Origin of the sequence: Rudanella paleaurantiibacter (assembly GCF_009184635.1) — a bacterium.
Taxonomy (GTDB): domain Bacteria; phylum Bacteroidota; class Bacteroidia; order Cytophagales; family Spirosomataceae; genus Rudanella; species Rudanella paleaurantiibacter.
Genome location: NZ_WELI01000006.1, coordinates 115,344 through 230,686, shown reverse-complemented (window position 1 = coordinate 230,686; position 115,343 = coordinate 115,344). Strand labels below are relative to the sequence as shown.

82 protein-coding genes (2 of these 82 cut by a window edge) are annotated in these 115,343 nt (G+C 54.4%); 46 read left to right on the top strand and 36 right to left on the bottom strand.

From position 1 onward, the window contains the following. Positions 1-1,646, bottom strand: the 5' portion of a protein-coding gene (gene metG / locus F5984_RS16055) for a methionine--tRNA ligase (RefSeq protein WP_185155530.1). Its footprint begins 418 nt before the window's first position; the window shows 1,646 of its 2,064 coding nt (coding positions 1-1,646); it begins with the start codon at positions 1,644-1,646; the stop codon falls past the left edge of the window. Positions 1,647-1,889: 243 nt separating this feature from the next. On the opposite strand from metG, the gene F5984_RS16050 reads away from it, so the two are divergent. The 4 genes from F5984_RS16050 to F5984_RS16035 all read left to right on the top strand — a co-directional run bounded on the left by F5984_RS16050 (position 1,890) and on the right by F5984_RS16035 (position 8,452). Then, a complete protein-coding gene (locus F5984_RS16050; protein ID WP_152125262.1) occupies positions 1,890-2,921 on the top strand; it encodes an SDR family NAD(P)-dependent oxidoreductase in 1,032 nt (343 codons plus the stop codon). A gap of 118 nt (positions 2,922-3,039) precedes the next feature. Then, positions 3,040-4,443, top strand: a complete 1,404-nt coding sequence (locus tag F5984_RS16045) for a tetratricopeptide repeat protein (protein WP_019988582.1) — start codon at positions 3,040-3,042, stop codon at positions 4,441-4,443. A 182-nt stretch (positions 4,444-4,625) separates the two neighbouring features. Continuing rightward, a complete protein-coding gene (locus F5984_RS16040) occupies positions 4,626-7,400 on the top strand; it encodes a TonB-dependent receptor (RefSeq protein ID WP_152125261.1) in 2,775 nt (924 codons plus the stop codon). 89 nt (positions 7,401-7,489) lie between these two features. Next, positions 7,490-8,452: an ABC transporter substrate-binding protein gene (locus tag F5984_RS16035; RefSeq protein ID WP_152125260.1), complete on the top strand. Its 963-nt coding sequence runs from the start codon at positions 7,490-7,492 to the stop codon at positions 8,450-8,452. A gap of 195 nt (positions 8,453-8,647) precedes the next feature. Here the strand turns inward: F5984_RS16035 and F5984_RS16030 are convergent, their stop codons facing one another. Beyond that, a complete protein-coding gene (locus F5984_RS16030; RefSeq protein WP_152125259.1) occupies positions 8,648-9,091 on the bottom strand; it encodes a VOC family protein in 444 nt (147 codons plus the stop codon). A gap of 285 nt (positions 9,092-9,376) precedes the next feature. On the opposite strand from F5984_RS16030, the gene F5984_RS16025 reads away from it, so the two are divergent. The 10 genes from F5984_RS16025 (at position 9,377) to F5984_RS15980 (ending at position 22,407) form a co-directional block, all read left to right on the top strand. Next, a complete protein-coding gene (locus F5984_RS16025; protein ID WP_246169037.1) occupies positions 9,377-9,763 on the top strand; it encodes a hypothetical protein in 387 nt (128 codons plus the stop codon). Between the two features lie 187 nt (positions 9,764-9,950). Beyond that, positions 9,951-13,001 carry a protein translocase subunit SecDF gene (gene secDF, locus F5984_RS16020; protein WP_152125258.1) on the top strand — a complete coding sequence of 1,017 codons (3,051 nt, stop codon included), beginning with the start codon at positions 9,951-9,953 and terminating at the stop codon, positions 12,999-13,001. A gap of 142 nt (positions 13,002-13,143) precedes the next feature. After that, positions 13,144-14,646: an APC family permease gene (locus tag F5984_RS16015; protein ID WP_152125257.1), complete on the top strand. Its 1,503-nt coding sequence runs from the start codon at positions 13,144-13,146 to the stop codon at positions 14,644-14,646. Between the two features lie 344 nt (positions 14,647-14,990). Continuing rightward, complete coding sequence (locus F5984_RS16010) at positions 14,991-15,506, top strand: RNA polymerase sigma factor (protein ID WP_019988590.1); 516 nt, start codon at positions 14,991-14,993, stop codon at positions 15,504-15,506. 232 nt (positions 15,507-15,738) lie between these two features. Then, on the top strand, positions 15,739-17,217 hold the full coding sequence (locus F5984_RS16005) for a phytoene desaturase family protein (protein WP_152125256.1): 1,479 nt from the start codon (positions 15,739-15,741) through the stop codon (positions 17,215-17,217). Positions 17,218-17,255: 38 nt separating this feature from the next. Beyond that, positions 17,256-18,092, top strand: a complete 837-nt coding sequence (locus F5984_RS16000) for a phytoene/squalene synthase family protein (protein WP_152125255.1) — start codon at positions 17,256-17,258, stop codon at positions 18,090-18,092. Positions 18,093-18,146: 54 nt separating this feature from the next. Then, positions 18,147-19,631 (top strand): Asp-tRNA(Asn)/Glu-tRNA(Gln) amidotransferase subunit GatB, encoded by a 1,485-nt coding sequence (gatB, locus tag F5984_RS15995; protein WP_152125254.1) that lies wholly within the window; start codon positions 18,147-18,149, stop codon positions 19,629-19,631. A 2-nt stretch (positions 19,632-19,633) separates the two neighbouring features. After that, a complete protein-coding gene (locus F5984_RS15990; RefSeq protein WP_152125253.1) occupies positions 19,634-20,776 on the top strand; it encodes a TlpA disulfide reductase family protein in 1,143 nt (380 codons plus the stop codon). A 79-nt stretch (positions 20,777-20,855) separates the two neighbouring features. Beyond that, a complete protein-coding gene (gene proC / locus F5984_RS15985) occupies positions 20,856-21,659 on the top strand; it encodes a pyrroline-5-carboxylate reductase (RefSeq protein WP_152125252.1) in 804 nt (267 codons plus the stop codon). 67 nt (positions 21,660-21,726) lie between these two features. Then, the gene (locus F5984_RS15980; protein WP_152125251.1) at positions 21,727-22,407 is read left to right on the top strand and encodes a type 1 glutamine amidotransferase domain-containing protein; all 681 of its coding nucleotides are present in this window, start codon (positions 21,727-21,729) and stop codon (positions 22,405-22,407) included. Between the two features lie 46 nt (positions 22,408-22,453). On the opposite strand, the gene F5984_RS15975 is transcribed toward F5984_RS15980, so the two are convergent. Together F5984_RS15975 and rfbC are read right to left on the bottom strand one after the other, a co-directional pair. Further along, positions 22,454-23,194: a tyrosine-protein phosphatase gene (locus tag F5984_RS15975; protein WP_221412969.1), complete on the bottom strand. Its 741-nt coding sequence runs from the start codon at positions 23,192-23,194 to the stop codon at positions 22,454-22,456. A 154-nt stretch (positions 23,195-23,348) separates the two neighbouring features. Beyond that, a complete protein-coding gene (gene rfbC / locus F5984_RS15970) occupies positions 23,349-23,894 on the bottom strand; it encodes a dTDP-4-dehydrorhamnose 3,5-epimerase (RefSeq protein WP_019988598.1) in 546 nt (181 codons plus the stop codon). 103 nt (positions 23,895-23,997) lie between these two features. Here rfbC and pyrF point away from each other — a divergent pair, with 103 nt between their 5' ends. From pyrF to F5984_RS15930, 8 genes are all read left to right on the top strand, one after another. Next, the gene (gene pyrF / locus F5984_RS15965) at positions 23,998-24,810 is read left to right on the top strand and encodes an orotidine-5'-phosphate decarboxylase (protein WP_152125249.1); all 813 of its coding nucleotides are present in this window, start codon (positions 23,998-24,000) and stop codon (positions 24,808-24,810) included. Positions 24,811-24,901: 91 nt separating this feature from the next. Next, positions 24,902-27,769 (top strand): M16 family metallopeptidase, encoded by a 2,868-nt coding sequence (locus tag F5984_RS15960; RefSeq protein WP_152125248.1) that lies wholly within the window; start codon positions 24,902-24,904, stop codon positions 27,767-27,769. 176 nt (positions 27,770-27,945) lie between these two features. Beyond that, positions 27,946-28,752, top strand: coding sequence for a FecR family protein (locus F5984_RS15955; protein WP_152125247.1), 807 nt, complete (start codon positions 27,946-27,948; stop codon positions 28,750-28,752). A 144-nt stretch (positions 28,753-28,896) separates the two neighbouring features. Beyond that, positions 28,897-29,829: a sugar phosphate isomerase/epimerase family protein gene (locus F5984_RS15950; RefSeq protein WP_152125246.1), complete on the top strand. Its 933-nt coding sequence runs from the start codon at positions 28,897-28,899 to the stop codon at positions 29,827-29,829. Then, complete coding sequence (locus tag F5984_RS15945) at positions 29,826-30,578, top strand: 3-keto-disaccharide hydrolase (protein ID WP_152125245.1); 753 nt, start codon at positions 29,826-29,828, stop codon at positions 30,576-30,578. The genes F5984_RS15950 and F5984_RS15945 overlap by 4 nt, the downstream gene beginning before the upstream one ends. Before the next feature lie 271 nt (positions 30,579-30,849). Beyond that, positions 30,850-32,175 carry a Gfo/Idh/MocA family protein gene (locus F5984_RS15940; protein ID WP_152125244.1) on the top strand — a complete coding sequence of 442 codons (1,326 nt, stop codon included), beginning with the start codon at positions 30,850-30,852 and terminating at the stop codon, positions 32,173-32,175. Between the two features lie 127 nt (positions 32,176-32,302). Further along, positions 32,303-33,331, top strand: coding sequence for a DUF6807 domain-containing protein (locus F5984_RS15935; protein WP_152125243.1), 1,029 nt, complete (start codon positions 32,303-32,305; stop codon positions 33,329-33,331). Between the two features lie 154 nt (positions 33,332-33,485). Then, positions 33,486-35,831, top strand: a complete 2,346-nt coding sequence (locus F5984_RS15930) for a hypothetical protein (RefSeq protein ID WP_152125242.1) — start codon at positions 33,486-33,488, stop codon at positions 35,829-35,831. Positions 35,832-35,960: 129 nt separating this feature from the next. On the opposite strand, the gene F5984_RS15925 is transcribed toward F5984_RS15930, so the two are convergent. Beyond that, on the bottom strand, positions 35,961-36,356 hold the full coding sequence (locus F5984_RS15925; RefSeq protein WP_152125241.1) for a hypothetical protein: 396 nt from the start codon (positions 36,354-36,356) through the stop codon (positions 35,961-35,963). A 213-nt stretch (positions 36,357-36,569) separates the two neighbouring features. Here F5984_RS15925 and F5984_RS15920 point away from each other — a divergent pair, with 213 nt between their 5' ends. Further along, complete coding sequence (locus F5984_RS15920; RefSeq protein ID WP_152125240.1) at positions 36,570-38,093, top strand: 4Fe-4S binding protein; 1,524 nt, start codon at positions 36,570-36,572, stop codon at positions 38,091-38,093. A gap of 64 nt (positions 38,094-38,157) precedes the next feature. On the opposite strand, the gene purB is transcribed toward F5984_RS15920, so the two are convergent. From purB to F5984_RS15845, 15 genes are all read right to left on the bottom strand, one after another. Next, positions 38,158-39,498, bottom strand: coding sequence for an adenylosuccinate lyase (purB, locus tag F5984_RS15915; RefSeq protein ID WP_152125239.1), 1,341 nt, complete (start codon positions 39,496-39,498; stop codon positions 38,158-38,160). A gap of 111 nt (positions 39,499-39,609) precedes the next feature. Beyond that, positions 39,610-41,175 carry a DUF1207 domain-containing protein gene (locus F5984_RS15910; RefSeq protein ID WP_152125238.1) on the bottom strand — a complete coding sequence of 522 codons (1,566 nt, stop codon included), beginning with the start codon at positions 41,173-41,175 and terminating at the stop codon, positions 39,610-39,612. A gap of 168 nt (positions 41,176-41,343) precedes the next feature. Further along, the gene (locus F5984_RS15905) at positions 41,344-42,720 is read right to left on the bottom strand and encodes a dipeptidase (RefSeq protein WP_152125237.1); all 1,377 of its coding nucleotides are present in this window, start codon (positions 42,718-42,720) and stop codon (positions 41,344-41,346) included. A gap of 160 nt (positions 42,721-42,880) precedes the next feature. Then, complete coding sequence (gene plsY / locus F5984_RS15900) at positions 42,881-43,531, bottom strand: glycerol-3-phosphate 1-O-acyltransferase PlsY (RefSeq protein WP_152125236.1); 651 nt, start codon at positions 43,529-43,531, stop codon at positions 42,881-42,883. A gap of 152 nt (positions 43,532-43,683) precedes the next feature. After that, the gene (locus F5984_RS15895) at positions 43,684-44,967 is read right to left on the bottom strand and encodes a M16 family metallopeptidase (RefSeq protein ID WP_152125235.1); all 1,284 of its coding nucleotides are present in this window, start codon (positions 44,965-44,967) and stop codon (positions 43,684-43,686) included. Between the two features lie 238 nt (positions 44,968-45,205). Continuing rightward, a complete protein-coding gene (gene porV / locus F5984_RS15890; RefSeq protein WP_152125234.1) occupies positions 45,206-46,390 on the bottom strand; it encodes a type IX secretion system outer membrane channel protein PorV in 1,185 nt (394 codons plus the stop codon). Between the two features lie 124 nt (positions 46,391-46,514). Continuing rightward, positions 46,515-49,979, bottom strand: coding sequence for a type IX secretion system sortase PorU (porU, locus tag F5984_RS15885; RefSeq protein WP_246169036.1), 3,465 nt, complete (start codon positions 49,977-49,979; stop codon positions 46,515-46,517). Then, entirely contained in the window at positions 49,951-50,562 is a 612-nt protein-coding gene (locus tag F5984_RS15880) for a SprT family zinc-dependent metalloprotease (protein WP_152125233.1), read from the bottom strand. Before F5984_RS15880 ends, porU begins: the two co-directional genes overlap by 29 nt. Positions 50,563-50,622: 60 nt before the next feature. Continuing rightward, positions 50,623-50,826, bottom strand: coding sequence for a hypothetical protein (locus tag F5984_RS15875; RefSeq protein ID WP_152125232.1), 204 nt, complete (start codon positions 50,824-50,826; stop codon positions 50,623-50,625). A 148-nt stretch (positions 50,827-50,974) separates the two neighbouring features. Then, positions 50,975-51,463 (bottom strand): GtrA family protein, encoded by a 489-nt coding sequence (locus tag F5984_RS15870; RefSeq protein WP_152125231.1) that lies wholly within the window; start codon positions 51,461-51,463, stop codon positions 50,975-50,977. A gap of 194 nt (positions 51,464-51,657) precedes the next feature. Next, positions 51,658-53,055 (bottom strand): NADH-quinone oxidoreductase subunit N, encoded by a 1,398-nt coding sequence (locus F5984_RS15865; RefSeq protein WP_152125230.1) that lies wholly within the window; start codon positions 53,053-53,055, stop codon positions 51,658-51,660. A 5-nt stretch (positions 53,056-53,060) separates the two neighbouring features. Then, entirely contained in the window at positions 53,061-54,506 is a 1,446-nt protein-coding gene (locus F5984_RS15860; RefSeq protein ID WP_152125229.1) for a complex I subunit 4 family protein, read from the bottom strand. Between the two features lie 16 nt (positions 54,507-54,522). Next, complete coding sequence (gene nuoL / locus F5984_RS15855) at positions 54,523-56,475, bottom strand: NADH-quinone oxidoreductase subunit L (protein ID WP_019988621.1); 1,953 nt, start codon at positions 56,473-56,475, stop codon at positions 54,523-54,525. A 113-nt stretch (positions 56,476-56,588) separates the two neighbouring features. Then, a complete protein-coding gene (gene nuoK / locus F5984_RS15850) occupies positions 56,589-56,933 on the bottom strand; it encodes an NADH-quinone oxidoreductase subunit NuoK (protein ID WP_019988622.1) in 345 nt (114 codons plus the stop codon). Between the two features lie 127 nt (positions 56,934-57,060). Beyond that, complete coding sequence (locus F5984_RS15845) at positions 57,061-57,876, bottom strand: 3'-5' exonuclease (protein WP_152125228.1); 816 nt, start codon at positions 57,874-57,876, stop codon at positions 57,061-57,063. A gap of 332 nt (positions 57,877-58,208) precedes the next feature. On the opposite strand from F5984_RS15845, the gene F5984_RS15840 reads away from it, so the two are divergent. The 7 genes from F5984_RS15840 (at position 58,209) to F5984_RS15810 (ending at position 71,592) form a co-directional block, all read left to right on the top strand. After that, the gene (locus tag F5984_RS15840) at positions 58,209-59,288 is read left to right on the top strand and encodes a twin-arginine translocation signal domain-containing protein (RefSeq protein ID WP_152125227.1); all 1,080 of its coding nucleotides are present in this window, start codon (positions 58,209-58,211) and stop codon (positions 59,286-59,288) included. Between the two features lie 4 nt (positions 59,289-59,292). Beyond that, a complete protein-coding gene (locus F5984_RS15835; RefSeq protein ID WP_152125226.1) occupies positions 59,293-60,816 on the top strand; it encodes a c-type cytochrome domain-containing protein in 1,524 nt (507 codons plus the stop codon). A 176-nt stretch (positions 60,817-60,992) separates the two neighbouring features. Beyond that, positions 60,993-63,659, top strand: coding sequence for a sialate O-acetylesterase (locus F5984_RS15830; protein ID WP_185155529.1), 2,667 nt, complete (start codon positions 60,993-60,995; stop codon positions 63,657-63,659). A 151-nt stretch (positions 63,660-63,810) separates the two neighbouring features. Then, on the top strand, positions 63,811-67,338 hold the full coding sequence (locus F5984_RS15825; protein ID WP_152125479.1) for a DUF1553 domain-containing protein: 3,528 nt from the start codon (positions 63,811-63,813) through the stop codon (positions 67,336-67,338). A 39-nt stretch (positions 67,339-67,377) separates the two neighbouring features. Next, the gene (locus tag F5984_RS15820) at positions 67,378-68,817 is read left to right on the top strand and encodes a DUF1501 domain-containing protein (protein ID WP_152125224.1); all 1,440 of its coding nucleotides are present in this window, start codon (positions 67,378-67,380) and stop codon (positions 68,815-68,817) included. 123 nt (positions 68,818-68,940) lie between these two features. Then, positions 68,941-70,089 (top strand): mechanosensitive ion channel family protein, encoded by a 1,149-nt coding sequence (locus F5984_RS15815; RefSeq protein ID WP_152125223.1) that lies wholly within the window; start codon positions 68,941-68,943, stop codon positions 70,087-70,089. 87 nt (positions 70,090-70,176) lie between these two features. Next, a complete protein-coding gene (locus tag F5984_RS15810) occupies positions 70,177-71,592 on the top strand; it encodes an inorganic phosphate transporter (RefSeq protein WP_152125222.1) in 1,416 nt (471 codons plus the stop codon). 251 nt (positions 71,593-71,843) lie between these two features. Here the strand turns inward: F5984_RS15810 and F5984_RS15805 are convergent, their stop codons facing one another. From F5984_RS15805 to F5984_RS15795, 3 genes are all read right to left on the bottom strand, one after another. Then, the gene (locus tag F5984_RS15805; RefSeq protein WP_019988631.1) at positions 71,844-72,236 is read right to left on the bottom strand and encodes an ExbD/TolR family protein; all 393 of its coding nucleotides are present in this window, start codon (positions 72,234-72,236) and stop codon (positions 71,844-71,846) included. A gap of 94 nt (positions 72,237-72,330) precedes the next feature. Further along, the gene (locus F5984_RS15800) at positions 72,331-73,038 is read right to left on the bottom strand and encodes a MotA/TolQ/ExbB proton channel family protein (protein WP_152125221.1); all 708 of its coding nucleotides are present in this window, start codon (positions 73,036-73,038) and stop codon (positions 72,331-72,333) included. 201 nt (positions 73,039-73,239) lie between these two features. Beyond that, entirely contained in the window at positions 73,240-74,211 is a 972-nt protein-coding gene (locus F5984_RS15795) for a zinc-dependent alcohol dehydrogenase family protein (protein ID WP_152125220.1), read from the bottom strand. A gap of 127 nt (positions 74,212-74,338) precedes the next feature. Between F5984_RS15795 and F5984_RS15790 the strand changes: the two genes are divergently transcribed. Further along, positions 74,339-75,064 (top strand): MIP/aquaporin family protein, encoded by a 726-nt coding sequence (locus F5984_RS15790; RefSeq protein WP_152125219.1) that lies wholly within the window; start codon positions 74,339-74,341, stop codon positions 75,062-75,064. Here F5984_RS15790 and F5984_RS15785 read toward each other — a convergent pair. From F5984_RS15785 to F5984_RS15770, 4 genes are all read right to left on the bottom strand, one after another. Beyond that, positions 75,059-75,700, bottom strand: coding sequence for a DUF4276 family protein (locus F5984_RS15785; protein WP_152125218.1), 642 nt, complete (start codon positions 75,698-75,700; stop codon positions 75,059-75,061). The two genes, F5984_RS15790 and F5984_RS15785, sit on opposite strands and share 6 nt — an antisense overlap. A 4-nt stretch (positions 75,701-75,704) precedes the next feature. Continuing rightward, positions 75,705-77,219, bottom strand: coding sequence for an AAA family ATPase (locus F5984_RS15780; protein WP_152125217.1), 1,515 nt, complete (start codon positions 77,217-77,219; stop codon positions 75,705-75,707). Between the two features lie 27 nt (positions 77,220-77,246). Beyond that, entirely contained in the window at positions 77,247-78,311 is a 1,065-nt protein-coding gene (locus tag F5984_RS15775; protein WP_152125216.1) for a saccharopine dehydrogenase family protein, read from the bottom strand. Positions 78,312-78,863: 552 nt separating this feature from the next. Continuing rightward, a complete protein-coding gene (locus F5984_RS15770) occupies positions 78,864-79,328 on the bottom strand; it encodes a pPIWI_RE_Z domain-containing protein (protein WP_152125215.1) in 465 nt (154 codons plus the stop codon). 424 nt (positions 79,329-79,752) lie between these two features. On the opposite strand from F5984_RS15770, the gene F5984_RS15765 reads away from it, so the two are divergent. The 8 genes from F5984_RS15765 to F5984_RS15730 all read left to right on the top strand — a co-directional run bounded on the left by F5984_RS15765 (position 79,753) and on the right by F5984_RS15730 (position 90,761). Continuing rightward, positions 79,753-80,367 (top strand): DUF4159 domain-containing protein, encoded by a 615-nt coding sequence (locus F5984_RS15765; RefSeq protein WP_152125214.1) that lies wholly within the window; start codon positions 79,753-79,755, stop codon positions 80,365-80,367. Between the two features lie 108 nt (positions 80,368-80,475). Next, the gene (locus tag F5984_RS15760; RefSeq protein WP_152125213.1) at positions 80,476-81,468 is read left to right on the top strand and encodes an AAA family ATPase; all 993 of its coding nucleotides are present in this window, start codon (positions 80,476-80,478) and stop codon (positions 81,466-81,468) included. Between the two features lie 4 nt (positions 81,469-81,472). Then, positions 81,473-82,321: a DUF58 domain-containing protein gene (locus tag F5984_RS15755; RefSeq protein ID WP_152125212.1), complete on the top strand. Its 849-nt coding sequence runs from the start codon at positions 81,473-81,475 to the stop codon at positions 82,319-82,321. 225 nt (positions 82,322-82,546) lie between these two features. After that, positions 82,547-83,623 (top strand): BatA domain-containing protein, encoded by a 1,077-nt coding sequence (locus tag F5984_RS15750; protein WP_152125211.1) that lies wholly within the window; start codon positions 82,547-82,549, stop codon positions 83,621-83,623. Between the two features lie 52 nt (positions 83,624-83,675). Next, positions 83,676-85,967: a hypothetical protein gene (locus tag F5984_RS15745; protein ID WP_152125210.1), complete on the top strand. Its 2,292-nt coding sequence runs from the start codon at positions 83,676-83,678 to the stop codon at positions 85,965-85,967. A 33-nt stretch (positions 85,968-86,000) separates the two neighbouring features. Next, positions 86,001-87,614, top strand: a complete 1,614-nt coding sequence (locus F5984_RS15740) for a hypothetical protein (RefSeq protein ID WP_152125209.1) — start codon at positions 86,001-86,003, stop codon at positions 87,612-87,614. A gap of 68 nt (positions 87,615-87,682) precedes the next feature. Next, the gene (locus F5984_RS15735; RefSeq protein WP_152125208.1) at positions 87,683-89,650 is read left to right on the top strand and encodes a M1 family metallopeptidase; all 1,968 of its coding nucleotides are present in this window, start codon (positions 87,683-87,685) and stop codon (positions 89,648-89,650) included. 193 nt (positions 89,651-89,843) lie between these two features. Beyond that, a complete protein-coding gene (locus F5984_RS15730) occupies positions 89,844-90,761 on the top strand; it encodes a hypothetical protein (RefSeq protein ID WP_152125207.1) in 918 nt (305 codons plus the stop codon). A gap of 66 nt (positions 90,762-90,827) precedes the next feature. On the opposite strand, the gene F5984_RS15725 is transcribed toward F5984_RS15730, so the two are convergent. Continuing rightward, entirely contained in the window at positions 90,828-92,666 is a 1,839-nt protein-coding gene (locus tag F5984_RS15725; protein WP_152125206.1) for an ABC transporter ATP-binding protein, read from the bottom strand. Between the two features lie 202 nt (positions 92,667-92,868). Between F5984_RS15725 and F5984_RS15720 the strand changes: the two genes are divergently transcribed. The 3 genes from F5984_RS15720 to F5984_RS15710 are packed head-to-tail and all read left to right on the top strand — an operon-like array spanning position 92,869 to position 96,088. Next, entirely contained in the window at positions 92,869-94,143 is a 1,275-nt protein-coding gene (locus F5984_RS15720) for an Ig-like domain-containing protein (RefSeq protein WP_152125205.1), read from the top strand. 57 nt (positions 94,144-94,200) lie between these two features. After that, positions 94,201-94,752 carry an RNA polymerase sigma factor gene (locus F5984_RS15715; protein WP_152125204.1) on the top strand — a complete coding sequence of 184 codons (552 nt, stop codon included), beginning with the start codon at positions 94,201-94,203 and terminating at the stop codon, positions 94,750-94,752. Further along, positions 94,739-96,088 carry a hypothetical protein gene (locus F5984_RS15710; protein WP_152125203.1) on the top strand — a complete coding sequence of 450 codons (1,350 nt, stop codon included), beginning with the start codon at positions 94,739-94,741 and terminating at the stop codon, positions 96,086-96,088. Before F5984_RS15715 ends, F5984_RS15710 begins: the two co-directional genes overlap by 14 nt. Before the next feature lie 303 nt (positions 96,089-96,391). On the opposite strand, the gene hemE is transcribed toward F5984_RS15710, so the two are convergent. Both hemE and F5984_RS15700 read right to left on the bottom strand, forming a co-directional pair. Continuing rightward, positions 96,392-97,435, bottom strand: a complete 1,044-nt coding sequence (gene hemE / locus F5984_RS15705; RefSeq protein WP_152125202.1) for a uroporphyrinogen decarboxylase — start codon at positions 97,433-97,435, stop codon at positions 96,392-96,394. 134 nt (positions 97,436-97,569) lie between these two features. Continuing rightward, positions 97,570-97,983 (bottom strand): pPIWI_RE_Z domain-containing protein, encoded by a 414-nt coding sequence (locus F5984_RS15700; protein WP_152125201.1) that lies wholly within the window; start codon positions 97,981-97,983, stop codon positions 97,570-97,572. Between the two features lie 182 nt (positions 97,984-98,165). On the opposite strand from F5984_RS15700, the gene F5984_RS15695 reads away from it, so the two are divergent. Then, a complete protein-coding gene (locus F5984_RS15695; RefSeq protein ID WP_152125200.1) occupies positions 98,166-99,188 on the top strand; it encodes a helix-turn-helix transcriptional regulator in 1,023 nt (340 codons plus the stop codon). A 78-nt stretch (positions 99,189-99,266) separates the two neighbouring features. Here F5984_RS15695 and F5984_RS15690 read toward each other — a convergent pair whose 3' ends face one another. After that, the gene (locus F5984_RS15690; protein WP_152125199.1) at positions 99,267-100,622 is read right to left on the bottom strand and encodes a PQQ-dependent sugar dehydrogenase; all 1,356 of its coding nucleotides are present in this window, start codon (positions 100,620-100,622) and stop codon (positions 99,267-99,269) included. A 100-nt stretch (positions 100,623-100,722) separates the two neighbouring features. After that, positions 100,723-101,574: a formyltetrahydrofolate deformylase gene (gene purU, locus F5984_RS15685; protein WP_152125198.1), complete on the bottom strand. Its 852-nt coding sequence runs from the start codon at positions 101,572-101,574 to the stop codon at positions 100,723-100,725. Between the two features lie 141 nt (positions 101,575-101,715). On the opposite strand from purU, the gene F5984_RS15680 reads away from it, so the two are divergent. Both F5984_RS15680 and F5984_RS15675 read left to right on the top strand, forming a co-directional pair. Beyond that, the gene (locus tag F5984_RS15680; RefSeq protein ID WP_152125197.1) at positions 101,716-103,527 is read left to right on the top strand and encodes a glycosyltransferase; all 1,812 of its coding nucleotides are present in this window, start codon (positions 101,716-101,718) and stop codon (positions 103,525-103,527) included. A gap of 214 nt (positions 103,528-103,741) precedes the next feature. Further along, complete coding sequence (locus F5984_RS15675; RefSeq protein WP_152125196.1) at positions 103,742-105,385, top strand: NFACT RNA binding domain-containing protein; 1,644 nt, start codon at positions 103,742-103,744, stop codon at positions 105,383-105,385. 52 nt (positions 105,386-105,437) lie between these two features. Here F5984_RS15675 and F5984_RS15670 read toward each other — a convergent pair whose 3' ends face one another. Beyond that, complete coding sequence (locus tag F5984_RS15670) at positions 105,438-111,845, bottom strand: fibronectin type III domain-containing protein (protein WP_152125195.1); 6,408 nt, start codon at positions 111,843-111,845, stop codon at positions 105,438-105,440. Positions 111,846-112,053: 208 nt separating this feature from the next. Here F5984_RS15670 and F5984_RS15665 point away from each other — a divergent pair, with 208 nt between their 5' ends. Next, positions 112,054-112,899: a sugar phosphate isomerase/epimerase family protein gene (locus F5984_RS15665; RefSeq protein WP_152125194.1), complete on the top strand. Its 846-nt coding sequence runs from the start codon at positions 112,054-112,056 to the stop codon at positions 112,897-112,899. Positions 112,900-112,963: 64 nt separating this feature from the next. On the opposite strand, the gene F5984_RS15660 is transcribed toward F5984_RS15665, so the two are convergent. The 3 genes from F5984_RS15660 to F5984_RS15650 all read right to left on the bottom strand — a co-directional run. Continuing rightward, complete coding sequence (locus F5984_RS15660) at positions 112,964-113,212, bottom strand: hypothetical protein (RefSeq protein WP_019988658.1); 249 nt, start codon at positions 113,210-113,212, stop codon at positions 112,964-112,966. Positions 113,213-113,317: 105 nt separating this feature from the next. Continuing rightward, on the bottom strand, positions 113,318-114,811 hold the full coding sequence (locus tag F5984_RS15655; protein WP_152125193.1) for a glycoside hydrolase family 130 protein: 1,494 nt from the start codon (positions 114,809-114,811) through the stop codon (positions 113,318-113,320). Between the two features lie 85 nt (positions 114,812-114,896). Continuing rightward, on the bottom strand, positions 114,897-115,343 hold the 3' end of the coding sequence (locus F5984_RS15650; RefSeq protein WP_152125192.1) for a glycosyltransferase family 4 protein. It continues 1,893 nt past the right edge of the window; 447 of the gene's 2,340 nt are visible here — the last part of the coding sequence; its start codon lies off the right edge, out of view; the stop codon is at positions 114,897-114,899.

Genomic DNA, 115,343 nt, shown 5'->3' with positions numbered 1-115,343 from the left:
AGCTTCTCAAACAGAAGACTGCTTTGGCCCAGCGTGTGCCCTTCGGTGAGCAGGTCGGCTTTCCCGGCATTGAGCCAGGTCAGAATATCCTTGTCGAGGACCTCGGCATTCAGTTGCTGCCGGAGCTTACGGGCCGTAAACGGCAGGAAGGGCTCGCACAGAATACTCAGATTGGCCGTGATCTGCAACGCAATGTGCAGAATGGTCTGGGCGCGGTTCACATCAGTTTTGACGACCTTCCAGGGTTCGGTTTCGGCCAGGTACTTATTGCCCAGCCGCGCCAAATCCATCAGGTGCATGAGAGCCTCCCGGAAACGATACTGCCCAATGGCCTGCCCGATGCGGTCGGGGTACTGCGCCAGTTCGTTGAGCACCACGTGGTCGTACTCAGTCAGGTCGGCGAGGGTAGGCACCCGGTTGTCGCAGAATTTCTGGGTCAGTACGAAAGCCCGGTTCACAAAGTTTCCGAATATCCCCACCAGCTCGGCGTTGTTGCGGGTCTGGAAATCCTTCCACGTAAACTCAGAGTCTTTAGTTTCGGGGGCATTGGCCGCCAGCACATACCGGAGCACATCTTCTTTGTTGGGCATTTCGTCCAGATACTCGTGCAGCCAGACAGCCCAGTTGCGCGAGGTACTGATTTTGTCGCCCTCCAGATTCATAAACTCATTGGCGGGTACGTTGTCGGCCAGAATATAGCTGCCTTCGTGCATCAGCATCGCGGGGAAAATGATGCAGTGAAACACGATATTGTCTTTGCCGATAAAGTGTACCAGCTTGGTGTGCTCGTCGCGCCAGTACAGTTCCCAGTCGCGGCCCTGCTCGGCAGCCCACTCCTTGGTCATCGAAATATAGCCGATGGGCGCATCGAACCACACATACAACACCTTACCGTCAGTATCAGGCAAAGGCACGCTGATACCCCAGTCGAGGTCGCGGGTCATGGCGCGGGGACGCAGCCCTTCTTTGAGCCACGACTGACACTGCCCAAATACGTTGGTTTTCCACTCCGGGTGGCTGTTCACGTATTCTTCAATCCGGGGCTGCATCCGGTCGAGGGGCAAGTACCAGTTTTTGGTCGATTTCAGCACGGGTTTTGCTCCCGACAGCATCGACCGCAACGGTTCTTTCAACTCGGTGGGGCTGAGGGTTGAGCCGCACCGTTCGCACTGATCGCCGTACGCATTTTCGTTGCCGCATACCGGGCACACGCCCACAATGTAGCGGTCGGCCAGAAACTGCTTCGCGGTTTCGTCGTAATACTGTTCGGTTACCTCCTCCGTGAAATTACCGCCCTTGTACAGGTTCAGAAAGATTTCCTGCGAGGTTTCGTGGTGAATTTTGTTGGAAGTCCGGGAATAGATATCGAACGAGATCCCGAAATCTTCAAACGACTTTTTGATTTGGGTATAGTACTTATCCACCACCTGTTGCGGGGTGATACCCTCTTTCTGAGCCCGGATCGTGATCGGCACCCCATGTTCGTCGGTACCACTGATAAAGGCTACATCTTTACCCGTTGCCCGAAGGTAACGCACGTAGATGTCGGCCGGAAGGTAGCAACCAGCAAGGTGCCCGATATGGATAGGGCCGTTTGCATAGATAAGGGCTGCCGTTACGGTATATCGCTGCGGATTTTCTAACATGATAGGAGATTGCGCGCCGGTGCACCCGAACAAGCGGCCTCGTGGTGCCACCCATGCCGGCTACTGGCAACTAATTTCTGCAAAATTAGCAATTCGGCACCGAGGATTGTTAAGTTTACCAAAACAGGGTCGAATCGCTATGGAATATACCCACAGGGACCTTAATATGTTCCCGGTTGGTTATATAGTCACCGGACGGTGGCGTTTTGAGTCCCCCTTTCATAGCACCGACCGCTTTTTTGCATGGATTCATCGATACCCCCTAGAACCGTATTCATAACCGGTGCTACCGGCTTTATAGGGTCACATATAACCCGGCGCTACCTGGCAGCCGGGTACCGGGTCGAGGCTCTCACCCGCTCGGCAGGACACACGGGCTTACTCGCCGATGTAGCCGATCAGATTCACTGGCACGAAGGTGATATACTCGATATTCCCTCGCTCGAAGCCGCCCTGCACGCCAAACGCGACACCCCTACTCTCGACGTGATTCACGCGGCCGCTATTGTTTCGTTTGTGCCGAAGGATCAAACCCGCATGACCAAGGTCAATGTAGAGGGGACCGCCAATGTGGTTAATGTATGCCTGAAAGCGGCTGTTCGGAAGTTAGGCTACCTGAGTTCGGTAGCTGCGCTGGGCCGCCCGGCCAACAAGACCCGTACCACCGAGCCCATCCGGATTGATGAGAGCCAGAAATGGGAAGATTCACCCAATAACTCGGCCTATGCCAAGAGTAAGTACCGGGCGGAGCTGGAAGTTTGGCGGGGCGTAGCGGAGGGGCTCCCCACCGTGATGGTGAACCCGAGTATTGTGCTGGGTGAGGGCGACTGGAACCGGAGCAGTGTACAGCTTTTCAAATACGTGAACGACGAAAAACCATTTTATCCGGCCGGATTAGTCAACTACGTTGATGTACTCGATGTAGCCGAAGCCCTTTTCCAGCTTATGGAGGCCAATTCGCTCACCGAAGACCGGTTTATTCTGAACGCGGGCACGATTCCCTACCGCGAATTGTTAGAACAGATGGCGGCAGCCCTCAACAAACGGCCACCCCGAATCCGTATAGCTCCCGCACTGACGCAGTTGCTTTGGCCGCTGGAAAGTATCCGCGCCCGACTGACGGGCAAAGCCCCGCTCATCACCCGCGAAACAGCACGGTCGGCCAGTTCGTGGTACGCATTTGATGGACAGAAAATCAACCAGACAATTGATTTTCAATACCGCCCACTTTCAGAAACCCTGACACGCGCGGCCCGAGCTTTCACCGGGCTGTAATTTTTTAATTCCGGGCGTTGCAGATTCTGTTTTTGTACTTATATTTCTTACAGTTTGGGATAGTTCGCGCTTCTGGTGCGGCCCCTATCCCCCGAACATAACCCATTGAGGACTCAACATGGAGCAAGAGTTTGAAGAAAGAGAAGGTGATATAAATGATTCTCTCCGGCGGTTTGAGGCCATGCTGGTTAAGCAGGAGCGTCAGTTTTTTGACCTTGACGTCTATGAGCGATTCGTTGAGCACTACCTGGGTGAGGGCGACCTCGAAAAAGCCTTCCAGGCCGCTGAAGCCGGCCTCGAAAACTTCCCCTACGCCCTTGAGCTGATGCTCGATAAGGCGCAGATTCTGGCCAATTTCAGCCGATTTGATGAGTCGCTCGAACTGCTGGAGCGGGCGGGGCTGTTTAACCCCGGTGACCTCGACGTGCAGTACATGCAGGGCACGGTGCTGAACATGGCCGGGCGGTTTGAAGAGTCAGTGCAGGTCCTGGAAGACATGCTCGACAATACCGACGACAAAGACGATATCTATTTTCAGATCGGACAGAGCTACCAGAACTGGGGTAAGTACGACGAAGCCATCAACTGCTACAAGAAGGCCATTGACCTCAACATGGCCAACGAAAACGCGCTCTACGAACTGTCGTTTTGCTTTGACGTAACGGGCGAGCTCGAAGCCAGCCTGCCGTACTACAAAGGGCTGATTGACAAAGACCCGTATTCGTACCATGCATGGTATAATCTGGGGATTACGTACAGCAAGCTCACCCGGTTTGAAGAAGCCGCCGAAGCCTACGAGTACGCGACAATCATCAAAGACGATTTTGCCTCGGCCCACTTCAATCTGGGCAATACCTACATGAACCTGGGTCAGTTTGAAAAGGCCGAAGGTTGCTACCGGACTACCCTGCTGCACGAAGAGCCAACCGCTGATACCTACTGCCACCTCGGGGCCAGTCTGGAAAAGCAGGATCGCCTGCCCGAAGCTATTCGGGAGTACCGCGAGGCTGTTCGGCTCGATAACATGTGGGACGAAGCCTGGTACGGTATCGGGGTTTGTTTGAGCGAATCGGGCAAGTGGTACGAGGCTCTGCCCTTTCTGCAAAAAGCCATCAAGCTCAACGACAATAACGCGGAGTATTACCTCGCGCTGGCCGAAACCGAGTACAAAATCGGTAATGTGGTATCGAGTGTAGAAGCCTTCGAAAAGGCGGCCTCGGTCGACCCGTCGAATCCCGACGTGTATCTGGTCTGGTCGCTGGTGCCGTTTGATCAGGGCAACTTCGACAAAGCCAATGATATTATTCAACTGGGCCTGGAGGAGTTACCGAAAGAGGCTGACCTGTACTACCGCTCAGCAGTGTATCTAATTCACGCGGGCATGTACCGCGAGGCCCTGATACAGCTCGAAGCGGCCCTGACTCTGGATTATAACGGCCACCTGCAACTCTTTGAGTTTTTCCCGGAGCTGGAAAAGCAAAAAGCTCTGTACAAAATCATTCAGCAATATAAAGCTGAGTAACAGAGCGATACCGATACTCTACGCAAAGAGTAGGTAGTAAATAGTTTTTGAAAACATAACCCGATTCAAACCGTATGGGCTGAATCGGGTTATTTATTTTACGGCATATGCACTTATGTGCGTAGACATTTCGTCGTGATCAGTAAAGTTTTCCAAATTTAATTTCGTCAACCAACTAACCTATGCGCAAGTTCTATAACCTGAAGCGGCTAACCTTAACCGCTTCGCTACTGCTACTGTCAGTAGCTGCCACATTCGCCCAGCGAATTAGCGGGCGTGTCACCGATGCCCGCACTAAAGAGGCCCTGGCCGGTGTCACGGTCCTGGCTACCGGTACCACACAGGGTGCCACTACCGATGGTAGCGGCAATTACATTCTGCCGCTGAAAGCAGCCGGAACATATACCATTCGGTTTAGTGCGATCGGCTCCGAAACCCGTGAATCAAAAGTGCCGGTAGGCTCTGGTGAGTCGGTCGTGTTGAACGTCGAACTGACCGAGTCAAATGCAAGCCTCAGCGAAGTAGTAGTGGTAGGTTCGCGCTCAACGCAGGTACGCACGAGCGTCGAAACCGTTGCCCCGGTCGACGTAATCCAATCACGCGATTTGGCCGCCACCGGACAGGTTGAACCAACCCAGCAGCTGAACTTTGTGGCCCCTTCGTTCAATTCGTCGCGGCAGACCGTAGCCGACGGAACCGATCACATTGATCCGGCCACCATTCGCGGTCTCGGCCCCGATCAGGTGCTGGTTCTGCTCAATGGCAAGCGCCGACACAATCAGGCGCTGGTCAATGTCAATGGAACCATCGGGCGCGGCTCGGTGGGTACCGACCTGAATGCCTTGCCCGCCACCGCTCTGGAACGCGTTGAAGTACTGCGCGACGGAGCCGCATCGCAGTATGGTTCCGACGCCATCGCCGGGGTTATCAACCTTCGGCTAAAAGAAAAAATCGGCACCTCGGTCAATGCGCAATTTGGTCAGCAATATGCCGGCGACGGCCGGGTGTTGCTATTGGGCGTGAACCACGGTTTCCGGCTGGGGAAAGAAGGGGTGTTGAGTGTAACGGTTGAAGGTCGCAGCCGCGAAGCCACCAACCGCGCTGGTACCTACACCGGGCCGGTGTACTTCAACTGGGTCAACAACGGGGTTGTTAATCAGGCTTTGCGGGCACAAGACGAAGCCCGTATTGCACAACGGGGCTTCAGCCGGGAAAACAACATGCAGATTGGTAACTCGGCTGTCGACAACATTGCTACGTTTATCAATATGCGCCTACCGGTAAGTAAAACCGCCACTTTTTACGCCAACGGCGGCTACAACTACCGACGCGGTATTGCTGCGGGCTTCTACCGTTACCCATTCCAGAATACGCAGATCGACACAACGATATACCGGAATGGATATCTGCCGCAAATCCAATCGACTATTCAGGATTATTCGGGTACGGCCGGTTTGAGCGGCAAGAGCGAATCGGGCTGGAACTGGGACGTTAGTGCGGTGTATGGTGGTAACCAATTCCGGTTCGATGTAAAAAACTCCCTGAACGCTTCGCTGGCGCGGGCTACTACCCGCCCCGACCGGACGCAGTCGGAGTTTTACGCAGGTACACTCCGGTTTAATCAGCTTACGACCGATGCGGGGGTATCGCGTGATTTTGGCAGTCAGTTGGGGCTGAACTCGTTCAACGTAGCGGGGGGCCTTTCGTACCGGGTAGACAACTACCAGATTTCAGCTGGCGAAGAAACCTCGTGGCAGAGCTACAACCAGGCTCCACCGGCTACTCAGTTTGCGGCCGGGGCGCAGGTATTTCCGGGTTTCCGGCCCACCAATGCTGTTAATGCCACCCGGAATGTGTTTGCGGCCTATGTCGATGTTGAAAGCGACATTACCAGCCGGTTGTTGCTGAACGCGGCTACCCGGTTCGAAAATTACTCTGACTTTGGGGGCAACGTAGCCTGGAAGGTAGCCGGCCGCTACAAAATTGTGGACGAAATTCTGTCGATTCGGGGGAGTATCTCAACAGGTTTCCGGGCACCCTCTATGCATCAGCGGCTGTTCAGCGCGGTATCAACACAGTTTGTGAATGTGGGCGGTACGCTGACCCCCTTACAGGTAGGAACCTTCCGTAACGGCGAAGCGATTGCCAATGCCTTCGGGATTCCACAGCTGAAGGCCGAACGCTCGTTGAACTACGCCCTCGGGCTTACATCGCGGCCGGTCTCGAACCTGAGCATCACGGTGGATGCTTACCAAATTGATATTACCGACCGGATTGTGTTGACCGGACAGTTTCAGCGGGGCACAAGCACCTCTGGACAGGTCGTAACTGGTATTCTCGACGGAGCCGGGGCCCGCGATGTGAACGCAGCGGCTTTCTTCACCAATGCCATCAACACCCGCACCCGCGGTCTGGATGTAGTGGTCTCAACCAGCCCCAGAATCAACACGGGCAAGCTGGACCTGACGCTGGCGGCTAACTTCAACCGCACCGAGATCACTGAACTACGCGGCACAGAGCGTATTCCGAATGACAATACCTTCGGAAACGTACTGTTCAACCGGCAGCAGCGGGGTTTCATCGAATTAGCCAATCCGCGCAGCAAAATAACCCTTGGGGCCAACTACACGATCAATAAACTGCGCTTCAATGTCCGCGCTACGCGATTCGGAGAAGTGGCGGTTCGCGATCCGTCGAACGCGGCCCTCGATGAGACGTACAGCCCCAAAATTGTGACTGACATCAACATTGGCTACGCGCTGACCAAGGCTATCACCATTGCAGTTGGTGCCAACAATGCGTTGGATGTGTACCCCGACAAGATTAAAAACACGCAGGCATTTGTGTCTCCTCCACTCGACAATACGTCTTTTGGCCGGTTTGTGTACAGCCGTAATGCCACGCAATTTGGGTTCAACGGGGGCTATTACTTTGTAAACCTGACGGCTAACTTTTAAGGCACATTGTAATCCATGCGCCAACGGGCAACAGCTCATAACTAATGCCAACCTAAACGGGTTAACTCTTGTAGTTAGCCCGTTTTTTTATGGATTTGCTTCGCCTTGCCCTCGACTGGACACCCAATACTAATCATACTGGATTTTATGTGGCATCGGCACTCGGCTATTACCGGGATGCCAACCTCACGGTGGAAATCACCTCGCCCGATGTGGATAAGTACAAACAGACACCCGCCCGTCGGCTGGCGAAAGGGGAGGTTGATCTGGCTGTGGTGCCCTCGGAGAGTATCATAAGTTTCCACACCACTACCCCCAACGTGCCACTGGTAGCGGTGGCGGCTATGCTAGCCCGTGATGCCAGTGCGATTGTGACACTCCAGCAAAGCGGCCTCGAACGCCCTGCTCAACTCGATGGAAAAGTCTATGGCTCGTATGGGGCCCGGTTTGAGGACGATATTGTCCGGCAGATGATTCGCAACGATGGCGGCCGGGGCGTGATTGCCACCCACAAGCCAACCCGGCTCAATTTGTGGCAAGCCCTGCTCACCAACGAGATCGACGCTACCTGGATCTTTCTGCCCTGGGAAGGTGTAGAGGCCACGTTGCATGACGTGCAACTCAACCGGTTCCTGCTCGACGACTACGAAATTCCGTACGGGTATAGCCCCCTGCTGGCCACCCGGCAGGACCTGATCGACCAAAAAGCCGATGTGCTACAACGGTTTGTGGAAGCAACGGCGGCTGGCTTTCGGTTGGCCGTCGAAAAGCCCGACGAAGCCGCGCACCTGCTCTGCAAAACCAGTGGGCACCCCACCCTGGCCGACGAAGGGTTTGTGGAACTGAGCCAGCAGACAGCCTCAGGTTATTACCTCGACACGGCGGGGCAGTGGGGCGTTATGCGCCGGGAGGTTTGGGTTCAGTTTGTCAACTACCTCATCCGGCACCGCCTGATTGTGAACCGCGATGGGGAGATCGTGATGAGCCTCGACATCAACAAGCTTTTCACCAACCAGTTTGTCGAGTCGCTACCCGCCGTCCGAACAGTTTAGCGAACAAAGCCGGACTGCCGGTGTTTTTTCTCAACTAATAAAGCCAACAGATAGAAAATTACGCGGGCAGAATAGGTTGTATACCCACAAGGTGCAGAAAATAAGAAATGGTAGCCGAACGCCCCGCGAGTGGGAAGGTGGTGGGCCTAAGCCCTGGCCGACCCGATACGGCTACCATAACTACAGCTAATTTAGTTATTTTTTCAATTCATTCAGTTCGAACAAGTACCCATCGGGGTCAGGAAAATAGATCTGTACAACGCCATCAAACCGAACCTGTTTGTGGTAGGTGATGGCCCGCTGTTTCAGGAAAGCCTCTGACTGGGCAATGTCGGCCACGAATAAAGCAATATGGCTTCCGTTTTTGTCGTGCGTAAACTCGGTATTCCGCCCGGCCAGTAGATGAATCTGCTGCCCCTCACCCACATCGAACCACGAGCGAATGGCTTTCAGGTTGTCGGGGACCGGAATAGACTTGAGCCCGAGTACTTCTTTGTAAAATTGCGTACTGGCCTGTATATCTTTCACGTGCAGGGCCAGATGATTGTGCCGAACAACCCCCAGACTTTGCTGCCCCAATACGGCCTGCGCAAAAAACACCTGAGCACACAAAAAGAGACTACATATAATCGTTTTCATGACCACTGAATTGGCTTAATTTTCCTTTCAAGAAACAAATCCGGGGTTGGTTCTACTATCAGCGATTCAAATTTGGCCGAGCCGGGCCTACCTACCCTCCGCTATCTGACCTCACGCCATTCGTGCTCAATTGGCGTAATGAGGTTGTTGACCGGGCTTGTCCATATAGGGTAATTTGGTGGACCCCATCGTTTCGGGTAATCGGCGACAGGCGTGAATATCACCACCGGAAGGTTTGCAGATCTTACAGAATGGCACTAAATTTGTAATCTGCATTGTAAAACCGTGAAGCATCAGCGCATCATATTGGTCCGTTCGGTTAGCCTGCTACTGGTTAGCTTGCTGCTGTTCCTGGCTGGTTGGGGTCATTCCTCAACGGGTCATGAAATAGCCGGCAAAGCACCCGTACAGAAAACCGAAGCCGCTCAGAAAGCAGGCAAGACCAATGCGCCCGCCGAAACGCAGATTAGTGCGGCCGCGTTTGAAGCCGTTGTTACCCCAGCTACTTCCTTCGATTTTGAGCAGCCTTTCTGGTTGCTGCCTCCGCCAATCATGGCGGTTTTGCTGATGCTGGCAGCCGGTACAATTCGGTTGTTGCTCACCGAGCCTTACTTTTATTTCGCTTATTTCCGGCACGTATTCGGCCACTTTATTGCCCCCAACGCCCCGTAGTCGGGCCCATTCGTGACCCTGTCGGCACGTTTATTCTCCGTGTCGGGCTGTCACATTCCATTCTTCAGTAACAATCCATTTTTCCAATCGGAATCAGTACCCTTCGTTCCGCTTCGTGGCTACCTCCAGATGCGTACGTTGAGCGACTCGCTGCATTCCTCCAATTAGTGTCTTCTGTAGAAAGACCATGCAAAACAAAACCGGAATACTTATCCTGACGGGTGTCATTGCGCTGCTGAGCGTTTACTACCTGTCGTTTACGTTCGTCTCGCGCAGTATTAAAGAAGACGCGACGGCCTTCGCCACCACTAAGTCGGGCGATATTGACCTGAGAAAGAAACAGCGGTATCTTGACTCACTCTGGAAAGAGCCCGTTTATCTGGGCAACACGCTTCAGGAAGTGACCGAGCGCGAACTCGGCCTGGGTCTTGACCTCCAGGGGGGTATGCACGTAGTACTCGAAGTAACCCCCGCCGACATTTTGCGCGGTTTGGCCGGCAACACCCGCGACCCCAAGTTCAACGAGGCTATCAAGAAAGCACAGGAAGCGCAGAAATCGAGCCGCGCCAGCTTTGTTGATCTGTTCGTGGATGCCTACAAAGAGGTATCGCCGGGCAACAAACTGGCCAGCCTGTTTGCTACCAGTGCCAACCGGGGTAAACTGAGCTATCAGTCGACTGATACTGAGGTACGTCGGGTACTGAACGAGGAAGTTGAAGGCGCTATTGGCCGGGCTTTCCAGATTATTCAGGCTCGTGTCGACAAATTCGGGGTGTCGAACGCCAACGTTCAGCGCCTGCCGGGTACGGGTCGGGTACTTATCGAGCTGCCGGGTGCTGATAACCCTGAGCGTATTCGCCGACTGTTGACCGGTGCGGCCAAGCTTGAGTTCTGCGAGGTGTACCAACTGGGCGAAATCTCGGCCGGTATCGAAGGCTTAGGCGCTTACCTGCTTCGTGAAGAGGCCGCTCGCAAAGCTGCTCAGACGGCTGCTCCTGCATCGGGTACGGCCGCTAAAGGTGATTTGGCTTCTCAGCTGGCAAGCGGTGCTAAAGGCGACTCAACCAAAGCCGACTCAGCAGCCACAGGCTCAGCCCTGACCCAATTGTTTGTCCCTGTATCGCAGAACCAACTGGGTGTTTACCTGAAAGATACGGCTCGTGCCAACGCCGTTTTGAACAACCCCGAAGTGCGGGCTCTGTTCCCGGCCGACATGGTGTATTCATGGGATCGCAAAGGCTTTACCACCACCGACAACCGCGAGATTCTGCCGATCTACTTCCTGAAGAAACCCGGTGGTCAGGCTCCGCTCGAAGGCGATGTGATTACCGATGCAGCCAACGATTATGACGAAGCGGGTCGCCCTGAGGTGACCATGAACATGAACGCAACGGGTGCCCGTAAGTGGGCTGCTCTGACGGCAGCCAACGTAGGCCGGCCCGTAGCCATCCTCCTCGACAATCAGGTGTACACCGCCCCCAACGTTCAAAACGAAATTACGGGTGGTCGCTCAAGCATCACGGGTCAGTTTACGGTTGAAGAAACCAAAGACATGGCCAACGTACTGAAGGCCGGTAAACTGCCTGCTCCTACTACCATTGTGGAAGAGAGCATTGTAGGTTCTACGCTCGGCTCAGAGGCTATCAGCGCCGGTATTATTTCGTCGCTGGTGGGCTTGCTCATCGTACTGGCGTTCGTGGTCATCTACTACGGAAGCGCCGGTGTCATTGCCGACATTGCCCTGATCGTAAACATGTTCTTCCTGCTGGGCGTTATGGCGGCCGTACCAGGCACCGTACTGACTATGCCGGGTATTGCGGGTATCGTACTGACCATTGGTATGTCGGTTGATGCGAACGTACTGATTTTTGAGCGGATCAAAGAAGAACTGGCGCTGGGCAAGCCGTTTAAGCAAGCCATTGCCGACGGTTTCCGGAATGCATACTCGTCGATCTTCGATTCAAACATCACCACCCTACTCACTGGTTTTATCCTGCTGCTGTTTGGTACAGGTCTGATTCGTGGCTTCGCCGTAACGCTGGTGATTGGTATCTTCACGTCATTGTTTGCAGCTATCCTGATCACCCGTCTGATTTTGGACTCGTACACAGAGAGCGGCAAAACACTGGCGTTTTCGGTAGGCTGGACTAAGAACCTCTTTAAAGATTCGAACTTCGACTTCGTTTCGCACCGTCGTATCTACTACATCATTTCGTCGACAATTATCGGACTGGGTATTATCTCTGTTCTGATAAAGGGCTTCGGCCTGGGTGTCGATTTCAAAGGTGGTCGTTCGTACGTGGTTCGGTTTGAGCAACCCATTGCTACAACCGATGTACGAGACGCGCTGGAAGCCCCGCTGGGTGGTGCTCCTGAGGTGAAGACCTACGGTGGTACGGGGGTTAACTCCGATCAGGTAAAGATTACGACCAGCTACATGATCGATAACGACTCGCCCGATTCAGACAAGCAGGTAGAAGCCGCTGTAAATGGCGGGCTGGCTAAAATCAGCGGTAACAAAGCGAGCATCGAAAGCTCGCAGAAGGTAGGACCTACCATTGCCAACGACCTGATTGTATCGGCCTTCTGGTCGATTCTGCTGGCAGTAGCCGTTGTATTCACCTACATTCTGATTCGATTCAAGAAGCTGGCCTTCGGATACGGTGCGTTGGTGGCCTTGTTCCACGATGTACTCATCATTCTGGCTATCTTCTCGATCTTTAACGGCATCCTGCCGTTCTCCCTCGACATCGACCAGGCCTTTATCGGCGCCCTGCTCACTATCATGGGTTACTCGATGAACGATACGGTTGTGGTCTTCGACCGGGTTCGCGAGTACCTGAACGAAAGCAAGGGTAAGAAAGAAAGCATCGCGACGATTATCAACAACGCTCTCAACAGCACCCTGAGCCGCACGGCCGTAACGGGTCTGTCGACGATGCTGGTACTGGTGGTGCTCTTCCTGTTTGGTGGTGCTACCATCCGGGGCTTCTCGTTCGCTATGTTGATCGGGGTAATTGTGGGTACCTACTCATCGCTGTTCGTAGCTACTCCGATTGTAGTTGACACCCTGAGCAAAGATCAGGACAAGCCAACTACGCCTGGTACTACCGCCCGGATTGATACGGTTCCGGCCGACTTTACGGACAACGTGGAGACGCCCGAAGAGTTTTCGGCAACGGCGGCTAAGAAAGAGAAGAAGGCTAAAACGCCCCTGATCCGCCCGTCGCAGTCATAACGTGTGCATTCTGAAAAAGCCGGGTGGTTTGTGCATCATCCGGCTTTTTTTGTCTTGCTGAATATTTCGCTATCTTGTTTGCTCGTTGTAGCAGCACAAAATTTCCTGAAACACTAATTCATCACAATAATCTTTCCTCTACATGGAAACAAAGATTAAACAGGTAGATACCAGCGTATGGCGTAAAAAACCCCTGGCTGCTTACGAGGCCGACATGAAAAAGAGCGAGCTCAAGCGAGTTTTGAGTCGTTGGGGCCTTACGTCGCTCGGTATTGGCGCTGTAATTGGAGGGGGTATCTTCGTTCTGACGGGTATTGCTGCTCACGACTGGGCCGGTCCGGCACTGGCTGTAGCGTTCATCATTGCAGGGATTGCCTGTACGTTTGCCGCTCTTTGCTACGCTGAATTTGCTTCCATTTTGCCAGTAGAAGGCTCCGCCTATGCGTACTCATACGGTACCGTGGGTGAAATTTTCGCCTGGTTTATCGGTTGGAACCTCATTCTGGAATACATGATGGGGGCCACAACGGTAGCCGTGAGCTGGTCGGGGTATTTCGAAAAACTGCTCCACCTCTTCGGTATTGACCCTCCGCTCTGGCTTATGAACGACCCGGTAACGGCTCAGGAAAAAGCCGAGAAACTGCGTGCGGCTGGCGAAGTCATTCCTGACTTTACGTTTGCTGTAAACCTGCCGGCCTTCCTGATTGTATGGGTGGTTACCTACATTCTGGTGAAAGGTATCAAAGAAGCCGCCAGCACCAACAACCTGATTGTAATTGTGAAAGTGGCTACGGTAATCTTTGTTATCATTGCCGGGGCTTTCTTTGTAGACGTAGCCAACTGGACGCCATTTATTCCTGATCCAGTTGTGGATGATTCTGGCCAAACCCATTATGGCTTTGATGGAATTGTGACAGCCGCTGGTATTGTGTTCTTTGCCTATATCGGTTTCGATGCCGTATCAACTCAGGCTGGCGAGGCCATCAACCCGCGCAAAGACGTTCCGTTTGCTATTATTGCCTCCCTGCTGATTTGTACGTTGCTGTACATTCTTGTCTCGCTTGTACTGACGGGTATGGTCAACTACAAAGATCTGGATCTGAAAGCTCCGGTAGCGCAGGCCTTCGCCGACGCTGGCTTGACGTGGGCGGTTTACCTGATCACGATTGCGGCCATTGCCGGTCTTACGTCGGTCATGCTTGTGATGATGCTCGGGCAGACTCGTATCTTCCTCGGCATGGCTAAAGATGGTCTGTTGCCCAAAAACCTGTTTGCTTCCATTCACCCTACTTTCAAAACACCCTGGAAGAGTACCATCTTCGTCGGTGCGATTGTTTCGGTAGTGGCCGCCCTGACGCCTATCGACAAGGTTTCGGAATTGTGTAGCTCAGGTACGCTGCTGGCCTTTGCCATGATTTGCGCGGCTGTCTGGATTCTGCGCGTGCGTGAACCAAACCTTGAGCGCCCCTACCGGACCCCCGCTCTGCCGGTTATTGCTACGCTTGGTATTCTGGCCAACCTGTACCTGATGTACAACCTCCGGACCGATACCAAAATCACGTTTGTGATCTGGGGAACCCTCGGCTTAATCGTGTATTTCCTCTACGGACGCCGTCACAGCAACCTGAACAACCCTTCTGAGTAAGATTGTTGCAGTTTTCTTAAACAGAAAAAGCCGCCCGACTATAGTCAGGCGGCTTTTTCTGTTAGTTACACTTGACAAGCGAAAAGTTTTGTTTAATTTTATGCCAAGGGAACTTAAACAAAGCCTGAGCGTTCATTTCCACAGTATGGGGTACGATTTCCACAGTTCCTCACTCCACAGTCTGTGAGATTGACAAACTGGCACAGTACGGGACCCTTTTTAACCCACTAATTTTGAGTCATTTACCCACTTTACGAGTGATATTTTCTTTTTTGAAAAACTTTGGTTGCGTTTTTGTCTAAACAAATACAGACTCGGTTCAACAAATAACACACTGAACAGCCATGACAGCGCTCGAATTCACTCATCATATTGGCAAAGTATCGAAATCACTTCGTCCCTTCGCCCTTCGCCTGACTAAAGACGTTGAAGATGCCAATGATCTGTTGCAGGACACGTTATTGAAAGCATTCACCAATCGTGACAAGTACACCGACGGTACCAACCTGAAGGCGTGGCTTTACACGATCATGAAAAATACATTCATTACCAACTATCAGCGGATGGTTCGGAAAAACACGTTCATTGACACAACCGACAACCTGCATTACATCAACACGATGGACAGCAGCACGGACAATGGCGCATATTCGACCTTCGCTCAGGAAGACATCAGCCGGGCAGTAAACAGCCTCGACGAAACATACCGCACGCCGTTTATGATGCACTTTCGGGGTTTCAAATACCACGAGATTGCCGCTAAACTGGACATCCCCATCGGAACTGTGAAAAACCGGATTCACATTGCCCGCAAGGAGCTGAAAGATAAATTGAAAGTTTATGCGTATTATGCTGCATAATCGTGTGACTTTTTACGAGGCCACTCGTATTATATCTTGATTGAGTAGTTTTTGGTTAAAAAAGAGGAAGGTTCCGAAAAGTTGGTTGTTTTGCGACCAACTTTTTTGGTTTTATATCAAACCAATGCCCCTGAATTAGGTTACCTCTTTACGGCCTTCGCCAATTATTTTTTAGCTTGGCCGGTACCTACCTAAAAACTGACTTAACCCGGCTCTCAGCCGGATCGTACATATGCCTAAACGGGTAATTGTGATTGGGGCCGGTTTCGCCGGTCTGTCGGCGGCTACAAGTCTGGCCAATAAAGGATACGACGTCACAATTTTAGAGAAGAACGAAATGGCCGGCGGGCGAGCCCGCGTCTTTCAGGCGTCTGGATTTACGTTCGATATGGGACCAAGCTGGTATTGGATGCCCGACATCTTCGAAACGTACTTCGCCCGGTTCGGCAAGAAGCCTTCCGATTACTACAACCTGATTCGGTTAGACCCCTCCTACTCGGTTATTTTCGGCCCAGACGAAGCGGTTGACCTGCCTGCTGACATGGACGGCCTGAAACGCCTGTTCGAATCCATCGAACCCGGCAGCGGTGCCCGGCTGGAGGAATTTTTACGGCAGGCCGCTTATAAATACGACGTTGGTATTCATAAGTTCGTTTGGAAACCAAGCCGGTCGATTACCGAATTTATGAGCTTGAAGCTCCTGTACGACGTGGCTCGGCTCGACGTGTTTCAATCATTTGCCAGCCACGCCCGCAAGTTTTTCAGCCACCCACGCCTGTTGCAGCTGATCGAGTTTCCGATTCTTTTTCTGGGTGCCACTCCGCAGAACACACCGGCAATGTATAGCCTGATGAACTATGCCGAAATGGCCATGGGCACCTGGTACCCTATGGGCGGCATGCACGAGATTGTAAAGGGAATGGTAAGCCTCGCGGAGGAGAAAGGTGTCAAGATTTTACTGAATCAGAACGTACAGCAAATCGAGCTGGCCCCTGGTAGCCTCGCGGCCCGCCGGATTGTCACGGACAAAGGTGTGTTTGAAGCCGATGTAGTAGTAGCGGGTGCCGATTACAACCATGTGGAAACAAAACTGGTTGACCCTCGCCTGCGTAATTACGACGACGCGTACTGGAAAAAACGCGTTATGGCCCCGTCATCGCTCTTATTTTATCTCGGTGTAAACAAGCGGTTGCCCAAGTTGCAACATCATAATCTCTTCTTCGACGAAGACTTCACGCTGCACGCCGAAGAAATTTATACCAACCCACGCTGGCCTTCGCGCCCGCTGTTTTACGCATCGGCCCCGTCGAAAACCGACCCCAGTGTGGCACCGGAGGGTTCCGAAAATCTGTTCCTGCTCATACCGGTCGCGCCCGACCTGACCGATGATGAAGCTACCCGCGAGAAATACTATCAGCTCATTATGGAGCGTCTGGAAGCCTACGTTGGCGAGCCCATCCGCGAGCACGTGGTGTACAAGCGTAGCTACGCCCACAGCGATTTCAAGGCCGATTATAATGCGTTCCGAGGCAATGCCTATGGTTTAGCCAATACGTTGCTGCAAACGGCCTTCCTGAAACCCTCGCTAAAAAACAAAAAAGTCACCAACTTGTTCTATACGGGGCAACTGACTGTTCCGGGGCCGGGCGTTCCGCCGTCTCTGATCTCTGGCTTGGTCGTGGCTGATGAAGTTGCCAGAGAATTTGCGTAGATTACAGTTTCTCCATCCTCCCGTACCCCCTACATGCTATGATGGCTTTATTTAACCAAACGGCACTGGAATGCAGTAAATTGATCACCGAGCACTACAGCACGTCGTTTACGCTCGGTATCAAAACGCTGGACCGTAAGTTTCACCTGCCCATTTACGCCATCTACGGCTTTGTGCGTTATGCCGACGAGATTGTGGATACGTTTCACGACTTCGATAAGAAAGAACTGCTCGACAAGTTCAGGCATGATACCTATGAAGCTATTGAAAAAGGAATCAGCCTGAACCCGGTGCTCCAGTCGTTTCAGTTGGTGGTTCGGCAGTATAACATTGAACGCGAGCTGATCGACGCCTTTCTGAAAAGTATGGAGATGGATCTGTATTTTCAGGAATACGACGATAGCGGCTACAACGAGTACATCTACGGCTCGGCCGAGGTGGTTGGGCTCATGTGCCTGCGTGTATTCTGCGAAGGCGATTGTGCCGAATACGACCGGCTGCGCGAGTCGGCCCGGAAGCTGGGAGCGGCTTTCCAGAAAGTGAATTTCCTGCGCGATGTAAAGAGCGATTATCAGGAGCGCGGCCGGACCTATTTTCCGGGTGTTGACTTCAATGATTTCTCGCGCGATGCCAAGCAACTGATCGAAGACGACATTCAACGCGACTTCGATGAGGCTTATATTGGTATCATGAACCTGCCCAAAGGTGCACGCATGGGCGTTTATCTGGCTTACACCTACTACCAAACCTTGTTCAACAAGATCAAGGCACTGCCCGTCACGAAGATTCAGAACGAGCGGGTACGAGTGCCCGATACGACCAAAATTGCCTTGCTGGCTCAGACCTATCTAAAGTACCGGCTGAACGTGATTTGAGGTAGGCAAGCTAAATGCCACTATCTTTGCTGAAAATAGCTTTTTTCAGTACGTATGGTAGCAGCGGTAGCCCCCGGCAGCGAGGTAAGCACAGAGTATGAGGCCGTCATTGGCCTGGAGGTGCACTGCCAGTTATTAACCGAGTCCAAGATTTTTGCGGCCGATGCCAACATCTTCGGATCGGAACCCAATACCAACGTGAGCGTTATCACGCTGGCGCACCCCGGTACCCTGCCCAAGCTGAACCGGAAAGCCGTTGAATACGCCATTCGGATGGGCCTCGCCTGCGGTTGTGACATTACCCGGTTCAACGTTTTTGCCCGTAAAAATTACTTCTACCCCGACCTGCCGAAAGGCTATCAGCTCTCGCAGGACAAAACGCCGATCTGCGTGGGCGGCCGCATCCGGGTAAAGCTTAAAGACGAAAACGGCAAGCCTACGCTTGAGCGCGATGTGCAGATTCACCACATCCACCTCGAAGAAGACGCCGGCAAATCGATTCACGACGAGGGTACCTCTACCAATCTGGATTACAACCGGGCCGGTACGCCCCTCATCGAGATGGTGACCGAACCCTGCATCCAATCCGCCGAAGAAGCCGGTCAGTACCTCACCGAGGTTCGGAAACTGGTGCGGTATCTGGGTATTTGCGACGGAAACATGGAAGAGGGGTCGCTGCGTTGCGATGTCAACCTGTCTATCCGGCCCAAAGGCGCTACACACCTCGGTACCAAAGTCGAAGTAAAAAATCTCAACTCAATCCGCAATGTACAACGGGCCGTCGAGGCCGAGTTTAAGCGGCAGGTTGAGACTACTCAAGCCGGCGAACCGATCCGGCAGCAAACCCGCACGTTCGACGCCAATACGGGCCTCACGCACGCCATGCGTGAGAAAGAGACCATGAACGACTACCGCTATTTCCCCGATCCCGACCTGGCTCCGCTGGTGGTATCGGACGAGTGGTTGTCTGCCATCGAATCCTCAATGCCTGCTTTGCCGGCCGCTGTGTTTCAGAAACTCACTACCCATTACGGCCTACCTGAGTACGACGCGACCCAGCTTTCCGACGCCCGCGAACTGGTTGAGTATTTTGAGGCCGTTTGTGCCGAGACACCCAATTACAAAGCCGTATCGAACTGGCTTATGGGCCCCGTGCGGGCGCAACTCACCGACCGGGCGCTGCGCGAACGTCAGTTTCCGGTATCGGCCGGGCAGTTGGCCAGCCTGATTACCCTCATCGATACCGGAACGGTAAGCCAAACCGCGGCCCAAACGATCTTCGGCCTGTTGATTGAAAACCCAGAAGCTACCCCCACCGACCTGGCCAAGGCCCACGGCTTAGAGCAGAATCGCAATACCGACGCCCTGCAAACGTTGGTAAGTGAGGTGTTGGCCGCCTGGCCCGATAAAGTTGCCCAGTACCAGAAAGGCAAGAAAAACCTGTTAGGTTTGTTTGTTGGTGAGGTGATGAAAAAGTCAAAAGGATCGGCAGACCCCAAGTTAGTCAATCAATTAATTGTCAACGAATTGTCGAAGTGACTATGAACGTAAAGCAACTTTTTGGCATACTTCTGTCGGCGTTTGTGCCTGCTGTGACCGCTATGGCCCAAACAGCACCCGTGCAGAAAGAAATTAATCTTATCGGCAAGGTACGGAGCGCCAGCCCCGGCAACATGGTGTATCTGGAGACCAACGGGCAACCCGCCCTCCGGCTCGATTCGGCCCGGCTCGACCGTAACAACCAGTTTACCATCAAATCGCGCATACCCGACGGAGGGGGCGTGTATCTGGTCAATATTGCCGGTGGTCAGAAAGTAGTACTCCTACTCGAAGGGGGCGAAACCCTCAATATCACGGCCGACGGTTTTCAGACCGATCTGAAAACGGGCAAAAAAGGGCAGGCCGTGGTTACGGGCTCCAAAAATATGGAGTACTACGGCAAGCTGATGGGCATGTACGAAGACATCCGGGCTAAAAGTACCGCCTGGCAAAGCCAGTACAACGATGCAGCCGCCAAGCGCGACCAGAAAAAAATGGACGCAATCATGGCTCAGTCCGATGGAGCATCTAAAGAGTTTACGGATAAGGTAAAAGCCCTGTTACCCGAGATGGGCACCTCACTGGCCGCCCTGTTTGCCACCAACTTTCTGAGCGTTGACACCGACTTCCCCACGCTTGATAATTTGGCACGCCGGTTCGAGACCGAAAACCCCAACAGCCCGCAGGCCAAAGGATTTATTGGTAACATTGCCCGGATTCGGGGGTTAATGACCGGCTCGGTAGCGCCCGACATTGCCCTGAACGACACTACCGGCAAAGCCGTACCGCTGTCGTCGCTACGGGGTAAGTATGTGCTCGTGGACTTCTGGGCGAGCTGGTGCGGCCCCTGCCGGATGGAAAACCCCAACGTCGTGCGGTTGTACAACAAGTACAAAGACAAAGATTTTACGATTTACAGCGTATCGCTCGACCAAAGCCGCGAAAACTGGGTAAAAGCCATTCGGAACGACAACCTCACCTGGACGCACGTTTCGGATTTGCGCTACTGGCAGTCGGCCGCAGCTCAGCAGTACGGGGTAACGGGCATTCCGAAGACCTTCCTGCTCGACAAAGAGGGGAAGATTATTGCCAAAGACCTGCGTGGCCCGGCACTTGAACAAAAACTTGAAGAGATTCTAAAATAATGAGCAGGAGGAGAAAGGAGACAGAACATACGGTATTCTTTCTCCTTTTTTATTACCGCCTTTTTCCTTTTCCCACTTTATGAAAATTGCAATTGTTGGTTGTGGTAACATGGGTATGGCCTTCGCCAAGTCGTTTCTTCAATACGATCTGGTAAAGAAAGAAAACCTGTTGCTGATTGAAAAAAGCACGGAGCGGTCGCAGGCACTCAAGGCCGAAAAAGCCGGGGTTGTTGTTGATACTATCGGGCCACGCGTAGCAGAGTACGACCTGGTTATCCTGTCGGTGAAACCCCAGGATTTTGGCAGTGTGTGCGATGCGCTGGCCGCTGTTATCAAACCGAATCAGGTGGTACTGTCGATTATGGCGGGGATACCGATGAGTCAGATTCAGCAGCGGCTCAATCACCCGCTGGTGATCCGGGCCATGCCCAACACCCCCGCTATGCTCGGCATGGGTATTACGGGCTTCACGGCCGCCAAAGAGGTAGACCTGACCAACCTGCGCCGGGTTGAGAACCTGATCAACGCTACCGGACGGTCGATTTTTCTGGAAGACGAAGCCATGCTCGATGCCGTTACGGCCCTCAGCGGCAGTGGACCTGCCTACTTTTACTACGTGGTGAAAGCCATGGTAGAGGCCGGTCGACAAATGGGTTTCGACGAAGGTGTGGCTACGTTGCTGGTGAAGCAAACCATGCTCGGCTCGTTTCACCTGATTAATAACGCCGACAAGTCGCTCGACGACCTGATCAAAGCCGTAGCCTCAAAGGGCGGAACTACCGAGGCTGCCCTGCGTCAGTTCGAAGCCGGTTCATTGGCCGATACCCTGGTAGCCGGCATCCGGGCCGCTCAGGTACGCGCTCAGGAACTCTCGAACGGCTAATCTCTTTTGGATTCTTGGTGTTGGTTTGTAGATTGGCGTTCCGTGTGTACGCCCTTTTGCCTTCGATATGAAAGCCCTCATTGTCTGTACCAATCACAAAGATTACCCAACCAAACCTCATAAAACCGGACTTTGGCTGAGTGAGCTTACCCACTTTTACGATGAAATCGCCGACCGAAACTTCACAATCGACATTGCCAGCCCGAACGGCGGCTTTATTCCGATTGATGAGCGGAGCCTAGATCGACGCGATAACATCAACGAAAAATGGTACCAGAACCCCGAGATTCGCCATAAACTGGAAAACTCGGTTTCCCTCGCCGACGTTGCCACGGAGACGTATCAGCTTCTGTACCTAACCGGTGGGCATGGCACCATGTGGGACTTTCCCGAAAATGTACAGCTACAAGATATCACCCGGCGTATTTACGAAACCGGCGGTATGGTGTCGGCGGTGTGTCATGGGGTTTGTGGGCTACTCAACGTTCGGCTTTCCGACGGCAGCTATCTGCTCAACGACAAGCAGGTTACTGGTTTCTCAAATATGGAAGAAAAGCTGATTAGGCTGAACGAAGAAGTGCCGTTTTTGCTCGAAGATGAGCTGAAGAAAAAAAACGCACACTACAGCAAAGGGCTGATCCCGTTTCTGCCGCACCTCGAAGTAGATGAGCGACTTGTTACGGGGCAAAACCCGCTTTCGGCCCGAAAAGTAGGCCGCAAAGTGCTGGAAGAAATGTTTGAAAAATAAAATCAGGGCGGATAACGAATACGCGTACCCGCCCTGATGCCTGTATCTACTTTCTCAACCGCTGCCCAAACGGCGAAGCCAAAGCCTCGCGTAACATACGGAGGTGTTGTTCATTAAGCACATCGGCCCCAATAAACGAGATATGCCCTTGCTCAATCATCCACTCGGCCATTTGCCGGGCTGTTTGCCCATGACGGCCGAGTAACGAGCTCATATCCAGCTTAAAGAGCGTTCCGCGGTTTCGGAGCAAGCGCACCCAATCGCGGTTGTTCTGCAAATAGATATACCGTTCGGGATGCGCCAGTACCGGCATCAATCCACGGGCATTGAGCATATCGGTCACATCGTACCAGGTATCGGGAAAGCTAATCAACGACGTTTCGATGAGTACCAGCGACCGGGGGGCGTCGATGTACGTCCCAAACGGCAGTAGCTCACTGCGATTGTCGAGCATCGTCAGAAACCCATCGTCAATGTAGTACTGAGCTGCCGTATCGATATAAACCATCAGCCCCTCGTCGAGGAGTCGATGCTGAAGGGTATGTGCTGCCGTTCGTATCTGCTCCGGCGTTGCCCCATAAAAGCGATGCATGATATGGGGGGTTGCCACAATTCGCTTAAATCCAAGCCGACTGAGCTGACGAACGATTGAGACACTCTGATCGAGCGTTTCAGGACCTCCCCCCAGCCCGGGCAGGATATGGCAGTGGATGTCTGTGGTATTCACCGACAGTGAGGTAGACCGGGGAGCCGGCCTTCGTGAGCGCGTAAGGAAAGAAAACGACATAGGCATGCGTTAAGTAAGAGCCGCAGAGTTTAAGTAAGAGCCTCACGATTTTATGGGGGGTTAGTTGGGTAAAACCTCATTATACATGAACTATGCCAAAATAAAAAAGCAGAGCCTCACGACTCTGCTTTTTTTGAAAAAGAATTGATTTAGGCTAAACCATGGCGTGCGGAAACAGGCTCCGCAGCGTAGGCAACTCCTGATCTTTGTCCGAAACAATCGGATTAGTAATACCCCAGTCGATGTTAATATCCGGGTCGTTCCAGATCAGACCACCTTCGGCCTGCTTGTTATACACATTGGTGCACTTATAGCTAAAAATACAGTCTTCAAGGGCCACAAAGCCGTGCGCAAAACCGGCCGGAATCCAGGCCATATTGCTCAGAGCAGCATCCAGCAGAAACGTCTCATACCGGCCAAACGTGGGCGAATCTTCCCTGAGATCAACGGCCACATCGAGCACCCGACCGGTAATAACCCGTACCAGTTTACCTTGCGCAAACGGCTCATTCTGAAAATGAAGTCCCCGCAAAACGCCCTTTACCGAAAATGACTGGTTATCCTGCACAAAGTTCATGGGCAAGCCCAATGACTCAAACAACGGCTTGTTGTATGTTTCTAGAAAGTGTCCTCGTTCGTCTTTAAATACGCGTGGAATCAGTTCAATCAGCCCCTCGATCGACGTTTGGCGAACCTGCATAAATCAGTTCTAATTAGATGAAAATCCGGTAATTGGTACAAAACTACGAAAGCCCGGTCGTAGTTCGTACCTTTGACGACATGACTTTTCGTTAATCCGTTGCATGACTGCCGAAGAACTTTCCCAAATTATTTACCGGAAACGGTCATACCTCTGCGTAGGGCTGGATACGGATATTCGTAAGATTCCATCGCACCTGCTGAGTGAGCCCGATCCCGTTTTTGCATTTAACCGGGCTATCATCGACGCCACCGCCCCGTACGCCGTAGCTTACAAACCCAATATTGCCTTCTACGAGGCAATGGGCCCGCGCGGCTGGGAGAGCCTTCAGAAAACAATTGATTATATCCCGGCCGACTGCTTTACCATTGCCGACGCTAAGCGGGGTGATATTGGCAACACCTCAAGCTTGTACGCCCGTACTTTTTTTGACCCCTCGGCGGCCGGTCTAAATTTCGACTCCGTAACGGTGGCCCCGTATATGGGCCGCGATTCGGTTGTCCCGTTTTTGGAATACCCCGGAAAATGGGTCATTCTACTGGCGCTGACCTCCAACGCCGGTAGCGCCGATTTTCAACGCCAACCCGTAGGCGAGCGGGAGTTGTACGAAGTTGTCATGGAAACGGCTCAAACCTGGGCCACGCCCGACCAACTGATGTTTGTAGTGGGGGCTACACAAACCGAGCAACTGGCGCGCATCCGCGAGATTGCCCCCGATCATTTTCTGCTCGTTCCGGGAGTGGGGGCACAGGGTGGTTCACTCGCCGACGTGTCGCGGATAGGGCTCAACAGCCGGGGTGGATTGCTTGTCAATGCTTCCCGCAGTATTCTCTACGCATCAGCCGGGTCCGACTTTGCCGAGCGGGCAGCCGCCGAAGCGCAGGCACTCCAGGCCGAAATGGCAAGCTATTTATAAACGTTTCTGGCCGTCGGTTCGTTATTCAGGATAGCCGCACTGACCACGTTGGTGCGGCTAACTTTATCTAAACGAACGACTTCCCGACCGTATGCTTCGGTATGTATACCTGGCGGGGTGGCTTTTTAGCTCCTCGCTCCTACTGGCTCAGCCAGCCCCTAAAACCTCAGCGCCCAAAGCGCCCGCCAAAACCACCAAGGGCCCGGTAAACCTAACCGCCCCCATTCCGTTTGACCCGACTGTGAAGGTGGGCAAGTTATCAAACGGACTTACCTACTTTATCCGCAAAAATACCGAGCCCAAAAACCGGGCAGAGTTACGGCTGGTGATCCGGGCCGGATCGGTACTCGAAAATGCCGATCAGCAAGGTCTCGCGCACTTCATGGAGCACATGGCCTTCAACGGCACGAAGAATTTCCCTAAAAACGAGCTCGTTAACTTTCTGCAATCGTCGGGCGTACGGTTCGGGGCCGATCTGAACGCCTACACCAGTTTTGACGAAACCGTGTATCAGCTTCCGGTACCCACCGACTCCGTCCAGCTTTTCGAACGGTCGTTCCAGATTCTGGAAGACTGGGCGCACAATGCCTTGCTCGATTCGGTGGAGATCGAAAAGGAACGGGGCGTTATTCTGGAAGAGGCCCGGCTCGGACGCGGAGCGCCACAACGGATGCGCGACAAGTACTTTCCGCTTATTTTGAACAACTCCCGGTATGCCAGCCGACTGCCCATCGGCAAAGACAATATTATCAGCAGTTTCCGGCCAAGCCTGCTCCGCGATTTCTACCGCGACTGGTACCGCCCCGACCTGATGGCGGTTATTGCCGTGGGCGACTTCGACGAGAAGCAGGTGGAAGCCATGATCCGCGAAAAATTCGGCCGGATTCCTAAAGCTGCCCCCAATGCCAAGCCCCGACCCGAGTACGGCATTGAACCCCACAAAGACACTAAGGTGGTGGTGGTTACCGACCCCGAACAACCCAACACCATTGTGCAGGTTATTTACAAACGGCCCGAAATAAAAGAACGGACTATTGCCGACCTGCGCGACGGCTTACAGCGGAGCCTGTTCAACGCCATGCTCGGCAACCGCATTCAGGAGCTGACCCAGAAAGCCAACCCGCCTTTTGTGTTCGGATTCAGCAACTACGGTGGGTTCCTAGGCAATCTGGATGCATTCTCGTCGGTAACCGTGCCCAAGGATGCCGCCAGCGTAGAGGTAGCCATTCGGGCGGTACTCGACGAAAACGATCGGGCCCGGCGCTTCGGCTTTACCCCGACCGAACTGGCGCGGGCCAAACAGGAGTTACGCACCGGTGTTGAGCAGGCCTACCGCGAGCGCGACAAAACCCGGTCGTCGTCGCTGGTGGGGCAGTATGTGCAGTATTACCTGGAAGGCAGCCCTGCTACAGGCATCGATTTTTATTACCAGTTTGTGAGCAAGTACCTCGACGGGATTCAGCTAAGCGAGGTAAACAAACTGGCGGGCACGTTTATCGGCAACGAAAACCGGGCGGTCGTGATTATGGCCCCCGAAAAAGATAAAGACAAACTTCCCAGCGTGGAGCAGGTGATCCGGGTTATCGACAACGCGGGTAAAGACCTGACGGCTTACGTCGACCAGACGGTCAATAAGCCGCTGCTGGCTACCAGCCCGACCGCCAAACCCGTAGTCGGTGAAAAGCAGGTTGCCCCCATTGGCGTGACCGAATGGACCCTCGGCAACGGAGCCCGCGTGGTGCTGAAACCCACCGATTTCAAAAACGACCAGATTCTTTTTTCGGGCGTGAGCTACGGGGGCACATCGCTGTACAACCAGACCGACTACATGACCGCCCGGTTTGCGTCAACCCTTATCGGGCAGGGCGGTACCGGACCGTTCAATCAGATTCAGTTGGGCAAATATCTGGCGGGAAAGTCGCTCAGCGTGAATCCATACATCAGCGAGATCAACGAGGGCATCAGTGGTAGCACCACCCCAAAAGACCTCGAAACGTCACTGCAATTGCTGTACAGCTACTTCACCCAACCGCGTAAAGATGCCGACGTGGTGCAGGGGTTCCTGTCGAATCAGAAGAGCCTATTGCAGAATCAGATCACTACGCCAACACCCCAGAAAGTATTTCAGGACACGATTTCGGTAACGCTGGGCCAAAACAACCCGCGTCGGCAACCCCTCGCCCCGGCTGACCTGGACCAGATCAACCTCAACCGGGCCGAGCAGATCTACCGGGAACGGTTTGCCAATGCCGCCGACTTTACCTTCTTTTTTGTCGGTAATATTGACCCCGCCCGGCTGAAACCTCTCGTAGAGAAATACATTGGTGGCCTACCCGGCAATGCCACTACCGCAAAAGAAAATTTCCGCGATCTGGGTATCCGAATTCCGGCCGGTAAGCTGGGCAAAACCGTGTACAAGGGTCTGGAACCCCGCGCCACGGTGCAGCTCGTATTCAGTGGTGATCTCAGCTGGAGCCCCGAAACCACAACACAGATCGATGCTCTGGCCGAAGTGCTCGAAATAAAACTAACCGAAAAACTCCGCGAAGAAGAAGGGGGCGTGTACACACCGGGTGTTAGTGGCTCGTACAGCAAGCTACCCGCGCAGCGATACACCTTCCGAATCGGCTTTGGCTGTGCGCCCGAAAACGTGGAAAAGCTCATCGGGAAAACCCTCGACGTAATTAACGAGGTAAAACAGAAAGGTGCCGCCCCCAAAGACATCGATAAGTTCAAGGCCGAGAGCCGCCGGGAAACCGAAATTCAGCTGAAAGACAACAATTTCTGGCTGGGCTACCTGACCAATCAGTATTTTAACCAGGACGACCCGACCGAGATTCTCCGGGAAGACGAGCAGCTGAACCGGGTCACTGTCGAAAGCACGCGGGCTGCGGCTAACCAGTATTTGTCAGGGCAGAACCTGATCCGGTTTGTGCTTTTGCCCGAACGGAAGCAGTAAGTCAAAATAACAGACAAAAGAAGAAAGATCCCACACAAACTGGATAAGTGAGTATCTTCGCAGTCCGGTGAGCCGGGGGGTACTTCTTCTTTTGTCAGAATCCCTGAATTACAAGTAGAAATTATAACACGGGTATCTTTTGCCCCCGTATCAACACTCGTCCAAACGTCCACACGATGAAACCCTACGCTACATATGCCGCTGAGGAGTTAGCCCTCGACGATATGTTCATGCGGTGGGTACAACACCCCGACGACGACGAAGTGGCCTTGTTCTGGCAAACCTTTACAAAGCAACATCCGCACCGCCGGGCCGTAGTTGAAGAAGCCCGCCGAATGGTGATCGACTGCTCGACCCCGCTGCCGGGAGCCATGGCGAACGACGAAATGGCGAACCTGTGGGAGCGGATTCGGGGCTCGCTGCGCGAACTTGACGAAATAAAGCCTCTGCAACCCAGCATCCAGAAAGTTGTTACGTGGTGGTATTTTGGCCGCACCGTTGCCGCTGCCCTCGGCTTGCTCCTGTTCATTGGCTGGAGTTACTGGATTCACCGGAGCGACAAACTGCAAACCATTCGTTCGGGTAGCGCCCAAACCCGCATGGTACGGCTACCCGATGGCTCCAAAGCCCGGCTGCAACCCAACAGTCAGCTGGAGTTTGTACAGCAATGGGTTGGCGAAATTCCACGCGCAGTATGGCTACAGGGCGAGGCCCGGTTTTCGGTGGTACACAGCCCTAAAACGTCCACCTTTCGGGTTCACACCTCCGACGTAACCGTAGAAGCTACCGGCACCGAATTCTGGATTGGTCAACAGGCCGAAGGAACCCGCATCGGCTTACAACGGGGTACCCTTACCCTCTTGCTCAACGACGACGACCGGCGGGTGACAATGCACCCCGGTGATTCGCTCGAAGTACGGGGGCATCTGGTCTTTCCGCTCAAACTTTCGGTAGGTCAGTTGAACAAAGCGGTCAAACGATAAGCCCTCTGTACCACTGGGTAGATAATCGACCGCGCCTACTTTTTTAATCGCATTATTTCTGACAAAGTATATACATTTAACCAGCAGATGTCGCTGTGACGTGTCTGACACATCGAAACGGCACTGACTATTCCCGAATCCATCATGAAGGAGTCCGTACTCAACAGACGGCAGTTCCTCCAGTCGGCCGGCCTGTCGGCTCTGGCACTCTCGGCCGGAGCCGACGCCCTGGCCCTCCACTCGGCCCCCCACAAATCCGGTTTGCAGATTGGCTACTCGGCCATCACCTGGGGAGGCAACGATGCTCAGGCTATCAAAGACATTTCCGGACTTGGCTTTCGGGGTATTCAGCTCCGCGCCAACGCGTTTGGGCCGTACCGGACCAAACCCTCGGAACTGAAAGCCATGCTCGACGCAGCCGGGCTGCAACTGTGCATGTTCTCGAGCGGGAATGTCGAAATCGACCCCGCGAAAGAACAAAGCACTATTGACCAGCACGTGGCTCACGCCAGCTTTGTGAAGGCATTGGGTGGCTCGGCCTTGCAGCTCACCAACAATGTACGGCCCAAAGACCGGCTCCCGACCACCGACGAACTGAAGCGGCTGGCGGAGGTCATGAACAAAATTGGTCAGCAAACGGCCGACCTGGGCGTGCAGGCAGTGTACCACAATCACATGCACCAACTGGGCGAAACCCCCGAAGAAGTCGATGTAATTGTGCAGGCTATGAATCCGAAGTATATACGGCTCCTGCTCGACATTGCCCACTATAAGCAAGGGGGTGGCCTGCCGGAGAAAGCCGTGATTCAGTACCGCGATATGATTCATTCGCTACATCTCAAAGACACCATGTCGCCCATTACCGATGGAACGAACAACGGCCGGGCGTACAAATTCGTTGAGCTCGGGCGGGGCAATGTCGATGTGGCGGCAGTGTTTAAAGCTCTCGACAAGATCAAGTTTAAAGGCTGGGGCGTGGTTGAGCTCGACGGTGTCCCCGAAAAAGACAAAACGGCAGCTCAGTGTGCGGCTATTAGCAAAGAGTACATCACCAAGACACTAAAATTTAAGTTGTGAAATCATTTTTGATCGCCGGCCTTACTGGCCTGTTACTGACCACCCTGATTGCAGCCGAAGGGCCACAATCGCCCAATACCCTGACCGCCAAAGAAAAGCGCGAGGGCTGGAAATTACTTTTCGACGGTAAGACCACCAAAGGCTGGCGGGGCGCTTACATGGATAAATTTCCGGCTAAAGGCTGGAATGTTGAAGATGGTACGCTGTCGATTCAGAAGTCTGACGGTTCAGAGTCGACCAACTTCGGCGATATCGTCACCGAGGGCGAGTACAGCAATTTTGACCTCATGTTTGAGTTCCGACTGACCGAAGGGGCCAACAGCGGATTGAAATACTTTGTAGTTGAGCACAAACCCAAACCGGCGGGTTCGGCCTTTGGCCTGGAGTTTCAGGTACTCGATGATGCCAAGCACCCCGATGCCAAAATGGGTCGCGATGGCAACCGCACCGTAGGCTCACTCTATGACCTGATTACGGCCAAGGGTAAGCAAGTGAATCCCATTGGCGAGTGGAACACCGGCCGGGTACTCGTCAACGGTACGCACGTGGAGCACTGGCTCAACGGCAAAAAGGTGGTAGAGTACGAGCGTGGCAGCGAAGAGTTTCGGAAGTTGGTAGGCATGAGCAAGTATGCCGCCCCCGCCTACAACGCCAATGGTCGGTTCGGCGAAGCGCCCATTGGCCACATTCTGCTTCAGGACCACGGCGACAAAGTGTCGTTCCGCAACATCAAGATCAAAACACTGTAAGCTCACTCAGCAGAGTTTACGCTCATACGAGGGTCTGGTTTCCAACGCGAAGCCAGACCCTTTTTTAAGCCGCTTTACCCAAATATCCCGCTTTGGGGCAGGCATCTGTTAAACACCGCCAGAAATACCGACTCATGGGTGCATCTGCGTCATCCTTACGGGCTTACAGGCCCGAACAAATATGCTGTAATGACTAACCACAGGCAGTAGGAAGCCCCCGCTACGCTCTTTTCAAGAGGCATAACATTCAGTGGCAAAACGTAGTCCTATCATGGAAAATCGTCGTGAGTTTATAAAAAAATCAGCATTAGCTGGCCTGGGCATGAGCTTCTCTGCCAGCAGCTACGCCCGGATTCTCGGTGCCAACGAGCGCGTTCGGGTGGGTATCATTGGGTTCTCTGACCGGTTTCGGCAGTCGCTTGCCCCGGCCTTTATGAACCACGCCAAAAACCAGAACTTTGCCTTTGTGGGTGTTTCAGACATCTGGAGCCGTCGGCGCGATGAGGCCGAGCAGTACCTGAAGGGTAAAAACTGGGCGGATTCGAATTTCTTTAAATCACGGAATAACGACGAGCTGCTCGACCGCAAGGACGTAGACGCTGTAATCATCAGCACCGCCGACTTTCAGCACGCGCTGCACTGCGTCGACGCGGTTGAGTCAGGGCGTGATGTGTACGTAGAAAAGCCGTTTGCGGAGTCGATGGAAGACGCCCGCAAAGCCCTCAAGGCAGTTGAGAAATCAAAGCGGATTGTACAGGTAGGCTCGCAGCGCCGGTCGGCCCCCAACTACCATTCGGCCAATGAGTTTATCCGGTCGGGCAAGTTTGGCGATATCAGCATGGTTGAAATGACCTGGAACGTAAACCAGCCCGGTCGCTGGCGTCGGGCTAAGCTTGTTTCCGAAATCCGGAAAGAGGATACCGACTGGAACCGCTATCTGCTCAACCGGCCAAAGGTAGAGTGGGACCCCCGCAAATATCTGGAGTTCCGGTTGTTCTATCCGTATTCGTCGGGTATTCCAGGGCAGTGGATGTCGCACCAAATTGACACGGTTCACTGGTTCAGCGGTTTCGACCATCCCCGTTCGGTGGTAGCCAATGGCGGAGTGTACGTTTGGAAAGACGGTCGTGTAAACGCCGACACCTTCACGGCGGTATTTGATTACGGCCCTGACAACGACAAATCGAAAGGCTTTCAGGTACTGTATTCGTCGCGGATGCACAACGAAGCCGGCGGCACCAAAGAGTACTACTACTCGAACGGTGGCATGATTAACCTCGACACGAACAAAATCACGCCCGAGGGTGGTCTGCAGGCAGGTCCGGCCAAAGACATGGGTATGCAGGCTAACCTGTTGCCCGAAATGACGCTGCCTAATGCCGCCCGGATGGAAACAGGAGCCAATACCGGGGCCGACCCAATGACCTCGCTCCACATGCTCAACTGGATGGAGTGCGTACGCAGCCGCAAGGAGCCCAACGCCCCCGCACGGGCCGGTTTCAATCACTCGATAGCCAACATTATGGCGACAACAGCTTTGCAAACTGGTAAGCGGGTTGCCTGGGATGCGGGCAAAAACGACATGATTCTGAGCTAACTTTTAACCGCCCGAATGGCACGCGGATGACGCAGATGTAGCGGATCGACACGGATTTCATGCAGAAAATCTCTGTCGATCAGTCTAATCCACGTCATTTGCGTGCCATTCCTTTTATCCGAAATTCATGAAAAAGATCCTGTTCCTGTCGTTAATCAGCTTGTCGGCCGTTGCCCAAAACCGGATTCAGCTTCGTCACGACGAGGCCGCCAAGCGGGTTGAGGTCACCGTCGACGGTAAACCCTTTACGGCCTACATCTACCCCGGCCCGGCATCGCTCAAAAAAGCCGTTCTGTACCCTATCCGAACAGCGGGCGGTAACTTCATCACGCGGGGTTGGCCCCTCGACCCGCGCCCCGGTGAGCGCGTTGACCACCCCCACCACGTGGGTATGTGGTTGAACTACGGCGACGTAAACGGCCACGACTTCTGGAACAACTCGACTGATATTAGCCCTGACCATAAAGGCACCTACGGAACGGTTGTGCATACGGGTGTACAATCGATGAAAAGCGGAAAAGATCAGGCCGAGCTGGTCGTGACAGCCGCCTGGCTCGATAAAGACAATCAGCCCATGCTTCGCGAACGCACCACGTATATTTTCAAGGGCAGCGGCAAGCAGCGCAGCATCGACCGGATTACCACCCTCACCGCCCTGGGTAAAGACGTTGTTTTCAAAGACAACAAAGAAGGTATGGTTGCTATTCGGGTTAGCCGGGAGCTGGAACACCCTTCCAACAAACCCGAAGTTTTCACCGACGCAAACGGGATAGCTACCAAAGTAGCGGCTACGGCAAGCGCCGGTATCACTGGTAAATACCATAGCAGCGAAGGCGTTGAAGGCGAGGCCGTTTGGGGCACCCGCGCCAAATGGATGAACCTGACCGGTAGGATCAACGATGAAGACGTCTCGGTCGTTATCATGGATCACCCGAAAAATGTTGGCTATCCTACTTACTGGCACTCAAGAGGTTATGGCCTATACGCGGCCAATCCGCTGGCTCCTTCGGTATTGTCGAGTGGCAAGGCCGCCCCGATGAACTATACGCTCGGCGCAGGCAAATCAGTTACATTCCAGTACCGGGTTGTAATTACTTCCGGCCCTAACGACAACGCGAGCATTGAAGCTCAGAATAAGGCGTTTACAGGTCAGTAAGGCCCATTTTGAGCTATTTAACATACTGGCATACATTTTGTTCAGAACCATACCTGAGGCTAAAAAAGAAGTCAATCCAGGTATGGTTTTTTTACGAGAACGGCGTTTCAGAGGAATCTGGACAGGGCTTTTACTGATCACCCATTTAACGACCATGAAGGCGCTGGCCCAGATTCCCTGCGTTAAACCCGACGCAGGTGCTGACCAGAGCACTACCCAGTCGTCTTTCAAATTGAAAGACGCTCCAGCCGGCTATTTCTGGTGTATGCCCTCCGGCAACCCAGTGGCCGATGCCACCATTCACGCTCAGACTGGGGCGATCAGCGGTATGCGCACCCCCGGTACGTATCGGTTTGTGCTGTCGTCCATTGCGCACAGCATGAACATGCACGCCGACCGTCCTATTGAGTCGGACGGCCCTTTGCGCAGCAACACGCTTACCGGGCTCGAAATGCTCGACAACGGCCAGATCAAAGTAGGTGTAGATGGCCGTTACGGCGGGGCTATCACGTACCTCTCCACCAAAACGGGCGTCAACATGGTCAATAATTATGACCTTGGCCGCCAGATACAGGTAGCTGCCTACTCGGGGCCTGTTCCGTTCAAACCTGCTGGCTTTGAAATCAAAGACGTTTGGAGTCAGATTGGCTGGAACCCCCTTCAGGCTGGCGACTACTACGGGAACCCAGGTCGTATTCTGGCGTTTGAGAAACGCGACAATCTTCTGTACGTGAAAACGGCCGCCAAGTTCTGGCCCCTGCGTAATTACGAAGAAGGCACCATCATCGAACATTGGGTTCGGCTGGCGGGCCCGGTTGTAAAAGTACACGTCCGGGTTACGCTTGCCCGCAATGATAAAACCCAGTTCACTGCCCGTGAGCAGGAATTTCCGTGCCTTTACCTCAACGGAGCCTATCGTAAAGCCTGGGGATATACCGGCGCACAACCTTTCACCAACGGCGATAAATACCAGCGCACGGCTCCGTTTGAGTTGGCCAACGTGAAGGTATCGGAGCCCTGGATGGCGCTTACCCGCGACGATGGTACCGGTGTGGGCCTGTACTCGCCGAATAATCTGTTTTTTAAGGAAGGATTTTTCGGCGACGAGTTTACCGACAACGAGTTTGGCTCCAGTACGTCATACATTGCCGCCACACCGTTTGCCCAACTCGATCATAACTCCGTTACCGATTTCGATTATGAGCTGGTGGTAGGCCATGTCAACGACATTCGGGCTTACGTATATGCCCAACCACGTCCCGACACCGGGCCTAACTACCGGTTTTCGAACAGCCGGGCCGGATGGCACCTGTTTGAAGGGAACGATACAGGCTTTCCGATCAGCAACAAAGTACAGATTGTACACAATGGTCAGGGATCGCAACTGTTCAAGTCGCCCGCCGTTCACTGGAAAGGTTCAGACAACCCCAAAGTGTACGTACGGGCCGCTTTCAACCTGAACAACAACCAGACTAAGTACCAGTTTCACTGGCGCAACTTTGAGGATTCCGACTTTCTCGGATTCCGGTTCAAAGAATTTACGGTGGTCAACGACAATCAGTTTCGTACGTACGAGATCGATCTACGTAATACCAACTGGGCCTCGTCTATTATCCGGCAAATTCAGCTGACTCCACCGGCAGGTTCACAAACCACCGGCTCCGTCCAGATTGAATGGATTTCGACCAGCCCCGACGGCCCGCCCCCACCACAGCCCGAGGCTCCGGCCACCGTTTGTACCGATACGGTATTGGTCACGGTAAACCCCACCCCATCGAACGTAGTGCCCGATGCTGGTCCTGATATCACAACCCGGTGCGGCATTACTACGCTCGATCTGACAGCTCCTTCAGCGGGTCTATCATGGCGGATGATCAGTAAACCAAGCGGGTCGTTGGCTACCATCAGCCCCAAAGGTGCCGTGCGAGACCTTCAGAAAGCCGGTACGTACGTTGTGGCTTTGGCCAATGATACCTTCAGTGCAGTTGACCTGATGGCCATTAACGTACCGGATTGTGGGCCTCCGCAGTCGCTCTCCAGCGTGGTTTTTCTGGACAACGGACGCGGCAACGGAATTGCTCGTAACGGACGACAGGAATTGGGTGAACCGGGTGTGCCAAACGTGACGGCTACGCTCTATTCTGACCCCAACGGAGATGGTAACCCGGCTGATGGTAAAGTACTCGACCGGGTTCGTACCAACGCCCAGGGCGTTTACCAGTTCAATAATATGTACGCCAACGAAATTTATATCATCGCTCTCGACGCGTCGAACTTCGTGGCAGGTCAGCCGTTACACCGCACTATAAGCACCCGGCAGTCGAATTTCTCGCCTGTTTACGGCCTGCTTAGCCCTAAAGTTCAGCTTCAGAACCCAGCCCCGACCGCGCCGTCGCTGCGAGCGCTGGCCCCGGCCCAATCGACCGACCCGTCATTTGGCTTGATTCCCGATTGTGGAGAACCCTCCTGCGTAATCATACGGCATAAACGACTTCAGTAAACATGCCGGCCTGTGGGCCAATGGCTCCCCCAAATCTTGTCTTTTTATTTGAGAGAATATGCTAAACAGAAAGCCGCCCCCAACTTGAGGGGCGGCTTTTTTTATTTCGTTCACGTATTCGGTAAACCCTTAGTTCAAGGTGACCAGAGCCGACTTGTACACGCGCGACTCCATGGATTCGAGCCAATCGCGGAACGCATCGCTGTCTTCCGAAGCGTTCTCTAATTCGGCATCGATCTGACGCAGCAAAAAGTGCAACTGATGAATGTGCATCCACTGCTGACTAATGGCATCGGCCTCGTCGGAGTTGCGGGGCAACCGTCGGGCATCGCCCGTCATTTTGCGCAGGCTATGCCGCAGGTGGTACCGCAGAATCATTAATCGGCTGGCGAGTGGCAACTCAGTTGCCTGACGTTCGAGGTGACTGATTCCTCTGGAGAGCAACGTGTTACGTTGGTTCAATTGATCCGAAACGACCATCCAGGCCTGCTCGGCTTTCAGTGATTCATAAGTTACGGTCGGCATAACAGCTACGGCAAAAGCGTTTAAACAAATTTAGACACTAGACTGACTATACAATAGGAATTCCATATGTTTCATAAAATTTTAATTGGAATTCCTTCTTAGTAACCAAACTTTAGAGCCAAAATCTACTTAATGGTTTAATCGACCGGCATAGAACCATTACAAGCCGGGTGTCGTATATTACACAAGTACATTCTTCGCCTTGGTTAACACATGCACCTCTTACGTAATCTGGAGCTTGGGCTCTTTCTGACCGGTTTTGCGGTTTTCGTATTCACCCTCACACTGGGGCAGTTCCGGCTTACCGAAAGCGCGCTGACGGGCCTAGTAAAACCCGAACACCGGGCAGTTCTGCTCGACCGAACGGCCCCTATGCGCGACAAACTTTACGATAACCAGATAGCCTTTATCGGGGCATTTCAGGGCGCTATAGATGGCTATAATGAAGAGATGCGTACCCAAAGCCAATGGGATGCTGTGATTTATGACAATTATACATTTGCCGTAACCCAGGCCGCGTCGGTAGGGGCCGTGGCCAGCCATCCGTGGCTGTGGTTCTGGCTGAGTATTGGCTTAGCTACACTGGGTGGGCTGTTATATGTGCTCATTAACCCAAAATACCGGGGCCCGGCAGGTATTCGAAACGAGCATTTGTACGAGCATCCAGCCACCAATAGGGGTTGGGTAGCCTGGCTCGTGGGGTCGTTTCTGATTGGGTTTTATATCCTGCTTTATTTCTTCCCCGAATACCTGACCAACTGGACACTCCTGGTGAGCCCCATTCGGCAACTGATTAGCGGCAAACAGGGCACCGAAACACTCGCCAGCCAATGGTTCCTGTACGGATTTCTATACACGGTGGTGATTCTGGTCATGGGCATCCGAATGCTGGTTCGGCACCGGCACAGCCCATATCAGCAATGGCGTACGGCTTCGGTGATGTTCTTTCAGGTCTCATTTGCCTTCCTGATCCCCGAAATACTCGCTTTGCTCAACCAGCCGTATCAGGACTTGAAAAATATTTGGCCGCTCGACTACGATTTTTTCTTCGATTACGAGCTCAACGCCAAAATTGAGGCTGGCACCTTCGGAGTGTTTATGCTCGTTTGGGGCATTATTCTGACCGTCGTGGGCGTGCCGGTACTCACCTACTTTTTCGGCAAGCGTTGGTATTGCTCATGGGTATGTGGCTGCGGGGGCCTGGCCGAAACCCTCGGTGACCCGTACCGCCAACTGTCCGACAAACGGCTGGAGGCCTGGAAGTTTGAGCGGTGGATGGTTCATAGCGTACTGGTTTTCGCCGTAGTGATGACGGCCCTCGTTCTGTACACCTACTTCACCGGCCAATCGACTGTGCTGGGTGTGCTCGATTCGTACAGCGTTCGGTCGGCCTATGGGTTTTACATAGGCTCCCTGTTTTCGGGGGTTATTGGTACCGGTTTTTACCCCATCATGGGCAACCGGGTCTGGTGCCGGTTTGGGTGCCCGTTGGCCGCGTATCTGGGTCTGGTCCAGCGTTTTAAATCACGCTTTCGGATTACCACCAACGGGGGGCAGTGTATTTCGTGCGGCAATTGCTCGGCCTACTGTGAAATGGGTATTGATGTGCGCTGGTACGCCCAACGTCAGCAAGACATCGTGCGCTCGTCGTGCGTGGGCTGCGGTATCTGTTCGGCCGTGTGCCCGCGGGGGGTTCTGAACCTCGAAACCGGGCGAGTCGATACCCGTAACATCTAAAAAAACGGTCTGGTACCCAAAGCAAGCCTATTTTGGGTACCAGACCGTCGTATCTTCCAGTTACTTATATTCCAACGTACCCGTGCGGGGTTACGGCGCGGAGCTCGGCTTTTACCGACTCCGACACGTTTAGCCCCTCAATAAACTGACGGATGCTATCGGCCGTGATTTTCTCGTTGGTCCGCGTCAGGGCTTTCAGAGCTTCGTAGGGTTGTGGGTAGCCTTCCCGACGCAAAATAGTTTGGAGAGCTTCGGCCACTACAGCCCAGTTTTCTTCGAGGTCGGCCCGCAAAGCCGCTTCATTCAATTCAAGCTTACTGAGCCCTTTGAGCGTCGCTTTTAAGGCAATCACGGCATGGGCAAACGGTACGCCCAGGTTGCGCAACACGGTTGAGTCGGTCAGGTCGCGCTGCAAGCGGGAGATGGGCAATTTGGCCGACAGATGCTCGAACAACGCATTGGCGATGCCCAGATTCCCCTCCGAATTTTCAAAATCAATCGGGTTTACCTTGTGCGGCATGGCCGACGAGCCAACCTCACCCGCTTTCAGCTTCTGCTTGAAGTAGTTCATCGAGACATACGTCCAGATGTCACGGTCCAGGTCAATCAGAATCGTGTTGAGCCGCTTAAACGCGTCGAGCGTAGCCGCCAGCATATCGTAATGCTCAATCTGGGTAGTAAACTGGCTCCGAACCAGCCCCAGGCTCTGCACAAAGGCATCGCCAAACTGTTTCCAGTTGATAGCCGGGTAGGCTACATGGTGCGCATTGAAATTACCCGTGGCTCCGCCAAACTTGGCTGCCGACGGAATCTGCACCAGCAGGTCGAGCTGCTTGTCGATCCGCTCGCAGAAAACCAGCAACTCTTTGCCCAGGCGCGTTGGCGAAGCGGGCTGCCCGTGCGTACGGGCCAGCATCGGGACAGTGGCCCATTGGTCGGCTAGTTGCCGTAGCCGCTCATTTACCTCGCGGTAAAGGGGTGTAATTTCGGTTTTGAGAGCCTCGTCGAGCAACAGCGGAATAGCCGTGTTGTTGATGTCCTGCGAGGTCAGGCCAAAATGGATAAACTCCAGCTTATCGGCAATGGGCAGGCTTTGCAGTTTTTCTTTGATGAAATACTCAACCGCCTTAACGTCGTGGTTGGTTGTAGCCTCAATTTCCTTGATCCGAAGGGCGTCGGCCTCCGTGAAGTTTTCGTACAGACCCCGGAGTGTCGGAAACAGGTTCTTATCTGTATCAGCCAGTTGGGGAATGGGCCACTCGCAGAGCGCGATAAAGTACTCGATTTCGATCCGAACCCGGTACCGAATCAGGCCAAATTCAGAGAAGTACGGGGCCAAAGCGGTTACTTGCCGACGATAGCGGCCATCGACGGGCGTGATTGCCGTCAGCGCAGATAATTCCATCCGGCAAAGATATTGCAATAGGCGCAGGGATGGAACGGATTCGGGCGGTTAGTTTGGTAAGACTACGGATTGAGTCGGTACAAGCCACTCAATCCGTAGTCCTGGCATCGCTTAGAACGGTTGCAGATACACCCCGACACCCAACCAGAACACCCGGTCGGCTTCGTAGATGCTGTACGGCCGGAAACCCGCGTAGGTTTCGAGCAGGAATGTCAGGTTATTGGGTCCCTGCCCCACGGTTGTTCCGATACCGGCTTTTACGCCCGGCCTGAAATTGGTTTGCTGCCACATTTTCAGATCAAGTCCACCTACCAGCTGCGCGTTTTTGGTCGATGGCTTTTTGTACCAGAATCCCGCTTGTGCGCTCAGGGGCTTGCGCTCCTGCGAGATGCGCAGCCCTACGCCCACCCCTCCGTACACGCGCACGTCACGTATCTGCTGGCTGTACGTTGCGTCGATCAGTTCGTAATTGACAGCGTTGGGGAGCCGGAAATTGAGCTGATTCCGAATGATAAAATCGTCGCCGAGGTGCGATGAAAGGTGATACGCCCGGAATCGCCAGGTGCCAACTCCGCGCCGAAGGTGGTACGAGATACCCACCCGGTAGTCGGTGTTAATCAGTTGCCGACGTTGCTTGTTAATTTTTTCGTCTTTGTACACCTCAAACTGCGTAAACGAAGCGACATCGAGAGCCCATTCGCTGGCCCGGTTGGTGCCGGTTTGCCGCCGGAAGAACGGTTTCTGCAAACCAAACGCAAACGGCACAATCGTTCCTTCGTAACGCTCGCCATTGCTCACAAACAGCGGTAACACACTACCGTACGTCTGCGACTGAAGCGGATCGAGTAGAATGGGGGCAAACAGGTGGTCTTTGGGAAATAACTGTTTCCGGGCACTGAATGCCGCCGTTGTGTCGGGGCGGGTTGCCGCAGCCGTAGCCGCTTCTTCGCGCCGACGCTGTTCCTTGGTTTGCCGATCGAGCGCCCGCTCGGCCTCCCGTTGCTGCTGTTGCTGCTGCCGATCCAGCTCCGCCTGCCGACGGGCGGCCTCGCGCTGTTGCTGAAGTACGTCACGCTGTTTTTGGGCTGCTTCGCGGTTTTGTGCCTCCTGGGCTTGCCGAGCCGCTTTCTCGCGGGCAGCCTGCTCCTGCCGGGCAGCCTCAGCTGCGCGTCGGGCTTCGCGCTCGCGGTCGGCGGTGGTGGGTTTACTCGGTGTTGGGGTGGGTGCCTCAGCCGGGGCCGTCGAAATTGGCGATGTAGCAGCCGGAGGTGCCGCACTGGAGGGTGCCGCACTGGATGGTGCCGTTACGGGCGTCGATGCCGGAGCTGGAGCTGGTGCGGGAGGTACCGTGCTGGAGGGAGCCATGCTGGACGGTGCAGGCTTTGGTGCTTCTGTTTTGGCCGCGGGTGTTTCGCCCCGTTTTTGGGCCTCTTTCTGGGCTTCACGCTCTTTACGTTTGCGCTCTTTTTCGGCCTGTTCGGCAAAATACTGCCGTTGCCGCTCGGCCATTTCGGCTTTAAACTTACGTTGCGCTTCGATTTCTCGCTGCAAACGCTCCTGCCGCTTCTGTTCGGCGGGGGTCAGCGTTTTGCTCGTCGGCGAAGTAGGGGTCTGTGCGTAGACTGTCAGCGTACTGGCAACAAGCAGCAGACCTATCAATTGAGTAGTAGTGCGCATGATTTAGGCTTACAAAAAGAGGAGCGTAGAGAATCCCTCTCGCTCCTCTTTAGAAGTTGTTTGAGTTAGCGATTTAAGGCTGTAAGGAGTGGAGAAGCCAAGGGCCCAAAGACGCCCTTACGGACCAAAGCGATTAACTCAAACAGCTTCTTAGGATGCAAAATACGCTTAGTTCTGTTTGAGAGCCGCGTAGTGCTTGAAAAACAAGGGAATGGTTTCGATTCCTTTGTAAAAATTAAACAGGCCATAACTCTCGTTGGGCGAGTGAAGCGCGTCGATATCAAGCCCGAAACCCATCAGGATCGACTTGATACCCAGCTCCTGCTCAAAGAGCGCCACAATCGGGATACTGCCTCCACCCCGGGTCGGAATCGGTTTTTTCCCCCACGACTCTTCCATAGCCCGGCTGGCAGCTTCGAACTCCACCGAGTCGGTAGGCATCACGTAAGGCAGCCCACCATGATGTGGCCGCACCTCTACCCGCACAGACGCCGGCGCAATGGACTCAAAATGCCGGGTAAACAACTCGGTGATTTCGTCGGGCGTTTGGTTCGGTACGAGTCGCATACTGATTTTGGCCGACGCTTTGGATGGCAACACCGTTTTGGCCCCTTCGCCAATGTAGCCGCCCCAGATACCATTTACGTCGAGTGTGGGCCGTACCGAGGTCCGCTCGATGGTTGAGTAACCAGCCTCACCAAACACCTCCTGAATACCCAAATCGCGCTTGTACTCGACAAGGTCAAAAGGTGCTTTCGCCATTTCGGTACGCTCGTCGGCACTCAGTTCAACTACTTTATCGTAGAAGCCCGGAATCGTGATATGACCGTCGGCATCTTTCAGCGATGCAATCATCTGGCACAATACGTTCACCGGGTTGTCGACTCCTCCGCCGTACACCCCCGAATGCAGGTCGCGGTTAGGGCCGGTCACTTCCACCTCTACGTACGAAAGGCCACGCAGACCTGTTTCGAGCGAGGGCACATCGTTGGCAATGATACTCGTGTCGGAAATCAGGATGGCATCGGCCTTCAGAAGCTCACGGTTTTCGGTTACGAAAAGCCCCAGATGGTCTGAACCCACTTCCTCCTCGCCTTCAATCATCACCTTCACGTTACAAGGCAGTGAGTTGGTGGCAATCATGGCCTCAATGGCCTTCACGTGCATGTAAAACTGGCCTTTGTCGTCGCAGGCCCCACGGGCATAGATGCGCTCGTTACGGATGGTTGGCTCAAAGGGGGGCGTGTGCCAGAGTTCGTAGGGATCGGCGGGTTGCACGTCGTAGTGGCCGTAAACCAGCACGGTAGGCAGAGCCGGGTCAATCAGTTTTTCGGCGTACACAATCGGGTGCCCGGCCGTTTCGAACAACTGAGCCCGGTCGACACCGGCCGCTGTCAGTTTATCACGGACAAACTCAGCCGCCCGCCGAACATCATCTTTGAATTTGGAGTCGGCCGATACAGACGGAATCCGAAGCAGTTCGAGCAGTTCGTCTAAATAACGCTGTTTGTTTGACTCAATGTACGATGCAGTAGCAGCATTCATCAGGATTTGGTTTTTAGGTTCACGCTGTTGATTCGCAAAGTTGGCAAAAACCGGGCGGGTTTTGAAACCCTCATACAAAGAAGCGAAGGCACCGGAACAGAATTAATCTCTGCACAGTGCCTTCGCTTCGGGGCGTATGCCCACCCTATTTCGTAAATCTTTATTTCCGTTTCCGCAACCGAATCAGCACGGTTCGGCTTTCCTGTCCGTTCAGGATTCGGCTGATATTCTTTTTGTGGGTAAGCACCACCAGCAGAAACACCACAAAGCCAAACACAATGAGCAGGGGGCTTTCTTTCTGACCAAAGGCGCGCATGAGCAGCAGAACCGGAAACGCCAGTGCAGCCAGCATTGAACCGAGTGATACGTACTGCGACGAAAGCACCACCAGCAAAAAGATACCGATACAAACGGCAGCTACCTCCGGGTGCGTAGCCAGTACCATACCCAACAATGAAGCAACGCCTTTGCCACCCCGAAACTGAGCAAACACCGGATACAGGTGACCCACTACGGCCGTGAGGCCAAACAGAAGCTTAAAAATCAGGATATGGTCTTCGGTAATCCAGCCAATCTGCCCCAGGAGCGTAGCCAGTAAAGCGGCCGTGTAGCCTTTGAGCACATCAACCAGCATTACTACTGTACCAGCCCGCTTGCCCAGCACCCGAAAGGTGTTGGTGGCTCCCGCGTTACCACTTCCAAACTGGCGAACGTCGACCCCAAAAAAGGCCTGACCATACCAAACAGACGTTGGGATGGAGCCCAACAGATACGCAAGTACAAACGCTACGGCTACAGCCAATACACTCATAAACGTGAGTTATTATGGATTGAACCTACATTTTATTTTGCAGGCAGTCGCAATGATAACACATGAAACCGTCAATATTATCCCAAAGTTGAGATTTAATAAAAGTTTTTGGCATATCAAATATACCAAAACCATTATTTTATTGCATAATCTTACTTTCCTCCAACTACGACCTCAATAAGGTCAGTTTCGGTCAGGTAGCGGGTAGCCATTTGGGCAATGGTTTCGGCGGAAACAGACCGGATGTTAGCCACGTAATTCGTCAGAAAATCGGTTGGCAGGCCATCCAGCAGAATCAGCTTGTACCGGTCCGCAATTTCGAATGGGGTGTTAAGCGACCCCACAAATTCACCCGCCATGAAATTCTTGACCGTTTCGAGCTCGTCGGCCGGAACAAGCTCGGTTTGCAATCGCCGGATCTCCTTCCGGGTTTCGTCGAGGGTTTGCTGGGTAAACTCTTTCTTTACATCGGTACCGATGAGGAAGTAGCCTTCGTGCCGGAATGAGATCAGATTTGACGAAATGCCGTAGGTGAACCCTTTTTCTTCGCGGATATTCTTCATGAGTCGCGACCCGAAATAACCCCCCAGCAGTTCGTTGGTCACCAGCATCGGGAAGAAATCGGGATGATCGCGGGTAAACAACCGGCGTCCCATCCGAATTGACGATTGCAGACTCTCGGCTTTTTCGGCCAGAATAACCGGTTGGCTCGTGGTCCGTTCGGGCAGGGCCTCTGTGTCGGTAACGGCCCCGGCAAAGGTCATGGAGCCGAAGTAATGATCTACGAGTGCAACTTCCGCTTCGGTCACGTGTCCGGCCAGTAAGACCTGAAAGGGCCGGTTGCGAATGGTTCGGTCGAAATGGCCCGCAATATCGGTCCGGGTAATCTGTTCGACTACCTCCGGCCGCTGTGTACGCCCGTACGGATGCGCCTTCCCGAACAGATTTTCCCGAAACAGCACCCCGGCCACATAGGCGTTCTTTTCGAGGTTGACGCGCAGGTTTTGGAGCGTAATGTTGCGCAGGTCTTCAAACTCTTTCTCAGGGAACACCGGTTCGGTGAGCATTTCTTTCACCATAGGCAACACATCGGCCAGATGGCGCGTGAGGCAGTACACCACTACACTGCACCGGTCGGGGCCAGCGTTGAGTTCCAGAAACGCCCCGTACCGGTCGAAATACTCACTGATTTGGGCCGACGAATGCCCGGCGGTTCCTTCGGCGAGCATTTTCATAGCGAAAAAGGCAGCACCCGCCTGCCCATTTTCGTACCAGGTACCGGCATCGAAAATACACTCGATCCGCATAACCGGCTGCTGATGAACCGAAACCAGATGAACGGGTAAACCATTGGCCAATGTGGTAGATTGCACGGCGGGCAAACGCACTTCATGAATGGCCTGAAACGAAGGTGACTGTGTACGATCTAAAAGCATATCCGAACGGCCCCTCAGGGGGGCCTTACGCAAGAGGGTTGGCTGAGCGCAAACCCGTAGGTGTATGTATGCGGAAAGACGTTAGGCGTCAGACAGTCTTAATCGAGCCTGAAGCCTAACGTCTTCCCGTTAGTAACTGAATATAAGTACAATTAAATGTAAAATGTATAACGGGGAAGCTGATTATCAGCAGATAAACCAATTATTGCATTGTGCATTTTACATTGTTCATTCACTTTTAGTTGGAAGAGTCATCTTCGACATCTTCTTCATCATCGGCAATACGAACGCCTTTGCTCAGGTTGATCAGCAGCGATACCCGGAAGGTATTAGCCAGTGGGCTTCCCTGCGTGACGGGCATCAGATACGAGAAATCAACGCCGTACCGATCCTGAAGCCGGATGCCAACCCCAGCCGTAAAGAACCGACGGCCGCCTTTCTGCGCCGACTCGTGGAAGTAGCCCAGCCGGGCCGCAAACTGATCATTGTACCAGTACTCCACCCCGGTCGAGATCGTAACCTCTTTCAGTTCTTCAGAGAAACCACCCGGTGCATCGGCAAAGGAACCAAACACCGACGCAATGTACGACTTCGTTGTGTCGACAGGCGGTGTAGGCACCATCAGCTTGTTCAGGTCCAGCGCGATGTTGAATTTGTTGTACTGATCGGCATAGTACGTCAAAGCGGTTCCCAAACGGAAATTGGTTGGGATATAGTAGCGTTGATCTGTCCCGTACGATACGCGGCCACCCAGATTCGAGAGCATGGCTCCGAACGCCAGGCCAAGGCCCCGGCCGGTTGCTTCGTCGCGAACCTCGTTCCGGTAAAACGCGCTAATATCGGCAGCAGCAGTGGCAGCTGGCTTCACCGGCGTACCCACTACCATCGTCGAACCAGCAAGGTTTGAGTTCAGGTACTTGATGTTTACGCCCATTGAGAAGTTCTTCGTCAGACGGGCCGAATACGACCCGGTAAAGGCATACTCGCGGGAGTTGAACGTACCGGCAGCCAGGCCCTGACTAGTCGTGAACTGAATGGTTCCGAGATCAAAATACGTCATCGAAGCGCCAATAGCTTGATTCTTACCGATCTTCTTATACCCCATCAGGTTGGTGTAATACATGTCGCCGATGAGGTCGCGCAGCCAGGGCGTGTACGAGAGCGAGGCTCCGGCGTCTTTATCGGCAAATACCAGTTTGGAGGGGTTCCAGTAAATGGCGTTAGCGTCGGCACTGAGAGCGACCCCGGCATCGCCCATGGCACCGCTACGGGCATCGGGCGTGAAGTTCAGGAATGGCACCGCAGAGGTAACGGCATTGCGGACTTGCTGACCGCTGGCATTTACTGGCGTTGTTTGCGCGGAAGCCAGAAAAGGAACAAAGCAGATGACTCCGAGAAAAAGGCGGGAAGAGCTGCGCTTCATAAAATATGGTAAGTGAACACGGCGCTGATCTCCACTGAGATGCGGGCCGGGGGTCAAAATTACGACGATTCGCTATGAATGAAAAAAAGTGCTCAAAATTGATGCCGGGCATTTATCCAGTGTGTTACCGCACCAGCAGAATCCGGTTGCCAGCTTTAGCTTCGGAACCGTCCGAAGCGGCCCGAAGCACGACCCGGTACAGATACAACCCGTTGATTAGCAACGACCCAGCCCCGTTTCGTCCGTCCCATTGACCCAACGACACCGTTTCGGGGCAACTATCGCACTGACCAACCTGTTCGCTCAGTAAACGCCCGGCCTGATCGTACACCTGCACTGACCAGTCGAGTGTTTCGCCCGGCCGGTTGTGGTTCAGTGCCAACTGCGTTTGATCGACTACCGGATTGGGGCTGGCCCAGAGCGAACGAATCAGCAGGGAGGGCTTTTCCGACACTATAAACGTCAACGCCCCCTCGGTTGAATTATTGTTAACATCCCAGGCTTTCGCCCGCACCGTGTACGACCCCGAAGGCAGGTTTCGGAACGTTACGCTCGCACTCCCCCGCCGACCTTCGCTATCTTCAGATACGTAATTACTGTTCAAAACGATTGGAGCGTCTGTATTCAATTGCGCCGTTAGCTCATGACCCAAGCCGGTTTGTGCCAGATTAATACCCAGATTATCGGCCACCTGAATGCGTAACGTAACGTCGGGCCCGGCCACACGAACCCGATCGCTCCCATCTGGAGTGCCCCCGATTACGGCCAGGGTGAGCGAGGGTGGTTGGGTATCAACAACCGGATTCGCTGCCGTACTGCCGATAACGAGGCTGGCCGCTTGCCCAATCGCATCGAATAGGCTGTCGGCCCGTAGCGCGTAGGCATACAACCGCCCTTGCCCAAAGCTATAATCAATGTCTTTGGGCACCACAAACTGCACCCGGAAACGACCCTGATTCACGGCTACCTGCCCCGAGAAAATAAGGCTTGCGTAGGTTTGGTAGTTCATCGGGCTACTCTCGGTGCCGCGTGTGGTACGCGAAAGCGGTTTGTCGTAGAGAGTCAGGCGCACGCGTCCGTTGAAATCGCTCATGCGCTGGCGGGTAGCTGGCTGCTGAATTTCGCCCTCCAGCACCACCGACTGCAACGCCCGCAGGGTATCGGGAGCACCCGCCTTTACAGCCCGCCCGTTGACGTGCGTTAGGGCAACGTCGGCCTGCGGATAGGCCAACCGCATGGATGGGTCGGCTATGAGGGCGAAGTTGCGGTTGAGGCTGCCGCTCAAACTGTTGTTTTTCGTCTCCCGAAACACATCGCCCAGGCGCGGCATCTGGCCATTCACAGGTTTAAACACGGCCTGGTAAAAGGCTTCGTTAAGCAGAAAGTTGGTATTGGCGTACACCGGGCGGGTAGTGGTAAGCAAACCGATGGCCCCGCCCTGCCGACTCAGCAGCGCCAGTTCGGCCCCGGAGTTTACGTTGGGGTCATCGTAGCGCCCAAACTCACAGGTAGCCGTTACGAGCAGGGGCAAACGCCGGTTTCGCCAGGTAAAAATGTCGTTCAGGGTCAGCACCTGCTCTTCGGCCCAGCCGGTTTCGCCCCCATGACCGGTATAGTTGATAATCAGGCGGCCTTCGTCAATAATCCGGCTGATGGTCTGATTCACGCCCGGAGCCCGCTGCCCGCCCGGCGCCGACTCCTGCACAAAGTCATCCAGAAAAATTCGCTGCGGCCGGAATGGGGTTTTCCGTTCAATATCACGAGCTAGCTGGTCGGCATCATTCTGGTGAATGTTTGAGTCGCCATCATCGGCTACGAACGCAACCCGGGTTTGCCAATCGCCAGCCAGCGAGCGGTCGGTAGCGTACCGAATCAGCTTATCGACCACAGTACGGGCTTCGTCAGGTGTTTTCACAGGAAGTCGCCCAATCCCAATGTCGAGCCGTAGGTCACCGGCATTCGTTTCGGGCCATTCACCAGCATTTTCCTGCAAAAAGCCAAAATAATCGTCCGACGAATAACTAAGCACCGGGTGGAGCGATTCGCGACTTTCGTACACGGGTACCGTATTGGCCCACTGTGCCGGGTTTAATATACCCGACAGGTTCCGGTAATCGAAGGTAGCATCGCCAAACAGGAGCAGGTAGCGCAAAGTGCCGGGTGCTTTCCTGTCGAAATACCGGGCCGCATCGCGGATAGCAGTCGGGTCGGGCTGCCCCGACGCAAATTCGTTATACAACTGCTGCGTGGTCACAACCAGCGTGGTGAGGCCATCATTGGTTTGCCGGAAGGATGCCAGTCGTTCGGCCTCAGCCCGGAAAGCCGCCGGGGTCACAATCAGCAGCTGGGGCGTTGCTTCGGCCCGCACGTTCTGATTAGGCACCAACGCGAGTGTGAGAGGTTGTCTAAACTGGTTATCGGCAAACAGCACATACCTCCCCTGGCTCGCGCTTGCCCACGTACCATCGGGGCCTGTGGGGGTTACTGATTGGCTCACGGGCGCAGTAGGCAGGCTCACATCCCACACACGCAACCCACCCGTAACCTGCCGCACGGTGTACCGACCGGGAGAAAGCCATGCCAACGTCGGGGTATCGTACAGTCGCAACTCCCGTCGGGTTTGGACCCCCAGAAAATTGAGGTAAGCCGCTGCCGACGACTGACCGGCCCTATCGTAACTGAGCGTAACCCGCAGGTTGGGGTCGGTACCCGCCGTGGCCGAGAAAAGGCGACGGTTCTCGATGCCTTTCCGGTCGTAGCGGTATCCTGAAAGGGCTTCAACCGATTGCGTCCCCAGGGACAGACTATTCAGGCGGAGAGTAAATTGTGTGGTAGCAGGGGCATCGGCCACCACCGATGAGGTAATTTCTATGGGCGAATTGGTCACCAGACCGGGGATGTCAAACGCAAACGTCTGCTCAGTCGTAATGCCAAAAAACTCACCCAGCCACTCACGCCCCGACCGCACACGGCTCGTTTGTTCGAGTTCGTGAAACCGGTAATGGGCAAACGATGATACGGCCGGTAAGCCGGTGCCATCGCCCGGTGCCCGCATGGCCATTCGGCGGCCGGGCTGATCGGCTACGGTCAGGAAATAAAAAGTGGTATCGCTATAGGGGTTAATGGTGTGGCTCAACCGGCCCGTTGCCGAGTCTTGCCGAATTACGTGCGGGCCCTCACCCCAAAACAACAAGGCATCACCCCGGTCGAAACGGCCATCGGCCTCGCCTTCGACCAGAATGGCGTTCTCGGTGAGATCGGCTGGGCGTGGAGTCGAGTTGGCTTGCGGTAAAGGGGCTCCACCGTTGCCGTACAGCCGAAAACGGCGCGGGTCGGCATTGGCAAAAGCTGGCTGAATAGCACTTATAGCCTCGTAACTGAGCCGGTACGGACCTGTTTGGGTAATACCGATTTTGACCCACGTACCGGTGCGCAAAACCGACTGGGCCGATGCGTACACACTCAGTAGAAGAGCCAAACCGGCCAACCCGTACCGGCAGAACCACACCAGCCGGCCTGCTCCGCCATCACGTTGCCTGTTCCCCCGAAAACCGTACACCTTATCCATTTTCCATCTCGACCAGAGCATGAGCCAGAATCGCATACGAACGGCCCGATGCCACCTCTTTACAAACGATACGGGTGCGCCGAACAGTACCCCGCACAAAGGTCTTTTTCGCCAACCGAAACGCACTTCCTTCGGGCACATCCTGTAGCAGCACCCGGCCCGCTGGTTGTGGATCAGCACTACGCAAAGCGGCCATTAAACCCGGATGTGCGTGCGAGGAGGCTGCTGGTTGCCGGAGATAGTCGCGCAGGGGCGTCAGAATAGCTTCCGGGAAAACCGATGCGGTCAGCACAGGCCGCATCAGGTTGGCAAACGTTTGCTGCCATTCCGGCCCATGTGGCTTGGGCATAGTCCGACGGCGACCCAGTGGCTGAGCCCGGTGCACAGCCGCATGCGCCACTTCGTGCACATACGTAATCAGAAACGCGTACGGATTCAGATCGGCATTGACCGAAATATGCAATGACCCGTCGGGCAGCGCCCTGAAATCGCCCAGCCGTGTACGACGGGGGCGCGAAATGGTAAATCCAAACTTGTATTCCCCCCACAGCTCTCGTGCGTAGGCCGAGGCCCCGGCCGGGAAATACCTTTCAAAAACGTCCATAAAAAAAGAAGCCCTATCAAAGATAAGGCTTCTTCCAGTGCTTTCGGTTGGTGTCCGAAATTACTTCGCGCTGTCGGCAGGAGCAACAGCAGCTGAATCCGTAGCTGCAGCAGCCGTCGTGTCGGTTGACATGGCAGCTGAGTCAGTTGACATGGTAGTCGTTGCCGTTGAGTCAACAGCAGCTTCTTCAGTCTTAGGCTTGCTCTGGCAGGCAGCGAAAGTGACCATCGTACCAACGAACAGTAAAGCGAGTGCTTTTTTCATTGTCTTAATAGTGGTTGTTTTAAGTTCCACCTGCAAATAGTAGAGTTAGCTTGAAAAATACAAAGCAAACCCCTATTTAATTTTGATTCAAGGGCTTATCTATCAGAAAAATCCTGTTTGCAGGTAGGTTAACTTTATTGAAATGGGGCTACGAAACCCGGCCGGTCCGTGCCCGCAGGCGGTCATATACGCCGGTGCTGCGGAAGGTAAGCAGCTTATGCCCGAAATAATTGGCGAGGAAGCTAAAACCCATACCGGCTACGTGTGAGGTTTTTTCGCGCCAGAATATTTCTACTTTGGGTAGCAGAGGGGTGGCAATCCAGCGGAGCGTGCCAACGGATACGAAGTACTGCACCGCCCAGGCCACTAACGCAATGGCTACAAATTTTACGGCTTCGCGGCTGGTATTGCCCGTTTGCCGGGCCGAGAATGCGTACACTTTAGTCGGAACAAAACTGACGACAGTGGCAGTCAGGTAGCCCAGCACGACACTCGTATCAAAGGTGTAGTCCAGATTTTCGCGGTACACGATCTGGCTAAAGAAGTTGACGGAGGCCCCAAACAGTGCCGTCAGGAAAAACGTAAGAAAGTCTTTACGCCGACCGATTTTGGTTGTTTGTAGTACCTCTACATTCACGTTTACAGGCCAGTTAGTTGTTCTGAATAGGTATTCAACCGACAAACGAATGGATAAGTTAGCCGTTGGCTTAGACCTTACTTCTTTACTGATTGAACGGCTACACAACCAATAGACAGAATGGTTGTGTAGCCGTTCAGAGCAATGCGTATTGAAACGATGAGCTATCCCACAATGGGTATGCTCATACTGCGTTACACCAGACTGCGAACCAAGTTAGGCAATATACCTAATACAATGGTAAGAATGGTAGCAGCAATTAGTACATACCGATAGAATGGGGCTACCCGAATGGCGGTCGTCTGCCCGTCGCGGAGGTACATGGCAATGATGACACGGAAGTAATAATAGATGCTTACCGCCGACATCAGCACGGCCACAACGAGCAACCAGAAGATACCCCGGTTGGCGGCCGTCGTAAACACCATAAACTTACCCCAGAAGCCGGCCGTCAGCGGAATACCCGCCAATGATAGCATGGCTACTGTCATAATAAAGCCCAGTAACGGGTTTTGTCGGGCCAGGCCGTTGAAGGCATCGTAGCTTTCGTCGGTAGGCTTGCCTTCGCCTGATTGATGGCGGCTCACCACGAGCAGCACCCCAAAGGCTGCAATTGTGGCTACCGAGTAAGCGAGTGAGTAAAACACCAGTGCCTGCTTGCTCTGCTGACCTACGGCCGTCAGGGCAATCAGCAGATAGCCCGCATGGGAGATGCTCGAGTAAGCCATCATCCGCTTAAAGCTGCTCTGATACACCGCCGTAAAGTTGCTCACAACCAGCGTAATCACCGTTACCGCCATCAGAATAACGCCCCAGAACGAATAGATGCCCGTAAATGAAAACGATAGCAAGCGAAGCAGAGCGGCAAAGCCAGCCGTTTTCACTACCGTCGACATAAACGCCGTGAACAGCGTGGGGGCCCCTTCGTACACGTCGGGCGTCCAGAAATGGAACGGAGCCGCCGATACTTTGAACAGGATACCCACCAAGAGCAGCAGTAGGCCCATGTACAGCAACAGGGGTGAACCATACGCAACCCCGCCGTTTACGTACGAACGGAGGTCTGAAAGCACAAATGACCCAGACGTTCCGTAAAGCAGGGCCAGGCCAAACAACATGATACCCGTGGCGAAAGACCCCATCAGGAAGTATTTCAAAGCGGCCTCGTTGGAGCGCAGGTTGCGCTTGTCGCTACCGGTAAGTACGTACATAGCTACCGACAGAATCTCGACTCCTACAAACAGCATGATGAGGTTCTCGAAACTAATCATCATGATGGCGCCCACCAGCGAAAACAGCATGATGGCGTAGTACTCGGCCGGTTGAGCCGATTCATCCTCCAGAAAACTGCTCGACAACGACACCACCATGAACGCCGACAACAGCACAATAGCCGTAAAGGCAATAGACAGATTGGTGGACAACAACATGTCGTTGAAGTACATGTAATTCTTGCCCCAGTCAACAAACGACGCTCCGAAGGCTATGGCAATAAACAGCAGCGTAGCCGGGAGTAAAATCGCTTTTGATTTGGCAAACCCCAGAAACAACAGGGCAATTCCGAAAACCGAAAGTAATATGATGGGTAGCATGATGTCTATTTGATGTACCGCAACAGGTTCGTAACGGCGGGTTCGGTGAGTTTAAGGAATGAGGCCGGATACAAGCCCATCCAGAACACAAAGAATACTAAGGGAACAAGCACCCATAGTTCGGAGGTGCTCAGGTCGGCAAACGACTGTGTATTGTTGCTGGGCTTGCCAAACATGGTTTTCTGGAACATCCGCAACATATACACCGCGCCCAGAATGATGGTCAGGCCGGCCAACGCCCCCAGGTAGTTGTTATAGTCGAACACGCCTTTGAGCAGCAGAAACTCACCCACAAAGCCATTGGTCAGCGGCAAAGCCACACTACCCAACATCAGAATCATAAACAGCACCGTCAGCTTGGGTGTAGTGCGGGTAATGCCGCCCAACTGATCGAGTTGCCGGGTTTTGGCCCGGTCGAAGATCAGCTCGGCTACGAAAAACAGACCCACCACATTGATACCGTGCGCCAGCATCTGAATCAGGGCACCCTGTACGCCATAGGTAGTCTGTGAGAAAACCCCGGCAGCCATGAGACCCACGTGCGCAAACGATGAGTACGCGATCAGGCGCTTCATGTCGCGCTGACGGATAGCGATGACCGAACCATACACAATACCAATCACCGACAGGACCGCGGCCATCATACCCCAGGTATCCAGACCGGCGGGTACAATGGGCAGAATAAACCGAATAAGCCCGTAAACCCCCATTTTGAGCATGATACCCGCCAGCAACATGGTGGCTGGTGTCGGCGACTCAACGTAGGTATCGGGTTGCCAGGTGTGGAATGGGAACACCGGCATCTTGATGGCGAAGGCAATGAAGAAAGCCCAGAAAACCCAGCCCTGTGCAGCCGGTGTCAGATTGAGCTTGTAGAAATCGGCAATGGCCGACGAATGCAGGCCGGGCGTTTGGTAGTACAGATACACAAGGGCAACGAGCATCAGCAGGCTACCAAAAATCGTGTAGATGAAAAACTTAAACGTAACCGGGATTCGGTTGGCACCACCCCACAAAGCCGCCAGAAAATACACCGGAATCAGGGCAGCTTCGAAGAAGAGATAAAACAGGAACGCATCGCGGGCGGTGAATACCCCCATCAGGGCCGCCTGCATGTACAGAATCAGGGCGTAAAACGTGGCCGACCGATTGTAATTCTGGCCAAAGGCCGACAGTACAATAAGCGGAACCAGCAGACCAGTCAATAAAACCAGCAAGATGCTGATGCCGTCGATTCCACCGCTGAACCGGATACCAAGGACATTGATCCAGGGCACGTCGAAGCCAAACTGAAACTCGGGCGTGGCTATAAACTGACTGATTACGTAGGCCGCCAGCAAAAACTCGAGAAGAGCGGCCCCGAGGGCAAACCGCTTAGCCGAGTCACCGTTGAGAAGTAACGTGACCGTGGCTGCTACGGCCGGGAAGAAAATAAGAGCAAGCGTGAGCATGAATGGGTCGTTACGTTCAGATATTCAGGTAGCCCAAAACGGACGTCCAGTTGATAAAAAACCGCAGGGCAATAATCAGGGCCAGGCTCAGAACCATGGCAAACACGTACGAGCCAATGGAGCCGTTCTGCACCAGCCGAAGTTGGCCCGATACCGTCCGAACCAACCAGGCTACGGCACCCACCACCCCGTCGACAACGAATTCGCCAACGCTGTAGAGCCCATCGCCCAGTGCCCGCACCGGACGCACAATGAGTACTTCGTAAAATTCGTCGATGTAGTATTTGTTGTACACCACTTTGGCAGGCAGCGACCGCTCAGCCGAATCAGGGGCGGGTACGGCCGCGTTACGGACGTACATCACATAAGCTACAATGGCCGACAGCAGAGCTACCCCCGCCGAAATGCCCATGAGCATCAGTTCTTCGCTGGCGCCCATGGTGTGACCACCAAAGGCGGCCGGGTTCACCTGCTGTGATCCGGCGTATAGCGGTGCCATGAACTCGGCCAGGGCAGAGTGTCCACCCAGTGCGTGCGGCACATTGAGCAAACCACCCACTACCGACAATACCGCCAGTACCATCAGGGGCAGGGTCATGGTCAGGGGCGACTCATGCAGGTGATGTTTTTGTTCGGCTGTGCCCCGGAATTCACCGAAGAACGTCAGGAACAAAAGCCGGAACATATAGAATGAAGTCATGGCGGATCCCAGCACACCCAACGCCCAGAGTACCTTGTTGTGCTCCCAAACATGCGCCAGGATTTCGTCTTTCGAGAAGAAACCGGCAAACGGCGGAATACCCGAAATAGCAATGGTACCGATCAGGAACGTCCAGAACGTGATGGGCAGGTACTTGCGCAAACCACCCATGTTGCGGATGTCCTGCTCGTCGGACATGGCATGAATTACACTACCAGCCCCAAGGAAGAGGAGCGCCTTGAAGAAAGCGTGCGTCAGTACGTGGAACATACCGCCGGTATAAGCCGCTACACTCAGACCCAGGAACATGTAGCCGAGCTGCGACACCGTTGAGTAAGCCAGTACTTTCTTAATATCATTCTGCAACAGACCAATCGATGCGGCCAGCAGGGCCGTTGCCATCGCAATACCACCCATGATTTCGAGCGTCAGCGGAGACAGGGTGTACAGTACGTTGGACCGAACCACCATGTAAATGCCGGCCGTCACCATGGTAGCCGCGTGAATGAGGGCCGAAACCGGTGTTGGGCCAGCCATAGCGTCGGGCAGCCAGGTGTAGAGCGGAATCTGCGCCGACTTACCCATAGCCCCTACAAACAGCAGCAGCGTAATGGCCAGCACCGTTTTATCGCCAATGGTCATTCCCGTTGCCGAGGCAAACACATCGCTGTATTCAACCGAACCAAAGGTGGTGAAGATGAGGAAAATGCCCAGCAGGAAGCCAAGGTCACCAATCCGGTTCATCACAAAGGCTTTGCGGGCGGCATTGTTGTAACTGGTATTGGTATTCCAGAACCCGATGAGCAGGTATGAACACAAACCAACGCCTTCCCAGCCAATAAACATGATGACGTAGTTGGAGCCCATCACCAGCAGGAGCATGAAGAACAAGAACAGGTTCAGGAAAGCCATAAACTTGCCGTATCCTTCATCGTGCTTCATGTAGCCAATGCTGTAGAGATGAATGAGCGAGCCTACGCCCGTCACCACCAGCAGCATAATCAGCGAGAGCTGATCGATCTGGAAAGAGAAGTTAATATGCAGGTCGGCCACGCTGATCCAGTCGAACAACAAGGCTTTGAAGGGTTGATTACCCCCGGCCCGGAAGTTTGAAAACAGGCTAAGAACCGCCAGAAATGACAGCACCGGCCCGGCTACGGCCAGCGGCCCTACCAACGACGCCGGAACCCGACGGAACCCCAAACCATTGGCCACAAAACCAAGAAGGGGCAATAGGGGAATAAGAATACAGAGTAGTTCAGCTTGCATAGAAACAAGTTTTCAGTTTGCTGTTTTCCGTTTTCAGTCATGCTTACCGGTTGCAACACAGGCCAATCGCCCTGCGCAACGGTAAACAGAGAGCTGTAAACCGAAAACTCGCTTTACCATTTCAGTTTGTTGAGTGCCCCGATATCAATTGAGCGCGTATTTCGATAGATCATCACGATAATGGCAAGCCCAACCGCAACTTCGGCGGCAGCCACAGCCATGATGAAAAAGACGAATACCTGCCCCGTCGGATCGGACTTGTACGACGAAAAGGCAATGAGGAGCATGTTGACAGCATTGAGCATGAGCTCAATCGACATGAAGATTATGATGGCATTACGCCGGGTCAACACACCGATAATGCCAATCACAAACAACGCTGTACTAAAAATGAGATAATAGTTGAGCGGTATTTGTTGAATGACCTCCGGAATGAGTACCTGCTGAGTGGGTTGCATAGTGAACCGGTAATGTAAAAGTCGCGCAAATGTAATGATAAAAGTGTGTCGGTGGATAGCTGACTTCTTTCGTCGAGGGCCTATCCGACCGAATTTGGCCCTAAAACGGGCCTCCGTCGGCACATACTCACTTAGTGCCGTTGGTAAACATCCGCAGCCGGATCTCGGTCAGTCGGCGTTTGGTATCGAGCGGAAACTCGCCTTTAAGCATCCAGTCGTAGAAAGAAGGCTCTTTTTTGAGCACATCCAGCACGGCTACGCCCTTGTGTTTGCCGAAGTTGAAAACCTCTTCGCCTTTGTCGTTATAAATAATCCGCCCGGCCAGGTCTACGTTTTTATTCATGGTCAGCGCGTGCAGAAAATCAACATCGGCCTGGAATACCACCGCCCGGCCCGCTTCGTCTTTGGCGGGCATCCCCTCATAACGGGCCATTTGGGCACTGAGCACCTCAAACGTAGCGAGGGTGTCGGCTTCGGCACTGTGCGCGTTTTCGAGGTCTTTATTGCAGTAAAACTTGTAGGCAGCCGAGAGAGTACGCGGTTCCATGAGATGATAAATCCGCTGCGCGTCGATCATCCGCCGGTTCCGCATGTCGAAATCAATATTAGCCCGCAAAAACTCCTCTACCAGCAAGGGCACATCGAACCGGTTGATGTTGAACCCGGCCAAATCGCAACCATCCAGAAACTGAGCCAACATCCGGGCCACGGCTTTAAACGGCGGTGCATCAACTACATCTTCGTCGTAAATACCATGAATCAGGCTCGACTCTACCGGAATCGGCATACCGGGGTTCACGCGCTGATTTTTGATTACGACTTCGCCCGAGGGCATCGCCTTAACAATGCAGATATCGATAATTCGGTCTTTCGCAATGTTAACCCCTGTGGTCTCGAGGTCGAAGAAAGCCAGCGGTTTACGAAGTTGTAATTGGTGCGTCATGGGTCAATTAAATAAAGCTTTCTTGTTAGTACCGTGTTTCCGGGTGGGTAATAGAACCACAAAAGTATGAAAAGCGACACGAACAATCTTCAGTAAAGTGGTAGGCAAGCCCGGCGGCACTTGCCGCTACCTACCCCACGGGCGCGCAAAAACTGCCGACTATCAAGTAAGCAAACCCGTCTGTTCTTCTTTTACGACAAACCCTTACAACGTTTATCGTTTTTAGTTTTTGGTTTACGGTTTACCTAATTCAGACACACTATTTCTGTACTGAGTGCGAAACCACCCCACCATACCACTACGAACGAAAGACCAAAAACCACGTATCACGTATGAATACGAACCGGCTCGACCGTCGCGATTTCTTGCAGAAAGCGGCTCTGGCAACCCTCGCGGGCGTTACGTTGCCCGTTCTGGCTCCGGCCAAACACATCCGCACAGCCGATAATGTGGTGCTCGGCCACAACTCGCACCGGTACCGGGTAGTACCCAACTGGGGCGTTCTGGATGCGGGCAAAAACCCCGTCAACGACTGCCACGAAATGGTGGAAGACGCTAAAGGACGGATCTTCCTGCTCACCAACGAAACCAAAAATAATATCCTGATTTACGATAAATCGGGTAAGCTGCTCGATAGCTGGGGCACCACCTACCCCGGCGCTCACGGCCTCACTATTCTGAACGAGGGGGGCGAACAGTTTCTGCTCATCAGCGATAACGCCCGGCGGCAGGTGATCAAAACCGACCTCAAAGGCCGCGAGATCATGAAGATCGACTACCCCCGAGAAACCGGGGTGTATGCCCATGCCGGTGAGTTTACCCCAACCGAAACGGCCGTCAACCCCGCTAATGGAGATATTTACGTGGCCGATGGCTATGGGGCCAATTACATTACGCAGTACGACGCCAAAGGGCGGTACATCCGGCACTTTGGCGGCAAAAGCAACGACGCGGCCGTAAACGATAAATTCGACTGCTGCCACGGCGTACTTGTCGACACCCGCAATAAGGCCAACCCAACCCTGCTCGTTACCGACAGGCGGCATCAGTGCTTCAAGCGGTTTACGCTCGATGGTAAATACCTGTCGACCATTCCGATGCCAGGCACCTACATTTGCCGGCCGGTACTTCACGGAGATTACATTTTCGGGGCGGCCTACCGGAGCACGTCCGATCAATATCCCAACTCGGGCTATGTGCAGATTCTGGACAAAAACGACAAGGTAGTTTCGACCCCCGGTGGTACAGCCCCTATTTACCAGAACGGCAAACTGCAGGAACAACAAAAAGACCGGTCGTTTATGGGCCTCATGCACCCGCACGACGTACACGTCGACAATGACGAGAACCTGTACGTAGCGCAGTGGAGCTCACAGAAAACGTATCCGATCAAACTCGAACGCATCGGCTAATTACATGATACTTCTCCAGGCCCCGTCGGATTGGGCATTGTTTTTTGGTCATTTCCACCCGCTCATTGTGCACTTGCCTATTGGCTTTCTGTTCATTGCCGGGCTTCTGGAAGTGGGTCGGCGGTTAGGAGCCGTCAGCCTGACCGACTCGGTCATTAGCCTGATCCTGTTCTGGTCGGCGGTGAGCGCTACGGTAGCCTGTTTGTTTGGCTATCTGCTCTCGCTGGGGGGCGGCTACGAAGCCGAAATTCTGGAAGAACACCAATGGCAGGGTATTGGGGTGGCCGTTTTTGCCTGGGTAGCCTGGCTGGTTAAATCAGAGCGGTTCGGCGACCGTATCCCGTTCGGGTCGCTCCTGTACGTACCGGCATTGGTCGTCTCTATTGTCTTGCTGATGGTAGCCGGGCATCATGGGGGGGCGCTCACGCACGGGTCCGACTACCTCACGCAATACACGCCCGAACCCTTCCGGTCGCTGGCAGGAATGCCTCCGCGCAAAGAATCTGAAGTTGCTATAAAACCGCTGGCCGACGTAAATCAGGCGCTGGTGTACGAGCAGGTGGTCAACCCTATTTTGCAGGCCCGATGCGTACAATGCCACAACGCCGAAAAATCGAAAGGTGACCTCCGCTTCGATACGGCTGAGATGCTCCGCAAAGGGGGCGAAGGCGGGCCCGTATTTGTTCCGGGCAAAGGCCTCGACAGCGAGCTGATTAAGCGTTGCCTGCTCCCTCTTGACGACGATGAGCACATGCCGCCCAAAGGCAAAACCCAACTCACCGATAGTCAGGTGGCTATCCTGAGCTGGTGGATTGATCAGGGAGCGCCCTTCGACAAGAAGGTAGCTGACCTGACCGTGACCGATGCCGTAAAACCAGCTCTGGCGCAGCTCGGCAGCGGTGCACCGGCCGGAGGCAGTAGCGCGGCACCGGCAGCCGCCACTGGCCCGGCCCCCGAACCAGAGGTACTCACCATGCAGGTACCCGCAGCCGATGCCGGGGCCCTCGAAACCGTGCGCAAAACGGGCTTGCTCGTAATGCCCTTGTCGAAAGAGCAGAATCAGCTCGAAGTAAGCGCCGTAAACGCCCGTGCCTTCGGCGATGCCGATGCTGCCGCCCTTACCGCGCTCGATGAGCAGCTGGTTTGGTTAAAGCTGAGCAACACGAGCGTGGGCGACGGGGCGCTGACCCAGATAGCCAAGTTGAAAAACCTGCACAAACTGCATCTGGAGCAAACCAAAATCACCGATGCGGGCCTCAAAAATCTGAAAGGATTACCCCACCTGACGTACCTGAACCTGTACGGCACGGCCATCTCAGACGCCGGTTTAGCCGAACTCGCGGGCATCAAAAGCCTGCGGACCCTGTATCTGTGGCAAACCAAAGTCACCCCGGCGGGTATTGCTCAGTTGAAAAAGGCAGCCCCTCAGCTTGAAATTATTGGCGGGCTCAACGAGCAGGCAATCGCCACGTTTGCAACCAGTGTAACCCAACCGGCTATTGAGTCGCCCAAAGCAACCAAGCAGTAGAGTGGCCTGATTTTTGATAAGCCGATACGCCTTTATTTTCGAGCAATGTAAGTGTCTATTGTTCAAGTTATTTAGCGACTAAAGAGACTTTTTTTTACAAGGCCAACGTACCAGTCAGTGTACATTGGCCTTTTTTCGTACAGTTTTTGCCTATGCCGTACGTGTTCTGCACGGTTATGACAAAAGCACTACTCACACTTTCCCTCTTACTAGTTTCTACAGTACTCTACGCGCAACTGACGGTGCATACGCCCCAATCGCGCATTGTGTACCAACGCAACAACCAAAATGGGGCTCAGGTCCCAATTGCAGGCTCATGCCCGGCGGGTGCCAACCGCATTGAAGCCCGCGTGGAGGCTATGGTGCCGGGCCAGGGTACTGCCACCAACTGGACAACCATTGACCCCGCTCCCCGAAACGGGCGTTTCAGCGGGCAATTACCCGTACGGGGCGGCTGGTATCGACTGGCAGTACGGGCTTACCGAAACAGCGATTTACTGGCCGAAACCACCGTCGAGCGTGTGGGCGTGGGTGAGGTCTTTATTGTATCGGGCCAATCCAACGCACAGGGCAATCCCTGGACACCGGTTGCCGGTGCCTCCGACGACCGGGTGTCGGTGGTTGATTTCCGCGACGAGAACCTGCCGGAGTTTAACCTACCCCTCACATTTAGCCAGGCAAGCGCGGGCCGTAAAATGGCCCCTAACAACTTTCTGCACGTATTTGGTTTGCTCGGCGACCGGCTTACGGCCCGGCTCAATGTGCCGGTATTATTTCTGGGCGCGGCTTATGGGGGCACAAACAGCAATGTCTGGCGGATTTCGGCTCAGGGGCAAGACCCCGGCGGATCGCCCGGCCCCTACTTACAGCCCTACCGGTCTATGAGTGCCGCCCTCGATCACTACGTCCGCCGGACGGGCGTCCGGGCCATTTTGTGGCATCAGGGCGAGTCGGACAACGGCTACCGGGGGCAGCAGGAATACGTAGCCAACGTTAAAGTGGTTATCGACAAAACCCGCCAGCAGAGCGGCTACAGCCGACTACCCTGGATCATGTCGCGGGTATCGTACATCGGTGGCCGCACCGACCCAGCCATCATTGCGGGGCAGAACGAACTTATCAGCACTGTTGAGGGAGTGTGGCCCGGCCCCGAAACAGACCTGTACACCGGCCCGGATGACCGGGGCGACGGACTGCATTTCAGCGGCAACGGTATGATTCGGTTTGCCGATCTCTGGAACAACAGCCTGACCGATCAGTTTTTCAACCAATCGCAACCGGGCACCCTTGCGGGTAGCTCGCCCGAGATCACAACGGGCCTCATTGTACCCATTGGTGCCCGGTCGGGGCAAACGATTACGGTACCGTACGTTCGGCCCGAAGGCTTGACCGCCGACAGCCCGTTTGTGGTACGGCTTTTCAATAGTGACGGTCAGCAGCTCGCCGACCTTGGCACGGGCACGCAAAACCCGCTGACCGTTCGGTTGCCCGAGTCACTGCCCACTGGTACGTACACGGTTCGGGTCGATGCCACGAACCCAGCCGTGGCCGGGCGGCCAAGTCAGCCATTTGGTGTGACCGCCCCCACGCCTATCCCGACCACCCAGCCCGGCACAGCTACCTCCGTCCGGCGCATTGGCTACGAATACGACGCCCTGACGCATGGTTTCAACCTGTTTGTGGATGCCGATGGCCCCGTTGAAGTAAAAGTGCAGCGACTCAATGGCAACTTTAGCGACAACGGCTGGTTCACAAGTAATGCCGGTGCGTTCCGGGACTCATACAACTACACCCGCTTTTACCCGCCGGTTCGGCCGGGCGAAGGTGGTGTTGAACCCGGTCAGTACCTGATCAGCGCCCGACGTATTGGTCAGCCCACGTCTGAAAAAGCGATTGCGGTTGTGCTGAGTGGCGGTTTCCGCACGATTTTCCCAGCCAGCGAAACCACCACCACGACTCCGCCCGTTGAGACACCTGCCACTCCGCCAATCCCAACTACCCCACAAACGCCCGCAACCACCAACCCCACCGTGGCCGGTTTGCGTAAAGTGGGCTATAAATACGATGCGCCAACCCACGGTTTTCAGTTGCTGACCGATGCCGACGGGCCCGTTGAGGTGCGGCTCGAACGGCTGGATGGTCCCTTCGCCGAAACCGGCTGGGGTCCGGTGGTTCCCTTTACCGATGAGTCGGGTTACACGGCCCAGCGGTTTTACGCGCCCGTTGCTCCGGGCGTTGGGGGCGTCGTAGCCGGCCGATACCGACTGTCGGCGCGGCTCACCAGTCAGCCCGATGCCGTGATTACCTCCGAGGTAACCCTGGCTTACGGCGTATTCTCGATCTTCATCGCGCAGACTCCCGCTACGCCACCGGGCTCAACCACCACCACAACCACCTCGCCCCCGAAAACGGGCACGGTGGCAGCAGGCATTAACCGACTGGGCTACAAATACGATGCGCCGACCCACGGTTTTCAGGTATTGGTAGCCGCCGAAAGCCCGGTGCAGATTAGTCTGGAGCGGGTTGATGGGTCATTCAGCCCCACCGACTGGCAAATGGCTGTCTCGTACACCGAGCAGCCGGGCTACAGCCAACAACGATTGTACCTGCCTGTATCGCCGGGTGTGGGTGGTGTTGTAGCGGGTACCTACCGAATCAAGGCACGGCTGGCCAATCAGCCCGACACCGAGGTTTCGGTGGAGGTCGTGCTGCAATACGGTGTTTTTCAGGCGTATCCACCCCAGCAACTCATACGGGCACCGCGAGCCAACGACAAGCTTCAACCCCGGATTGAGCCGGGTTGCGGAGGCTGCGTGCCCTTGCAGGCTCAGCGCGAATATTAACCAAACGATCAGCCGATTCAGGACCGACCGTTTATTTATGGGCTATTTTGCCCGGTTTGTCGTAGAAATTGCCATTTAGGTCCAGCAGAAAGAGCAATTCTTATTTTTGTATATATGCGCTATCCGCATTATGCAAAAATTTAGCCCTGATATGCTGCGTCGCCTGAATCCGCTGTTCCGTCACGCTTCTCTCATCACGACCGTTGGTATTCTGGAACTGGCTCTTGGGCTTAGCTCCTGCCAGCGGTCGGTTGAAAAGCCCGCAGAGATTGTAGCGGCCGAGGCCAACCTGCCCGAAAAGGTCGATTACAACCTGCATGTGAAGCCGATTCTGTCGGACCGGTGCTTTGCCTGCCACGGCCCCGACCAGAACAAGCAAAAGGCCGGGCTCCGGCTCGACACCCCCGAGGGCGCCTACGAAGCACTGGCCGAGAGTGGAAACACGGCCATTGACCCCGGCAATCTGGCTCATAGCGAGGTGTATCACCGCATCGTCAGTACCGACCCCGATTACATGATGCCCACGCCCGAATCTAATCTGGCGTTATCGGTTGAGGAAAAAGCGACCCTCATTCGGTGGATTGAGCAGGGCGCTGAGTATAAAGAGCACTGGTCGCTCACGGCCCCCACCCTCCCCGATGTGCCCAAAGCGGGCGAGGCCTGGGCGCGTAACGAGATTGACCGGTTTGTGGCCCAAACCCATAGCCAGCAAAAGCTGAAGCCAGCCCCCGAAGCCGACCGGCTTACCCTCCTCCGGCGGGTATCGCTCGACCTGACGGGCTTACCCCCTACCCCGGCCGAAGTAGATCAGTTTATGGCCGACAAATCACCACAAGCCTATGAAAAAGCCGTTGACCGACTCCTGAAAAGCCCGCACTATGGCGAACGGCAGGCCGTCGACTGGCTCGATCTGGCCCGCTACGCCGATACCCACGGGTATCAGGACGACGGCCTGCGGACCATGTGGCCCTACCGCGACTGGGTGATCCGGTCGTTTAACCAGAATCAGCCCTACGACACCTTTATCACCTGGCAATTGGCGGGCGACCTACTGCCCAACACCGGCAACCGGGCCACCGACCGCGACCGGCTGATTGCCACGGCGTTTAACCGGAACCATCAGCAAAGCCAGGAAGGCGGTATCGTGCCCGAAGAGTACCGGCAGGAGTACCTGGCCGACCGGGCAGCTACCTTCGGGAAAGCCATGCTGGGTATGTCGGTCGAATGCGCCCGTTGCCACGATCACAAGTACGACCCCATCAGCCAGAAAGATTATTACGCTCTGACCGCTTTTTTCGCCCAAAACAACGAATACGGCCAGATTCCGTACAATGGAGAGCCTTCTCCGCATATTACGCTGCCCACGCCCGAAGCCGACGCCAAACTGACGGCCATCCGAAAGCGCATCAATACGCTCGACCGCGCCCGGAAAGCCGATGAGGAAGGTGTAAAACAACGATTTGCCGACTGGCTGGCGAAGGCCGAAAAAGCCCCCCAAACGGCCCTGTTGCCCGCCCAGAAAAATCTGGTCATTTACGTACCCTTCGACCAAAGCAAAGACGTGCCGGTTGAATCGAAAAAGAAAGACGAGAAGAAGCCTGACGAAGCCAAACAAAAACCAACAAAGGCCTCGTCGCTTGTGCGTCTCGCGTCGGTCAGACCAGAACCGCCAAAGCCAGCCGAGCCTAAACCCGAACCGCCAAAAATACGCCGGTTGTTTGCCAACATCGCCAACGATACACTCCCCCTCGAAACCCAGGGCGATCTCGACTACCCGATTCCGTTTGTGAAAGGGGCCGTTGGGCGCGGGGTCAGGCTCGTGGGCGAAAGCCTGCTCCAGCTCAAAGGGGCAGGCCGCTGGGAGAAACCCGAAAACGACTGGGCCCGCCCGGCCTGGTTCGAACGGCACCAACCGTTTACGGTGAGCCTGTGGGTCAACGTCAATGATCCTAAACTGGAAGGGTCACTTTTTAACCGCGATTTGGGGCCTTTCAACGGATTCAGAGGCTACCGGCTTCAACGGCTTCCCGACGGTCGGCTGGCGTTTCGGATGAGCTACGTATGGCCCGACGATGCCATCGACATCGAAACCCGCCAACGGCTTCCCCTAAACCACTGGATGCACCTGACCATCAGCTACGATGGCAGTAGTCGCGCCGATGGGGTGCAGTTTTTTGTCAACGGCAACCCAACCCCTACGCGGGTGATGACCGACAACCTCACCCAAAGCACCGTCTGGGGTAAAAACCACAGCTATTGGGGTGCTGGTACACCTAACTTTTCGATTGGACACTCGCACGACCAGAACTACAAAGGCTACGCTGTAGATGAAGTGCGGGTGTATAACCGCGCGCTCACCCGGCTCGAAGCTCAGTCATTAACGGTGCAGCGCGATGTGGTGCGCGAAGCCCTGCTGAACCCCGACCGGACCGAGGCCCAGCAAGCCGACCTGTTTGCGTATTACCTGACTAATTTCGACAGACCGTATGGGCAACGACAAGCCGCCCGACAAGCTCAACTGGCCGAGGAAACCCGGATTCTGAACGAGCAAATCGACGTGATGACCATGAGCGAACGTCGGTACAAGGTAGCTACGCACTTGCTCAAACGGGGGGCTTACGACGCCCCCGGCGAGCAGGTTACGGCCGAGGTTCCTCATTTTCTGCCCCCACTCACCAACGAAACGCCCAATCGGCTGGGGCTGGCCCAATGGCTACTCCGGCCCGACAACCCGTTGTTTGCCCGCGTGGCCGTAAACCGGATCTGGCAGCAATATTTCGGGCAGGGGCTCGTGAAGAGTAGCGATGACTTTGGCAATCAGGGCAACCTACCCTCCCACCCCGCCCTGCTCGACTATCTGGCGGTTCGGTTCCGGGAAGGGGGGCCAGCACCCGACGACCCCAGCCAGACCGTAGGCCCGTGGGACGTGAAAGCCCTGCACAAACTGATTGTGCTCTCGGCCACGTACCGGCAATCGTCAAGTGTACCACCCTCCGTCCGCGAACGCGACCTCGACAACACCTACCTGAGCCGGGGGCCCAGCTACCGGCTCAGTGCCGAACAAGTGCGCGACAATGCCCTTGCGGCCAGCGGCCTTCTGACTCGCCAGATTGGCGGCCCGAGCGTACACCCCTACCAGCCCGCGGGCATCTGGGAGGCATTGGCTACACGTAACGCTGTCAATTACGTGCAAAACCACGGCGATAGCCTCTACCGACGGTCGATGTACACGATCTGGAAACGGTCGTCGCCCCCGCCCATGATGCTCAACTTCGACGCGGCCGAGCGGCACACCTGCACCGTAAAACGCCAAAAAACATCGACCCCGTTACAGGCACTGGTTACGCTTAACGACCCTCAGTTTGTAGAGGCCGCTCGGGTGTTGGCCCAGAAAGAAGGTGAAAAACGAAAGGGCAACCTGACAAACGGAGCAGAGATAATCCATGCCTTCTTCAAGTCGATTGTCGGCCGGCCGGCGCGCCCGCAGGAACTCCGCCTGATGCAACAACTCTACACCGAAGAGCTACGCGATTTCCGGGCCAATCCCAAACGTGCTGCAGAATTGCTCACCGTGGGCGAGTATCCCGTTACCCGGCAACTGCCGCCCGACCAACTCGCGGCCTGGACGGTGGTGGGCAACACGATTATGAATTTCGACGAAGCAATCGTAAAGCGATAAATCACGGGGGCATTCCGAGCCCCGATACCGATAACCACTATGGACCTTCAGGATCAAATCCACGATATGATGAGCCGCCGGACGTTTCTGGGGCAAACCGGTGCCGGTATTGGTACGCTGGCCCTGGCCTCGTTGCTCAATCCGGGTGCGGCTTTGGCGGCATCAGGCCCGGCCCTCGGCAAACCGCATTTTCCGCCCAAGGTAAAGCGGGTGATCTATCTGTTTCAGAGCGGAGCTCCCAGCCAACTCGAGCTGTTCGATTACAAACCCCGGCTCGAAACCATGTGGGGGCAAGAGTTGCCCGAATCGGTTCGGAAAGGGCAACGCCTGACGGGCATGACCGCCGGACAAAGCCGGTTTCCGCTGGCGGCATCGGCCTTCAAATTTGCGCAACACGGCCAAAGCCGCGCCTGGGTGAGCGAGTTGCTGCCGTACACGTCGCGGGTGGTCGATGACCTGTGCTTTATCAAAACCATGCACACCGAAGCCATCAACCACGACCCCGCCGTTACGTTTATCCAAACGGGCAGCCAGCAGGCGGGTCGGCCCAGTTTTGGGTCGTGGGTAAGTTATGGCCTCGGCTCCGACAACCAGAATATGCCCGCGTTTGTAGTGCTGCTTTCCAAAGGCCGCAACGGCGACCAGCCCCTCTACGCCAAACTCTGGAGCAACGGCTTTTTGCCCTCGGTGCATCAGGGCGTGGTATTTCGGTCGGGACCCGACCCGGTTTTTTACCTCAACAACCCGCCCGGCATTGACCGGACAAGCCGCCGACGGATGCTCGATTACCTGGCCAAACTGCATCAGGAGCAAGTTAAACACGTACTCGACCCGGAGATTGACAATCGAATGCAGCAGTACGAAATGGCCTACCGAATGCAGGCCTCCGTGCCCGAAACCCTCGACCTCTCCAAAGAGCCCAACTATATTTTTGACCTGTACGGCCCCGATAGTCGGCAGCCCGGCACGTTTGCGGCCAACTGCCTGCTGGCCCGGAAGCTGATCGAGAAAGATGTGAAATTCGTGCAGCTTTACCATCAGGGCTGGGATCAGCACGGCAACCTACCCAATGACATTAAGGTGCAAACCAAAAGCGTGGATCAGGCCTCGGCGGCTCTGGTGATGGACCTCAAACAGCGCGGCCTCCTCGACGATACGCTCGTGATTTGGGGGGGTGAGTTTGGGCGTACCAACTACTCACAAGGCAAACTAAAAAAAGACAACTACGGCCGCGACCATCACCCACGTTGCTATACGATCTGGATGGCTGGTGCGGGCATCAAAAAGAGCTTTGTATACGGCGAAACCGACGAATTTGGGTACAACATTGCCCGAGACCCCGTGCACGTACACGACTTTCAGGCCACAGTGATGCACCTGATGGGGGTAGACCACGAGAAACTAACCTTCAAGCACCAAGGTCGGCGGTACCGGCTCACCGATGTGCACGGGAAGGTGATAAAACCCTTGCTGGCGTAGCCGAAAAACCAATCGATTAATAGCCGATCTATCTTGAACCAAATCATAAGATTAGGCGATCTGACGTGGCCCATGCAGGCGATTTACCGGCAAATCACAGTCGAATAGCCTTACCTTTGCCCCATGCAGCAACAGATTGATACCTGGATTCGTAGCCTGATCCGGTGGTTTGGGTTTGTTCCCAACCGCGACCTGTCGGGCTGGATTCTGTTAATTATTGCCGTTCTGGCGGGGCTTATTGTCAACTTGGTCGTTACGCAAACCATCCGGTTTGTGAACCGAAAACGACCTTCGCAGGCCCTGGGCTACCTACGCACCTACGTACGCTGGGCATTCTGGGCATTTGTGCCCTCTCTGTTTTTTCTGTTAGCCACCAACATACAATCGGCACGGTTTATCCGACGCCATCCCGTAGCCGACAAGGCAGCCGAGGTGCTATTTCTGATAGCCGCTACCTGGCTGGTGGTCCAACTCCTGAAAGTAGGCGAACTGCTTCTGGTACGCCAATACGACACCACGCAGGACGTAAACCTCTCGCAGCGAAAGTTTGTCACGCAGGTTCGGTTCGTCAGGCGATTTATTGTCTTTCTTATTTTCATTATCAGTGGAGCCCTGCTTTTACTCACCTTCCAAGGAAGCCGAAAAGTAGGCCTTAGCGTGCTTACTTCGGCGGGGGTTTTCTCGGTGCTGATCGGTTTTGCGGCCCAGAAAACGCTGGCTAACCTACTGGCGGGTATCCAGATAGCCTTTACCCAGCAAATTCGGCTCGACGATGCCGTGGTGGTGGAAAACGAGTGGGGGCGTATTGAAGAAATTAACCTGACCAACGTGGTCGTCCGGCTTTGGGACCGTCGGCGACTGATTTTGCCCATCACGTATTTCGTCGAAACGCCGTTTCAGAACTGGACCCGCTCCGATGCTTCCATCACGGGAGCCATTCTGCTGTATCTGGATTACAACGTGCCTATTGAGCGGCTCCGCGAAAAAGCCCGCGAATTCGCCGAAGCCGACCCGCTCTGGAATCAGGACGTTTTTGCCGTTCAAATTACCGACACCACCCCTACGGGTGTTATTGTGCGGATTTTGGTCTCTGCGGCCGACGCCCCCTCGGCCTTCGACCTGCGCTGCCACCTGCGCGAGGCCATTATTGTGTTTTTACGGGAAGAATACCCCGAGAGCCTACCCCAAACCAGGGTTCAGTTCGAGCCCGCGCGGATACCCCAAAATAGCGAGGCAGACAAAAGCGCTGCAACAGACTTAACAATTACATAACATTGGATTTCCCGGCGCGTGCCGGGTTTTGCAGACCTTTGTGGTGGTTTAGTCAAACCAGCAGCTTGTATCTAACTTAAAATCACTATGTTCGGCTTAGAGACCGGCATTTTTATCCTACTCGCATTCTGCATTTTAGCCGCTTGCGTCTTCGAATTCATCAACGGCTTTCACGACACCGCCAATGCCGTTGCCACCGTTATTTATACCAACTCATTGCAACCAACTCAGGCCGTTGTTTGGTCTGGATTTATGAATTTTCTGGGGGTAATCACCGGAGGGGTTGGTGTGGGTATGAGCATTGTAAACTTGCTTCCGGTTGAGTTGCTGATCGATCAGAACGTGTACCATAGTATAGCCATGGTGCTGGCGCTTCTGTTCAGCGCCATTATCTGGAACTTTGGCACCTGGTATTTTGGTCTGCCCGCTTCAAGCTCACACACCCTGATTGGGGCCATCATTGGCGTCGGGCTGGGTTATGCCGTGCTCCCCGACAACGAAATGGGTATTGCGGCCGTCAACTGGGACAAAGCCAAGGAAGTATTTGCCGCCTTGTTTCTGTCGCCCCTGATCGGGTTTAGCCTTGCCGTAGTACTTATGTTTGTGTTGCGCCGGTCGCTCAACAAAGAGGTTCGTAAGCAACTGTTTGATGAACCACAGCCCGGTCAGGCACCACCAGCCTGGGTACGCGGTATTCTGATTATGACCTGTACGCTGGTGAGCTTTTTCCACGGCCGCAACGACGGTCAGAAGGGCATTGGTCTGGTCATGCTTATCCTGATCGGTATTTTACCGGCTTATTTCGCCGTAGACAACCGGCTTGATGTGCAGCAACTCCGCCCCGACCTCACGGTTGTGGAGCAGAAAATTGCCCTCATCGACACCACGTTGCTCAACGTGAGCGAGAAGGCCCGAATTGCTCAGATCAAGGCGAGTGCGCAGAATCTGGAGAAGGTACTGGCCGCCAACAAAATTGAACGCGAACACGCCCTCGACGTGCGGCAGGCGCTGCTTACCATCAGCAGCAACGTCAAAAAACTGAACGAAAGCGAAGCCGTGAAACTGAGCGACGCCGACCGGAAAGCCCTGAGTGCGGCCGCTACGCAGGAAGAAAAGGGCCTTCGGAAATTTACCGACCACGCGCCTTTCTGGGTTATTCTGATGATTTCGCTCTCATTGGGCTTCGGCACCATGATTGGCTGGAAACGGATTGTTGTAACCGTGGGCGAAAAGATTGGTAAGAGCCACCTGACCTACGCGCAGGGCGCATCGGCCGAGCTGGTAGCCGCCGTTACCATTGGTATGGCCTCAGCCTTTAAAGTACCGGTTAGTACAACACACTCCCTATCGTCGGGTATTGCCGGTGCTATGGTGGCCAGCAAAGGCATTAAAAACCTGCAAGCCGGTACCATACAGAGTATCATGCTCGCCTGGCTGCTCACCTTACCGGTTGCCATTTTGCTCTCAGCAACCTTGTTCGTGTTCTTCCGCTGGCTTCTCTAAAAAACAGTTTTCAGTTGGCCGTTTGTAGTTTAACGTGAATGATGCATGATTGCTGACGCCTGAGCCTGTCGAAGGCCCTGGCGTCAGCAATTGTCTGTTAAACAGCTAGTTGCAATACAAACTATCCATAACTCACGTTAGTTTATAGGTAGCCGATACGTACAGAAGGCAGGGCTTCAAAGCCTGACACCAACACAAAGGGGAGCCGGTCGAAAACCGGCTCCCCTTTGCTATTAAAACGTTTCGTCTGCTTACTTCGACGTAGCCATGACCATTTTGATGTTCAGCTTGGCCCCCGTTTCGAGTACGCCCACCAAATCCTGAACCGTCAGACTTTTGTCGAACCGAACCACCACCGTGGGTTCGTCGATACCGGCCATGATCGCCTTGAGTTCATTCTCCAGATTTTCGGGGGCAACCGGCTGCTTGTCGATAAAGTACTGCTTGTTAGCATCGACCGAGAGCGTCACCTGCTTTTTGCTCAACTGCTGCGACGACGACGCCTTTGGCAGCATCAGCTTTATTACATTCGGGTTGGCCACCGTCGAGATAATCAGGAAGAACAACAGCAGGAAGAACATGATGTCGTTCAGCGACGAGGTGGCCACTTCGGCAGCAAACTTATTTTTTCGGCGTAGCTTCATTGTATGAATGAATAATGTAGAATGGAAAATGTAGAACGGGTATTAGGCCTATTAATATTCAGACCATTACCCATTATTCATTGTACATTATCCACTATCTGGCCCGAACGCTCTCGGTAGGTTTTTGGAGTACTTCGAGAAACTCAAACGCGTTCATTTCGAGCCGGAGTGTAAACTTCTCGACCATCATATTGAGCAGGTGGTAGCCCGTGTAGGCAATAACCCCCACGATAAGACCGGCCCCTGAAGTAATCATTTTCTCGTACAGACCACCGGCAATAATCCCGACGCTGATATTGTCGGACAGCGAGATGTCGTAGAAGATTCGGATAATCCCTGAAATGGTTCCGATAAACCCAAGCATGGGCGCAATACCGGCAATTACCCCCAGGTAACCCATGTTACGCTCAAGCCGCCCGAGTTCAATCTGCCCAACGGTTTCGATGGTACTCTCGATTTCGCGGATGGGAGCGCCAATCCGGCCAACGGCCTTTTCAAATACCCGACCAACGGATGTTTTCTGATTCCGGCAAAACGACTCAGCCGATTTGATGTTCCCCTGCAACACCATGTCTTTTACATTGTCGACAAATCCTTCGTCGACGCGGGTTTGCGCCCGAATCACGAAAAATCGTTCGAAAATGATGTACAGGGCCGCAAAGAAAAGGATAGCGATGGGAATCATAACCCAGCCCCCTTTGGCAACAAGGTCAATTAGTTGCAGGCTTTGTTGGGGGGCCACTCCCGTAGCAGCGGAGGCCGATGCGGCTGTGTCAAGAGCCGGAACCTGAAGCAAAATCATACAGTAATCGTCGGAGGTTGAAAGCAATGAGCGGCAGCGCATTACCTCGGTGTTAACGAGAAGGCTTTGCCGGATATTGTTAATATACAGTGTCAAACTCCAGATATAAGGCACTCAGGGAGCACCTTATACCCGTAGCTATGTGTTCAAAGATAGCAAAGAGCCCGCAAACCGGGGTGTAAAATTAGGGAAGGGCGGGCCTCAGGGCTTCACCAGAATCTTGCCCCAGCGCCCATGCCGCTCTGAGTGTTCAACAGCCTCAACAATCTGATCGAGCGAGTAGGTGGCTTCAACAGGCAGCTGAATTTGTCCCGACGCCAGCATCGAAATAACATTCTGAGCCACCTCCTGCCGGGTTTTACTGTCAACCCGACGCATCCAGTCGGTAAGCCAGAAGCCCCGGATGGTCAGCTCGCGGAAAATCATCAGGCCCACATTGATAGTCGGGTCTTGCAGGCTCAACAACCCGTAAATGAGCATCACCCCGCCTTTGCCGAGGCACTTGACAGCCTCGCTCGCGGTATGTCCGCCCACGGCATCGAGCACGCAGGAAACGCCCGCTCCGCCGGTAATCTCGCGGACGCGAGCGGCCATGTTCTCGGTTTCGGTGTTGATAATCTCCGTCAGACCCAGGGCTTTCAGTTCCTCGTTGAGGTCGTCGCGCCGAACGGTGCCGATCGTCTGAATGCCTTTCTGCTTACAAAGCTGAATAACCATTTTACCAAACGCCGACCCGCAGGCCGTAAGCATGAGCCACTGCCCAGCCTGCACCCCCGACTCCTGCACCATAGCGAAGGCCGTAAACGGATTCACAAACAGTTGGGCGGCCACCTCATCGGGCATGGTGTCGGGTACCGGAATGAGGCTCCGGTGGTGGGCAATCGTGTATTCCGACCAGGCCCCTACGCCCGAAAAGCCTACACGGGTGCCCGGCTGAACCGATACGCCCTCGCCAGCTTTGTCGACAATACCTACGCCTTCAAAACCCGCGCCCGACGGCAGCTGCGGCCGAATGCCATACAGGTTTTGCACAAACATAATGTCCGACGGGTTAATCGGGCTCGCGAGTACTTTCACCCGTACTTCGCCCGGTCCGGGCTCTGGCAGTGGGCGTTCAACGGCGCGAAGAATTTCGGCGGGTTTGCCGGTTATTTCAAATTCGACAGTTTTCATTCGTGATGAATTGGGTATGAGTCTCAAAAATATGGCTTAATTAGCACAAAATATCACTCTCAGAAGCCGGGCGACCGACCTGCATCTTAACCTAAACCAACGGTCGCTCCATTCTCTTGTAAAACTTATGCAAACCTCTCCTTTCCTGGGTGAACTGATTGGCACGATGGTGCTGCTTTTGTTGGGTAATGGCGTTGTTGCCAATGTTGTATTGAAACAAACCAAAGGCGAAAATGCCGGGTGGATTGTCATCACCACCGGCTGGGCCTTTGCGGTTACCATTGGCGTATTTGTGGCTAAAGCCTTCGGCAGTATTGATGCCCATCTGAGCCCCGCCGTAACGCTCGCCTTTGCCGTCGCAACGGACGATTACAGCAAAATTCCGTCGTATTTTCTGGCGCAGATGATTGGTGCCTTCCTGGGGGCCATTCTGGTGTGGCTACACCACCTGCCCCACTGGGCCGCCACGCCCGACCCCGGCAGCAAATTGGCTTGTTTCTCAACCGGGCCGGCCATTCGGAATTACGGGGCCAACTTTTTGAGCGAAGCGCTGGGTACCATTGTACTCATTCTGGGCCTGGCGGGCATTTCTTCGAAAGGACTGGGGCAAATGGCCGTGGGAGTAGGGCCGTATCTGGTGGGTGTACTGGTATGGAGCATTGGTCTATCGCTCGGCGGCACCACGGGCTATGCCATCAACCCCGCCCGCGACCTGGGCCCCCGGTTGGCGCACGCCGTACTGCCCATACCCGGCAAAGGGTCGTCCGACTGGGGTTACGCCTGGGTTCCGGTACTCGGCCCACTCGTCGGAGCCGCTATTGGTGGATTGCTGATAGCTTGGTATAAGTTATAAAAAAGGAGAAGGGAGTCGTTTAACCATTTCTTCAAACTGAGCATAGGCACTCAAGTTTTTAAGTGCAGAGAAATCTTGTATATTCTGGGCAACGAGCTGAATAGCCTTAGATTCGTTAAACTGTTGTAGTCTACGCCCCTGTAAGCCACTAGCTTCTCGAAGGAGTTGCTTAAGCTTGTTTTTGGGATCAGACAGTGATTCAAGCAAACGAACTGATGGTAATTGAATGCGTTGCTTGCCCGACGGATTAGCGGCAGCTACCCGAATAGCCTGTTCATCTATAAGTAGCCATGCTTCCGTCATTCGAACAGGAATGACACTAACTATTTGGTATTGACTGGCTGTCTTTTTCTGCTCTCGCCAAGCATCATCAATTTCTTGCTGGCGCATTTCTACAGTTTGCTTTTCCGCATCCCGATGCACAAATAACCAATTACACGGAAACAACTGAAGTGCCACAGCGATTCGTTTGGAAAGCTGGTTTATTGGGGGCGGGTTTCTCAGCTGAGAGAAATCCGCCCATTGACTCTGAATTATTAGATCGGGAAAATGTCGCTCTAAAGTCCAGTTAATAATTGGCACCAATGCTTTGTCCGAAGAGCCATCGCCAAGCAAAGTATAGGTTATTTCTGACATAGATCTAAAAAAGCGAATACTGACCAGTGTCTTGCTGCACTCGCTTTACATCAGGGCGATCTCTAACTCGTTTACGAGGCCAGTGACCTTCCTGTTCAGGTGCATTTGGCGGTAAAAGGTACCCTAGCAACATACCCATCGAAACAGCCTTGTACGTATTATTTTCTATCTTAGTTCTCCACGTACTTTCTAATGGACTGTAAACAACCTGTGAAAAACGGATACCATTGGGGCTTTTTGCTTCCTTCCGTTCAGCCACAAGCAAATTATCGTCTTCAACCAATTGCACAACGCTAGGCGAATGTGTATTAATAATTACTTGCCGAAGCGGATTATCATCTCCAACCGGTTGACTAATATCAGTACACATATCTTTAAGTAACTGGAGAATAGCCCCGATTTTGTCTGGATGAATTCCATTTTCTGGCTCTTCAAGACAAACAACCCCGCCTGATTTCTGATCTAATTCTAATACTGCCAAGCCAAGAAAGCGTAGTGTGCCGTCTGAAAGCGAACGAGCAGGAAACACAGTTCCGTCTTTACCTCTCAGCATCAGTGTGAGCATTTCGCGTCGGTCATCACGCTCCACATCAACGCCAGCAACTTGCTCGACTAACTCAGAAAGTTTATTCGCAAGTGTCTGATATACATCAGGTATCTGCTTACTTTGTTCATTCTCCAATTTTAGGCGATAAAGCGTTGCTGGTAAATGGCTCCCATCTGACCCTAACCGTGCAGTTGAAATTACATTGAATTCATCAGATCGCCTTAATGCGCCAGGCTCAAGCTGAAGCATCTGCCAAGATTTCATCTCGTTCTTAACTAATAAGGCTGTAGGCTTTTCTAGAGCATTTGCTGTTGACAATACTGTGCGCTGTAATTGTGCGGCTTTCAGCCGAAAGGGTTTACCGCTGCTACCTCCGTCCTGATGAAAATTAATTATGCCTTCTTCCGTTGAAATGAAAGGAACCGTCCTTCTACCATCTATTACAGAATTTTGCCACTGTTTTTCCTGATTTCGTATTTTTGTTTGCTCACTTGGCGTAGATTGTTCGAGAGTTATAAACCGCATAATACGCCTACTTTCCTGCAATGATATTGGTTTTAATTCCTCTTTATCGATTTCTAGCAAACCCTGCGTGGCCAGGCCATCGCCTTGACGGTAATTAAGCACTAACTCATAACGCACAGTCGTGATACTGGCTTTGGCTTCCTGACCAAGATCGTCAACCCCCTTCTTAGGAATAATCATATCAGCGACAAATTGCATCTGTGGCTCATATTCGTCACCTATTTTATGAAACAAGTCCCGTATATCTGAATTTTTCTGCCCCTCACTCCGAACAGACTTAGCAGCTTCAAGTAACGGCATATGCGTCAGATCACTTAAAAAGCGAATAGCGTCAAACAGATTGGATTTACCAACTCCGTTGGCCCCGGCAATACATGTAAATGGTCCAAAGTGAACATCCACATTAACCAAATTTTTGAAACCATTAACACGAAGTCGAGTCAGCATCGGCAGAAAATTATAAAGTCAAATATATCATTTTGCTGAACGATTTCCCCACTCCCCGCCCCCTTCCAGCACCAACCCCTCTCCGTAGAGACCGGCGGGAGTCTGGTAGCCGGGTTGCCAGTTACCGTTGAGTACCTTCTGAGTAATGATTAGTGCCATAGTGGCGGTGAGCGTGTAGCCTTCCGGGCATACCAGCCGCGCTTCGACCGACTGCCCGGTTTTGTTTTCGGCCCGCCCCCACACCAGCGACCGCGCCCGGCTGCGCACCCCGGCGTCGGGGCCGGTGAGCCGCTTTTCGATGCGCTTTTGCAGAAACGTCCGCACCGGCTTACTCCCCAATAACCAACCCAGCGTGTTACCCAACCGCAACCCCCGAATCATGCCCGGCGTCATGGCCATGTACGTTTCAATATTCGGAATGGCTGTTGTCGTGTACGCCGTCGACAAGTCGCCCCACGGAATAGTCGCACAAACATGCTTTCGACCCAGCTCAAAGGGCACCTCCAACGTTTTGTAGGCATTCGGAACGGCTTTTAGCTGCCCATTCTGCCGAATCAGCCCATCAGTCCCCAGGTTTTCGACGGCGGTGAGGGCCGTACCCCGCGACACGCTCCCTCCGTTGTTCGCGAACGCCAGTTGCAGATGCGTCGCATCGGGGAGCTTGTTTTTCAGGTGGAGAGCCATACAATCGGTAGGCACCACATCGAACCCAACGCCCGACATCAACATAATCTGGCGCTCTACTGCCTGTTGGTGCAACGCTTTCCCCTGCTCAAACACGGCCACCTCGCCCGTAATATCCAGATAATGCGTTTGGGTGCGTAAACAGGCCTGCTGCATCGGTAAGGCCGTTTTGGAAAATGGTCCGGCACAATGTAGCACCACCGGAACACCCACCAGGGCAGCATCGAGCGTGGCGGCATTGGCCAAGTCAGCTATGCGGTACTCCAACGCATACTGCCGGGCGAGTTCGGCTATTTTTTCGGCGTTGCGCCCCGCCAGAATCGGCTTCAGACCGTAGCGGGCGGCTTGTTCAATAATAAGCCGGGCGGTGTAGCCATTGGCTCCGTAGAGCAGAAAGTCCGGGTTCATAGCACAAGGGTTTTGGGCGTCTCAACTAAAGAATGAATAATGGACAATGAACAATGAGTCTCCCCTCTGATTATCAATTTATTCACTACCCGTTCTACGCTAAGTGAATGTAAAATGAATAATTGGGTTGCCTACTGACAATCAACTATTTCATTGCACATTTTACACTGTTCATTATACATTTAATTCTGCCCAACTACGTATACATTTGGTTTTGGCTCAGTTCTTAAACTGGCTCAGACGGCTTAAGTTAACGTGAATTATGGATAATTTGTATTGCAACTACTTGTTTAACAAATGTTTGCTGACGCCAAGGCCTTCGACAGGCTCAGGCTGACATTCGGCTTGAGAGTCCCTAGTCAGCCTGAGCCTGTCGAAGGCCTTGGCGTCAGCCAGTATGCACAATTCACGTTAAGTTAAGCCACTTTAGCCAGCTTTGACCATAAAGGGCTCCACAGACTCTATCTCAAAAACCATTAAGGGTTGCCCTACAGCGGTAAACTACCGGTGTTGACAACCCTTAACGGCTTTGTGTATTAACTCTGTTGAATCCTACATGAGCGCCCGGCGGAACAAAATGAGCCGCTCGTGTAGCGCGTACATATCTACACCCGACCGGTACACCCCGTTGGCATTGAGCGTAAACACCCGGGGGCCAATAGGCAGCGTGTTGTACTTAGCTAGGGCATTGAACCAGGTAGCCCGGTCTTTATACGGAGCCAGCAACAACTGGCAACGGCTGAGGTACCGATGCTGCTTAGGTGTCCAGACCGGCCGCTTCAGATAAGCCGACTCGCGGCCGTTGAGCAAATCGGGCAGGGCTTCGGGCGGAGCCATGGGCAGCAGTTCAGCCAGGAGGTACAGACCGAGTTCAACGTTGAGAAGCCGGTTCGCTACCTGACCCGGCAAGTTGTGGCCGTAGCGCAGGCGCGTAGCCAACGGCTCCTGCCAGCGCATCAGATGCTGCGTTGCCGGGGCGATTCGTTGCGAAGATGAAAGAAGCGTTGCCGTGTTCATAATCAGTATTGTTGTTTACTGTTCATGACAAATTTGCAACCCCCAAAACGTAATCTTTTTACGTTCTTCTATACTTGCCGACTTTTTTTTCAATTTTTTTCTTCCCTACCGAAGAGACCTCCGGCGTTGCAGCCTGACCGGGTATAGGGCAAGCTCATCAGAGCAGGCTTGCCAAAAAAGTTTTGGGACCACCCGGCCCCGGCCACCCGGAGGATTACAGAATAAACAGGATTTTCTCCGACCCGAATGAATCCTGTTTATCCTGTAATCCTGTCAGAAAAAAACCACTGCTGATTCGGCAAAAATCCGTTTATTCCATATTATCTGCGGCCAAGTCGCGTCCGTTTATCACAATTCACGGGTTGGTCGGCTACAAATCGCTATTTTTACCCAATCAACAACCTGAAGAGCGCTTAGCGTCCGCGTGAAACCATTCGTTTTTACCCGCATCCAGTACACCTCCGGCGATTGGGATACCGACCAACGGATGCCAGTCAACCTGCTGCATTCGCTTGTCGAATACACCAAAATACCGGTCGACCAGAAGGAACGCGTGGTGCTCCTCAGCAGCAACGACCTGTTCCGGGCGCCGTTTTGCTACCTCAGTGGGCACAAACTGGTCGAGTTTTCGGCCGTCGAGCGCGACCACTTCCGGCGGTATGTTCAGAACGGTGGCTTTGTGTTTGTTGACGATTGTAACCACGACATCGACGGGCTTTTTGCCAAGTCGTTTGAGCAGGAAATGGCCCGAACCTTTGGCCCCAAAGCCCTGCAAAAAATCCCGAATAACCATCCCCTTTACACCTGTTTCTTTACCTTTTACGACGGCCCGCCAACCACCTCGTTTGAGCTCAATGGCTGGGGCGACGACCTTGTGCATGACTACCTGAAGGCGGTGATGGTAAACGGCCGGATTGGGGTCTTGTACAGTAACAAAGATTACGGCTGCGAGTGGGATTATGACTTCCGAAACAAGCGGTTTCTGGCCGAGGACAACACCAAATTTGGCGTCAATATTGTAACGTATGCTTTACTCTAAATGAACAATGCATAATGAGGAATGAGGAATGGTTTTCAGGCCATAAGGCAACCGTTCAAATGCATTATTTCTCATTATTCACTCTTCATTATTGATTATTCATTGACATTGAACACACAACACTACAAACAACTCGTCAGTAAACTACCGCTATTGAAAGCGGAGATTGGAAAAGTAATTGTTGGGCAACACGAAGCCATCGACGAGGTGCTGATTACCTTGCTGGCGGGCGGTCACTGCCTGCTCGAAGGGGTGCCCGGACTGGCCAAAACGCTGCTCGTGAAAACCATGGCAGACGCGTTGGCCATGTCGTTCAAGCGGGTGCAGTTTACGCCCGACCTGATGCCCGGCGATATTCTGGGCACCGAGGTACTGGAAGAAGACCATCAGACCGGCCGGAAGTTTTTCCAGTTCAACAAAGGGCCCATTTTTGCCAACGTGGTGCTGGCCGACGAGATTAACCGGACCCCGCCTAAGACCCAGGCCGCCCTGCTCGAAGCCATGCAGGAGTACCGGGTTACCTACAACGGGCAGGACTACCCGTTGCCCCGGCCATTTCTGATTATTGCTACCCAAAACCCCATTGAGCAGGCCGGTACCTACCCGTTGCCCGAAGCCCAGCTCGACCGGTTTTTGCTATATATCCGGCTCGGCTACCCCTCCGAAACCGAAGAGCTGGCCGTACTCCGCCAAACCACCGGCACCAACCGGCCGGCCCTGTCGACCATCTTTACGGATGAGGAAGTGCTCGAACTGCAAAACCTCACCCGGCAGGTACACATCAGCGACGAGCTGCTGACGATGGTCAACCGACTCGTTCGGTCGACCCGGCCGGGAACCGGACCATCCGACCAAACACCCGTGGCTTTTGTGAAGCAGTGGGGCGAGTGGGGCGCTGGTCCACGGGCCGGGCAAGCCCTCATTTTGTGCGCCAAAGCCCGCGCCGTGCTCAATGAGCGGTTTTCGGTAATTCCCGACGACATTCGGGCGCTGGCCCACCCCGTACTGCGGCACCGGGTGGCGCTCAACTTCCGGGCCGAGTCGGAAGGCATCACCACCGATACGCTTATCGACAAGGTGCTGGCTGAACTGAAGCTCTGACCCTATGCTTGCTCAGGAACTTATCAAACTAAACGACCTCCACCTTGCCGGCAAACTCGTTAGCGAGGAGCTTCGGCTAGGCCTGCACACCAGTCGGCGGGCGGGCGTGGGTGCGGAGTTTGAGCAATACCGACACTACCTACCCGGCGACGACCCCAAACGCATCGACTGGAAGTTGCTGGCCCGCACCGACCGGCACATGGTGCGCGAATCAGCCACGGAAAGCAACCGCCAAATCCGGTTTCTGCTCGACTTATCGGGCTCGATGAATTACGCCGAAAACGGTGTCTCTCGGCTCAACTATGCCAAAATTGTGGTGGCCTCGCTGGCATACCTTGGCTTTCGGCAGGGCGACGATATGAGCCTGTACGGCCTGCAAAACGGTGTTATACAACCGTTGGTAAGACCGGGGCATCAGGCGTTTCAGCAGATTGTGGTGGCCCTCGAAAAGGCCGAAGCCACCGGGGCCTGGAACCCCACCGAGCCGACGCTGCCGCCGTTTGGCACCAAAACCAACGAGATGCTCATTGTGGTGTCGGATTTGTTGCAGGTCAACGACGAGTGGCTCGCGCTGGTACGTACGCTGGCGCATCCACGCCGGGAGATTTTGCTGATTCAGGTATTGGGCAATCAGGAAATGGACTTCTCGATGGCAGGCTTTTTCCGGTTTCAGGACCTGGAAACCGGTCGGGAGGTAGAGATACAGGCCGAGAGCGTGCAACAAACCGTTCGGGAGCGTGCTGCGGCTTATTTTCAGATGCTGGACGAAGGTCTGCGCGTCCCTAACGTACAACTGACCCGCGCTCTACTGAACGAGCCTATCGCGCTGGTGCTTCGGAGGGTTCTGGGTTAATGGAATTCAGTACTGGACATTCGGACTTCAGACACTGGACGTTAGACTTACTACCATTCTGTAGGGAGGTCTAACGTCTAATATCCAACATCTAATGTCCAGTACTGGGTTAATGGAATATGGTTTTGGGTTTATGGCGGCCGGTGCTCCGGTTTTCAGTTTTTGGTTTTTAGTTTTTGGTTCATCGTTTTTAGCGACCACCAAAAACGACAAACCCCTTTTCACATGACATTTATACAGCCTGCTTTTTTATGGGGTTTGCTGGCCGTAGCGGTGCCCATTCTGATTCACTTCTGGCATCAGAAAAAAGGTCAGCCGATGGCGTGGGCCGCTATGGAGTGGCTCCGCGAAGCCACCGAGCAGCCACAGCGGGGGCTCAAATTTGAAAATGCCCTGCTGCTTGCACTTCGATGCCTGCTCATTGCCTTGCTCTCGGTATGGCTGGCCGAACCCGTGTGGCCCGGCAAAACCAACCCCACAGATGGGGCAACCGTACACCTCGCCGTAGCCGACTCGCTGGTGATGCGTACCTTCCGGTTTGAGCTGCAACAGGCCCGGCAACGCAACGAAACCGTAGTAACCCTGCCCAGCCCGACCAACCCTGTGCGGCTGCAAACCCTCATCGATTCGGTCCATAAACCCGACGTGGCCCTGCACCTGTACGCCCTCAATGAAGCCACACTGGCCGATGTACCGGTGCTCAGTACGCCCGCCCGGTTTAGTCTGCATACCGCCCTGCTCCCAACCCCAACACCCGCCACCCAAACCCGGCCGTTTGCGCGCATCGACAAACCCCTCAACGTACAACTCGACTACCGCAACCCGACTGAGCGACAAACCGTAACAGCAGCCCTGCGCGCCCTCGAAACGGTATTTGGCCTCCGCCTGAACCTGAGTAACCCAGCCGGAAACAGCCCCGCACCCGACTGGATTCTGACCGACCGAATACCCCAAAACCCGGCCGACAAAACCCTGTACACGGTATCGGGGCAGGTTTCGGGGCCAAACAAGCCCAACGTCCGGGTAGTGGCCGACACGCTCACCCCGCAAACGGCAACCTGGGTTGCCAATGGCCAACTCCCCGAATGGCTGGGCGAACAACTGCTCCGTTTCTATGGCCCCCGGCTACCAGCCCCACCCCTGACCCAGTCCGAAATGGCACAGCTATTCGTGTCTCAGCCTCCGCCCAAAACAGACGCCAAAACCCGATTTGGGCATTCTGTTGAGCAAATGGGGGTGTTGCTGGCGTTTCTGCTCGTGATGGGACTGGAACGCTGGATTGCGTTGCGAAAAAATACGTGAGTTTCCTCCGAAGCCGTTATCCCTGGGTACGGCCTCTCCGAACAAACTGACCATGACTGCCCGGAAAATTATCGACTCGGTTCGGCACCAACTTTACCTCAACACCCTGCTCAAAGGGCTGTTGCTGGGCCTTGCTGCTTACTTTATAGCCACTGCCTTCGGGCTGGGGGTTGCTTACAGGCTTGTGGCGGCTCTGGCGGGCCTGCTGGCCGGGCTATGGCTGGGGCGCATTCGCCAGCCCCGCCAACCCGAAGCCGTTGCCCTCATCCACCGCACTGTAGGCGATGCCGAATACAGCCTGCCCCTGCTCGACAAACCGAGCCTCAATATAGCCGAGCAACTTCAGCTGGAGCGACTCTCCGAGCGGCTGGCCCAAACGCCCATCCCGACGGTATGGCAAGCCAACATGGGTCCGTATGTTCTGGCGGTGCTTCTCTCGGTCGGGTTAGCCTACACGCTTCCTTTCCTGAAACCAGCCAACCAACGGCCCGGCACTCGGCAAACCGTTCTGGGTGGATCTACAGACAGCCCGGCCGACGAACCGGCTCGCCCTCCACGCTTCGAGTCGGCTACGGTACGGGTGCAGCCCCCCACGTACACAGGCCTGCCCGTGCGTCAGTCGCGTGACCTCAACGTGAGCTCGCTCGTAGGGTCGCGGCTGGACTGGATCATCGCGTTTTCGCGGAATACTGGTCTGCGGGTTCGGCTCGCCAACAGTCGGGGCGAAGAGATAGGTCTGAAAGCCACAACAAACGGCTTTACCCATACCGACCGGCTCGTCAGTTCGGGGCTGTACACCATTCGGGCGTACTGGCGCAACCCCGATACCAACCGCGACTCGCTGTTTTACCAGTCGCCGTTTTACCGGCTCGAAGCACAGCCCGACCTCGCCCCCAAAATTGAACCCACCTCCAAAGAACTCTACCGCTACCACCGGCTCAACGACCCAAAACAACTGACCGTTTCGGCCCGGATCTTCGACGATTTTCGGGTACAGCAAGCTTACATCATTGCCACCCTGGCGCGGGGGTCGGGCGAGAACGTCAAGTTTCGGGAGGTCAGGATGCCGCTCACGCCGGGCAACTTCACCGATGCCCGCCTGAGCAAGACCCTCGACCTCAAAGCCCTTGGTTTTGCCCCCGGCGACGAACTGTACTACTACTGGGCAGCCATCGACAACCGCCAACCCGAACCGAACTTCACCAAGTCGGACACGTATTTTGTGGTCTACAAAGACACCACCAAAACCGACGAGGCTCAACTGGCCACGATGGCGGTAAACCTCATGCCTGAGTATTTCAGGAGTCAGCGGCAGATTATAATCGACACCGAAAAACTGATTGCCAAGCGGGGCAAAATCCTGCGTGAAACGTTCAACAGTTTCTCCAACGAAATCGGGTTCGACCAGAAAGTGCTGCGGCTCCGGTACGGGCAGTATCTGGGCGAGGAGTTTGAAAATCAGATTGGCGGGCACGACCCATTAGCCGAAAACGACGCTCACCTGCTCGACGGATTCATGCACAAACACGATACCGAACAAGACAAAGCCGCCAACGAAACACCCCGCACCTTTGCCTTCAAACTGGCCGAAAAAGCGCAGCAGGCTAACAAAGAACCGGGCAGTACACCGGGACAAAACGCCGGAGGGCATGGCGCGGGTGGGCATAGCCATAACGACCCGGCAACCCCCGAAAAAGCACAGGACCCACTGGCGGCTCTGATGGAACAGTACGTGCACGAACACGACGATGCCGAGACCAACACGTTCTACGAACAATCGACGCGGTCGTTGCTCAAAATGGCGCTGGAACAGATGTGGCAATCGGAACTGCACCTGCGCCTGTACGAGCCTGAAAAAGCACTACCATACGAGAAAAAAGCCCTCGAATACCTAAAAACAGCCCAGCAAAAGGCACGCGCCTACGCCAAAAAAACCGGCCTCGACCCGCCCCCCATCAAAGAAGCCGAAACCCGGCTCAAAGGGGAGCGCAAAAACGTAACGGACCGCTACGCCCAATCGCGAACCTACACCGAGGCTCAGGCTAACGCCCTGATTGCCGACGTACTCGGCCTGCTCGACCGGCCACAGCTAACGGCAGCACAGCGCCTATCAGTGCAGCAACTAAGCGGGTATTTGCTCAACCGGCCCACGTCGGTCGGGTTGCCCAACTGGTCGGTGCTGGGCGCATTGCAGGAGTTGGCCGCGGGCCGGGTACTGGCCGTGGCGCAACGCCAACAGCTAAAAACCAATTTATACCGACTGCTTGGCAAAACTGAAGGACGGCAGGGGCCGTCGTATGGAACCAATGCCGCTTTAGAACGGGCCTTCTGGCGGGGCTTATAACCGAGTCCTGCCACCCCTCTGTATGCTCTGACTATGACCTTGACCCCACCCTTCCTGTTTATACCGCTCCTGTTGCTGGGCGTTATTCAAAGTTGGTTTATCCTGCGTAACCAGACGCTTTCGGGCAGCCGCAAAGCCGTGCGGGCGGGTCTTAACCTGCTGCTTTGGCTGGTATTACTCGCTTTTGTTTGGCAACCCATCTGGACACGCCCGCTCGACACTACGCACGTGTTGCTGGTGGGTAATGACGTGCCCACGGCCGTAGCCCGGCAAGTGCAGGACAGCCTGGGCCTACGCGCTCGGGTGACGGCTACCGACATCCGGCTCGAAAACATCGACTCGGTCACTATGCTGGGGCAAGCCTTTCCGGCCCCACTGCTTGCCCGGCTCGGCAACCGGGCCGTACGGTGGGTGCCCTACGAGGCCCCCGGTACGCCCACCCATCTGCACTGGCAAAGTGTAGTGCGTTTGGGCGAAGAGCAGACGGTTCGGGGGCAAATCACCGTACCCGAACGCCAGAAACTCGCCGTTCGGTTTGGCACCCAAACCCTCGACAGCCTGTGGCTCAAGCCGGGTCGGCAGGCGTTTACGCTCCGGTTTCCGGCTGTAGCTAAAGGGCGCATCGAGACGGTACTGCAGGTAGGCAGCCAAACCACCGATACCGTGCGTTTTTTTGCGCAGGCCGCCCGACCACTTCATGTGCAGTTTGTGCTGGGCACGCCCGATTTTGAAACCAAAACCCTGGCCGACTGGCTTGGGCGGCAGGGCAACCGCGTCGAATTGAGCAACGTCCTATCGGAAGGTATCGACGCAACGGTGAAAATCAACGCTCCTACGGGTGGCCGGGCCAATTCTTCTCCCGACCTCATCGTAACCGAACCGGCTCTGGTAAGCCAACCGGCCGTTCGGAAGGCAATAGCCGAGGGCAAAGCCGTGCTGGTGCTCAACCTCACCAACCCCGATGCCGAAGTGGCAGCCGTAAACCGCAGCTTGGGCACGCAATGGCGGCTCCGCAAGGTGAGCAACGAAGCCACCATCCCGGCAGGCAATGGCCTTACCGCCCTCCCGTATCAGTTTACGCCAAACCCGCGACAGGTGGCCGTGGCCGGTTATCCGATAGCCACCCAACGCATAGGCGGGCGGGTAGCCATGAGCCTGTTTATGGAAACGTTTCCGCTACGGCTTAGTGGCGACAGTTTGGGGTATGCCCGCATCTGGAACGCCGTGCTGGCTACCTTACAGCCGATTCAGGCCAACAACTTCGCGGCCGAGGGGCCGGTACTTGCCGGGCTGCGGAAACCGTTGGTACTCAACAACGCGACCGGAGGTGCAACCCGCCTTCGGGTGGCAAATGATACCGCTCAGTTAACCCCCTCAGTCATCAACAACCGGACATTACGGGCTCAGTACCGGTTTAGCCGTAGCGGCTGGCAACCCCTTGCCGATTCGGTCGAGGTGTACGTGGAGGATAGCCTGGCAGCCCCGCACGAGCGAGTGCGTGCCTGGGTGCAAACCCAAAACCGATATGGGACAGACCTCCTCCGAACAGCGCCGTCGCGAACACAGAAACAAGACGTGCCCGATTGGGTTTGGTTAACAGCGCTGCTCGTTTGCCTGACAGCCCTCTGGGTAGAGCCAAAGTTCTGAAATTACATTGTTCATTCACTTAATTTGTCGTTTTAGATTCTGGGTTTTTAGTTTTTAACTCATTCAGGATGAACCGTTTCCTGCTTATCGTACTGGCCTGCCTGTTGGGTGGGGAGGTACTGGCCTTCAAACCCACGCAGCCCCTCAGCCCACGCATTGCCAATTACCAGATTGAGGTTTCGCTCGACCCGGCCACCAAACGACTGACCGGCCGACAGACACTCCGCTGGCGCAATACGTCGGACGACCCGATTACCGAGCTTCAGTTTCACCTGTATCTCAATGCGTTCCGCAGCGAAAAATCGACGTTTATGCGCGAATCGGGTGGGCAGTTGCGCGGAGACTACATCGATAAAGACGACAAAGAAGCCTGGGGCTGGATAGACCTGCTATCGACCCGGCTCACGCACGACGGGGGCACCGGCGCAGCCGAAAACCTGACCGGCAAAGTGCAGTTCATTCAGCCCGACGACGCTAACCCCGACGACCGAACCGTTGTCCGAATACCACTCAAAACGCCCGTCCGCCCCGGCGAAACGGTGGCGATCGAGATGGCGTTTCGGGCTAAACTGCCCAAAATCTTTGCCCGCACGGGCTTCAGCCGCGACTATTTCCTGGTGGGACAGTGGTTCCCGAAAATAGGCGTGTACGAAGCCCCCGGCACCCGCTACCAAACCGGGCCACGCGGCCGCTGGAACTGCCATCAGTTTCATGCCCACTCCGAATTTTACGCTGACTTCGGCGTGTACGACGTCCGAATCACCACCCCGACCGACTACATTGTTGGCGCTACGGGGCAGCTCAAAACTGAAACCCGCACCCGAAATGGCTTCAAAACGCAGCACTGGCACGCCGACGATGTGGTCGATTTTGCCTGGACGGCCTCGCCCCGGTATGAGGTAGTCGAGGATACATGGACGCGGCCTTCGGGCGGGTCGGTGCGGATTCAATTGCTGATGCAGCCCGAACACCGCGCTCAGGCCGACCGGCATCTGCACGCGGTAAAGGCATCGCTAAGCTATTTCGACCGGGTGCTGGGCCGGTATCCATACCCCACGCTCACGGTTGTCGACCCACCCATTCACGCGTCGGGCTCGGCCGGTATGGAATACCCCACGTTTATCACGGCCGGTACAAGCTGGGGCTTACCGGCGGGCGTTCGGGCTCCCGAAATCGTAACGGTACACGAGTTTGGCCACCAATACTTTATGCAGTTACTAGCCAGCAATGAGTTTGAAGAAGCCTGGCTCGACGAGGGGTTCAACCAGTATTTCGAAGGCCGGATTATGGACGAAACCTACGGCCCGCAAACGTCACAAATAGACTTGTTTGGGTTTCGGATGGGCGATATGGAAAGTTCGCGGGATAGCTACGTCCGGCTCGACAACCCGGCCATTGGGCCCTCGTTTGGCAATACCTGGCAACTACCCGATGGCTACTACGGTGTGCTCACGTACTCTAAAACAGCCACGTGGCTCCGCACGCTGGAGGGGTTGGTCGGGCGCAAGACTATGGACGAAATCATGCGGACGTACTTTGAGCGTTGGCAGTTTCGGCACCCCAACGCCCAGAATTTCATCGACATTGTGAACCAGATTGCCCCGGCCCGCACCCGGTTTCGGTACGGCCCCGACATGAACTGGTTTTTCGATCAGGTCTTGTACGGCGATAAAGTTTGCGACTACGAGCTGACTAAAATCCGAAACCGCAAGCAGGGCACCGGCTACCGGTCGACGGTGCAGGTAACGCGCCGGGGCGATGCACAAATGCCGATTGATGTATTAGTACATTTTGAGGATGGCAAAGAGCTAATGCTATTCTGGGACGGAAAGGCCCGCACGCACACGTTTACACACAACGGGCCCTCGGCCGTACGCTGGGCCATTGCCGACCCGAAACAGAAACTCTACATCGACACCAATCTGAACAACAACAGCCTGACACTGGCCCCCTCAAGCGCCCCCGCAGCCAAGTATGCCACCAAGATGCTTTTCTGGGTGCAAAACTGGATACAGTGGCTGGCCTGGCTATTTTAGAATTGGCACGCGGATGAAACGAATTAAGCCGATTTTCACGGATTGGTAATCAGTGTACATCTGCCCGATCTGCGTTATCCGCGTCCAATTGACATCGATTGGCTAATTAAATCCCTGTACTGAGGAGCAACCGTGCGGCTTGATACTGAAAAACAGAACCTTAGGCACCATTCTACATTATCCATTATCCATTATGCATTCCCCGTTACTCCTTACCCTGAAATCGCGCCCGATGCTGGCTATTTTGTACGGTGCGTCGCTGGCGTTGGGTCTATTGGTGGCCTTGCCCCTGTTTTCGACGCTCACCGCCGAAGATGCCGACTCGCTGGCCCCGTTGCGGATGCTACCCGGCTTTGATTACACGGTCTACTCCGACTTTATGGCCGAAAACGAAAAGGCCGTTTCACCCCTGTTGCGGGTGGGCCGCTGGGTGGGCGTGGCCTATCTGCTACTGAGCGTTTTTTTCGCGGGGGGTATTCTGTACCGCTTTACGCAGCCCGGCTTTGCGCAGCCCGGCAACACAAAGCCGGGACTCGGTTTCCGAACGGTCGATTTCTGGCGAGCGTCGAGCACGTATTTTGGGCGGTATCTGCGGCTGTTGGGTGTAACGGGTCTATTTGTTTTTTCGGCCGGGCTGATCTGGCTCGTTATTGGTGCACTGGCCATTGTTGCCCTTACCGATACCTTCACCGAGCGCGGGCTGTTTGGCATCGGGGCCGGCGCCTTCGGGCTGTTTTCGATAGCCGTCACGTTTATTCTGTGCGTGGGCGACTATGCCAAAGTGATTATGTTCCGCGACGACGAAAGGGGCGCTTTCCGGGCGTTTGGCACGGCAGTCCGATTCGTTTGGCGCAACCTAAGGGCCACCTACGGCCGGTATTGGCTCCTGATTGGGCTGGGTACGGGGCTATTCGGCCTCTATTTCGTACTGGATGAGCTAATCGGCATGAGCAACTGGTTTACCATCGGCCTGATGCTCCTAATTCAGCAAGCCTTTATCCTGTCGCGGATTGTGTTGAAGGTTTGGAACCTCGGCATAGCGTACAACCTGTATGGACAGACAGGGACGTTGAGAGCCCACATGCCAACCGGCGATGTGGCCCCCATGTAAATGAATGAGCGATTGAATAATTTTCGGAAAACCATTCAATCGCTCACCACTCAGTCAATCAGTCACTTATACCTGCTGTAGCGTGCTCAGTCGCCGATAAAAACCGGCATCGAGTGCGAGCAGATCCTGATGGCTTCCCCGCTCCACAATGCGGCCCTGATGCACCACCAGAATCTCGTCGGCATGTTGAATGGTACTCAGGCGGTGCGCAATCACGAGCGTTGTCCGGTTGGCCATCAGCCGGGTGAGGGCTTCCTGCACCAGTTTTTCCGACTCCGTGTCGAGGGCCGAGGTCGCTTCGTCGAGAATCAGGATAGGCGGGTTTTTAAGCACGGCGCGGGCAATACTGATTCGTTGCCGTTGCCCACCCGACAGGCGGCTACCCCGGTCGCCGATAAGGGTTTGGTAGCCGTTGGGTTGCTGCCGGATAAACTCGTGGGCGTTGGCAATACGGGCGGCCTGCTCCACCTGCTCAGGCGTGGCCTGACTCCCGAAGGCAATGTTGTTGAAAATCGTATCGTTGAACAGGATACTCTCTTGGGTCACAATGCCCATCTGATCGCGCAGGGAGGCCACCGTAATATCGCGCAGGTCGTGTCCGTCAATCAGAATTTGCCCCTCGGTAGGGTCGTAAAAACGGGGAATCAGGTCGGCAATAGTCGATTTACCCCCACCCGACGAGCCAACCAATGCAATGGTTTTCCCTTTCTGAAGGGTAAAGTTGACTTCGCTGAGAACCGGAACGCCTTTTTCGTAAGCAAACGATACATTACGAACCTCAATAGCCCGGTCGAAGGCCTGAATGGCCCCCGCACCGGGGCGGTCGGCTACGCCCTGCGGGGTATCAATAAGCTGAAGCACCCGGTCGCCGGCGGCAATACCCCGTTGCGAGCTGCTGAACGCGTTGGAAATCTCTTTGGCCGGGCGAGTCACCTGCGAAAACATGGCGATGTACGAAATAAACTGGGCCGCCGTCAACTCCGACTGCCCCGACAAGACCAACGACCCGCCGTACAAGAGAATACCCGCTACTACCAGAACCCCCATGGTTTCGGAGAAGGGCGACGCCAACTCGCGCCGGAACGCCAACGACCGCACCGAGTCGCGGTAGCCGTTATTTTCAGCCCGAAACTTATCGAGCACAAACCCCTCAGCATTGAACCCCTTCACCACGCGCATACCGCCAAAGGTTTCGTCGAGAATGCTCAGGATACTTGCCAGCCGCTGCTGCCCATCCTGCGCGTCGCGCTTCATCCGGCGCACGAGCGTCGAAATAAACACGCCCGATACCGGAATCACGAGCAGGGCAAAAAAGGTGAGCTTGGTGGAGATATAAAACAGGCCGCCAATGTAGGCGATGAGCAGAAAAAACTCTTTGGAAGCCGCCGAAAGCGTATTGGCAATGGAACCCTCTACCTCCTGCACATCGGTCATAATGCGGGCAATCAGGTTGCCTTTGCGCTCGTTCGAAAAATACCCCAGATGCAACCGCACCGCCCGGTCGAAAACGGCTTCGCGAAGCCGCGAGACCATGCGCGCCTTAAAACCCTCCAATTGCCTTACCGACAGATACTTAAATACATTATTGAGCAATACCGACGAGACAATGAAGGCGCACACAAACTGCAACGCGCCCACCTGTCCGTAGGCTTGAAAAAACTGCGCGAAATAATACTGAAAAACGTCGGTCAGTGAAGTGTCCAGTGATAGCGACGGGGCAGGCTTACTCAGGATTTTAGTTACTTCATCAGGGCTTACCTGATTAAAAAGCACGTTGAGCAGCGGAATCAGCAAGGTAAAATTGAGTACCCCAAACACACTGGCCAACAGCGAGGTCGCCAAAAACGGCGCCAGGAAGCGGCCCAGCGGACGGGCATACGACAAAATGCGAAAGTACGTCTTCATGTGCCGCAAAGGTACATAGATTCAGGGTACTGGAAGGGGTTGCGCAACACTTAACCCAAAAGTGGCGATCAATCCAAACGGCGTCACCGAACTATGCAACCCTTTATTCCAAGGCCCTGTCTGTGTAAAGTGAACCTCTGGTCGATTTACACCGTAATTTTGCCTGGTGCGTTCAGGCTCTCTTCATCCCGGTTCAATGCCCATGGCTCGTTTTTCTACGCTCTGTTGTTTTTTGCTGCTGACTTGCCTTGCCTGCGATCAGGTTGGGCAGGATGTAGCCGCGCCTGTTGAAAATCCCGAGAGCGTCAATACCGAAAACGAGTTTCTGACCCTGCCCGACAACCCGTTGGCTATTGATCTGAAGCAGCTTGCCGATCTGAAAACAGCCACCACTTTCCGAATCGACCGGCAACCGGCCTCTGGGGAAGTTACGTTTGCGGCCAACGGCATGCTTCTCTACTCACCCAAGGTAGCTTTTGTCGCGGGCGACGACGGTTTTACGCTCTCCTCAGCCAACCCAACCCCCGACAAACCCAGCACCCCCGTCGTATTTCATGTAACGATGGCTCCCGACGCCACCAAACTGCCCTGCACCGTGGGCGTAGTGGCCGACCGGGTCGAGACGCCCACCAATACCCCCATCACGATCCCGGTCCTGAAAAACGATGTGTTTTGCGATAGCCAGGCCGATGTGAGTAGCCTCCGTATCGAGGTAGCCCCCCGCTACGGCAAGGCACGAATCGAAGCCGGACAGGTTATCTACACGCCCGACAAAGACTTCAGCGGACGCGAGACCCTCGTTTACCGGGTGTGCCCCGTTGGAGGCTCCGCTCAGGATTGCGTAGTGGCCACGGCCACGGTTATTGTTGGCAACCCCGCCACCGACTGCAAGCTGCTGCTCCGAAACGACGAAGTAGCCTTTCGGCAACGGTTTGCCTCCGACTCACTCATTATTCCGGTACTGATCAACGATCAGCTCTGCAAAGCCAGTCGCACGCTGCCACTGACTTTATCGAAATCGCCCTCAGGCGGTACGGCTTACCTCACGCGTAGCAACACCATTGTGTACAAACCCTTGCCCAACACCGCTACCGATCAACTCCGGTACCGGCGTTGCGAAAACGGGAACTGCCTCGAAGCTACCGTCGACATCAGCGTTCGGCAGCCAGCGGCTAACTGCGTGCTGAAAGCCAATAACAACACCTTTGAATTTTCGCTGAGCAACCCCACAGCCGCTATGCGCAAGGGGGTAGTGAGCCTCAATGTGCTGGGTAACGATATGCTGTGCGCCCCGCTCCGGTCAATGATAATCAAGGCTAATTCAGGCAATGCTCCGGTGCAGGTTTTACCTAATGGTCAAATTACTTACACCCTGAGTGCCAATCCAATGCCGGGGATCATTAGTTTTACGTACGAACTGACCGACCTGCAGGGGCAGTCGAGTACCGCCACGGTAAAAATCAACCTCAAACCGTGAGTACCGAAGCCCATAGTTGTCCCCGCCCGTCGGTCGTCTGCCTAACATTTACTCTGGATGACCGAAATCGACCTGTTACGCGCGTGTCAGCAGCACGATGTGCGGGCCCAAACTGCCTTGTACAACCTGTACAAGACACGTTTGATGGGCCTTTGCCGACGATACGCCCGTAGCCAGCCCGAAGCCGAAGATATGTTTCATGAGGGGTTTATCCGGATTTTTCAGCAGTTACACACCCTCGAACAGTCCGAAAAATTATTACCCTGGATGAAACGCGTGATGGTCAATACCGCCATCAATGTGTACCACAAAAACCATAAACAGCAAGCCGAAACCGACCTCGACGATGCCTGGATGCACGCGTCAGACGACCATCTGGATACCCTTTCGCGACTGAGTAATTACGAACTACTGGAACTGATCGAGCAACTCCCCGACGGGTATCGGCTGGTGTTTAACCTGTACGTCATTGACGGGTATAACCATGTCCAGATTGCCGAGATGCTCCAGATTGCTGAGGGCACCTCGAAATCGCAACTGGCGCGGGCCAAAAACCTGCTCAAACAAAAATTGAAAACGTTGGGCATTTACAGCTATGAAGAACATTGACCCCGAAAACATACAACCCGACGACTGGGAAGATGGGTTTCGGCAGCGCTTTGCCGACTTCAGAGCCAACCCACCCGACCACGCACTCAACCGCATCCTGACCGACTTGCAGGCTCGGAAACCGGCCCCCGGTTTTCGGTATGGTCGTTTACTAATTGGTGTGAGCCTTTTGGCCTTGCTCACGGGCTCATGGTTCCTGAGCCGGTCTTTTGAGCCGGGACCAATACCCATAGCCACCTCAGCAAGCCGGGTAAGCTCCTTGTTGCTGACCCCCAACCATACACCGGCGAATCAGCCGATGAAGGGTCTATCACAACAGCGAAAAACGAAAGCCGCGCAACCGGTTGAACAGAATAACGAATCTATTCGGCCCATTATCCTCTTAGACCCGAACGACCGAACGGCACCCACTGCAACACCAACGTTGGTTCGTTTAGGTAGCCGACCCAAGTCGACAGAACCACCAATCCATGCGGTTCTTCCACAGCGTGAAGCCGGTGCCGGTTTGGTATCAATCAACCCATCGTTTGCCGCTCAGACAGCTATTCCTTTGGAAAAGCAAGCCCATTGGACCAACCCCAGCGAGCCGGTTGAGGATCTGCGCAGTAGGCCATTTCGGGGCTATGGTAAGGTACACTTTCCAACTATACAGGCCCCTGTTGCCGACGAAGCCGCGCCCCAGCAGCCGGTGGTTAGCCGACAACGGCCTATTTCGTTCGTGAGCTTCATGCCCTTGTACCTGTACCAACGTATCAATCCAATTCAGAACGACGGCGTACTGGTACGCGATCTGAGCACCCAACATGCCCTGTCGACCGAGCGCGTAGGTGTCCGGATTCAAGCGGGGGTAGAGTGGCCCCTTAGCAAGAAAGTGTCTTTGCGTACCAGTTTGGCGTACAATCACCTGAGTCAGCAAGTGACGTACACAACCCGCAACCCGACTCCCGACTCCGTACGGGTGGAGCGCATCGACGAAAAAACCGTCCGCGTGACTCCTTTCTATAGCGACAAGCGGGTGGAAACCCGTGCCAACTGGCATTTTGTGGGCGTGGGCACCGAGTTGGTCTGGCGTGTAGGCAGCCTGGGGGCCTGGCGACATTATACCACAATGGGAACCACCGTAGGGCTCATGATTGGCCCCGCCCAAACCCGCACGGGACACCCGGTATCGGGTTTTGTACAGGCCGCCTACGGCATCGAGCGGGCAATTGGTGGGTCGCTTTGGTTGCGGGTTGCCCCCACCGTACAGTATGGTCTCAATACCCTCAGCGACCGCGAAAGCCTTTTCCGGATTCGGCCTTACACCTACGGCCTCACGGTTGGCTTACGGCGGTAATAGTCAAAAAGCAACGCCCTTCAGGAGCCGACTTATCGGTTCCTGAAGGGCGTTGTATTCGTTATGCCACTCATTTAGCGATGACCTCGTTTGCTTTCATACCGCAAGATGTCATCGCTTAGAAGCTGTTTGAGTTAGCGATTTGAGACCGTAGGGAGCGGATTTTGGTTGCTGACAAGCCAATTTTTGCCGGTCGTAGCGGTTGCTACAGCCCAAAAAAGTGGTGCAGACAGCGACCAAAAGCTGCCCTTGCGGGCCAAAGTGATTAACTCAAACAGCTTCTTATCACTTCCAAATAGGTCGTTACGCGCTATACTCTTTTACCGATTCGATAAAGCAACGGGCTTTGTCGGGGTCGGTGTCCGGGTACACCCCGTGACCAAGATTGGCAATGTACCGCTGCGTACCAAAGGCCTGAAGCATCCGCTTCACCTCGGCCCGCACCCCATCGAAATCGGCGTAGAGCACGCACGGGTCCATGTTGCCCTGTAACGTTTTGTTCGGCACCAGGGCCCGCGACTCGACAGGGTCCATGTTCCAGTCGAGGCCCACCACTGAGCAGGATAGCTGCCCAATAGCCTGCCGGGCAAAAAACGCCCCTTTGGCAAAAACCGTCACCGGCACCACCTCGCCCTCGGCAGCGTCGTTCAGGGCATCGCAGATTTGCTGGATGTACGGCAACGAAAATGTATTGTACTGCTCAGGCGACAGAATACCCGCCCACGAATCGAAAATCTGAATCAGGTTAGCACCCGCCTGTACCTGTGCCCGCAGGTACGCAATGGTACTATCCGTAATGCGTTGCAGCAGGGCGTGGGCAAACGCCGGATCGGTGTACAGCAGCTTTTTGGCGACCGAGAACGTTTTGGAGCCTTTGCCTTCGGTCATGTAGCAAAAAATGGTGAACGGAGCCCCGGCAAAACCGATAAGCGGCACCCGGTTGTTCAGCTCTTTTTTGGTCAGCCGAATGGCGTCGAGCACGTAACCCAGGTCGGTTTCGGCGTCGGCTACCCGCAGGCGGTCGAGGTCGGCGAGGGTCCGAACGGTCGTTGGGAACACCGGCCCACGCGCTTCGACCATTTCGTAAGGTAGCCCCATAGCTTCGGGCACCACCAGAATGTCGGAGAAGATAATGGCCGCGTCGACACCCAGCAGATCGACCGGCTGAATAGTTACCTCAGCGGCCAGTTCGGGGGTTTTGGCGAGCGTGATAAAGTCACCGGCCCGTTGCCGCACTGCCCGATATTCGGCCAGCATCCGGCCCGCCTGACGCATCATCCAGACAGGCACCCGCTCTACAGCTTCGCCCCGGGCCGCCCGGAGCAACAGATCGTTTTGCAAATTCATGCCGCAAAGATACGGCTTAGATTTTTCTGACAGGATTTGGAGGTAGGACAAGTTTTTCTGACAGGATTTACGGGATTGCAGGATTTGCCAAACGCAAAAAAATCCTGTAACCCCGTAAATCCTGTCGAAAAAAACTAAGCCAGCATCTGCCGGAAGGTAGCGGTTCGGTTTCGAAAAAAACCGACTGATTTTTCCCGAAAGCAGCTCCGATCCCCACTGACGTCGTAGGCAGCCAATGTGCCGGTCAGGAGGGCGTACCGTTCGATAAGACGGTTCCAGACGGAGGGCTCCCGAAAACGGGCAAGCAACAGTTGCCCGCGTTGCCAGTATTTGTGTTGTTTAGCTGTCCAGACAGGACGTTCGGTTACTAACGGATCGGTACCGTTGAGTAAGGCCGGCAAAGCTGTTGGCGGTGCTGAGGGCGATAGTTGCGAAAGCAAAAACAGGCCCAATTCCACCTCAGACAACTGCCGGGCCGTCAGACTGACAGCCCGGGCCGTTGCATGAGCACCCCTGGTGAATGAAACGGAGGCAATGTGTGCGTTCATTAGTATAACTCACCGTAGTCCGGTGGTCGTTTATTGTTCGCTACAAAGCTGCGCCCCCCAGACCGTAACCTTTTTCCGTTCTTCCCCTATTTTTGGTGTAATACAGAATTTTTTTTGCTAAACTGAGACGCAATGTGTTGCTGAACTGAGACGCAATGTGTTGCATCTCTACCCGATACCCTATGCCTATCACCCGATCTGCCTTTCAGCGTTACCGACTCATTGACGAGGTCATTAGTCGCTACCCCCGCCGGTATTCCAAGCAAAGGTTGTTTGAGCTTTGTCAGGAGAAATGCGGTATCCGGTCTATTTCGTCGCTTGAAAAAGACATTCAGCGCATGCGCGAAGACCACGACGCGCCCATTGCCTACGATAAACGCGCCAATGGATACTATTACACCGATCCCTCGTTTCGGTTGTTGCAGCTGATGCTTAACCCCGACGATATGGAAGCCCTCGACTACGCCCGCGAGGTGTTGGCCGCTACGCAGGGGGCCTCAGTTGCCGATGAACTGAGCAACGCTCTTCAGAAAGTACGGCAGAGCCTCGACATTATCCGGGAAGTGAAAACCGATATGCCCACCCGGCGAGTGGTATACGTAGAAGAGCGAATTTTGGGTGGCAACCGGCATTACGTGCCTATATTGGTCAGAGCCGTGAATCAGAACCGGCAGATTACCTTCCGCTACAGCAAACACGAAAGCGACGAACCGGCCCCCGCCCGCAAAGAGGCCCTGCCCCTCCGAACATTACACCCCATTTTGCTCCGCGAGGTATACGACAGTTGGTATGTGATTGGGTACGACGAGAAAACAGGCAAAGAGCGCACCTTCGCCCTCGACCGGATGAGCGACCTGGAAATTACCGACAACCCCTGCGATGTACCCCCGGCCGTGATGGCGAGTGTGAGCGAGTTGTTTGAGCACATCTACGGCATTACTGACAGCAGCGGCCCGGTTGAGGAGATTCTGTTATCGTTTACACCATTGCGCGGCCGTTACGTGAAAGCCAAGCCCATTCACCAAAGTCAGGAGGTTGTGCTCGATACGGATACCGAGTGCCGGATTCGACTTCGGCTCGCACCCAACCGCGACCTGATGATGCACCTGCGCAGCTACGGCGAAGACCTTACCGTATTGGCCCCCCAAAGCCTGGTCGACGCCATGCGCGAGTCGTTGCAGGCTACGCTGACAAAGTACCGGTAAGCTGTACTGGGAATGGATAATGGATAATGGATTGTGCTGCTCATTGTCCATTTCACACTGCACATTATACATTAAACTCTAATACCGAAGTACGCCCCCACCCTCGAAGCGAAGCCCTCCCAACACCCGAACAGACTGTACCGGGGCCGGTTGCCGAACGGTAACCTTATGCCCTGGTGCCACCACCACCCGGCTATCCGCCGAGGGGACACAGGCACAATCCCAGGTCGACGAGGTGTGCCAATCGCCGGTTTGGCGGCTCACAATAGCGTCTGTTGTGATCTGATACAGCATGCCGCTATTGAACGACAGGATATACAACTCGCCGTCGGTACCTTCGCCGAATGATACCAGACTAGCTACCGAGGCCGCCTGTTTCACATTCTGGTAGGTTCCGGTAGCGGCATTCCGCCGGAGCGTCCAGATCGTCCCCCCATTCCAGTCGCCGTAAACGTACCAGCCCTGCAATTCGGGGTAGCGTTCGCCCCGGTACACAAACCCACCCGTTACCGATACCTGCTGATTGCCGTTGTTATTGTATCCAGCATAGGTATGCAGCGGCATAGCATAGGTTGCGGTGACGCTGCAACCGGTTGTTATGTACGGTACATTGCCCTCGTAGCATCGCCAGCCATAATTCTGCGGAGCCGAGGCCCCAGCCGGGGTGAAGTTTACCTCCTCCCAGCCATCCTGCCCGACATCGGTGAGCCATAAGTCGCCGGTGAGCCGGTCGAAACTCCAGCGCCAGGGGTTTCGCAAACCCACGGCGTACAACTCATCAGGAATACTGTCGTTCGGGGTAGTAAACGGGTTACCGGGCGGAATAGCGTAGGGGTTTCCCTTGTCGACATCAATTCGAAACAGCTTACCAAACGGACTGCGCGGGTTCTGCGCGTACCCATTGGGATCGCCAATTGAACCCCGGTCGCCAGGGGCCGAGTCGCCAGTTGTGATGTACAGATAGCCGTCGGGCCCAAACGCCATGCGCCCCGACCGGTGTCCAAACGTAGGATACGGCACTGTGAATACAACCTGAGCCGAGGCCGGATTCGCCCGGTTTGGATTCAGCGAATCGCGGGTGTAGCGGGCCACCACAGCGGCTTTATCCGTTTTTCGGAAGTACTGCACGTACAGGTATCCATTGGAAGCAAACCTGGGGTGCAGACAAAGGCCGAAAATGCCGTTGTACGACGTATCCTGCACGAGCGCGCTAATGTCCAGATAAGGCGTTGGGTTGAGAATCCCATTCGCAACCAGCCGCACTTTCCCGTTGGTCTGTCCGATCAGGTGTCGGTCGGCATCAATGGAAGCCAGATCAATAGGACGAAAAAGACCGCCGGTTACTGTTTTAAGCCTGACAACGGGCGTCTGCGCGTGAGTCAGCGTCACCGTAAGGCCAATTATAAACACAAAACAGGTAAAGATTAACTTCATAGGCTACACAAGGAGAAAATGTGCAATCAAAGATACTGCACAACTTGTGTAGATACTCCAGAATCGAACGGGTGGTAGGTACGTACCTGATTGCAAGCGTTTAAAACACCACCGTGCGGTTGTTATGGATAAATACCCGGTCGTTGAAAACGAGCTTGAGTGCTTTGGATAAAACAAGCTTTTCTACATCGCGGCCCATGGTAGCCATATCAGCAGCCGTATGCCGGTGGTCTACTTCTTTCACATCCTGCGTGATGATGGGGCCTTCGTCGAGGTCATTATTGACAAAGTGGGCCGTGGCCCCAATAATTTTTACACCGCGCTCGTAGGCCTGCCGGTACGGGCTTGCCCCCACAAAAGCGGGTAAAAACGAGTGGTGAATGTTGATAATCCGGTTAGGATAATGTCGCACAAACTCGGGCGTAAGCACCCGCATGTACTTCGCCAACACCAGATACTCCGGCTCATAAATGGCCAACGTGCGCAAAATAGCCTCCTCGTGCTCTTCGCGGGTTTTGTGGTCGTGCGAGATGTAATGGAACGGAATCCCGAACTTACTCACCAGCGGTTGCAGGTGGTTATAATTGCTCACAACCGCCAAAATATCGGCATCGAGCTCATCAAAGGCGTACCGGATAAGTAGTTCGCCGAGGCAATGGTGTTCTTTAGTAACCAACAACACCACATTTTTCTTTTTGCGGGGGTTGAGCCGGAGCGTAATGGCGGGGTCGAGCCCCGCGCTCAACTGGGCCAACAGAGCCGGGCCGTCGAGCAGATCCTGTGGGTTGCTGCTTTCAAACTCGGTTCGCATAAAAAACTGCCCGTCGGGGCTAACATATTCGTCGTTCCGAATAATATTGAGACCTTGTCTGAATAAGATGTTCGTAACGTGGTAAATTAGCCCTCTCTGGTCGGGGCCGTCCATGAGAAGAATATGTCGGGAGTTGGTCATGCGAGGTTGTATAACGCTGGGGGCGCAAAATAAGCAAAATCCAGCACTTCCTCGTTTTTGGCCTACCGGCTATCATTTGTCAGTTGTAGTCTGTAGTTTGGCCAAAGTTTTTAGCCACCCCCTCTTAATCCATTCGAAGCATTGGAATCCGTATTTTCAACGACAAAGCGTAAGCTGCTTATCGAAATAGCCTGGGAGGTATGCAACCAGGTTGGCGGCATTTACACGGTCATCCGATCGAAAGTCCCGGCAATGGTCGAGAAGTGGGACGACAATTACCTGCTGCTGGGCCCTTATTTTCCGGCCAAAGCAGCTGCCGAATTCGAACCCATTACCGAACCCGACGAAACCGAAATAGGGCAAACCGTCCGTAAAATGCGCCAATTGGGCTACGAAGTCGAATATGGCTACTGGCTCATTACGGGGCGTCCGCGCGTGGTGCTGTTCAACCTGCAAAGTGTCACCGATCAGCTCGACTCCATCAAGGCGGGCCTTTGGGAGCGCCACAAGCTCCCTACCCTCGGCGTGGAGGACCTGGTGAATCAGACCATTGCCTTTGGCGAGATGGTACGCGTGTTTCTGACGCTCCTGGCCGAGGGACACGCCAAGCGGGTTGATTTCTGCGCCCATTTCCATGAGTGGATGGCGAGCACCGGCCTGCCCGACCTCCGACACGACAACGTGAAGGTGGCCACTGTATTTACTACCCATGCCACCATGCTGGGGCGGTATCTGGCCCAGAATGTGGAAGGCTTTTACGGAAAGCTGCCTTTCTTCGACTGGCTCAAAGAGGCCCGGCACTACGGTATCGAGGCTCAGGCAACCATCGAGCGGCTGGCGGCTATCAACAGTCACACGTTTACCACCGTCAGCGATGTGACCGCCCGCGAGTGCGAGGTTTTTCTGGGGCGTAACCCCGATCTGGTACTCCCCAATGGCCTCAACATCACCCGGTTTGCAGCCACACACGAGTTTCAGAACCTGCACGTGAAGTACAAGGAGAACATCCACGAATTTGTGATGGGCCATTTCTTCCATAACTATTCGTTCGATCTCGAAAAAACCCTGTACTTCTTCACATCGGGCCGGTTTGAGTTCTCAAACAAAGGCTATGACCTGACGCTCGAAGCCCTCGCCCGGCTTAACTGGCGGATGCGTGAGGCCAACATGGACACCACCGTGGTGATGTTTATGGTGACCAAACAGCCCTACCGGTCCATTAACCCCGAGGTGCTGCACTCCCGCGCCCTGCTCGACGAAATCCGCGATACCTGCGAGAACATTGAAACACAGGTTGGCGAGCGGCTCTTCCACGCAGCGGCTTCGTCGTCGCAGAATACCCTGCCCGACCTCAATAGTTTTGTTGACGACTACTGGCGGCTCCGGCTCCGGCGCACCGTGCAGAGCTGGAAAACGAAGCAACTGCCCCCGTTTGTGACGCACGATCTGGTGCAGGAAGACGACATGACCCGGTTTATCCGGCAGTCGAACCTCGTCAATAATGAGTACGACCGGGTGAAAATCGTGTACCACCCCGACTTTATTGCCTCAACCAACCCCTTATTCAAACTCGACTATAGCCAGTTTGTGCGGGGTTGTCACCTGGGCGTTTTCCCAAGTTATTACGAACCCTGGGGCTACACCCCCTTGGAGTGCGTGGTGCGCGGGATTCCGACCGTGACGAGCGATCAGTCGGGCTTCGGCGACTTTATCATGCAGATCATGCGCGACTACGAAAACCGGGGCATCTACGTGGTCGACCGGCGTAGTCAGAATTTCAACCAGGCCGCCGATCAGCTCGCCAACATTCTCTGGCGCTTCGTCCGAATGAGTCAGCGCGACCGGATTCAGCAGCGCAACCGGGTCGAAAGTATAGCCGAAGTGTTCGACTGGACCAACCTCCGCTCGTATTACGACACCGCACACGACCTGGCGCTGAAACGCCGAAAGTAGAGACGCAATATGTTGCGTCTCATCGTTCATCACAGCAATATGTTGTGTCTCATTGCTCATCACAGCAACATATTACGTCTGTCCCTCAGCAATCCCTGGCGTCTCCGCAGTTATCCGGCAGACGCCAGGGATTTCCGCAACAGCGGATCTGTTTCATCGACATTACTAAGAACCATTCGGCAACGAGACCCAACCGATTGCGTCTCTACCCATCGTGCATACTAATTATTACTTTCTTCGCCAGCTGGCACCCGCACTGGAGGGGCACATTCAGGGCCTGCGCCTGCTGGAGTGCTTCAGTCAGGACCGCGACGAGCTGGTGCTAGTGTTTGCGCAGGCAAAAGGCAAGGCGAACTACTACCGCCCGTTTTACATCAAAACCAGCCTCCGACCCGATTTTTCAGGGCTGCTTTTCCCCGACGTAGTGCAGCGGGCCCGCACCAACAGCATCGACCTGTTTGGGCAGGTAATTGGCATCTCGCCCGACGACGATGAGGCCCTCGAACAGGGGGCTATTCCTGGCCGGTTGGTCACGGGCGTACGCTCGTTTCTGAACGAACGCTGCCTGGGTATTACCCTCGACGATGGCTACACCCTGCTCTTCAAGTTTTTTGGCAACCGCCCAAATCTGCTTGCGTTTCAGAGCAACGAGGTAGTGGAGTTGTTCAACCAGAAACTGGCCTCCGACCAAACGCTCCGGCTCGACGCCCTCGACCGGCCCCTCGATCAGTCGTACGAAGCCTTTGAGCGGGCCGGTTTCGACCATCGGAAACTCTTTCCCACGTTCGGGAAAGAAGTAAACGCTTATCTCAACCAAAACTCCACGCCTTCCGACGAAGCGAGCGTACAGGGTAAGGCAAAATGGGGCCAAATCCAGTCGGTGCTGACGTTGCTCGACAACCCCACCTATTACCTGACCACATTTGAGCACCGGCCAACCCTGACCCTCGTTCCGCTGGGCGAAATTCGGCAGACGCTGGCTGACCCAATCGAAGCGGCCAACCGGTTTTACATCAGTTACGCGGGGCTGAATACGTTCGAACGGGAGCGCTCGGAGGTGCTGCGCCTGCTCGACAAGCGCCTGAAACGCGCCGAGAGCCTCATCGACGCCAATATGCAACGGCTCATTGGACGGGAAGAAGGGGCTACGCACGAAGAAATGGCCAATATTCTGATGGCCAACCTCCACGCTATTCCCGAACCGCCGGGCCAACGCTCGCCCGAACGGGTAGAACTATACGATTTTTACCGCGACCGCCCTATTCTGATCAAACTCAAGCCCGATCTCAGTCCGCAGAAAAACGCCGAAGGCTACTACCGCAAGGCGAAAAACGAAAAGATTGAGGTAGAGCACCTGCAACAGCAGATTGAACAGCGCGAAGCTGAGCTGGTGGCCATCCGGCAGCATCAAGAGGCTTTGGCCGGTATTGAGGGTCTGAAAGCTCTCCGTAAATACGTAAAACAGCATGGCCTGCTGACCGACGGCGGCCCGGCAGCCGGGCCCGCCGAGTTGTTCAAGCAGATCCAACACGAAGGGTACACGATTCTGATTGGCCGCAACGCCAAAAACAACGATTTGCTCACCCAACGTTACGCCTTCAAAGAAGACTTGTGGCTCCACGCCCGCGACGTGTCGGGCTCGCACGTGGTGGTGAAGTATCAGGCGGGCAAGCGGTTCCCGAAAACCGTCATCGAGCGGGCCGCCGAACTCGCGGCCTGGTACTCCAAACGCCGAACCGACAGCCTATGCCCGGTTATCTACACCCCCAAGAAGTTCGTTCGGAAACCCAAAGGCCTGGCCGAAGGGCAGGTGGTAGTCGACAAGGAAGAGGTAGTGATGGTGGTACCGAGGGGGTAAAAAAACGTCCCACTGCTCTGAGCAGTGGGACGTTTTAGCTGGCTGATTGCGGCTAAAATCCTAACCGAAGCGTCGCGCCGGTCTCCGTCACAACCTTCCCCCCAGCCGTGTAGACCACTCGTTTGCTATTGCCCGCCGTGTTGGCTGGTATCGTAACCACATGCCGTATTTCGATCGGATCGGCGCTGGTTGGGATCCGACCACACGACCACACGGTGGGGTCAGTCCACGAGCCGGTTTTGAGGGTAAACATGCTTGAGCAACCATTACCGGTTGTGAAGGTACGTAAATCCGAAACCGTAGGCGTTGTTGAACCGGGGCAAAGCATGGTGAGCCACCACTCGTACGCGGTATTGGGCAACAGACCGGTCAGCGTGTGTGTCAGAATGGGGCCGGCACCGGAGAGGGAGCCGACGGTTATCGACGTAGGCGAACCAACAACCCGATACACCAAATCATACGTTCTATCCGTACCGGGTGTGTCAAAAGATAAGCTAACGTTTGTACCCGAAACCGAAGTGCTATATCTTTTAAACCAACAATCCGTATAGGCATATATAGAAGATGAAAAACCCGACGCGGCTGTAGCCGAACATGCCGCTTGAATCTGTATCTCATACTCCCGGTACGAAATCAGGCCTGTCAGGCTATACGGCGACGATGTAATCCCATTAATAACTGACCAGTTAGTGGTGTCAGAAAGGCGGTATCGAACCGTATAGCTAACATCAGCAAAGGCATTCCAGATGAGCCAAACCGACGTTGGTCCAGAGCTAAGCAGGTACGTTTCGGATGGCACACTACATTGAGGAGTAAACAGGCGAATATTCGAAAAGGACGAGGTACTATTATCGGGGCAAATGGTCTGAATTCGCCATTCATACACTTGGTTTTGTGTTAGCCCTGTCAACTGATAAAATGTACCCGTAACCGTTACTGTACTCCAGTTAGCTGTTCCCTGCGGCCGCCACTGCAATACATACGATACATCTCCCTGATAGTTCCAATAGAGTTTGGCACTGGATACAGACACCACTTCGCGCAAGCCAAATGGGGTCGGGCAATTCATGCCAAAAGTGCGCACAGGTGTATAGCTGGTTAGAACCGAGCCACAGCGAGCTGCCACCTGCCATTCGTACGAACGACCATATTGCACATTGTATAGGTAGTTAGTGCCCGCACAACAGGTTGTATAACTATTCCAGTTCGTTGTGCCCACTTCGCGCCATCGGACTGAATATCCCGACCCCCCCGAAGGGCCTGCCCAGCCAAGAACTACAAAGTTGGTTCCCATACCTACTTCTGTCGCGTTGGTGGGGGCGGCACAAGCCGTTGTTGTAAACGAACTTACCCCCGAATAATCAGAAAAGGACGTACTTCCACAGCGTGTTCGTACCCGCCACTCATACACGGTTCCCGGCTCCAGATTGGAGAGCCCATACTCAGAAATAGATGTCGTGACGGCATTGGGCCAGGTGGTTGTTCCAACAGGGCGCCATTGTAATTCATAGCCCTGGTTTACGTCGATATAGGCCCAGTCCAGATAGGCCGTACTGGCTCCTGGCGCACTGTACAACGTAAGTGCCGTAGGCACGGTACAGGCAAGCGTCGTAAACGGCACAGGGCTGGTGTAGGCCGTACCACACGCTAACCGAACCCGCCACTCATAGGCGGTTGATGGCGATAAGCCCGTGAGGTTCACGCTGCTGGCAACTACCGTGAGGGAGTTCGTCCAGCTGGGGCTACTTACCGCCCGATACTCTACTACGTAGGGTGTATTGGTTCCCCGGGTTTCCCAATACACCCATGCGGATACAACACTTCGGCTATTCAGGTAGGTGTACGATGGCGGGTTACAGTTGGTAGTAAACGATACCGGCGACGACCAACCCGACACGTTGCCATCGCTACAAACAAGTTGTAGTTGCACTTGATAGGTAGTATTAACGGTCAGGCCCGTCAGAGAGTACGACGAACTCGTTAGCGAGGTAATAGTTGTAGAGATCGGTGAACCGGCTACGCGCCAAATCAGGTTGTAACGGGTGTCGGGGCTCATATTAGGCCATTCGAGCCGGGCATTGTCGGGCCCAACCGACGGACCATACATATAAGGCGTGGAGCAACTTGTGAGCACATTGTATGAATTACTAAAGCCGCTTGTTTCAGATGTTGAACAAACGGCCCGCATACGCAACTCGTAGACAGTTGCATTGCTCAGGCCAGTTAGGGTATGGGGCGACGTGGTCAGGCCGGAAACCGACGAGAAGGGAGTTGCCGAGTTTCCTGATGCTCGCCACTGTAGCTCATAAGACACCGACGGAACAGCATTCCAGAATACTCTGAATGAGGTTGAGGTAACAAAGTCAAAATTAGAAATGGCGGGAGCGTAGCACCCGGTAGTAAACGAGCGGGGTGCTGTATAGGCCGAGGTTGCCCCGTCGGGGCAGATGCTCTGTATTCGCCATTCGTAGGCTTGCCCATTCTGCAAACCCGTCAGGTTATACTCGCTACAACAAATTGCGCTTAAACTGGTCCAGGTGGTTGTACCTACTGGCCGCCATTGCAGATTATAGGTCAGAGAGCTCCCATTGGACGCGCTCATATAATTCCACCGCAAACGGGCCTGTATTGGTGAGATGGATTCAGATTGACCAAACGGCACGGGGCAATTCATGGTAAAGGTACGCTCGGCCGACCAGGCCGACAGGCTTCCGTCGGCACAGATGGTCTGAAGGCGCCATTGGTACGTTTTTCCGAGTTGTAAACCACTCACGTAGTACGAAGAACAACAGTACGAGGTGGACTGGGTCCAGGTGGTAGCCGTACTTTCTTTCCATTGGATGAAATAATTTAAGCCGGCTACGTAAGGCCAACGCAACTCGATACTGGTAGCTGTTTGGCTGGCTTCGGTCAGGCTTACGGGAGCCACACACGGTGCCGACACAACCGCTGTTCCGCTGACGAGCAAACTACCACAGGCATTCGACCCATTGGCAACGGTAAAGGTGCTACTTCCCGGCACGGTAGCCGTAAATACATAGGGGCTGGTGGTTATCCCACCGAAATAACTCTGATACAGGCCATTCCGGCGATACTCAAAACTCCAGGGGCTTTGCCCGGTGAAACTCACCGATAAAGTAGCCGCCTGCCCAGCCGTGAGGGTTTGCGAGGTACTGGCCAACGTTGCGGTACCGCAAGTCACCGTCTGGAACGTGGCCGAGGAGCTCCAGACCGAGCTTTGACCGTTGCCACAGCGAGCCATCACCTGCCACTCATACATGCCCCCCGGCGTGAGGTTATTCAGATAGTAGGGCGCACCCGGCAAATTATCAACTACCGACCAGGCGGTAGCCCCCTGCACCCGCCAGCGTAACGCAAATAAACTGCCCGACGTAGCACTGCTCCAGCTCAGATTGGCCCCGCGGCTTAATAGACTCAGGCTCGTAAGGGCAGCGGGCTCGGGGCAATCGCAGGTAGCCGAAATACGCAGAGCCGTAGCTGGATTGTCGGTGATGGCCGGGCTCGACGATACCACTCGGACCCGGTACTCATTCCCCGGTGTCACGGTATTCGGAATCGTAACCGTAACCGAGCCTCCCGTTGATGAAGCCAACGATCCAATCACCAGGGGCGAGGAGCCAAACACACCGGCGGCATCGGAAAGTTGTACTGAAAATACATTTCCACCGCCAAATGACGCTGTAGTGGCAAAAGCTAAAGGCAAGGGCGTTGCCCCACAGGCCGGGTCGGTTAGCTGAGTGATTTGAACCCGGTTAGCCGGGTATATGGTCAGTACGTAATCTTCGGCTTCGCCATACGAATAGTTTGAGCAGGCATCGTATGGAAACGTCTCAAAGGCCACCAAAACCCGCATAGCCATAGCACCGGCTGTAACCGATGTCGGAATGGTCAGGCTGCCCGAAAAAGAACCCGCAACCGTAGTGGGGCTACCGTACAGCCGTTCGCTCCCTTCAAACGACCCGTTGCGGTTGAGATCAAGCCAAACCCCGATACCCTGTCTATATGAATTACTCAACAACGTGCCGCTAAACGAATACGGACGCCCGGCCACAACGGGGGCAGTAGGGGTGGTATGACTCCTGTACCCGTTGAGCGAGCAACCCGAGTTCTGGCTCATCAGAACATCGTTGAAGGTAAAACTATTCAGCCCATCCGAACTTGTACAGCCATTGGTAAACCCAGGCTTGCAAACACCCACCGTAACAAATGAAACCGGGGCGGCAAATGTCTGACTACCCGTTGGGGTGCATGAACTCCGAACCTGCCATTCATATTGCGTACCAGCGCGCAGGCCCGTCAGCGAATACGTAGGTGAAGACAACCCTTCTATCAATATCCAGCCGCCCAAACCAATTACGCGCCACACCAAATCGTAGCTACGACCTGCGCCCAGATTAGACCAGCTCAATGTGGCCGAGGTCTCGGTAATAGCCGATGTGGACAGCCCCGTTGGATTAGAACAAGCTGCTAAAAACGATTGACCAACATACGCCGAGGCTCCATTGGCGCATATACTCCGTACTTGCCACTGATACCCCGAACCAGCCGTGAGCCCTGTGAGTGTATACGATAAACCCGACAGGTTGGTTATTGTATTCCAGGTAGCCAACGACTGTGCTTTCCAGCGCACTTCGTACGAAAACGCATCACCACTACCCAGCCAGTTTAACTGAGCCGAGTTTTCGGTCAGACCATGGATAGCCAATGCAGTTGGTGCCTGACATACCGACGAAGCCACAAAAAGCGTATAGTCTTCGGTTTCACCGTAGGTAAGCCGGTCGCAGCTACCCGACATGAAATAGCCACGTGCCGACGCAATCCGCATTCCGATTGGCACGGCCGACAAGTTCGCGGGCACGGTCATGCTCACCGAAAATGTACCTGTGGCCAGACTGCCAACCAGCCGCTCAGAACTACTGTACTGACCATCGCGGTTAAGGTCGAGCCATACCGAAACGCCCGTTACGTACAAACTACCTAGCAACTGCCCCGTCAGGTAGGCCGTTTGCCCGGAGGTTATGGTCAGGCTTGGGCTGGCAAACTCATGATACGCATTCGGCGAACACCCCGAATTGGTGCTAAGTGGCTCTCCATTAACCATTACCGACTGAAAGCCATCACCCTGCACACAGCCTACGTCATACACCGGTACACATACCGTAGTAGAGGCCGTGTTTGTGCTCCCCACATTACTGTATGCGCCTGTAGTGGTATTCGAGGGGCGCACCCGATAGTAGTACGTGGAGTTCGCACTCGTTTTTGCATCGGTAAAAAACGTTACGTTAGGAGCCGTACCACCAATGGCTACAAAAGGCCCTGTTGCAGACGTAGCCCGTTCAACGAAAAAGCCCATTTCGTTGGCACTATTGTCTTGCCAGGTTATAACAACGTTTCGGGATGTGCCCAATACGGCCAGCAGATTGGTGGGGGCTGTTACGGCAGTGGGTGGGTAGTTGAGGCTGTAAGCCGTGTGCGTTTGCCGAAGGGCGAGCCCAGCCTCCATTCGGTCGTATTGCCCCGGAGTAAAATCGTGCGTACACGGAAAAAAGTACGACATGATGTTGGTAATCGAGGGCGAATACGTCATGCCGGTTGGGTCGGTGGCGGTACCGTTGTATTGTTGACAACCGTTGACATACGCTGTCGACGCTCCCGAACGGCCGTTCGGGTCAGCAGGCGTATCACACACCAGATCGCCCGCAGTGCTACAATTGGCTCCGGCTCCGCGGGTAACCAACTCCGGGTCTGTTCCGGTACTACCCTGAAACGTGTGATACAGATTGAAGGTATGCCCCAACTCGTGCGGAATAAGACGATTGCCGAGATCATTCTCGATCGAATTCAGGTTAGCCAAAATGAACTGACGGGTTGTAACTAACTGGTTTCCGGGAAAATAGGCATACCCTCCCAAACCACTCTGAGCGAAGGCGTTAACAAAGTACATATTCAGGGCATTTACCGCATCTCGTCCGTCGAGCAATGACTCGTTCGCACCGGAAAACGAGTTAAAGAGCGCGTCGTCGTCGATATAATCGGGCGATGTGCCAGCCAGATAAAACTGAATACCAACACCGTTGGTCATAAAGTAGCTGTTGGTCAGAGCAATTACATTGTTGAGCCGGGCGAGGTCGAACCCATCTTTACCAGTGGCATTCCGAAAAATATGCGGCCGAATCGGTACGTGCGTAATCCCGACAAAGGCCTTGTCGGATGACTTTTTGAGTTGAAAAGCCAACTTTGCCAGAGCATCGAGCTGACGGCGTTGCTCTAACGATAATTCGGGGGTTGCGCACAGAACCGAATCGCGCCGTAACGAATCGGAGCCGAGTCGCAAACGTTGTCCCATGGCTACCGTTGCCCAACCGATCAGCACCAGTATAGTGCAGAAACGCAAGAAAGTGGAAGACTTAAAGTAAATGGTGGGTAATCGTAAAGTCATAAATTGTTAGTTAAGAGTTAACCTCAAAACTATGCAAATATCTATAAGTCACCAATCAGCAACCCGAACTTTACATGACACGAAAGCTCTATAAATTTATACAGATCATACTCAGAAGTGAACTTGTACTGCTCCCTCTAACAAAGCAGCCATTTTTTGTATTATTACAGCAGATCATTGTACCCATTACGAAATATGCCTGCTGGCTATGAAAACACTACTCTTGTCAATTGGGCTACTCGGGGCTACACACCTCATAGGGCTGGCTCAGAAAGTAACCCCCGCCCCGGTTGGGGTGCAGCTGTATAGTTTCCGGAATCAATTTGCCAAAGACGTCCCCGGCACGATGGCCAAAGTCCGGGAGATGGGCTTTCGGGAGGTCGAACTGGCGGGCACCTACGGGCTATCGAACGCTGAATTCAAAAAACTGCTGGATCAGAACGGGCTGAAAGCTATCAGTACAGGAGCGGCCTTCGAACGGCTCGAAACCGATGTGCCGGGTATTATCCGGGAGGCTAAAGAGTTTGGGGCGCGGTACGTCTCGTGCGCCTGGATTCCGCACCCCGGCGACTCATTTACGCAGTTCGACGCCGACCGGGCCGTGGAGGTATTCAACACGGCGGGCAAACTACTGGCGCAAAATGGCCTTACGTTTTGCTACCACATTCACGGGTACGAGTTTCAGAAAAGAACCGACGGCAGCACCTACTTCGATTACCTGGCCAAAAACCTTGACCCCAAATACGTCAACTTCGAACTCGATGTGTTTTGGGCCAAAATGCCCGGCGAAGATCCGGTTGCCTTGCTCCAGAAATATCCCAAACGGTTTTTGCTGTCGCACCTGAAAGACCGCAAACCCGGCACCCCCGGTGCCCAAAACGGCCGGGCCGATGTGGAAACCAACGTAACGCTGGGACAGGGCGACATTGGCATTGCCGAATTTATGAAAGCCGCCCGCAAAGCCGGTGTCCGTCATCATTTCATCGAAGACGAATCATCGCGATCAATGGAGCAGGTGCCGCAGAGCGTCGCCTTTTTGCGGGAGAATAAATAAGGGAAGCAGGAAGGGGAGAAAGGAAAAAGGGGCAACGACACGCTTGAGCCCCTTTCCTCCCTTTTTATTGCACCGACTGCATCACCTGGGCGAAGTAAAAAACCCGCCCGCTGCCAATATCTTCAATCGACCAACCTTCACGCCGGGCTACCTCAAACAGTCGCTTCGAGACTTCGGACAGGTAGACGTTGTAGCCGCGCCGACGAAGAGCATTTTTTACCAGTACCGCCGTTGTACATCCCTGAGCCAGGATAAGCGTTGTGGCCGTCATACGCACGGCCTGCCGTGTGAGTTTTTGCTGGGTAATATTCACTTTTTCTGTTCGATTTATGAACAAAGAAAGCTCCCCCAGAACGTAACCTTTTTACGTACTCCCTTCCGGCGAAAACTTTTTTTTCGATGCATTCAGACTTTTTATTCACCCTTGCTTCTCCTCAGATGTTGCCGGGCTGACGGGCTCCTTTCCGGTCAGCTCAGCGAGTAGTTCGTGTACGTTGACCGTAGCAAAACTGCTGGCATAGTCCGACATGGCGTACGGTATTATCAGGTCATCGCCATTGATGAGCCCCCCGCAGCTATACACCACGTTGGGTACGTAGCCTTCCCGCTCGTTTTCGTCGGGGCTCAGAATAGGCTCTGTTGTACGGCCCAGTACTTTGCAGGGGTCGTTCAGGTCGAGCAGAAACGCCCCAATCGCATATTTCCGCATGGGCCCAACGCCATGACTCAGCACCAGCCACCCTTCTTCGGTTTCAATTGGCGACCCGCAATTGCCCAATTGCACATACTCCCACGGGTACGTTGGTTTCAGCAGTAGTTCTTTGGTTTGCCAGAAGTACAGATCGTCGGAAAACATGATATAGATGTTCTCGCCGTCCTGCCGCGAAATCATCACGTACTTCCCGTTGATTTTACGCGGAAAAAGGGCCATCCCCTTGTTCGACACTTCGGCCCCGTTGAGCGTACTGACCGTAAACGACAGAAAATCTTTTGTTTCGAGCAATTGCGGAAACGTAACCCGGCCGTTGTAGGCCGTATACGTGGCGTAGTACGTTACCTCACCGTTGTCGTCAACAAAACTGACAAAACGGGCATCCTCAATACCGTTCGTTTCGTTGGGCGACGACGGGAAAATACAGCGTTCATCGAGTTGCTGATCGTCGTCGAAGTGCAGCTTGTAGTTAGACCGGGCCAAGGCCAGAATGGCGCTCGAAATGGTTTCGTACTCGGCATTGTACCGATACTGCGTGGTCAGTCGTTTCGTGAAATCTTCCAGATCATCGAGCGTAAACTCATCGCCCATGGCCCCCATAATCCGCTCCGAAATGCTGTTGACCAGCCGCAACTCGTACAGCTTCCGCTCAAACTGTGCTTTGTTGAAATGCTGGTTCGGCTCAATTTCGGGCGAGGTCACATACCGCGAGGGTTTCCGCAGCACAATTTTACTTTTTTCGTCGATATACCCCATCCGAAACGAAATGGAAGACACGTGGCCCTCACCCGTAGCCCGTAAGCTGATAATGAACCGCTTATACCCAGGCGGCACATTGGTCTGGTCAGGATGCCAGATCATGGACGGGTTGAACAACGCGGCCGATTCGAGCGAATATTCCATCGTAAAATAGGCCCCCAAAAGCAGCTTTCGCTCGGTGGTGAGGGGCTCATCGGTAAGCAGGTTTCCTTTAATCTGCTCGAACCGTTTGAGCAGAAAACGCTCCAACCGATGGTGCCGATTGCCAAATTCACGAATGACCTCTTCCAGTTTGAGGGTCACCTCGTCTTCGGTCAGCGAACTAACACGGGCAACAATCTTCAGCGTCCGATTACTGCTTCCGAGGTCGAACGACCGGAACAATACGCGGGTGGGATCAGGCCGGAGCACAATTCCGGTGCGAGTGGCTTTAACGCTCATAATGTATAGAAACTACTTTGCCCTAAACGCAAAAAACAAGACGATATTGACGTCTTGTTTTTTTATCTATGGAGTAGCTCAACCGTTACGGATTGAGCAACGCGGTTAATGAGTTATCGAGTTGCCGGGCGCCCGCCCTCTCCCGGCCAGCGGCCTGAAGTTCGGTCAGTGCCAGCAGGTACGACAGGGTCGACTCGGCACCCTGGTTGAGGTTTACCCGGTCGGTATGCAGGCCATCGCAGCACCCACCCGTGCGCGTGTCGTAGAGCGGCAGGCCCAGGTCGTTATGCCCCGTAAACCAGCGGAAGATTCGAACAGCGCGGTTGTACCACATTTCGTCGCCCGTTTTGCGATAGGCTGCCAAACAGGCCGACACCATACTGTGCGACTCCAGCGGCTGCTGGTCGAAATAGGCGCGGGTCTCGCCTTTCACATAAAACCCGTTGGAGCCGATGGGCTGAAAATGACCCGTTTTGGGGGCCGTTTGCACCTTCACGAGCCAGCGCAGGGCTTTGAGTCCAATATCAGACAG

Coding starts and splice junctions, on each gene's coding strand:
- F5984_RS16050 (WP_152125262.1), top strand. CDS start 1,890: ATGGATTCATCGATACCCCCTAGAACCGTATTCATAACCGGTGCTACC.
- F5984_RS16045 (WP_019988582.1), top strand. CDS start 3,040: ATGGAGCAAGAGTTTGAAGAAAGAGAAGGTGATATAAATGATTCTCTC.
- F5984_RS16040 (WP_152125261.1), top strand. CDS start 4,626: ATGCGCAAGTTCTATAACCTGAAGCGGCTAACCTTAACCGCTTCGCTA.
- F5984_RS16035 (WP_152125260.1), top strand. CDS start 7,490: ATGGATTTGCTTCGCCTTGCCCTCGACTGGACACCCAATACTAATCAT.
- F5984_RS16030 (WP_152125259.1), bottom strand. CDS start 9,091: ATGAAAACGATTATATGTAGTCTCTTTTTGTGTGCTCAGGTGTTTTTT.
- secDF (WP_152125258.1), top strand. CDS start 9,951: ATGCAAAACAAAACCGGAATACTTATCCTGACGGGTGTCATTGCGCTG.
- F5984_RS16015 (WP_152125257.1), top strand. CDS start 13,144: ATGGAAACAAAGATTAAACAGGTAGATACCAGCGTATGGCGTAAAAAA.
- F5984_RS16010 (WP_019988590.1), top strand. CDS start 14,991: ATGACAGCGCTCGAATTCACTCATCATATTGGCAAAGTATCGAAATCA.
- F5984_RS16005 (WP_152125256.1), top strand. CDS start 15,739: ATGCCTAAACGGGTAATTGTGATTGGGGCCGGTTTCGCCGGTCTGTCG.
- F5984_RS16000 (WP_152125255.1), top strand. CDS start 17,256: ATGATGGCTTTATTTAACCAAACGGCACTGGAATGCAGTAAATTGATC.
- gatB (WP_152125254.1), top strand. CDS start 18,147: ATGGTAGCAGCGGTAGCCCCCGGCAGCGAGGTAAGCACAGAGTATGAG.
- F5984_RS15990 (WP_152125253.1), top strand. CDS start 19,634: ATGAACGTAAAGCAACTTTTTGGCATACTTCTGTCGGCGTTTGTGCCT.
- proC (WP_152125252.1), top strand. CDS start 20,856: ATGAAAATTGCAATTGTTGGTTGTGGTAACATGGGTATGGCCTTCGCC.
- F5984_RS15980 (WP_152125251.1), top strand. CDS start 21,727: ATGAAAGCCCTCATTGTCTGTACCAATCACAAAGATTACCCAACCAAA.
- F5984_RS15975 (WP_221412969.1), bottom strand. CDS start 23,194: ATGTCGTTTTCTTTCCTTACGCGCTCACGAAGGCCGGCTCCCCGGTCT.
- rfbC (WP_019988598.1), bottom strand. CDS start 23,894: ATGCAGGTTCGCCAAACGTCGATCGAGGGGCTGATTGAACTGATTCCA.
- pyrF (WP_152125249.1), top strand. CDS start 23,998: ATGACTGCCGAAGAACTTTCCCAAATTATTTACCGGAAACGGTCATAC.
- F5984_RS15960 (WP_152125248.1), top strand. CDS start 24,902: ATGCTTCGGTATGTATACCTGGCGGGGTGGCTTTTTAGCTCCTCGCTC.
- F5984_RS15955 (WP_152125247.1), top strand. CDS start 27,946: ATGAAACCCTACGCTACATATGCCGCTGAGGAGTTAGCCCTCGACGAT.
- F5984_RS15950 (WP_152125246.1), top strand. CDS start 28,897: ATGAAGGAGTCCGTACTCAACAGACGGCAGTTCCTCCAGTCGGCCGGC.
- F5984_RS15940 (WP_152125244.1), top strand. CDS start 30,850: ATGGAAAATCGTCGTGAGTTTATAAAAAAATCAGCATTAGCTGGCCTG.
- F5984_RS15935 (WP_152125243.1), top strand. CDS start 32,303: ATGAAAAAGATCCTGTTCCTGTCGTTAATCAGCTTGTCGGCCGTTGCC.
- F5984_RS15930 (WP_152125242.1), top strand. CDS start 33,486: ATGAAGGCGCTGGCCCAGATTCCCTGCGTTAAACCCGACGCAGGTGCT.
- F5984_RS15925 (WP_152125241.1), bottom strand. CDS start 36,356: ATGCCGACCGTAACTTATGAATCACTGAAAGCCGAGCAGGCCTGGATG.
- F5984_RS15920 (WP_152125240.1), top strand. CDS start 36,570: ATGCACCTCTTACGTAATCTGGAGCTTGGGCTCTTTCTGACCGGTTTT.
- purB (WP_152125239.1), bottom strand. CDS start 39,498: ATGGAATTATCTGCGCTGACGGCAATCACGCCCGTCGATGGCCGCTAT.
- F5984_RS15910 (WP_152125238.1), bottom strand. CDS start 41,175: ATGCGCACTACTACTCAATTGATAGGTCTGCTGCTTGTTGCCAGTACG.
- F5984_RS15905 (WP_152125237.1), bottom strand. CDS start 42,720: ATGAATGCTGCTACTGCATCGTACATTGAGTCAAACAAACAGCGTTAT.
- plsY (WP_152125236.1), bottom strand. CDS start 43,531: ATGAGTGTATTGGCTGTAGCCGTAGCGTTTGTACTTGCGTATCTGTTG.
- F5984_RS15895 (WP_152125235.1), bottom strand. CDS start 44,967: ATGCTTTTAGATCGTACACAGTCACCTTCGTTTCAGGCCATTCATGAA.
- porV (WP_152125234.1), bottom strand. CDS start 46,390: ATGAAGCGCAGCTCTTCCCGCCTTTTTCTCGGAGTCATCTGCTTTGTT.
- porU (WP_246169036.1), bottom strand. CDS start 49,979: ATGCTCTGGTCGAGATGGAAAATGGATAAGGTGTACGGTTTTCGGGGG.
- F5984_RS15880 (WP_152125233.1), bottom strand. CDS start 50,562: ATGGACGTTTTTGAAAGGTATTTCCCGGCCGGGGCCTCGGCCTACGCA.
- F5984_RS15875 (WP_152125232.1), bottom strand. CDS start 50,826: ATGAAAAAAGCACTCGCTTTACTGTTCGTTGGTACGATGGTCACTTTC.
- F5984_RS15865 (WP_152125230.1), bottom strand. CDS start 53,055: ATGCTACCCATCATATTACTTTCGGTTTTCGGAATTGCCCTGTTGTTT.
- F5984_RS15860 (WP_152125229.1), bottom strand. CDS start 54,506: ATGCTCACGCTTGCTCTTATTTTCTTCCCGGCCGTAGCAGCCACGGTC.
- nuoL (WP_019988621.1), bottom strand. CDS start 56,475: ATGCAAGCTGAACTACTCTGTATTCTTATTCCCCTATTGCCCCTTCTT.
- nuoK (WP_019988622.1), bottom strand. CDS start 56,933: ATGCAACCCACTCAGCAGGTACTCATTCCGGAGGTCATTCAACAAATA.
- F5984_RS15845 (WP_152125228.1), bottom strand. CDS start 57,876: ATGACGCACCAATTACAACTTCGTAAACCGCTGGCTTTCTTCGACCTC.
- F5984_RS15840 (WP_152125227.1), top strand. CDS start 58,209: ATGAATACGAACCGGCTCGACCGTCGCGATTTCTTGCAGAAAGCGGCT.
- F5984_RS15835 (WP_152125226.1), top strand. CDS start 59,293: ATGATACTTCTCCAGGCCCCGTCGGATTGGGCATTGTTTTTTGGTCAT.
- F5984_RS15830 (WP_185155529.1), top strand. CDS start 60,993: ATGACAAAAGCACTACTCACACTTTCCCTCTTACTAGTTTCTACAGTA.
- F5984_RS15825 (WP_152125479.1), top strand. CDS start 63,811: ATGCTGCGTCGCCTGAATCCGCTGTTCCGTCACGCTTCTCTCATCACG.
- F5984_RS15820 (WP_152125224.1), top strand. CDS start 67,378: ATGGACCTTCAGGATCAAATCCACGATATGATGAGCCGCCGGACGTTT.
- F5984_RS15815 (WP_152125223.1), top strand. CDS start 68,941: ATGCAGCAACAGATTGATACCTGGATTCGTAGCCTGATCCGGTGGTTT.
- F5984_RS15810 (WP_152125222.1), top strand. CDS start 70,177: ATGTTCGGCTTAGAGACCGGCATTTTTATCCTACTCGCATTCTGCATT.
- F5984_RS15805 (WP_019988631.1), bottom strand. CDS start 72,236: ATGAAGCTACGCCGAAAAAATAAGTTTGCTGCCGAAGTGGCCACCTCG.
- F5984_RS15800 (WP_152125221.1), bottom strand. CDS start 73,038: ATGATTTTGCTTCAGGTTCCGGCTCTTGACACAGCCGCATCGGCCTCC.
- F5984_RS15795 (WP_152125220.1), bottom strand. CDS start 74,211: ATGAAAACTGTCGAATTTGAAATAACCGGCAAACCCGCCGAAATTCTT.
- F5984_RS15790 (WP_152125219.1), top strand. CDS start 74,339: ATGCAAACCTCTCCTTTCCTGGGTGAACTGATTGGCACGATGGTGCTG.
- F5984_RS15785 (WP_152125218.1), bottom strand. CDS start 75,700: ATGTCAGAAATAACCTATACTTTGCTTGGCGATGGCTCTTCGGACAAA.
- F5984_RS15780 (WP_152125217.1), bottom strand. CDS start 77,219: ATGCTGACTCGACTTCGTGTTAATGGTTTCAAAAATTTGGTTAATGTG.
- F5984_RS15775 (WP_152125216.1), bottom strand. CDS start 78,311: ATGAACCCGGACTTTCTGCTCTACGGAGCCAATGGCTACACCGCCCGG.
- F5984_RS15770 (WP_152125215.1), bottom strand. CDS start 79,328: ATGAACACGGCAACGCTTCTTTCATCTTCGCAACGAATCGCCCCGGCA.
- F5984_RS15755 (WP_152125212.1), top strand. CDS start 81,473: ATGCTTGCTCAGGAACTTATCAAACTAAACGACCTCCACCTTGCCGGC.
- F5984_RS15750 (WP_152125211.1), top strand. CDS start 82,547: ATGACATTTATACAGCCTGCTTTTTTATGGGGTTTGCTGGCCGTAGCG.
- F5984_RS15745 (WP_152125210.1), top strand. CDS start 83,676: ATGACTGCCCGGAAAATTATCGACTCGGTTCGGCACCAACTTTACCTC.
- F5984_RS15740 (WP_152125209.1), top strand. CDS start 86,001: ATGACCTTGACCCCACCCTTCCTGTTTATACCGCTCCTGTTGCTGGGC.
- F5984_RS15735 (WP_152125208.1), top strand. CDS start 87,683: ATGAACCGTTTCCTGCTTATCGTACTGGCCTGCCTGTTGGGTGGGGAG.
- F5984_RS15730 (WP_152125207.1), top strand. CDS start 89,844: ATGCATTCCCCGTTACTCCTTACCCTGAAATCGCGCCCGATGCTGGCT.
- F5984_RS15725 (WP_152125206.1), bottom strand. CDS start 92,666: ATGAAGACGTACTTTCGCATTTTGTCGTATGCCCGTCCGCTGGGCCGC.
- F5984_RS15720 (WP_152125205.1), top strand. CDS start 92,869: ATGGCTCGTTTTTCTACGCTCTGTTGTTTTTTGCTGCTGACTTGCCTT.
- F5984_RS15715 (WP_152125204.1), top strand. CDS start 94,201: ATGACCGAAATCGACCTGTTACGCGCGTGTCAGCAGCACGATGTGCGG.
- F5984_RS15710 (WP_152125203.1), top strand. CDS start 94,739: ATGAAGAACATTGACCCCGAAAACATACAACCCGACGACTGGGAAGAT.
- hemE (WP_152125202.1), bottom strand. CDS start 97,435: ATGAATTTGCAAAACGATCTGTTGCTCCGGGCGGCCCGGGGCGAAGCT.
- F5984_RS15700 (WP_152125201.1), bottom strand. CDS start 97,983: ATGAACGCACACATTGCCTCCGTTTCATTCACCAGGGGTGCTCATGCA.
- F5984_RS15695 (WP_152125200.1), top strand. CDS start 98,166: ATGCCTATCACCCGATCTGCCTTTCAGCGTTACCGACTCATTGACGAG.
- F5984_RS15690 (WP_152125199.1), bottom strand. CDS start 100,622: ATGAAGTTAATCTTTACCTGTTTTGTGTTTATAATTGGCCTTACGGTG.
- purU (WP_152125198.1), bottom strand. CDS start 101,574: ATGACCAACTCCCGACATATTCTTCTCATGGACGGCCCCGACCAGAGA.
- F5984_RS15670 (WP_152125195.1), bottom strand. CDS start 111,845: ATGACTTTACGATTACCCACCATTTACTTTAAGTCTTCCACTTTCTTG.
- F5984_RS15665 (WP_152125194.1), top strand. CDS start 112,054: ATGAAAACACTACTCTTGTCAATTGGGCTACTCGGGGCTACACACCTC.
- F5984_RS15655 (WP_152125193.1), bottom strand. CDS start 114,811: ATGAGCGTTAAAGCCACTCGCACCGGAATTGTGCTCCGGCCTGATCCC.